General features: G+C 51.9%; 101 protein-coding genes and 2 riboswitches (2 of these 103 cut by a window edge). Of the genes, 79 read left to right on the forward strand and 22 right to left on the reverse strand.

The features are described from left to right. From T458_RS52740 to T458_RS52790, 11 genes are all read left to right on the forward strand, one after another. Positions 1–2790, forward strand: the 3' portion of a protein-coding gene (locus T458_RS52740) for a tubulin-like doman-containing protein (RefSeq protein WP_023559196.1). Its footprint begins 576 nt before the window's first position; the window shows 2790 of its 3366 coding nt (coding positions 577–3366); its start codon lies off the left edge, out of view; its stop codon occupies positions 2788–2790. Between the two features lie 39 nt (positions 2791–2829). After that, positions 2830–5184, forward strand: a complete 2355-nt coding sequence (locus tag T458_RS52745; protein ID WP_023559197.1) for a hypothetical protein — start codon at positions 2830–2832, stop codon at positions 5182–5184. After that, positions 5165–6451 carry a vWA domain-containing protein gene (locus tag T458_RS52750; RefSeq protein WP_023559198.1) on the forward strand — a complete coding sequence of 429 codons (1287 nt, stop codon included), beginning with the start codon at positions 5165–5167 and terminating at the stop codon, positions 6449–6451. Before T458_RS52745 ends, T458_RS52750 begins: the two co-directional genes overlap by 20 nt. A gap of 19 nt (positions 6452–6470) precedes the next feature. Then, positions 6471–7106: a hypothetical protein gene (locus T458_RS52755; RefSeq protein WP_023559199.1), complete on the forward strand. Its 636-nt coding sequence runs from the start codon at positions 6471–6473 to the stop codon at positions 7104–7106. 11 nt (positions 7107–7117) lie between these two features. After that, positions 7118–8383: a TRAFAC clade GTPase domain-containing protein gene (locus T458_RS52760; RefSeq protein ID WP_023559200.1), complete on the forward strand. Its 1266-nt coding sequence runs from the start codon at positions 7118–7120 to the stop codon at positions 8381–8383. Further along, positions 8383–10893, forward strand: a complete 2511-nt coding sequence (locus T458_RS52765; RefSeq protein WP_023559201.1) for a GAP1-N2 domain-containing protein — start codon at positions 8383–8385, stop codon at positions 10891–10893. The genes T458_RS52760 and T458_RS52765 overlap by 1 nt, the downstream gene beginning before the upstream one ends. A 181-nt stretch (positions 10894–11074) precedes the next feature. Beyond that, positions 11075–11821 (forward strand): DUF4097 family beta strand repeat-containing protein, encoded by a 747-nt coding sequence (locus T458_RS52770; RefSeq protein ID WP_031306239.1) that lies wholly within the window; start codon positions 11075–11077, stop codon positions 11819–11821. Positions 11822–12074: 253 nt separating this feature from the next. Beyond that, the gene (locus T458_RS52775) at positions 12075–13028 is read left to right on the forward strand and encodes an ABC transporter permease (protein ID WP_023559203.1); all 954 of its coding nucleotides are present in this window, start codon (positions 12075–12077) and stop codon (positions 13026–13028) included. A 5-nt stretch (positions 13029–13033) separates the two neighbouring features. Further along, positions 13034–13975 carry an iron chelate uptake ABC transporter family permease subunit gene (locus T458_RS52780; RefSeq protein ID WP_031306240.1) on the forward strand — a complete coding sequence of 314 codons (942 nt, stop codon included), beginning with the start codon at positions 13034–13036 and terminating at the stop codon, positions 13973–13975. Then, positions 13972–14730 (forward strand): iron ABC transporter ATP-binding protein, encoded by a 759-nt coding sequence (locus tag T458_RS52785; protein WP_023559205.1) that lies wholly within the window; start codon positions 13972–13974, stop codon positions 14728–14730. Before T458_RS52780 ends, T458_RS52785 begins: the two co-directional genes overlap by 4 nt. A gap of 96 nt (positions 14731–14826) precedes the next feature. After that, positions 14827–15807, forward strand: a complete 981-nt coding sequence (locus tag T458_RS52790; RefSeq protein WP_216087488.1) for a siderophore ABC transporter substrate-binding protein — start codon at positions 14827–14829, stop codon at positions 15805–15807. 61 nt (positions 15808–15868) lie between these two features. On the opposite strand, the gene T458_RS52795 is transcribed toward T458_RS52790, so the two are convergent. The 6 genes from T458_RS52795 to T458_RS52820 form a co-directional block, all read right to left on the reverse strand. Next, positions 15869–16447, reverse strand: coding sequence for a YdcF family protein (locus T458_RS52795; RefSeq protein WP_023559207.1), 579 nt, complete (start codon positions 16445–16447; stop codon positions 15869–15871). 116 nt (positions 16448–16563) lie between these two features. After that, positions 16564–16863, reverse strand: coding sequence for a YxcD family protein (locus T458_RS52800; RefSeq protein WP_023559208.1), 300 nt, complete (start codon positions 16861–16863; stop codon positions 16564–16566). Then, positions 16851–17306, reverse strand: coding sequence for a hypothetical protein (locus tag T458_RS52805; protein ID WP_023559209.1), 456 nt, complete (start codon positions 17304–17306; stop codon positions 16851–16853). Before T458_RS52805 ends, T458_RS52800 begins: the two co-directional genes overlap by 13 nt. A gap of 148 nt (positions 17307–17454) precedes the next feature. Beyond that, positions 17455–18117: a methionine ABC transporter permease gene (locus tag T458_RS52810; protein ID WP_023559210.1), complete on the reverse strand. Its 663-nt coding sequence runs from the start codon at positions 18115–18117 to the stop codon at positions 17455–17457. Continuing rightward, positions 18117–19154, reverse strand: a complete 1038-nt coding sequence (locus T458_RS52815) for a methionine ABC transporter ATP-binding protein (protein WP_023559211.1) — start codon at positions 19152–19154, stop codon at positions 18117–18119. Before T458_RS52815 ends, T458_RS52810 begins: the two co-directional genes overlap by 1 nt. Positions 19155–19187: 33 nt before the next feature. Beyond that, positions 19188–20012 carry a MetQ/NlpA family ABC transporter substrate-binding protein gene (locus T458_RS52820; RefSeq protein WP_023559212.1) on the reverse strand — a complete coding sequence of 275 codons (825 nt, stop codon included), beginning with the start codon at positions 20010–20012 and terminating at the stop codon, positions 19188–19190. 155 nt (positions 20013–20167) lie between these two features. Then, positions 20168–20270: riboswitch (SAM riboswitch) on the reverse strand. A gap of 12 nt (positions 20271–20282) precedes the next feature. Between T458_RS52820 and T458_RS57035 the strand changes: the two genes are divergently transcribed. The 11 genes from T458_RS57035 (at position 20283) to fumC (ending at position 31429) form a co-directional block, all read left to right on the forward strand. Continuing rightward, positions 20283–20471, forward strand: a complete 189-nt coding sequence (locus T458_RS57035; RefSeq protein WP_023559213.1) for a hypothetical protein — start codon at positions 20283–20285, stop codon at positions 20469–20471. 31 nt (positions 20472–20502) lie between these two features. Beyond that, on the forward strand, positions 20503–20868 hold the full coding sequence (locus T458_RS52830; RefSeq protein WP_023559214.1) for a hypothetical protein: 366 nt from the start codon (positions 20503–20505) through the stop codon (positions 20866–20868). Positions 20869–21032: 164 nt separating this feature from the next. Further along, on the forward strand, positions 21033–22109 hold the full coding sequence (locus T458_RS52835; protein WP_023559215.1) for an ABC transporter substrate-binding protein: 1077 nt from the start codon (positions 21033–21035) through the stop codon (positions 22107–22109). 75 nt (positions 22110–22184) lie between these two features. Next, complete coding sequence (locus T458_RS52840; protein ID WP_023559216.1) at positions 22185–23114, forward strand: nucleoside hydrolase; 930 nt, start codon at positions 22185–22187, stop codon at positions 23112–23114. A 26-nt stretch (positions 23115–23140) separates the two neighbouring features. Further along, positions 23141–23962 (forward strand): ABC transporter permease, encoded by an 822-nt coding sequence (locus T458_RS52845; protein ID WP_023559217.1) that lies wholly within the window; start codon positions 23141–23143, stop codon positions 23960–23962. Between the two features lie 6 nt (positions 23963–23968). Next, entirely contained in the window at positions 23969–24757 is a 789-nt protein-coding gene (locus T458_RS52850) for an ABC transporter permease (protein WP_023559218.1), read from the forward strand. Between the two features lie 15 nt (positions 24758–24772). Further along, positions 24773–25834, forward strand: coding sequence for an ABC transporter ATP-binding protein (locus T458_RS52855; RefSeq protein ID WP_023559219.1), 1062 nt, complete (start codon positions 24773–24775; stop codon positions 25832–25834). A gap of 18 nt (positions 25835–25852) precedes the next feature. Next, complete coding sequence (locus T458_RS52860; RefSeq protein WP_023559220.1) at positions 25853–27562, forward strand: adenine deaminase; 1710 nt, start codon at positions 25853–25855, stop codon at positions 27560–27562. Positions 27563–27709: 147 nt separating this feature from the next. Further along, the gene (locus T458_RS52865) at positions 27710–29068 is read left to right on the forward strand and encodes an MATE family efflux transporter (protein ID WP_023559221.1); all 1359 of its coding nucleotides are present in this window, start codon (positions 27710–27712) and stop codon (positions 29066–29068) included. 160 nt (positions 29069–29228) lie between these two features. Continuing rightward, entirely contained in the window at positions 29229–29912 is a 684-nt protein-coding gene (locus T458_RS52870; RefSeq protein ID WP_023559222.1) for an MgtC/SapB family protein, read from the forward strand. A 128-nt stretch (positions 29913–30040) separates the two neighbouring features. After that, a complete protein-coding gene (gene fumC / locus T458_RS52875; RefSeq protein ID WP_023559223.1) occupies positions 30041–31429 on the forward strand; it encodes a class II fumarate hydratase in 1389 nt (462 codons plus the stop codon). A 68-nt stretch (positions 31430–31497) separates the two neighbouring features. On the opposite strand, the gene T458_RS52880 is transcribed toward fumC, so the two are convergent. Continuing rightward, positions 31498–31803, reverse strand: a complete 306-nt coding sequence (locus T458_RS52880; RefSeq protein ID WP_023559224.1) for a putative quinol monooxygenase — start codon at positions 31801–31803, stop codon at positions 31498–31500. A gap of 175 nt (positions 31804–31978) precedes the next feature. Between T458_RS52880 and recQ the strand changes: the two genes are divergently transcribed. Next, positions 31979–33754 carry a DNA helicase RecQ gene (gene recQ / locus T458_RS52885; RefSeq protein ID WP_031306241.1) on the forward strand — a complete coding sequence of 592 codons (1776 nt, stop codon included), beginning with the start codon at positions 31979–31981 and terminating at the stop codon, positions 33752–33754. A 172-nt stretch (positions 33755–33926) separates the two neighbouring features. Here recQ and lplT read toward each other — a convergent pair whose 3' ends face one another. The 4 genes from lplT to T458_RS52905 form a co-directional block, all read right to left on the reverse strand. Then, entirely contained in the window at positions 33927–35147 is a 1221-nt protein-coding gene (gene lplT, locus T458_RS52890; RefSeq protein WP_023559226.1) for a lysophospholipid transporter LplT, read from the reverse strand. Continuing rightward, on the reverse strand, positions 35144–37258 hold the full coding sequence (locus tag T458_RS52895; protein WP_023559227.1) for an AMP-binding protein: 2115 nt from the start codon (positions 37256–37258) through the stop codon (positions 35144–35146). Before T458_RS52895 ends, lplT begins: the two co-directional genes overlap by 4 nt. A gap of 147 nt (positions 37259–37405) precedes the next feature. Continuing rightward, the gene (locus tag T458_RS52900; protein WP_023559228.1) at positions 37406–38044 is read right to left on the reverse strand and encodes a response regulator transcription factor; all 639 of its coding nucleotides are present in this window, start codon (positions 38042–38044) and stop codon (positions 37406–37408) included. A 37-nt stretch (positions 38045–38081) separates the two neighbouring features. Then, positions 38082–39452, reverse strand: a complete 1371-nt coding sequence (locus T458_RS52905; RefSeq protein ID WP_023559229.1) for a sensor histidine kinase — start codon at positions 39450–39452, stop codon at positions 38082–38084. Between the two features lie 229 nt (positions 39453–39681). On the opposite strand from T458_RS52905, the gene T458_RS52910 reads away from it, so the two are divergent. The 7 genes from T458_RS52910 (at position 39682) to T458_RS52940 (ending at position 46906) form a co-directional block, all read left to right on the forward strand. Beyond that, entirely contained in the window at positions 39682–42345 is a 2664-nt protein-coding gene (locus T458_RS52910) for a sigma-54-dependent transcriptional regulator (protein ID WP_023559230.1), read from the forward strand. A gap of 186 nt (positions 42346–42531) precedes the next feature. Further along, positions 42532–42834 carry a PTS sugar transporter subunit IIB gene (locus T458_RS52915; RefSeq protein ID WP_023559231.1) on the forward strand — a complete coding sequence of 101 codons (303 nt, stop codon included), beginning with the start codon at positions 42532–42534 and terminating at the stop codon, positions 42832–42834. A gap of 12 nt (positions 42835–42846) precedes the next feature. After that, complete coding sequence (gene celB / locus T458_RS52920; RefSeq protein WP_023559232.1) at positions 42847–44196, forward strand: PTS cellobiose transporter subunit IIC; 1350 nt, start codon at positions 42847–42849, stop codon at positions 44194–44196. Between the two features lie 23 nt (positions 44197–44219). Continuing rightward, positions 44220–44960 (forward strand): chitin disaccharide deacetylase, encoded by a 741-nt coding sequence (gene chbG / locus T458_RS52925; protein WP_023559233.1) that lies wholly within the window; start codon positions 44220–44222, stop codon positions 44958–44960. Positions 44961–44972: 12 nt separating this feature from the next. Next, entirely contained in the window at positions 44973–45299 is a 327-nt protein-coding gene (locus tag T458_RS52930) for a PTS sugar transporter subunit IIA (protein ID WP_023559234.1), read from the forward strand. After that, positions 45296–46618, forward strand: coding sequence for a 6-phospho-beta-glucosidase (locus T458_RS52935; protein WP_023559235.1), 1323 nt, complete (start codon positions 45296–45298; stop codon positions 46616–46618). The genes T458_RS52930 and T458_RS52935 overlap by 4 nt, the downstream gene beginning before the upstream one ends. Before the next feature lie 24 nt (positions 46619–46642). Beyond that, a complete protein-coding gene (locus tag T458_RS52940; protein ID WP_023559236.1) occupies positions 46643–46906 on the forward strand; it encodes an HPr family phosphocarrier protein in 264 nt (87 codons plus the stop codon). 50 nt (positions 46907–46956) lie between these two features. Here the strand turns inward: T458_RS52940 and T458_RS52945 are convergent, their stop codons facing one another. Together T458_RS52945 and T458_RS52950 are read right to left on the reverse strand one after the other, a co-directional pair. Continuing rightward, entirely contained in the window at positions 46957–49197 is a 2241-nt protein-coding gene (locus T458_RS52945; protein ID WP_023559237.1) for a sensor histidine kinase, read from the reverse strand. Beyond that, entirely contained in the window at positions 49175–49867 is a 693-nt protein-coding gene (locus T458_RS52950) for a response regulator transcription factor (RefSeq protein WP_023559238.1), read from the reverse strand. Before T458_RS52950 ends, T458_RS52945 begins: the two co-directional genes overlap by 23 nt. A gap of 188 nt (positions 49868–50055) precedes the next feature. Between T458_RS52950 and T458_RS52955 the strand changes: the two genes are divergently transcribed. Both T458_RS52955 and T458_RS52960 read left to right on the forward strand, forming a co-directional pair. Beyond that, entirely contained in the window at positions 50056–50676 is a 621-nt protein-coding gene (locus T458_RS52955) for a class I SAM-dependent methyltransferase (protein WP_023559239.1), read from the forward strand. Between the two features lie 115 nt (positions 50677–50791). Further along, the gene (locus tag T458_RS52960) at positions 50792–52018 is read left to right on the forward strand and encodes a DEAD/DEAH box helicase (RefSeq protein WP_252989875.1); all 1227 of its coding nucleotides are present in this window, start codon (positions 50792–50794) and stop codon (positions 52016–52018) included. A gap of 82 nt (positions 52019–52100) precedes the next feature. Here T458_RS52960 and T458_RS52965 read toward each other — a convergent pair whose 3' ends face one another. Further along, positions 52101–52442: a DUF779 domain-containing protein gene (locus T458_RS52965; protein ID WP_023559241.1), complete on the reverse strand. Its 342-nt coding sequence runs from the start codon at positions 52440–52442 to the stop codon at positions 52101–52103. A 3-nt stretch (positions 52443–52445) separates the two neighbouring features. Then, the gene (gene adh / locus T458_RS52970) at positions 52446–53966 is read right to left on the reverse strand and encodes an aldehyde dehydrogenase (RefSeq protein ID WP_023559242.1); all 1521 of its coding nucleotides are present in this window, start codon (positions 53964–53966) and stop codon (positions 52446–52448) included. A 217-nt stretch (positions 53967–54183) separates the two neighbouring features. Here adh and T458_RS52975 point away from each other — a divergent pair, with 217 nt between their 5' ends. The 21 genes from T458_RS52975 to T458_RS53065 all read left to right on the forward strand — a co-directional run bounded on the left by T458_RS52975 (position 54184) and on the right by T458_RS53065 (position 83172). Then, positions 54184–55914, forward strand: a complete 1731-nt coding sequence (locus T458_RS52975; protein WP_031306243.1) for a sigma-54-dependent Fis family transcriptional regulator — start codon at positions 54184–54186, stop codon at positions 55912–55914. After that, complete coding sequence (locus T458_RS0129475) at positions 55911–57785, forward strand: sigma-54 interaction domain-containing protein (protein WP_023559244.1); 1875 nt, start codon at positions 55911–55913, stop codon at positions 57783–57785. The genes T458_RS52975 and T458_RS0129475 overlap by 4 nt, the downstream gene beginning before the upstream one ends. A 192-nt stretch (positions 57786–57977) precedes the next feature. Beyond that, complete coding sequence (locus T458_RS52980) at positions 57978–59054, forward strand: tartrate dehydrogenase (RefSeq protein ID WP_023559245.1); 1077 nt, start codon at positions 57978–57980, stop codon at positions 59052–59054. 121 nt (positions 59055–59175) lie between these two features. Next, positions 59176–60471: an IS110 family RNA-guided transposase gene (locus T458_RS52985; protein ID WP_023555147.1), complete on the forward strand. Its 1296-nt coding sequence runs from the start codon at positions 59176–59178 to the stop codon at positions 60469–60471. Positions 60472–60880: 409 nt separating this feature from the next. After that, positions 60881–62305 carry an aldehyde dehydrogenase family protein gene (locus T458_RS52990; RefSeq protein ID WP_023559246.1) on the forward strand — a complete coding sequence of 475 codons (1425 nt, stop codon included), beginning with the start codon at positions 60881–60883 and terminating at the stop codon, positions 62303–62305. Then, entirely contained in the window at positions 62302–63072 is a 771-nt protein-coding gene (locus T458_RS52995; RefSeq protein WP_023559247.1) for an SDR family oxidoreductase, read from the forward strand. Before T458_RS52990 ends, T458_RS52995 begins: the two co-directional genes overlap by 4 nt. 60 nt (positions 63073–63132) lie before the next feature. Continuing rightward, on the forward strand, positions 63133–64197 hold the full coding sequence (locus T458_RS53000; RefSeq protein WP_023559248.1) for a TRAP transporter substrate-binding protein: 1065 nt from the start codon (positions 63133–63135) through the stop codon (positions 64195–64197). A gap of 61 nt (positions 64198–64258) precedes the next feature. After that, positions 64259–64726, forward strand: coding sequence for a TRAP transporter small permease (locus T458_RS53005; RefSeq protein WP_023559249.1), 468 nt, complete (start codon positions 64259–64261; stop codon positions 64724–64726). Positions 64727–64733: 7 nt separating this feature from the next. Next, positions 64734–66008 carry a TRAP transporter large permease gene (locus T458_RS53010; protein ID WP_023559250.1) on the forward strand — a complete coding sequence of 425 codons (1275 nt, stop codon included), beginning with the start codon at positions 64734–64736 and terminating at the stop codon, positions 66006–66008. Positions 66009–66026: 18 nt separating this feature from the next. Beyond that, complete coding sequence (locus tag T458_RS53015; protein ID WP_023559251.1) at positions 66027–67388, forward strand: FAD-binding oxidoreductase; 1362 nt, start codon at positions 66027–66029, stop codon at positions 67386–67388. Between the two features lie 137 nt (positions 67389–67525). Then, entirely contained in the window at positions 67526–69154 is a 1629-nt protein-coding gene (locus tag T458_RS53020) for a formate--tetrahydrofolate ligase (RefSeq protein WP_023559252.1), read from the forward strand. A gap of 183 nt (positions 69155–69337) precedes the next feature. After that, the gene (locus tag T458_RS53025) at positions 69338–70177 is read left to right on the forward strand and encodes a transporter substrate-binding domain-containing protein (protein ID WP_023559253.1); all 840 of its coding nucleotides are present in this window, start codon (positions 69338–69340) and stop codon (positions 70175–70177) included. Positions 70178–70863: 686 nt separating this feature from the next. Continuing rightward, the gene (gene ltrA / locus T458_RS53030) at positions 70864–72207 is read left to right on the forward strand and encodes a group II intron reverse transcriptase/maturase (RefSeq protein ID WP_023555181.1); all 1344 of its coding nucleotides are present in this window, start codon (positions 70864–70866) and stop codon (positions 72205–72207) included. Between the two features lie 450 nt (positions 72208–72657). After that, positions 72658–73896: an IS110 family RNA-guided transposase gene (locus tag T458_RS53035; RefSeq protein ID WP_031305278.1), complete on the forward strand. Its 1239-nt coding sequence runs from the start codon at positions 72658–72660 to the stop codon at positions 73894–73896. A 310-nt stretch (positions 73897–74206) separates the two neighbouring features. Next, positions 74207–75742, forward strand: a complete 1536-nt coding sequence (locus T458_RS53040; protein WP_023559255.1) for a degradosome RNA helicase CshA — start codon at positions 74207–74209, stop codon at positions 75740–75742. A gap of 193 nt (positions 75743–75935) precedes the next feature. Then, a complete protein-coding gene (locus T458_RS53045; RefSeq protein WP_023559256.1) occupies positions 75936–77357 on the forward strand; it encodes a PTS mannitol transporter subunit IIBC in 1422 nt (473 codons plus the stop codon). Positions 77358–77437: 80 nt separating this feature from the next. Beyond that, positions 77438–79549: a BglG family transcription antiterminator gene (locus tag T458_RS0129480; RefSeq protein ID WP_031306245.1), complete on the forward strand. Its 2112-nt coding sequence runs from the start codon at positions 77438–77440 to the stop codon at positions 79547–79549. A gap of 2 nt (positions 79550–79551) precedes the next feature. Then, on the forward strand, positions 79552–79986 hold the full coding sequence (locus tag T458_RS53050) for a PTS mannitol transporter subunit IIA (protein WP_023559257.1): 435 nt from the start codon (positions 79552–79554) through the stop codon (positions 79984–79986). Between the two features lie 6 nt (positions 79987–79992). Then, positions 79993–81132 (forward strand): mannitol-1-phosphate 5-dehydrogenase, encoded by a 1140-nt coding sequence (locus T458_RS53055; RefSeq protein ID WP_031306246.1) that lies wholly within the window; start codon positions 79993–79995, stop codon positions 81130–81132. Positions 81133–81174: 42 nt separating this feature from the next. Beyond that, positions 81175–82902 (forward strand): phosphoenolpyruvate--protein phosphotransferase, encoded by a 1728-nt coding sequence (gene ptsP / locus T458_RS53060; RefSeq protein ID WP_023559259.1) that lies wholly within the window; start codon positions 81175–81177, stop codon positions 82900–82902. A 12-nt stretch (positions 82903–82914) separates the two neighbouring features. After that, positions 82915–83172: an HPr family phosphocarrier protein gene (locus tag T458_RS53065; RefSeq protein WP_023559260.1), complete on the forward strand. Its 258-nt coding sequence runs from the start codon at positions 82915–82917 to the stop codon at positions 83170–83172. Between the two features lie 63 nt (positions 83173–83235). Here T458_RS53065 and T458_RS53070 read toward each other — a convergent pair whose 3' ends face one another. Further along, positions 83236–84279 carry a YeiH family protein gene (locus T458_RS53070; RefSeq protein ID WP_023559261.1) on the reverse strand — a complete coding sequence of 348 codons (1044 nt, stop codon included), beginning with the start codon at positions 84277–84279 and terminating at the stop codon, positions 83236–83238. A gap of 128 nt (positions 84280–84407) precedes the next feature. Between T458_RS53070 and T458_RS53075 the strand changes: the two genes are divergently transcribed. The 16 genes from T458_RS53075 to cls all read left to right on the forward strand — a co-directional run bounded on the left by T458_RS53075 (position 84408) and on the right by cls (position 99173). Further along, complete coding sequence (locus T458_RS53075) at positions 84408–85313, forward strand: LysR family transcriptional regulator (protein WP_023559262.1); 906 nt, start codon at positions 84408–84410, stop codon at positions 85311–85313. Positions 85314–85462: 149 nt separating this feature from the next. Further along, entirely contained in the window at positions 85463–86113 is a 651-nt protein-coding gene (gene eutL, locus T458_RS53080; protein WP_023559263.1) for an ethanolamine utilization microcompartment protein EutL, read from the forward strand. A 27-nt stretch (positions 86114–86140) separates the two neighbouring features. Continuing rightward, a complete protein-coding gene (locus T458_RS53085; protein ID WP_023559264.1) occupies positions 86141–86542 on the forward strand; it encodes a BMC domain-containing protein in 402 nt (133 codons plus the stop codon). Next, positions 86539–88041 (forward strand): acetaldehyde dehydrogenase (acetylating), encoded by a 1503-nt coding sequence (locus T458_RS53090; protein WP_023559265.1) that lies wholly within the window; start codon positions 86539–86541, stop codon positions 88039–88041. The genes T458_RS53085 and T458_RS53090 overlap by 4 nt, the downstream gene beginning before the upstream one ends. A 22-nt stretch (positions 88042–88063) precedes the next feature. After that, entirely contained in the window at positions 88064–88351 is a 288-nt protein-coding gene (locus T458_RS53095; RefSeq protein ID WP_023559266.1) for a BMC domain-containing protein, read from the forward strand. A 6-nt stretch (positions 88352–88357) separates the two neighbouring features. Continuing rightward, the gene (gene pduL, locus T458_RS53100; protein WP_023559267.1) at positions 88358–89140 is read left to right on the forward strand and encodes a phosphate propanoyltransferase; all 783 of its coding nucleotides are present in this window, start codon (positions 88358–88360) and stop codon (positions 89138–89140) included. Positions 89141–89151: 11 nt separating this feature from the next. After that, positions 89152–89970, forward strand: coding sequence for a hypothetical protein (locus tag T458_RS53105; RefSeq protein ID WP_031306248.1), 819 nt, complete (start codon positions 89152–89154; stop codon positions 89968–89970). 4 nt (positions 89971–89974) lie between these two features. Beyond that, a complete protein-coding gene (locus tag T458_RS53110; RefSeq protein ID WP_023559269.1) occupies positions 89975–90259 on the forward strand; it encodes a EutN/CcmL family microcompartment protein in 285 nt (94 codons plus the stop codon). A gap of 3 nt (positions 90260–90262) precedes the next feature. Further along, entirely contained in the window at positions 90263–90604 is a 342-nt protein-coding gene (gene eutS, locus T458_RS53115) for an ethanolamine utilization microcompartment protein EutS (RefSeq protein ID WP_023559270.1), read from the forward strand. Beyond that, on the forward strand, positions 90601–91044 hold the full coding sequence (locus tag T458_RS53120; RefSeq protein ID WP_023559271.1) for a EutP/PduV family microcompartment system protein: 444 nt from the start codon (positions 90601–90603) through the stop codon (positions 91042–91044). Before eutS ends, T458_RS53120 begins: the two co-directional genes overlap by 4 nt. 69 nt (positions 91045–91113) lie before the next feature. Next, positions 91114–92577, forward strand: a complete 1464-nt coding sequence (locus T458_RS53125) for a sensor histidine kinase (protein WP_023559272.1) — start codon at positions 91114–91116, stop codon at positions 92575–92577. Continuing rightward, on the forward strand, positions 92540–93136 hold the full coding sequence (locus tag T458_RS53130) for an ANTAR domain-containing response regulator (RefSeq protein WP_427331654.1): 597 nt from the start codon (positions 92540–92542) through the stop codon (positions 93134–93136). The genes T458_RS53125 and T458_RS53130 overlap by 38 nt, the downstream gene beginning before the upstream one ends. A gap of 147 nt (positions 93137–93283) precedes the next feature. Beyond that, positions 93284–94744 (forward strand): ethanolamine ammonia-lyase reactivating factor EutA, encoded by a 1461-nt coding sequence (locus T458_RS53135; protein ID WP_023559274.1) that lies wholly within the window; start codon positions 93284–93286, stop codon positions 94742–94744. An 18-nt stretch (positions 94745–94762) separates the two neighbouring features. Beyond that, complete coding sequence (locus T458_RS53140; RefSeq protein WP_023559275.1) at positions 94763–96124, forward strand: ethanolamine ammonia-lyase subunit EutB; 1362 nt, start codon at positions 94763–94765, stop codon at positions 96122–96124. Positions 96125–96142: 18 nt separating this feature from the next. Continuing rightward, positions 96143–97024: an ethanolamine ammonia-lyase subunit EutC gene (eutC, locus tag T458_RS53145; protein WP_023559276.1), complete on the forward strand. Its 882-nt coding sequence runs from the start codon at positions 96143–96145 to the stop codon at positions 97022–97024. 700 nt (positions 97025–97724) lie between these two features. Beyond that, positions 97725–99173 (forward strand): cardiolipin synthase, encoded by a 1449-nt coding sequence (gene cls / locus T458_RS53155; RefSeq protein WP_023559278.1) that lies wholly within the window; start codon positions 97725–97727, stop codon positions 99171–99173. Positions 99174–99197: 24 nt separating this feature from the next. On the opposite strand, the gene T458_RS53160 is transcribed toward cls, so the two are convergent. Together T458_RS53160 and T458_RS53165 are read right to left on the reverse strand one after the other, a co-directional pair. Beyond that, the gene (locus T458_RS53160) at positions 99198–100838 is read right to left on the reverse strand and encodes a M20/M25/M40 family metallo-hydrolase (protein ID WP_023559279.1); all 1641 of its coding nucleotides are present in this window, start codon (positions 100836–100838) and stop codon (positions 99198–99200) included. Between the two features lie 92 nt (positions 100839–100930). Next, on the reverse strand, positions 100931–101551 hold the full coding sequence (locus T458_RS53165; protein WP_023559280.1) for a DUF3298 and DUF4163 domain-containing protein: 621 nt from the start codon (positions 101549–101551) through the stop codon (positions 100931–100933). Between the two features lie 212 nt (positions 101552–101763). Between T458_RS53165 and T458_RS53170 the strand changes: the two genes are divergently transcribed. The 7 genes from T458_RS53170 (at position 101764) to T458_RS53205 (ending at position 109676) form a co-directional block, all read left to right on the forward strand. Beyond that, positions 101764–103248, forward strand: a complete 1485-nt coding sequence (locus tag T458_RS53170) for a methyl-accepting chemotaxis protein (protein WP_023559281.1) — start codon at positions 101764–101766, stop codon at positions 103246–103248. Between the two features lie 83 nt (positions 103249–103331). After that, positions 103332–103446: riboswitch (SAM riboswitch) on the forward strand. Positions 103447–103647: 201 nt separating this feature from the next. Further along, positions 103648–104691, forward strand: coding sequence for a BMP family lipoprotein (locus tag T458_RS53180; protein WP_023559283.1), 1044 nt, complete (start codon positions 103648–103650; stop codon positions 104689–104691). 92 nt (positions 104692–104783) lie between these two features. Continuing rightward, a complete protein-coding gene (locus tag T458_RS53185; protein ID WP_023559284.1) occupies positions 104784–106313 on the forward strand; it encodes an ABC transporter ATP-binding protein in 1530 nt (509 codons plus the stop codon). Beyond that, positions 106288–107358 (forward strand): ABC transporter permease, encoded by a 1071-nt coding sequence (locus T458_RS53190; RefSeq protein ID WP_023559285.1) that lies wholly within the window; start codon positions 106288–106290, stop codon positions 107356–107358. The genes T458_RS53185 and T458_RS53190 overlap by 26 nt, the downstream gene beginning before the upstream one ends. Next, on the forward strand, positions 107345–108247 hold the full coding sequence (locus tag T458_RS53195) for an ABC transporter permease (RefSeq protein ID WP_023559286.1): 903 nt from the start codon (positions 107345–107347) through the stop codon (positions 108245–108247). The genes T458_RS53190 and T458_RS53195 overlap by 14 nt, the downstream gene beginning before the upstream one ends. A gap of 39 nt (positions 108248–108286) precedes the next feature. Further along, positions 108287–108949: a sulfite oxidase-like oxidoreductase gene (locus T458_RS53200; protein ID WP_023559287.1), complete on the forward strand. Its 663-nt coding sequence runs from the start codon at positions 108287–108289 to the stop codon at positions 108947–108949. A gap of 1 nt (position 108950) precedes the next feature. Then, positions 108951–109676, forward strand: a complete 726-nt coding sequence (locus tag T458_RS53205) for a nucleoside phosphorylase (protein WP_031306249.1) — start codon at positions 108951–108953, stop codon at positions 109674–109676. Here the strand turns inward: T458_RS53205 and T458_RS53210 are convergent. From T458_RS53210 to T458_RS53225, 4 genes are all read right to left on the reverse strand, one after another. Beyond that, positions 109661–110212, reverse strand: coding sequence for a DinB family protein (locus tag T458_RS53210; RefSeq protein ID WP_023559289.1), 552 nt, complete (start codon positions 110210–110212; stop codon positions 109661–109663). The genes T458_RS53205 and T458_RS53210 overlap by 16 nt on opposite strands. Before the next feature lie 62 nt (positions 110213–110274). Continuing rightward, entirely contained in the window at positions 110275–111222 is a 948-nt protein-coding gene (locus tag T458_RS53215) for a helix-turn-helix transcriptional regulator (RefSeq protein ID WP_023559290.1), read from the reverse strand. Beyond that, complete coding sequence (bshB2, locus tag T458_RS53220) at positions 111215–111880, reverse strand: bacillithiol biosynthesis deacetylase BshB2 (protein ID WP_023559291.1); 666 nt, start codon at positions 111878–111880, stop codon at positions 111215–111217. The genes T458_RS53215 and bshB2 overlap by 8 nt, the downstream gene beginning before the upstream one ends. Further along, positions 111877–112248, reverse strand: coding sequence for a YojF family protein (locus tag T458_RS53225; protein ID WP_023559292.1), 372 nt, complete (start codon positions 112246–112248; stop codon positions 111877–111879). The genes bshB2 and T458_RS53225 overlap by 4 nt, the downstream gene beginning before the upstream one ends. A 389-nt stretch (positions 112249–112637) precedes the next feature. On the opposite strand from T458_RS53225, the gene T458_RS53230 reads away from it, so the two are divergent. The 3 genes in view from T458_RS53230 to T458_RS53240 are tightly spaced (at most 24 nt apart) and all read left to right on the forward strand, a layout consistent with a single transcriptional unit that may run on beyond the window. Beyond that, positions 112638–113702: an ABC transporter ATP-binding protein gene (locus T458_RS53230; RefSeq protein ID WP_023559293.1), complete on the forward strand. Its 1065-nt coding sequence runs from the start codon at positions 112638–112640 to the stop codon at positions 113700–113702. Next, the gene (locus T458_RS53235) at positions 113702–114643 is read left to right on the forward strand and encodes a carbohydrate ABC transporter permease (RefSeq protein WP_023559294.1); all 942 of its coding nucleotides are present in this window, start codon (positions 113702–113704) and stop codon (positions 114641–114643) included. The genes T458_RS53230 and T458_RS53235 overlap by 1 nt, the downstream gene beginning before the upstream one ends. A gap of 24 nt (positions 114644–114667) precedes the next feature. Continuing rightward, a protein-coding gene (locus T458_RS53240; protein WP_023559295.1) for a carbohydrate ABC transporter permease crosses the window boundary here: on the forward strand, positions 114668–115343 show its 5' portion. Its footprint extends 152 nt past the window's final position; only the first 676 of its 828 coding nucleotides appear in the window; it begins with the start codon at positions 114668–114670; its stop codon lies off the right edge, out of view.

Below are 115343 nucleotides of genomic sequence, written 5' to 3' on the forward strand. Positions count from 1 at the left end.
AGCGGCTGCTTCCTCGACATCTCGTACATCGTGCGCGGGATTCTGGAGCGCGACTTCGGCAGCGGCGGCGTAGACAAGGTAAACATGCTCGGCTATCTCTTCACGCCTGACGTCAATCTGTCCAACAAGAGCCTGAGCTCCCATACCCGCGACTACATCATGAAAAACGGCTATGCGGCGCTCAAAGAGCTGGACTACTGGATGAACGCAGACGAGCGCATGGAGCGCTTCAAGCAGCAGTACGGCAATGTGCTGAATGTGCAATCGCCCATGCCGCCATTCAACCTCTGCCACTTGATCTCCGCGACCAACCTGGAAGGCAAGGCGCTGGAGAATGCCTATGACTACTGCATGAACGTGACGGCAGAGAATATTACGAACTTCATGGCGAGCGAGGAAAAGCGCTCCGGCGAAGAGTTCGCGATTCACGACTACATCAGCAACATCCGCACCAACATCAACCAGATGCCAAAGGCGTATGCGGCGAACTATCAGTACAACGTGATCGGCGCTTCCTCCGCGGTCCTGCCGATCGAAGAGATGACCACCTATCTGGCGTACCGTCTCTTTAAAAAGATGGAGAAAATGTTCGCGGTTGCTCCTACTCAGGAGGACGCGGAGAAATTCGCCCGCAAGCTGGGAATCGACATCGACTCCATTGCCAAAAAATTCGAGTCGCGTGTGCCGGAACCACTGCCGGGCTATGAAAACAGCGAGCGGCTGAACTACAGCAATGTGATCAGCCAGCAGGTAGTTAGCATTGATCACGAGCTGGAGCAAGGCTATCTGGCAAAAGCCCGTGAGGAATACATCAAGTGCAAGAAGCAGACGCCGGGTGAGATGATGGAGACGTTCCGCGAGATGATTACGCGCGTCTTTCTGCACCCGCAGCAAGGACCTTTTTACGCATCTCGATTGATCCACTCGGACAAAGGCTTCTGTCTGATGAAAATGATCTTGTCCTATGTAGAAAGCCTGAAAGCCAATCTGGAGAGCTTCCCGCGCGAGATTGAGGGTGCGCGCGAGACCGCCACTGAAAAGCTGGGAGATGCCCGCAGCGCGTTTATCTCCAAAGAAAAAAAGAAAAACAGCTATATCGAAGCAAAGATCAATGAATACCAGCTTTTGGCTGACCAGGAGAAGCTGGAGCAGATGATTGAGTTCTACGAAGAACTGCATCGCCTGTTAAATGAAGAAAACAATCGCATCTACAGCGTTTTTACCGAGATTCTGAATGCCCTGAACCAGATCTTTGACAAAAACGGCGACATCCTGATCAACGCGGAAGAAGAGATGGATCGCACTGGAAACAAAACGTACTACTGGAACATCGTCAGCGTGCCGGATGTCTCCAAGGTGATCGGCAATATCCTGGAACAAAAAGACGCCGACGACCTGATCCGCGATTTTACCAGCGATCTGTTGAAGCATTCGGACCAATGGGTGAAGGAGCAGGAACTGGACATCGTCACTTCGATTTCCGATTTCCTCTCTGAGAAATTCGGCGAGCTGATCACCAAATCCATGGAAGAGTTCCTCGTCATCAAATACGGACAGGACGAAACGCTGGATCGCATCGTCGAGCGCAAGATTGCCAGCAAGCTGGACGAAGAAGCGATTCCGGTCTTCCACCTGAGCAACAATCTCGGCAATATGCACTTCCCGTCCTGGGGCTTCGTGTCGGTGCCGCTGAAAGCACCGTCGATTCTCAAGGGGATTCGCAACTACCAGGATACCGCCATCAGCGGCTCGCGCTTTACAGTAAAAGAGAGCGAGGTCAAAAACCGCATTTTCTGGCTGAATACGAAAAACGGGATTCCGCTCTTCGTCTATACGCCGCTCAAGGTCTACGAGGAAAGCTACGAGCGCACGATTCTGGATCGGGAAGGGATCGGCCGTCACCTCGTGCAGACGGAGAAGAACAACTGGGCCTACCTGCCTTCGCCGATACCGGAAAAATCCTGGGGCGATACGTACCAGAACGCTCGGATCAAGGAATACAATGCCAGCATTCGCCAGTTGTTCGACAAGGCCGTGCGCTTTGGCAGCATCCGCGAAAAGGGGCAGGACAGCCAAACGAGCAGCCGTTACGAATGCGTCGTGACCAAACCGTTCGAACTGCCGGCAGCGGACACCTCCAAAATGAGTCCCGGCGAGATCAAGCGCTTGTTGGCTGAGCTGAAGGGACATATGAAAGACGGCTTGCCGCAAGACTTCCAACGCGATATTTTCGGCAGCATCAACGAAGAGATGGCGAAGGAAAATCTGATTCGCTACCCAGAGCTGATCCGCCTCATGCAAAACGAGGTGCGCAAATACGAAGCAATCGAGAGCAAAATCCAGGAGCTGGAACAAATCGTCAACGCCATGCAGGGCGAAGAAGAGCTGCTCACGCGCTACATCGAAGCGCTCTATACGGGTACAATCAGCAAAAAAGGCGCGCTGTTCGTCTATGACCGTGATGAGGAAGAAGAGGCTTGGGATCCTTTGCTCAATCTGATGAAGGTGAACAAGCACGTCGAGTATGCCGTGTACCAGCAGTTCCGCAGCCTCGATCACAAAAAGATGGCGGCGCTGCAGCGCAAAGCAGCCAAGCGCAGCGACCAAATGACATCGGCTGAGGATACCACAGCGTTGATCCAGCGTCTGGACGAGATCGCAGCATCCTTCCAGGCTGTGAAGAGCGAGCTCGAGTACGACCGTGACGAATACGTAAACGGAGAAGAAATGTTCGAGTTCTATAAAAAGGTTTGGTCCAAAGTAAACGACATGCGCAAGACACTGCAGTAAGCAAAAACGCATTTTATCTACAGAATGGCGGGAGAAAGCATGAGGGAATGGCTGGAGCAATTCGCAACCGAATACGTGACCGACATGGAAAGACAAGCGGAGAGCGGCTTTGGTCAGCGGGGCATACAGAACCCCGTGCTTTTTCTCTTCCTGGGAGATAAAAGCCTGGAGTCTCTCCAGACTGTCTGCCGGATGAATGAACGAAAATGGCCAAACAGCGACGGTGTTCTCTACATCCATGCCTACGAAAAAGAGACCTGGGAGCATCCGCTGGTGGAGGGATTTCGCCTGCCCGAGTCAGATGGAAACAAGCGCATGCTGCGCCCATCGCTATACGAGCGCTTTGCACAGGATGAATCCATGCTGATGACGCTCAACAAGGTGATGAAACAGGCGAGCATGCGGGTGGCGGAAATGGGGAAACGCTTTGCCACGCTTCAGCAGGTAAACCTCGCTGTCGTGACACGCGCGGATGACCCCGCCAACGTCTTGTTGCCGGAGCTGACCCTGGTGTTGAAAAGTTATCTGGCGGAGCTGTTCAAGCATGTGTCCGTCGATTTGTACATTTTGCTGCAAGAGAAGCAGCCGGGGGAGGAATTTGGCTTTTCGGCTGCGCTGAGTGTCAGTTTTCTCGAGGAAGTGAATCGGTACCAGCGCCAAGACTTCAGCTATTGCGCGGATCTGCTGGTGACAGGGGATCTGGTCAAGCTGCCGGTCGAGCATGAGCATGCGCCGCTCTTTTCCATCGTCTATCTCTTGAGCGACAAAAACGAGCAAGGGATGTTTCTCGAGTCGGGCATGCAGGAGAATGACGAGCTGATCAGCCATCTCGTCCTGCTGCATAACAAAGGGGCGGAACCAAACAGCAGCGACAGCTTCAGCAAATTCCAGTTTATTCGCAACATCACAGGGAGTCGGGTGGAGGCGGCATTCGCTTCTGCCGGCTTGTCCAAGGTCAAGCGTCCGACCCATGCGATTGCGCTGACTGTGCTGGCTGCCGTCTTTGACCTCTATTGGGATCGACTAAAAAGAGGAGCGCTGCCCGACAAGGCGAGCGTGCGAGAGCGGCTTGGGCTGATGTCGCATGATTTGCAAAGACAGCTGCGGACGGTTTTTTCAGAGGAGAGCAAGCTTGATGAGATGGGCGGGCTTATGACCTCCGGCGTCAGCTTCAAGGAGCTCAGCCGGATGAATCTGCGGGAAGCGGAAAAAGCCTTGTTCGAGGGCAGCAGCCAAGCTTTTTTTGAGACGAATCTGGTCCGTCCTGTCTTCCATCGCCTGGAGGATTTGTTGCAGGAGGAGAGCCTGGCTTCGATCATTCAGCACGAGCTGATCGCCGATCCGCGGTACGGTCTGTACGCAGCCTATCAGATTACCTCGGAGCAAAGCAGTGTCGGACATCTGCTGAATGAAATACGGCTGGGCATCCGGGAAACGAGCAGGGAGCTGGAGCTGGCGCGAGCAGAGCTGGAAGAAATCTATCAGCAGCGGGTAGACCGTCTGGAGCTTCGCGTCGGGGGTCTTTTCACCCGGGACAAGGAGCGGGTGAGAGCACTGGTCCGCCACCTCCTCGACCTCGTGTATGGCAAAAAGCTCGAGATCCTTGAGGGAGAAACCATTCTGCGCATTCTGCAAGAAAGGGAGCGGCAGGTAGGGGAGATCCACCGTCAGCTCGGCAGGCAGTTCGAACAACTGGAGGAGCTGCAGCAGCAATTGCACGAACATGCACGGCGAAGCATCCGTGAGGCAGCCGACTACCTGGGCAAAAACATCGAGGACTATTACTCTTCCTTGGTTCGCGAGGCGATCCAGGCGATGGAGGCTCAGCGGGGTGCTGACTTTTATCTGGAATCCCGCTATATCGGGACTGACTCGCTGCAATTGTACAATGGCGTGGCTGGTTTGATTGAGCGGCTTTGCCGTTTTTGCCGTTCGGAGATTTTGCCTCGTCCAGCCTTTGCTCTTTCGTTCGACGCCGAGCTGTTGGCGAGGGCCAATGTAGCGGCAGCGTACGAGAATCGCACCGTGCTGACCCGTGACGATCTGTTCCGGGATCTTGCGTTTGCCTTGGAAGAACGAGCTTCGATCCATATTGAAATTTTCCATTTTCTTCAAAAACATCGCTACGAGGAAAAATACCTGTTTGCCGACACCAGCAATGACTTCGTACAGTTCGTACTGCGGCTGGACGAAGGGAATCGAACCTATAAGCAGGGATGCATCCACGAGGATAGAAAGAGCGGCATCGAGAAGCTCAACCTGATGGGGGGATTTGGCATCGAGGACCTGATGTACTATCGCAACAACAAGAAGTACCATACCTCCTACCTGGAAAACGGCTTTTCATTTGCCGCCGAGGAAAGGATGAATCGACATGAGACAAAGAAGGATTAATCTGCTCATGGTGTTATGCAGCCTGGTGGGTGGAGGCATTGGTTTTGCCGTAGGAGAAGTGCTGCTTGCGAGCTTTTCTGGGGAGTGGCCGACGTGGCTGCTTATGGGACTTTATTTTGGACAATACGCGCTTTTTGTAGGATTAATGTGCCTGGTGGCGGAGATGATTTCGCCCCGGCTCAACGGCTCAGGCTGGAAGCAGCGTTATGTCGGCGCTTCCTGGAAAATGCTCGTGCCCAGCACCTTTTTGCTGATCGGCGTCGTGGCCATGCTGCTGCAATTTGCCTACGGCTCCACCTTTCAGAGTGCGAGCAGCTCCAATAATATCGTCATGCTACTGGATACCTCCGGCAGCATGAATCGCTCTGATCCGGACAGCCGCCTTTTCCCGGCTGCTGCCGACATGGTGCAGAAAATGGAGGACGGGACGAATGTAGCGGTCATTTCCTTTAACGACAGCACAGAAGTGGTCCAGCCGCTGACCCAAATCAACGGGCAGGCCGTCAAGGATCAGGTTGTGCAGAAGTTGCGGGAGCAAACCGGCATGAACGGCGGCGGCACCGATATCGACAAAGCCTTGCAGACGGCACTGGATCATCTGCAAGCCTCGCAAAAGCTGGCGAACAGCACGGTGGTGTTGATGTCTGACGGCTACAGCCGCGTTGATCTGGACCGAGCGCTTGCCCCGTACAAGCAGGCGAATGTCGTTATCCATACAGTCGGGATGAGTGCGATTGATGCAGATGGGACTCAGCTTCTGCAGCAAATCTCCAGCGCTACAGGCGGCACGTATTTTGACGTGGCGCACGCCGATCAGATCACCGGCGCCTTCGGACAAATTATTGAGCTGACGCGGCATGAGCGCACATTGGTCTCCCCACGCAGCGATGCGACAGAGAGCAGCACCCTATACGCCATTCTGCGTGTCGTAAGCCTGATCGTCATCGGCACACTCCTGGGCTTGGCATTGGGACTGATTTTTGATAATCGCCATCTGGCGAAAAGCTTTACGATTGGCGGGGTTGTCTCCGGTCTGTTGGCGGGTCTCGTGCTGGAGGCAGGATTTATCGGGGGAGATTTGCCGGCGATGCTGCTGCATCTGTTGGCTGCGCTGCTGCTGGCTGTCGTGCTGACTCTCTTTACCCTCTTGATTCCGGTGACCATCGGTACAGAGCCATCGTCCTTCCAGAGACGCCTGTCGCGCAGCAAGGCTCTGCCGGTCCATACCGGGGACGGAAAAGCAAACAGCAAGCGGTTTGATCTGTAGAGTGGGAGCATGATGCGTCATGATCAATCATGAAACGACTTCGGATGTGCTCATCAAGGATGTCGTCTGCCATCGTCACGGAGAAGAGTACGTCATCAATTGGCATTGGGCTGACGAGGTGCCGTGCGTGTACGTGCACAAATCTCCGATGGATGCGCCATTTGCGATCGAGCAGATCAGTGAAAAACAATTGAAGCTGTATACGCGTGAGGAATACAAGGTGCACAAGGGACTGCGGGAGAAAAGCGAAGACATCGGCCAATACACGTACCGCATTTTCCCCTGTCGCCTGGAAAAGGGCAGGCCAATCTTGCTCGTTCCGGACTCGGATGCGCATATCATTCACATCAGCACCGGAAAAGCGAAGATCCGGTACTCGCTGATCCGCAAAAGAAAGTGGTTCGGTGCTTATGATACGTTGCAAATTCGCATTTTTACCGAGATTCCGCTCGCCAAGGACGTCCTCTGCTACGTGAAAAAAGAAGGTTCCCCTCCCATTCACAAGGATGACGGCACGCAATACGCTTTTATTCGCGATCTTGAAGCTGGCGTCAACCTTTTGCCGGAGATCGAGGTCCGCAAGAAGGATGTCATCCGCCTCTTTTTTACGGACGGCAAAAAATACGGGGAACGTTACGAACTGATTCCCGAATAGGAGGGGAGAGCATGTTTACCTTTTTGAAGAACATGTTTGAGAAGAAACAGCCAGTCAAGGAAAGACTTCCTTTTTATGATATCGTCTGTCCGTTTTGCTTTTCGAAATTCGGGCCGGAAGAAGTTGTCTTTCGGGCTGCCCATTACCGTTCCGACGACGAGGACTACGCCCTGCAGGAAGACCATCTGCTGAACGCCTACCGCGACAAGTTTGGGCTGGATGCCATCGAGGAGATCGAAGCGGTGATTGATCCCGAATCGATCCCGGAGGAAAATCACCTGTATGTGGATCAGGTGCTGATCGGCGTCACGGACCGGTACGGCGTCGTCTCCAAGCGCAGGCTCTGTCCAAAATGCCACAATGAGCTACCGATCACGGCAGGAAAGGCGCCGAGCAACATCATTTCGATCGTAGGGGCGTCGCAGGTCGGCAAGTCGGTCTATATGACTTCGTTGATCCACACCCTGCAGAATACGACAGCGAACCATTTCGATGCAGCCTGCATGCCGCTCAATGCCCAGATCAGCCGGAAATTCCGCGAGCAGTACGAAGCGCCGCTGTTTGAGCGCGGCCAGCTGCTGGATTCTACACAAAAAGAGAAGCGGCAGGAGCCTTTTATCTTCCAGTTCATCTTCAAGGACAGCGAGAAGGCGCCGTTGATTCTGGTGTTTTTCGATGTGGCCGGCGAGGGGATGGTCGACCGGGAATACCTGGAGCTGTATGCGGCACATGTGAAGAATTCGTCGGGGATTTTGTTCCTCGTCGATCCGTTGCAGATCAAGACGATTCGAGATCGTTTTCTGCTGCAGGCAGGTGACGAGCCGGGTGAATTTACGGCCCGTTACGATGAACCGCGTGAGGTCGTCATTACCTTGTTCGAGAACTTTATCGGCTATCAGGAGAGCAGCAAGACCCATATCCCGACAGCAGTCGTCCTCACGAAGAGCGACATGCTGCATGCGATCAAGGAAGAGGAAGGGACCTATATCAAGCCCAACAGCAATATCTTCCGCAACTTCGTGCATCAACAGTACCTGAACACGGCCGAATTTGAAAATATCAATGGCGAGGTCAGCCGTTTTATCGAAAAGGTGGACCGCCCGTTCAAGGATGCGCTGGAAGTTTACTTTACCAATGTGGCCTATTTTGCCGTGTCGGCACTAGGCAGCAATCCGGTCAACCAGAAGGTCAGCGGTGTCGTTACTCCGATGCGTGTAGACGAACCGTTCATCTGGCTCCTGCATCAGCTTGACTACATCGAGGGGAGGGAGCGTTAGTGAGTCGGCCGCTCATTTTGCAGCAGTATTACACCCGTGGGCGCCAAGGGATCTTTCGGGCCAATGAAGGCTATGATACCGTCGCCAAATCACCTGGGCTGGACAATCAATTCATCAAAAAGACGCTCCATCCGTTCTGTGTCTATCAGGCACCCCGACAATTGCAAGAGCGATCAGAAGCGGATGTATCCCGCTATCCCAAAGCACTTGTCTGTTTTCGCGCGGAGACGGGAGAGCTGGTGCTTGGACAAAGCGTGTTTGTCGGCGCCGATTTTACCGGGCAGCGCAATACGTTCTTCAGCCACAATTACGTAATTCCGGCAGAGCGAAGCGATGTGTTTATCCGGGAACCCGCGCGGATCTTTGGCGTCGAATCCTTTCAAAAGCAGCATGACGAAGCAAAAGGCAAGGAATTGCCAGGTCTGGACGAGCTTCCCTACAAGCAAGGAACGACAGGGCAGGACAGACGGCAGGTCCTGCAACGGCTGGGAATCGATCAAACGGTATTCAAGCAATTGCTGCATGCCATCATGCTCTCGCTTTCGGGGAAAAAGAAGGTTTTTATCAGTTTGCCGGGCGATATAGCCGAATCTACCGCGCAGGCCCATCAACTCTTGGAAATCCTCTATACTTGCCTGCCTTATGAGATGCGCAGGCATTTTGGGTTTCTTACATACAGCGATGAGCCGCAAAGCAAAAAGCACATCCATCTGATGTTCGTAGAAGCGGGCAGCATCCGGCCTGGAAACGGGCAAAACGACAAGGATTTTCTCTTTGACTTTGCCAGCCAGCGTTTGCTCAATACGGAGCTGACGGAAGGGAAGCATGAGTATCTCGATTTCGCCTGGGAGTTTTTGCAGGACTCTCGCATTCTCGCATCGTTTCATGAGTTTTGCGAGGAGGTGCTGCAGGGAGCGGACCGCCAGACCGGGTTAAGTCTCGTGACGTACTACCAATTATGCGCTCTCTATCAGATTGAAAAAGGGCGCATGTCGGTCTACGAGAACAATCGTCCGGCGATCTGGCAGGTGCTCAACCACTATCTGCGCCAAGCTCAACTCCTCAAGAAGGATCGTTTGCACGAACTCATGCGTGCCATCTATTTGTTGGAAACCCAAGCGCTTTCCCAGCAGCATTGGCCCGAGATCGAATTGGTCAAGCAGATCGCTGACTCCTACTCTGTCGCCCGCAACGAGGTGGAGAAAGCAGAGAAGGTCCAGTATGTGATCGATGTGCTGTCCAAGGGTAAGAACCTGCTTAAGACCAGCTACGTCGCAGAGGTATATCAGCATGTGAGCGGACACCGCGATCTGTTTCACGCATTGATGCGGCAGGTGCTGGGCTACAAAGTGCTGGTCAAGCCGTTGTTCGAGGAATATCTGGTAGAGCGGCTGAAGGCAGTCGCCACGATCACGCAGATGCTCAAGGAAATCGAATTTTGGGCAAAGAATGCCCCTCTGGCGATTCGGCATCCTTTCTTCGCCACGACTACCATACCGAAGCTGATCGGTCTGATGATCGAGGAACGGAAAAGACTCGACGCAGCGATGCAGATCCACCATTTCTTCGATTCGTTTGCCGGTTCCCCCAGCTACGCGGAGGAGCTTTTGGACGAGGTAGACAAGACGCTGTTGAAGAAAGTTGCTCTGGATACCTTGTCTCAAAAAGACTTCGATCAGATTTTGTCGTTGCTGGAAGACAAGCCGCAAACCTTTTTTGACGGCCTTGATCTGGAAGCGCGCAACAAGCTGGACATGATGATGAACGTGGCGTCGCTGGAAGAGCTTTCGGAGATCCCGGGACCAGAGGAGTTTTTCCGCAAATGGGATCGCAATGACATCGAGAGCCAGCAAAGGCTGCTTCAAAACATGCTGGTCATCCCGCTCCGGGAAGAGAGCTTCGCAAAGGTCGCGTTGATTTTCCATGTGGCAGATGAGAGTCAGCAGGCGGCTTTCCGCTATGCGGAGATGATTGCTTACGTCGGAAAAGGCGGGGGCGACGAAGCCGTACATGCTTTTCTGCAATGGGCGATGACACAACGGATGTTTTTCTCGGGAAAACTGCTGGAGCCAGCGTTCCGCCATGCACTCAAATCGTTTTTTGCCGAAGAGAGGGGGCAGCGGTTGCGTCAGAAAGAATGGCGCAAACGTTGGTATGCAATACGCAATGCCGACTTCCGAAAGCTGTTGGACGAAGTGCGAAACGAAACGACACATCCACTGGTCAAGTTTTTTCGTAAAAAAAGCACAGCCGTGACGGGATTGATCGTGCTTGTGGCGGCTGGTGCGGTAAGCGGCTATCTGTATTGGCAGCCTGGGACGCAGCCTGCTAACGGCGATGCCCATGAGGGGAATGAAGCCCCAGCACGAGTCAGGGTACCGCAGCAGGTGGAGTTTGTACCTGTGTACAAGCTGATGGTGGACCCGAAGATTGAACCAGTTTTGATGCAGCCAGCGCTGCCGGAGCAAGCCCCGGAATCGCCGACTGAACCGATCCCTCAAGACGGATAAGAATGAATGGAGAACGGCCACTGCCCAATGACGGCAGTGGCTGTTTTGATGATGGCCTGTTTTCTCCTGCTGAAGACGGACCAATAAACACCGCGAGCGACTGATTTCTCCTGCCGCAAGCTTTGCTACGATAGTGAAAGTGAATGATGATAATGAATATCCAGGGGGAACGAAAAAACAAATGAAAGCATTGGGATGGTTCAGCATGTTGATGGCAGGCGTCGTTCTGGCATCAGGGTGTCAATTGGATAAAGTGGAAGAGAGAAGAGAGTTGGAATTGCCCGTTTCTGGGATTGAACAGATGGAAGTGGAGTCTGGTTTCGGAGACTTGGAAATCGTAGGGGATAAAAATGCCAGCTCGATTATTGCGAAAGCTTCGATCAAACGAAGTGGAAATATGAGCGAGGAAGATATCATCTTTACGCTTCAACAAGAAGGGAACACAGCAAAGCTCATCTTGGACGAATCGAAAGGATTAGGTTATCGGGACCTCGATGTTGCTCTGACGGTTACGGTACCTGCGTCGCTAAGTCTTCTTGTCAATGATGGATCAGGCGATATTCAGATCAAGGACTTGGAAGGACCTCTGACTGTGCACGACGATTCTGGAGATATTGAGATTACGGATGTCGCTGGGGAACTGGAAGTATATGACCAGTCAGGAGACATGCGTGTGACCAATGCGAGTAACATCAAGCTGATCGAGGATGAGTCGGGTGATATTTGGCTGAAAAACACAGCTGGAAATATAGAGATACATGATCAATCAGGCAACCTCCAAATCCGCAATCATGCCGGTGACATCTCGATCTGGGATGAAAGCGGGGATCTCTCCATTGACGGAGTCGACGGGGATGTAACCATTGAAGAAAAGGGATCCGGAGATAAATCCGTAAAGAATATCAACGGATCATGGACCGAAAAGTAATGATTGCTGCCGTTGCCTTCATGAGGCAGCGGCTTTTGCTTTTTATCAGGAGACTGGATTGTATTTGGCGGGTTCAATGATTATTCACAAAGAAATTTACTGGAATATGAAAAAAGACTTTAACATCTTATTCGAAAGTGCTAATATAACAACTGTAAGACCTTAATTGAGAATGAATATCGATATTACTGATAATGAATCTCTTTATTAATGATGAGCATATCAAAATACCGTGGAATTTCGGGGAAGAACGATGAAGCTAAGATACCTGCTTGTAACGCTTATCCTATTATCCTTTGTCTCCCTGTTTATCGGGGTCAAGGACATATCGCCGCTGGATTTGTTTGACTTGACAGAAGAGTCCACGCAAATCTTGTGGATCAGCCGCATTCCGCGGTTAGTCAGCATTATCATTGCCGGCATCAGCATGAGTATTGCAGGTCTGATCATGCAGCAGCTTACGCGCAACAAGTTCGTCTCTCCGACGACTGCGGGGACAGAGGACTCGGCGCGTTTCGGGATTCTGGTCGCCATGATGCTGTTCACGGACGCTCCGCCGCTGCTTCGTTTGCTTGTCGCTTTCGTTTTTGCGCTGTTGGGAACGTATATCTTCATGAAGATCCTGGATCGCGTAAAGTTCAAGGACACCATTTTCATTCCCTTGGTTGGGTTGATGTTTGGAAATATCGTAGGTTCGATTACGACGTTTTTTGCCTACAAGTACGATCTGCTCCAGAATATCGGTTCCTGGCTGCACGGAGATTTCTCCTCGATCTTGAAAGGCAACTACGAAATCCTGTACATTAGCATCCCGCTCGTCATCATTGCCTATCTGTTTGCCAACAGGTTCACGATTGCCGGCATGGGTGAAGAGTTTTCCATCAATCTGGGGCTTAATTACAAGCAGGTTGTCAATATCGGATTGACGATTGTAGCAATGGTCACCTCTGTAGTGATTCTCACGGTAGGCACGATTCCGTTTCTCGGCTTGATCATCCCGAACATCGTCACACTCTACCTGGGAGACAACCTGAAAAAGAGCCTTGTGCATACCGCTTTGCTCGGAGCCGTCTTTGTCCTGTTTTGTGACATTTTGGGCCGCCTGATCATTTTTCCATACGAGATCTCGATTGGCTTGATGGTAGGCGTCATCGGCAGCGGAATTTTTATTTTCCTACTTATGAGAAGAAGGGCTTATGAACAATGAAAGCAATGAAAACGAAAATCGGAGTTCTCGCACTCGTTGCCATTGCCCTGATCGCCATCTTTATGCTGATCGATGCTGGCGGCAACTGGGATTATGTCCTGCCTAGACGATTTAAGAAGATCCTGGCGATCATTCTTACCGGAAGCGTCATCGCGATCTCTACCGTTATCTTTCAAACCATTACCAACAACCGAATTTTGACACCGAGCATTATTGGACTGGACTCGCTCTACATGTTTATCCAGACCTTCGTAATCTTTTTCCTGGGCTCGGCGAGCAAGACGGCGATGGATAAAAACCTCAACTTCGTTCTCTCGGTGGGGCTGATGATCCTCTTCGCAGCACTCCTCTACAAGGTGCTGTTCAAGCGAGAGGGAAGGAACATCTACTTCCTGCTATTGATCGGGCTCATCTTCGGCACGTTGTTCAACAGTCTCGCGTCATTCTTGCAGGTGCTGATCGATCCCAATGAATTTATGATCTTGCAGGACAGAATGTTTGCCAGCTTCAACAATGTGAACACCGATCTGCTGGTTATCAGTTGTGTGTTAGTCCTCGGAATTATCTTGTACCTCAGGCCATTCCTGAAGTATTTGGATGTATTGTCACTGGGGCGGGATGACGCGATCAACCTGGGAGTCGACTACGATTACGTTGTGAAGCGCCTCTTGATTGTCATCGCGATTCTCGTATCGATTGCCACTGCGCTGGTAGGGCCGATCACCTTCCTGGGTTTGCTCGTCGCCAACGTCGCCTACCAGTTCATGAAGACCTACAAGCATTCCTACTTGCTTTTCGGCGCTTCGTTGATCAGCATCATCGCATTGGTCGGCGGTCTCTTGATTGTCGAGAGAGTCTTTACGTTCTCGACAACCATCAGCGTCATTGTCAACTTCATCGGCGGGGTTTACTTCATTTATCTTCTGTTAAAGGAGAATAAGGCATGATAGAAGTAAGAAATGTCTCAAAACGCTACAGCAACAAATACGTCGTGGAAGATGTTTCCCTGAAGATTGCGAAGGGAAAAATCACGTCCTTCATCGGGCCGAATGGCGCGGGGAAAAGTACCCTGCTGTCCATGATCAGCCGACTGTTGACGAAGGATCAGGGTGAGATTTTGTTGGAGGGCCAGGAGATCAGCAAGACCAAGAGTCAGGAGCTGGCGAAAAAGATCTCCATTCTGAAACAATCGAATCACATTTCGATCCGTTTGACGATTCGGGAGCTGGTCAGCTTTGGGCGTTTCCCTTACTCGCAAGGAAACCTCACCAAAGAGGATTGGAAGCATGTCGATGAGGCCATTCGCTACATGGAACTGGAGGACATCCAGCACAAGTTCCTGGACCAATTGAGTGGCGGACAAAAACAACGTGCCTACATCGCGATGGTCATCGCTCAAAACACAGAGTACATACTCTTGGATGAGCCGTTGAACAACCTGGATATGAAACACTCGGTCCAGATCATGAAAGTGCTGCGCCGGCTGGTAGATGAGCTGGGCAAGACTGTCGTCATCGTCATCCATGATATCAACTTTGCTTCTTGCTACTCCGACTATATCGTCGCATTGAAAGACGGCAAGGTGATCGAGGAAGGTTCGACAGACAAGATTATCAACTCGCAGATTTTGAAGGATGTCTACGATATGGACATCCAGATTGAGGACATCGACGAGAACCGCATTTGCGTCTATTATGCTTAGTTAAAATTATTTTGTTGGCGTACAATTTTCGGCGTCAGCAATAATTTTAAATAAAAATTTCATAAATCCCTAGAGGTGATAGAAGTGAAGAAAAAAATGACCATGCTGTTGATGACGGGATTGCTGGCTGTGTTTGCAGCTGCATGCGGTTCCGCCAATACAGCGACAAATCCAGCGCCAGCAGCCAACGCCAACGCAGAAGCTCCGCAAACCAACGCAGCAGCTCCAGCAGCGGAGGAACTGACCATCAAGCATAAACTGGGTGAAGCGAAGATTAAGAAGAACCCGCAAAACATCGTGGTCTTTGACTTTGGGGTCTTGGATTCCCTCGACCGACTGGGTATTGAGGTAACAGGCGTACCGCAAGCCAATATTCCTCCGTATCTGAAAAAATACGAGGATGCCAAATACAAAAATGCAGGTGGCTTGAAAGAGCCTGATTTTGAAAAAATCAATGCCATGAAGCCAGATGTCATTCTGATCTCCGGAAGACAGCAAGAGGCTTACGAAGAACTGAACAAAATCGCCCCAACCATCTTCTTGGGTGTCGATACGACCAAATACATGGAATCCTTTACCGAAAACATGAAGACACTCGGAACCATCTTCGGCAAAGAAGCTGAAGTGGATGCCGAACTGGCGAAAATCGATGACAGCATCAAGCAGCTGAAAGAGAAAACAGCAGCAGCCCAAGATAAAAAAGCATTGATTATCCTGACGAACGAAGGCAAAATCAGCGCCTACGGCCCAAGCTCCCGCTTCGGCATTCTGCATGACGTGTTTGGCTTTGCCCCTGCTGATGACAAGATCGAAGTATCCACGCATGGACAAAGCGTATCCTATGAGTATGTAGCAGAGAAAAACCCTGACTATCTGTTTGTCATCGATCGCAGTGTTGTCAATGCTGCGGATACGACCGGCAAGCAACTGGTTGAAAACGAACTGGTAAAAGGCACGAAAGCGTTTAAAGACGGAAATGTGATCTATCTGGATCCAAACTACTGGTACCTGTCCGGCGGCGGTCTGGAATCCACCTCTCAAATGGCAGACGAAGTGCTGAAAAACGTAAAATGGTAGGCTGATGGAAGCCTTATGATTGGGATGTCCCCTCTCGTAGTGAAAACTGCGACAGGGGACATCATTGTTTTAGCAGGTATTGATAATAAGCAAAGAATTCTCTGAATAGCGAATAGAGATCCCGCCATTCCAAATACTCTGCATGCGCCGAATAGACAGGATCAAATCCAGCTTGGGCAAAGGCGAGTTTCGTTCTGCTGATATGATAAAACTGCGTAATCACCATGACCGACTCGAGCCCGCGATCGCCCAGGATTTTCCGGCTATTCAGCGCGGTCATTCTTGTGTTTACACCCCTATTGTCCGTGATGATCCTGTCGCTTGGTATGCCTTTGTGCACCAGGAATCCCTTCATCACCTCTGCTTCATCAAAGCCTTCCATACCGATTCCGCCACTGACCAGAATGTAGGGAAAATACCCTTCTTGATAAAGCTGTGCAGCCTTTTCCAAACGGTATCGCAATCTCTCCGACGGCGTCCCGTCCAACTCCACCTTATTGCCCAATACGACGCCTACATCGACCTTTTGGAGGTCATCTTGAAACCCGTCCAAGCTCACGAGCAGGACGTGAATGACAAACCAGGCAAGCAACAGGCAGAGGACTTGAACGGTTCTTTTTTGAAACAGGAATTTGAGCATGTTATACCCTTTTTACCCTTTTTACGTAATAGTTGGTATTTTCATTGTATCAAAAAAAGCTGTCCCCCGGCCATTTGCATGACCTGCTGGGACAGCTCCTAGGATGGAATCAATCGTTAGCTTCGATAAGTGACGTGCGCCATGATGCCCTCTTCTTCATCCAGAACCAGCTCGATGCCGGCCGTATAAGGGTTGAGCTGCATCTGAGTCTCCAGGTAGTAGCGAATCGCTTCAATCAGGTTGACCTCGATGAAAACCTGCTTTCTGCCCAAGGAGTACACCTCTGCGGAAAAGCCGTATTCCTCATCCCACATCAGCTCGACCTCGACGTCCTGAGGTTGAATCTGTTTTTTACTCGCCACATGAATGCAAATGGCGTTGATCAGATGTTCTTCAGCGAAGGTTATCTTTTCCATGTGTTTGGTTCCTGTTTCTGTGTGCGTTGTGTTTTGAAATATACAATGATTTTACGGATCAGCACGACGATCGCCACGACCGCCAGCAAGTTGATCATGAGGCCAAGGATTTCACCCAAAGCGCCCATGCTGCCGAACAAGCCGCCAAACAGCATGCCAGCCAAACCGCCCAGCATGAGACCTTTCATAAAGCCGCCGCCCATGAAACCGCCAGCCTTGTTTGTTGTCGCAGCTGCAGGAGCGTTGGATGGCGTAGATGTCTTATTGGTTGGAGAGTTCACACCGGAATTTGTCGTGCCAGGCGTTTGTGTATTCGTTGGTGTTGTATTCGAGAATGATTTTTTGCCCGACTTGTATCCTTTTGCATCGGCGTGATCGTATTGGAAGCCGGCGGGAGCAAGTACAAGCATAAACGCAACCAGTATCATGATGAGTTTTTTCATCTATCAGGTAGCCCCTCTCTGTATGTCTAGCTTACTTATAAGTCTACACGAATATGATAGGTGGTGACAATGAAACATTTCGTGAAAATTTTGCCGTAGCAAAAAACCTCCAACGCAAGGTTAGAGGTTTTCGCTTGGGATGAGGATACTAGGCATTTTTTTTCAATTTTTTCGCTGCCCAGTTGCCGAGAGATTGGATTGCTTGAACCAGCACGATTAGAATCACGACTGTAATCAGCATCACTTCAATATCCCATTGCTGGTAACCGTAACGCAATGCCAGGTCACCCAGACCCCCGGCACCGACAGCACCTGCCATCGCGGTAGCGCCGATCAGACCGATAGTGGCAATCGTCAAGCACAGGACGATTCCTGGTCTGGCTTCGCGCAGCATGATGCGGAAGATGATTTGCGTACGGGAAGCGCCCATCGCTTGGTACGCTTCGATCACTCCGCGGTCGACATCCAGCAGCGCTGTTTCCATCAGGCGCGCGATGTACGGCGCGGTGTATACGATCAATGGCACGATCGCCCCTTCAATCCCGATCGAGGTTCCGACGACCAATTCCGTAAAGGGAATGATCGCGACCATCAGGATGATGAACGGCAGCGAGCGTACGATGTTGATGAACACATTCAGGATGTGAAAGAGTGTCTTGTTCGGGAAAAGGTGATTGCCCTGTGTCACCACGAGCAAAATGCCCAAAGGAATTCCGATCACAGTAGCAATGAACAAGGAGACGCCCACCATGATGACGGTCTCTTCCAAGGATTTCGTAAATAAAGGGATCATCTCGACTAAACGGTCCATTATCTGGCTGCCTCCTCTCGTGTCACGATATCCACTTTGTATACGGATTGTCGCAAGAATTCAATGCCTTCCTGTACGGCCTTCTCTTCGCCGGAGATGTGCAAAAGCAGAATGCCCAGCGCAGTTCCCTTAATGGAAGTAATCGAACCGTACAGCAGATTGGTTGTCACTGGGAAACGCGCCGACAGATTGCCCAGGACAGGGTCCAGTGCGGCATCACCGCGAAAAGCGACGCGAAGGATTTTGGCAGCGGGACCGCTCGGCTTGATGTTGGACAAAATTTCTGCGGGAACTTCATCGTCGAAAATCGTCTTGATAAAGTTGCGCGTCGTCGGTTGTTGAGGATTGCTAAATACGTCCAGCACGGAGCCCTGTTCGATAACCTGTCCGTTCTCCATGATCGCGACACGGTCACAAATCTTTTTAATCACTTGCATCTCATGCGTGATCAGGACGATAGTCAGATTGAACTTGCGATTGATGTCCAGCAGCAGATCCAGGATCGATTCGGTGGTTTGCGGGTCGAGCGCAGAGGTCGCTTCGTCGCAAAGCAGAATTTCCGGGTCAGTAGCGAGCGCGCGGGCGATCCCGACGCGCTGCTTCTGACCCCCGGACAACTGGGAGGGATAAGAGTTCGCCTTATCTTCCAGGCCGACGAGTCGGAGCAAATCCTTCACTTTCTTCTCAATGACGTCCTTCGGCACTTTGTTCATGCGCAGAATCTCTGCTACGTTGTCATAAACATTATAGGAAGAAAGCAAGTTGAAGTGTTGAAAGATAATCCCGATCTTCTTGCGCGCCTGGCGAAGCTCGCTCTCCTTCAGCGACAGCATATCCTGACCATTGACGACTACTGAGCCGCTTGTTGGCTTTTCGAGCAGGTTGATCGTTCGCAGCAGGGTACTTTTCCCCGCTCCGCTGAAACCGATCACTCCGAAAATTTGACCTTTCTCTACGTTCAGTGATACGCCCTTCAAGGCTTCAACCTGTTTGTTTCCCACCTTGTACGTCTTGTGGATCTCTGTTAGCTGAATCATCTATCCAGTCTCCTTGCTGTACGAATTTCCTGTTTACCAGGACGGGAGGACAGCTCCATCGAAGTGTTCCTCAATAAACTTCTTCACTTCTTCAGAACGGTAAGCTTCTACCAGTTTGGCAATGGCAGGGTTGTCTTTATTGGTTTCATTCACGGCGATGACGTTCACATAGGGCGAGTCAGAAGTTTCTGCGAAGATGGCATCTTTTTTCGGAGAATAGCCGGCAGACATCGCGAAGTTCGTATTGATGCTCGCCAACTCTACATTTCCGAGGGAGCGTGCCAGGAAAGCAGCTTCCAGCTCTTTAAATTCCAATTTTTTCGGATTTTCAACGATATCCTGCGGAGTAGCATTATCGCCTACGCCTTCTTTTAGTTTAATCAATCCAGCAGCTTCGTATAGCATCAACGCACGAGCGCGGTTGGATGGGTCGTTCTGGATTCCGACGACTCCGCCTTCTGGAACATCGGCTACGTTTTTATGCTTGGTGGAGTAAAGTCCCATCGGAAAAGTAACCGAATTGCCCACTATGACGATTTTGGTCTTGTGGTCCGCGTTGAATTTATCGAGAAAAGGAATGGTTTGGAAGCTGTTGGCGTCCAGGGTTCCTTTATCCAGCGCTTGGTTTGGCTGTACATAGTCATTGAAAACCACAACTTCTACTTCCAGTCCCTTTGTTTGCGCTACTTCTTTTACCTTGTTCATGATTTCTTCGTGAGGTCCTGCGGTAACGCCTACCTTCACTTTTGTCTGTTCAGCGGCTGCTCCTGCCGGTGCAGCTTCTTCCTTTGCTCCGCAACCTGTCAGCAATGAGGCAGCGAGCAGAAATGATGTAAGCAAAAAACCTGTCTTTTTCAATGTAGTTCTCCCCTTTTTCTTTTTGTCTATATTATTTGAAACAGTGAAGCCACATAGATCAGAGGTTTTTTGCTTTGCACATCACATTGCACATCAAAAAACCTCTTCTTGAAAGAAGAGGTCACTAGACAACACGAAATAAGTCGCTGCTTCCTCTCTTATCTTCCGGAATGATTTCCGCTGGAATTGGCACCATATCCGCATGGATAGGTTGCCGAGGTTTCATTGGGCCAGTCCCTCTACCTCTCTCTATAAGAGATGTTTGGTGATATGAAATTAGTAAGAAGAAAAAACTTATATCCTTACTTGGTTAGTTGGATTATATATGGAGAATGTATATCTGTCAAACCCTTTCTTAAAAAGATGAATATTAATGGCCCTATAGTACAAGAAAAAGAAGCAAAATACGAATATTCTATTGAAAATGATGATTATCATATGTATAATGAGGGAGTGTAAAAGCCTGAAAAGTTATCTTGCAGGTGATGTCATGACTATACAGGACAATAGCGAAAGCAGAAAAAAGCTATCTCATCTCTATAACGAGATAGCCAAGGAGTTGTTCGGGTTTGGGACAACTCTCCTGAGAGTAACGATTGACGGCAACCTGATTACCTTCCAGGCCAAGCATCGGCGTTCACCCCGTTCTGCAGCATTGGAAGGAGAGGCGCCGGCGCTAAAGCTGGAAGTAGATTTCCGCATGTCCCTTCTTTATAAAAAGAGGTTGAGGGAACGTCTGGAAGAAGAGCTAGGCTTGCAGATGGAAGCTGTATTGCGCGATTACGATGCCGCGACTCAGTGGGCGATCACGAACATCATTTTGTCGGATGAAAATGAGAATAATTTGAATGGATGACTGGGATTTTTTCTTTTGATTCATCTTAAGGAAAGACCCGGTATTCGATCAAACAGATGTACTTCTCTTTGTTTACGAAGAAAAGTGCTCTTGTTTAGAAGGAATTTTTCTAACCAAGGGTACTTTTCTTTTCTTTATTTACCAAAAAATGGGGGTCATATCACATGAAAAAGCTTTTCACATCACTACTTTCCGTTTCCGCCCTTTCGCTGGCGCTGGCAGGCTGTGGCGGGGGAGAACAAGCCCAGCCAGCAGGGGAGAATGGCGAAGCACCAAAAGGAGCGCCAACCAAATTGGTCATCTCCACTTGGGGCTTTTCGGAGGATTTCTTCCGCAAAGAGATTTATGAGCCATTTGAAAAAGAGCATAACGTCGAAATCGTGTTGGAGATCGGAAACAACGCCGAGCGCCTGAATAAAATTCGTCAGGGCAGCTCTTCTGTAGACCTGGTTTACCTGTCCGACTACTATGCGCAACAAGGAATCGATGCTGGAGTGTTTGAGAAGATCGACCGCAGCCGCATTCCCAACCTGAATGAGATTTACGACATCGCCAAAGCGCCCCTCGGAGAGGATTACGGCCCTGCTTATACCATCGGACAATTCGGTATCGCCTATAATCCGAATCTGGTCAAAACCGAAATCAAATCCTGGGCAGATCTGTGGAATCCGGAGTTGACCGGGAAGCTGACTTTGCCTAACATCACTTCCACGACCGGACCGATGATCCTGGACGCTGCTTCGCTGGTAGCCGGGAACCAAAGCTTCAATGAGGATCAGGCTTTCGCCAAAATGAAAGAGATCAACAGCGGAGTTGTCAAATACTACGACAAAACCTCTGAGTATGTAAATATGTTCACCCAGGAAGAGATCGCAGTAGGTCCAATCATGGAAATGTACTTCAAAGACATCCAGGCTGCTGTGCCAGAGGCAAAATTCGTCTCTCCTGAAGAGGGCGGATACGCTGTCATGAATACCGTCAATATCGTGAAGGGCAGCAAAAACAAAGAGCTCGCAGAAGACTTTATCAACTACCAGTTGAGCAAGGAAGTTCAAGAGAAGGCGGCAAAAGCCAAAGTAGACTCTCCTGTAAACAAGACGCTTTCCCTGACTGACGAAGAAGCCAAGGGCATTACCTACGGCGAGGAAACGATTAGCAAATTGCGCATGCTAGACATGAAAGCAGTCAACGAGAAATCCAAAGCATGGATTGATCGTTGGAACCGTGAAATCGTGCAGTAAGCACGAGGAATCTAACAAGCAAGGGTATAGCGAAACCGTATATACCCTTGCTTTTTTTAAAAAGGAGGTTGGCGTATGAAAAAGATCGTCTTGGACGTGGATACGGGGGTAGACGATGCGCTGGGCATTATGCTGGCTGTCAAAAGCGGTCAATGTGATGTGCTGGGAATTACCACGGTAAACGGCAATGTCTCCTTGGACAAAGCGACGGAGAATACCTGCAAAATCCTGGACTTCCTGCAAGTTGGACAAGAGATTCCGGTGATACGCGGTGCATCCCGCCCACTACTGCGTCACGTCTATTTTGAACACCGGATACACGGGGAAGATGGTCTGGGGGGCGCGCTGCGCGATATGCAAGTCCTGACCAAGCCACAGGAAGGCTTTGCCCCAGATTTTATGATTGAACAAGTAAAAAAGCATCCCGGTGAAGTCACGTTGATCATGACTGGACCCCTGACTAACCTCGCTTTGGCTGTCAGCAAATACCCCGAGCTGGTCCACCAGGTCAAAGAAGTCATTTTCATGGGTGGAGTTGTGAAGGAACACGGCAATGTTACCCCGACAGCGGAGTACAACATGTATGTCGATCCTGAAGCCGCCAAGATCGTATTTCACGCCGGATTTTCTTCCCTTACGATGGTCGGTCTCGATGTGACGCGCAAGGTATTGCTGCATGAATCTCATATTCAAGACTTGGGAGACACTCCGATGGCAGCTTACGTCAAAAAGAGCACGTCGGAATACACGGAGCGGTATTTTGAGCGAAACGGTGTGCGTGCCTGCGCGCTGCATGATCCGCTGGCAGTTGCAGTGGCGATCTCCCCTGATCTGGTGACGACGCAGAAGCTGTACGTCGATGTGGAGACAAAAAGCGAGTTGTGCGATGGACAGACGGTCTGTGATTTTCAGAACAGGCTGATGAAAGAGCCGAACATGAACGTGTGTCTGGACGTGGATGCACAAGCCTTTTTTGATCAGTTTATCCGCGTGCTGAAAGCCTGACGATACCGCGAACAGGAGTTAAAGCGATGAAAAATAAGGGCATGTATCTGTTGTTGCTACCCGGCGTCCTGTTTTTGACGCTGTTTCTGGTCATCCCGATCGTGATGACCATTGCTTCGACCTTCTACCAGGAAGGCAGCTTTACTGTACAGGGCTATTTTACCTTCCTTACTGATCCGTACAATTTGAAAATCTTGTGGACGACACTGCGCGTCAGTCTCGTCACGACGATTGTTTGCATTCTGCTCGGTTTTCCCGCAGCTTATTACATTTCCAAGCTGGGAGCGCGTAAAAAAGGCATTCTGCTGGCTTTGGCGATCTTCCCCTTGCTGACAAGCTCCGTCGTCCGATCCTTTAGCTGGATGATCATCCTCGGGAAAAAAGGGCTGCTCAATAGCTCCCTCCTCTCGATCGGACTGATTGAAAAACCGCTGGAGATCTTGTATACCCCGACTGCGATGATGATCGGGTTGATCCACCTGTTTTTGCCGCTGATCATTATCACACTGGTAGGTGTCATGGAAAATATTGACCCCGATCTGCTGAAAGCGGCGGAAAGCCTTGGCGCTTCCCGGTTTACGGCGTTTCGCCAAGTGATATTGCCCTTGAGCATGCCGGGCCTGATTATCGGCAGCATTCTGGTCTTCGTCGGCAGTCTCACAGCCTATACGACACCTGCCTTGCTGGGCGGAAAACAAGGCGTCATATCGACGTTCCTGTACCAGAATGCGATTACCTTGAACGATTGGCACATGGCGTCGGTGATTGCGACGATCATGATCGTGATTACGTTTGTGGTGATTGGCCTGATGAATAAAATCGCGACGAAATTAAATCCGAAGGGGTAGAAGGGTATGCAGGAAAAAAATCGCGGGTTGGCCCTGTTTACACTTCTGGTATTCGTGTTCTTGCTCGGGCCGCTCGTCATCATTTCGTTTACGTCATTTGAACCTGGCACAGTCTTGAAGTTCCCGCCGGAGGGCTTCTCCTGGCGCTGGTATGAAAACATTTTTGAAGTGAAGATGTTCATGACAACCTTTGGCACGTCCATGTTCGTCTCGCTGGTCGGGAACCTGCTGGCCTTGCTGCTGGGTGTTCCGGCGGCATACGCGTTAAGCCGCTTTCAGTTCAAGGGAAAAGGGCTGCTGAATGCCGTCTTCATCTCTCCTGTCCTGATTCCCGGCATTGTCATGGGTTTTGCGATGCTAAAGTACGTGATCATTACCTACAATTTGCCGATCTATGCGGGGCTGTTGATCGGGCATACCGTGATCATGCTGCCGTTCATCATCCGGGTGGTGGCCTCGAGCTTGTCCAACTTCGACTTCGCGATCGAGGAAGCAGCGCTCAGTCTGGGAGCTGGAAAGGTCGAGACATTTTTCAAGGTCGTGCTGCCCAATATCCGTTCAGGCATCATAGCAGCGATTCTGATTGCCTTTCTGGAATCGTTCAACAACGTGGATATCTCGGTCTTTATGACGGGGCCTGGAGTTAGTACACTGCCGATCCAGATGCTCACTTACGTGGAAAACAACTTCGATCCGACAATTGCCGCTCTTTCGGTGCTGCTCATGATCATTACCGCGATCCTGATGTTCATCATTGAGCGTATGATGGGGCTTTCCTACTTTACAAAACGGTAACGGAGGCATGAAAACATGGCATTGCTCACGCTGGAAAACGTATCAGTTGCCTACGACAATCAGTACATTTTAAAAGACTTCAACCTGAATATTGAAAAAGGCCAGCTTATTTCCCTCCTGGGCCCGAGCGGCTGCGGCAAGACGACGACCTTGCGTCTCATCGCAGGGTTCCTGGAAGCGAAGGACGGCCGCTTCTTATTTGATGGAAAAGACTATACGCGTGTACCGGTCAACAAGCGCAATTTCGGCTTTGTATTTCAAAGCTACGCCTTGTTTCCGCACATGTCTGTGTTCGACAACGTCGCGTTCGGACTTCGTTTGCGCAAGGTCAGCGAGACAGAGGTAAAGCAGCGGGTCGAGCAGATCCTGGATGTCGTCAGTCTGGGAGGCTTTGAGAAACGCTTCCCCAAAGAGCTGTCCGGTGGGCAAAGACAGCGTGTAGCCATCGCCCGGGCGCTGGTCATTCAGCCTGACCTCTTGCTGTTTGACGAGCCCTTGAGCAACCTGGACGCCAATCTGCGGGTCAATATGCGCGTTGAGATTCGCCGCATCCAGCAAGAGCTGGGGATTACCACGGTCTACGTCTCCCATGACCAGGAGGAGTGCTTCTCCATCTCGGATCGCGTAGCCATTATGAATAAAGGCGTCATCGAGCAGCTGGATGATCCGGCGACGATTTTCAAATATCCCAAAACGGAATTTATCGCGCGCTTTATCGGCTTCAACAACTTCATTACATTCGGGGAGCGCACCGAACAGGATGGCGAGATCGAGCTTCGGGTGGGCGGTCATCGTTTCGCTGCTACCCACAACCCGGGTACAGCGAATGCCAATGCCAAAAAATGTGCAATGCGACCAGATGACCTGATTGTGACGACAGAGGCGCAAGCCGATCATGAGACAAATCGCTTGCCGGGAACCGTGAAGATCAGCACGTTTTTGGGCCGGAGCTATCAATATGTAGTCGAGACGGATCTCGGAGATTTCACAGTCAATCAGGAGATGGAGACCCCGTACAAAAGCGGGCAGACCGTTCACCTGCTTTTCCCGAAAGACAAAATGGTGCTGGTGGACTAACGACAGGAGTGGTTTTGCATGAAAGTAGATTTGCTGATTCAGGATGTGCGTGTCTTTAACAGCTATTTGAAAACATTCATTGCAGGCAACGTCGCGGTCCTGGACGGAAGATTTCTCTACATCGGGCAGCGCGGTACGGATACCTTTGAAGCGGCTTCTATTTTGGCTGGAGAAGGACGGTACTTGATCCCGGGCCTGGTAGACATCCATCTGCATATCGAAAGCACGATGGTCACTCCAGAGACCTTTTCATATGGACTCATCCAAAACGGCGTAACGACGATTGTGCCTGAGCCGCATGAGATGGCCAATGTATTCGGCATCGAGGGGATCAAGGAAATGATCCGCGCGAGCCGCGAATGCGTCGTCGATATGAAATACGCGATTCCCAGCTCGGTGCCAGCTACTTCGATGGAGACGACTGGAGGAGCCATCGAGATCGCGGACATCGAGGACCTGCTGCAAAACGAGTCAATGATTTGCATGGGCGAGATCATGAACTATGTGGATGTGATCACCGATCCCGACTGCAAGACCAACCAGATTTTGAACTACTTGCGTGAAAACTACCCGGATCTCGTCATCGAAGGCCATGTTCCCAAGCTGCTTGATCTGGACCTGCACAAAATGCTCTACGCTGGTGTGGATTCCGACCATACGCATCAGACTGTAGAGGGCATGGAAGCGAGAATCAGTGCCGGCATGTTCATCGAGGTGCAGGAAAAATCGATGACCCCGGAAGTCATTTCGTATTTGATCGAACATGATGTGGCAGAACATTTTTGCTTCGTGACCGATGATGTGATGACGGACTCGCTGTATGATCGGGGACATTTGAACCACCTCGTGAAAAAGGCGATCCAGATGGGCATGCCGCCGGAGCGGGCGATCTACGCCAGTACATTTACGCCTGCGCGTCGAATGAAAATGCATGACCGCGGCGCGATTGCGCCAGGCAAAATTGCCGATTTCCTGCTGGTCTCAGACCTGGAGCAGTTCACAATCGAACAGGTGTATAAAAACGGGAAAAAGGCGTATGATGCTCGCGAGGACTACGTGCAGTCGCCCCAGCCCAAGCAATTCCCGGAGCATTTTTACCGGAGCGTGCGCTTGGAGCCGCTGCGCGAGTCCGATTTTCTGGTGAAATGCGATGTGCCGGATAACCGTTACCCTTGTCGCGTGATGCTGGTGCAGGATGGCTCCACGTTTACCGAGGATCATCGCGGAATCGTGGAGGTGCGTGAAGGGGAATTGTGCTGGGAAGAGAGTCCGTACGCTCTGATCGCGGTATTCGAGCGCTATGGCAAGAACGGCAATCGCGGCTACGGCTTGATCAGCGGGGATACGATCAAGCGCGGGGCGGTCGCGACGACGTACTCGCATGACAACCACAATCTATTGGTCGTCGGCCACAATCCGCTCGATATGATGGTGGCAGCCAATGAAGTAATCAAAATGCAGGGGGGCTTCGTCGTCGTCGAGAACGGCCAGGTGAAGGCGAGTCTTCATTTGCCGGTAGGCGGCATTCTGACGGAAGAGCCGCTGGAGAAGACGGCGAAGGAAGTCGAGCAGCTGCGCCGGGCGATGGAGGAACTGGGTTATCAGCATTACAACCCGATCATGTCGATTTCGACGCACTCCTTGCCGGTCAGCCCTGCCTTGAAAATCACGGATCTGGGCTTGATCGACGTCAATGCCGGAAAAGTAGTTCCGCTTCTGCTGATGTAAATAGATCGCTTCATGAAGCCGTCAGGTGTGGCATCGCCTGGCGGTTTCTGCTGTCCAAATGTTCCCTATTGTATGGTTGCGTGCCTCCTGATATAATTTACCATTAAATATTTTCACGGGCTTGCCGTGGTGAGGAAGTATAAAGCCATGATTGAAACTTTTTCTTTGTCAGCGAAATGGCGGCAATTCTTTACTGTCTTGCTGCCTATTTTGGTCTCGCAATTAGCCCTGTTTTCGATGACATTCTTCGATACGATTATGTCAGGACATGCAAGTCCGGTTGATTTGGCGGGTGTAGCCATCGGTGCGAGCCTATGGGCGCCGGTTCAGGCGGGTTTGACGGGGATTTTGATGGCTGTGATGCCGATGGTTGCCCAGATGGTGGGGGCGGACAAGAAAAACGAGGTGCCGTTCACCGTCATGCAGGCCTTGTACGTGGCGATCATCATTTCGGCTGTTGTGATTGTGGTTGGGGCATTGACCCTCAATTCGCTTCTCGACATGATGCAGTTGGAGCCGCAAGTGCGACAGATCGCGTATGATTACCTTTTTGCGATTGCGATTGGCATCGTGCCGTTATTCTTGTATACGGTCGTTCGCTGTTTTATCGATGCCTTGGGAGAGACGCGAATTACGATGGTGATCACACTGATTTCCTTGCCGATCAATGTCGTGTTGAACTATGTCCTAATTTTTGGTAAATTCGGCTTTCCTCGCTTGGGCGGCGTCGGAGCGGGGTATGCTTCGGCGATCACGTTCTGGTGCATTTTTCTCATCAGCCTCTATGTTGTGAAGCGCGTTTCTCCTTTTGTGGAGTTCGGCTTGTTTACCAAGCTGTACCGCTTTTCCATGAATGCAGGGCGAGAATTGCTCAAGCTGGGCTTGCCAATCGGCTTTTCCATTTTCTTTGAAGTAAGCATTTTTGCCGCTGTTACCCTGCTGATGAGTGAATACAACACCGTCACGATTGCAGCGCATCAGGCGGCGATGAACTTTGCCTCCTTTATCTATATGGTGCCGATGAGCATCTCCATGTCGTTGACGATTCTGGTCGGCTTTGAGGTCGGAGCAAAGCGGTTCCGCGATGCCCGACAATACAGCTATTTGGGGATCGGCAGCGCTGTTGTCCTGGCCTTGTTGTTCGCGGTCATCCTGTACGTTTTCAATGAGCAGGTCGCAGGCTTTTATACGACGGATGCCCAAGTGCTTCATCTGACCCAGAGCTTCCTGATGTACTCCATCCTGTTCCTGATTTCGGATGCGGTAGCTGCGCCAATTCAGGGGGTGTTGCGGGGGTACAAGGATGTTACGGTTCCTTTTGTGGTGGCTCTGGTCTCGTACTGGGTCATCGGCTTGCCGCTTGGGTATGTACTGGCGCAGTACACCTCCTTTATGGCTTACGGGTACTGGATCGGGCTGATTTCAGGCTTGGCGGCCGGTGCGATCTTCCTCTTCGGACGTCAGCTGCGGCTGCAAAAGCGAATGATTCGCGAGACGGCCACATAAATATGAGAATGATAACTGATGGAAAATCTCAGTTCATGGGATTTTCCTTTTTTCGTATGAAGGGAATCAAGCATGTTTACAATATGCCTGAAATATACGTATACTTGTTATAGTAATGTAAGAAAAACTAACATGACGGTAGAGGAAGGAGAAGAAGCAGATGACGTTTGATCTTGATTTTTTATTGAAGCTGGGTGTCGCACTTTTTTTAGGATTATTAATTGGCGTAGACAGACAGCTCAAGCATAAGCCGCTTGGTGTCAAAACAAGCATGGTCATTTCTGTAGCCAGCTGTCTGATTACCATTGTCTCGATTCAATCCGTGCCACGCTTCTCCATGCCTTCCGGAACGAATATGGACGCGATGCGCCTCGCTGCCCAAATTGTCAGCGGCGTTGGTTTTCTTGGGGCTGGCGTGATTCTGCGCAGAAGCAATGACGTGATCTCCGGCTTGACCACCGCATCGATGGTCTGGGCTGCCTCTGGATTGGGAATTGCAGTAGGGGCAGGCTTTTATTTTGAAGCCGTCTCCGCGACCCTTCTCATTATCCTGGCGATCAACGTATTCCCGCTGATTCTCAGATGGTTGGGTCCCAGTTCGCTGCGGCAAAGAGACCTGTCACTTAAAATCGTAGTGCTGGAACACGGTGATTTGGATGTGGTATTCAAACAAATTAAACATCTGGACATGCAGGTGAAACGGGTAAAAGTAAAGGATGTCGAGAACGGACAGAAAAAGCTGGAGATGTTGATTACCGCACCTGAAGATACGTATACCACGGATATTTACAGCTCTCTCAAGCATGTAGACCACATCGCTTCTGTAGAAGTGGAGAGCAGATAACCGTAAGATGGACGAGGACCGATTGCAGCCCAGGTAAGGAGGATCGGTCTTTCTTGTATGGTTCGTGATTTTCGACAGGCAAAAGCTGGGCATGATAAAGCGGAGAATACAAAGGAGGGGGATATAACATGGACTACCGCATCGAGAAGGATACACTGGGTGAGATGAAGGTACCGGCAGACAAATTATGGGGCGCGCAAACCCAGCGCAGCTTGCAAAACTTCCGCATCGGCAGCGAGAGGATGCCATTGGAGGTCGTCCGTATGCTTGCTGTATTGAAAAAAAGCGCTGCGCTCGCCAACCAAAAGCTGGGCAAGCTGAACGAGGAGAAGGCGAAAGCAATCGTAACCGCTGCAGACGAAGTGATCGCCGGGAAGTGGGATGAGCATTTTCCACTTGTGGTCTGGCAGACGGGCAGCGGCACTCAATCCAACATGAATGTCAACGAGGTGATTGCGCACCGGGCCAACCAACTGCTGGAGCAAGCCGGAAGCTCGGCGCGGATTCATGCGAATGACGACGTAAACAAGTCGCAAAGCTCCAACGATACGTTTCCTACCGCGATGCACATGGCGGCATTGGTGGCAGTCGAGGACCAGGTCCTGCCCGCGTTGGCCAGACTGCAAGAGACCCTGCAAAAGAAGAGCTCCGCGTTCATGGATATTATCAAGATCGGCCGCACCCATCTGCAGGATGCCACTCCGCTGACATTGGGGCAGGAGATCAGCGGCTGGGTCCGCATGCTGGATAAATGCGGACAGATGATCCGGGAGAGTGCGCAATACCTGCGAGAGCTGGCCATAGGAGGGACCGCCGTTGGGACAGGAATCAACGCGCATCCTCGTTTTGGCGAGATGGTGGCGGAGGAGATCAGTCAGCAATTGGGCAAGACCTTCCAGACGGCAATCAATAAATTCCACGCTCTCACCAGCCACGACGAGCTGGTATATGTACACGGTGCCTTCAAGGCGCTGGCGGCTGACCTGATGAAGATCGCCAATGACGTAAGATGGCTGGCAAGCGGCCCGCGCACAGGCATCGGCGAGATCACGATTCCTGCCAATGAGCCGGGCAGCTCAATCATGCCAGGAAAGGTAAACCCGACTCAAAGCGAAGCCATGACGATGGTCGCCTGCCAGGTGATGGGCAACGATGCGGCGATTGGTTTTGCCGCCAGCCAAGGCAATTTTGAGCTGAATGTATTCAAGCCTGTCATCATAGACAATTTCCTGAAGTCTGCGCGACTGCTCACGGACGCGATGCATTCCTTTACCGAGAATTGCGCTGTGGGCATCGAGCCTAATCTGGCGGTTATCGAGCGCAATCTGAAGAACTCGCTCATGCTGGTGACGGCTTTGAACCCGCATATCGGCTACGAAAATGCCGCCTCCATCGCCAAGCTGGCCCACAAGGAAGGCTTGATGCTAAAAGAAGCGGCGATAAAAAGCAATCTGTTGACCGAAGAGCAGTTCGATCAAATCGTAAGACCCGAGCAGATGATCCACCCAAAGGAATGACTGGACACAAAAAACGCCTGGATTTTATGGAATCCAAGCGTTTTTTCGTTGCCAAAAGAAAGCTGCCTTTACAGCCCTTTTCCGCCTCTTGGCTGTAAAGTGCTGATTCTCTCGATCCCGGCAATGATTGGTTTTGCACGTTGTATTAAGATTTGGGTAGATTCTAGAGCCAAGGAAGCTTGATGGGCATCCGCATTTTTCCAGACTTCATAGACGTATACGGCATTGGGATCATCGTCAGAAACATGGACATGATAGTGTGTGCATTCCTCTACGTTCTTCATGGATTGTGTTGCCTCCAACAGAATTTCGACCAATGCATCCCGTTCGCCGTCTTTTACAGTAAACTTGCCAAACAGACTATATTCACCCATATTTACCCTCCTTTATGATCTTGTTCCTTCCCAACCTTACCTATTTCTCTTTGAAACTCCTACTTTCCTTTTCCAGCCAATTTGAGGCAGTAGCTCTTGAACCCTTGTTTTGTCTCAAACATGACGAGTACACTAGAAAGGTATAACGAAAAAAGGTAGAGAGAAGGTGATTCTCTTGTTACATAGAGCAGAAGAGGTTTTGCAGAAATATTTTGGCTATCCGACGTTTCGGGAAGGACAAAAGAAAATCATCACCAGCCTGCTGGAAGGTCACGACACGGTGGGCATCATGCCGACTGGCGGCGGGAAGTCTATCTGCTACCAGGTTCCGGCGATGCTCTTCGATGGAGTGACCATCGTCATCTCCCCGTTGATCTCTCTGATGAAGGATCAGGTGGACGTGCTGGTCAGCATGGGAATCCCCGCCACACAAATCAACAGCACCTTGAGCTACAGCGAGGTTCGGGATCGACTGAGACAAGCCGCCCGTGGCGAGTACAAACTGCTCTACATTGCGCCAGAGCGGCTTGAATCGGACTCTTTTCAGGCGTTGATCGAGGAGGTTCCCATCTCCTTTGTAGCTGTAGACGAGGCGCACTGCGTCTCCCAATGGGGGCATGATTTCCGACCGAGCTATCTGGAGATCGCCCGCTTTCTGGATTCGCTGCCGCAGCGTCCCGTCGTGGCTGCGTTGACCGCTACTGCGACACCCGAGGTGACAGCGGACATCAAACGCCAGTTGGCTTTGATGGACGAACGCCTTTTCATTACAGGCTTTGGCCGGGACAATCTGAATCTGTCCGTCCGTCGTGGAGAAAACCGCCGTGATTTCATCTACGAGTATCTGCGCGCCCATCGTCAGCAGGCGGGGATCATCTATGCCGCTACCAGGAAAGACGTCGATGCCTTGCATGCCGATTTGCACAAGCGCGGCTTTTCCGTCACCAAGTACCATGCGGGTCTTACCGAGGAAGAACGCGCGCAGAACCAGGAAGCCTTTCTCTTCGACGACGTGCGCACAATGATCGCCACCAATGCGTTTGGCATGGGCATCGACAAATCCAACGTCCGCTATGTGATCCACTACAACATGCCGAAAAATCTGGAGGCTTACTACCAAGAGGCGGGAAGGGCCGGTCGAGACGGAGAACCGAGCGATTGCGTGCTGTTGTTCCAGCCCCAGGACATCCAGACCCAAACGTTCTTCATCGAACAAAACGTCTTGTCCGACGAACGAAAAGAACATGAGTACAAAAAGCTGTATGCGATGATTGATTACTGCCGCACCCCGCGATGCTTGCAGCAGTACATCGTCCACTACTTCGGCGATACCGCTGCGGAAGAATGCGGACGCTGCGGCAATTGCACGGATGAGCGCGAGCTGGCAGACATCACCCTGGAGGCACAAAAAATCTTCTCCTGCGTAAAGCGGATGAGGGAGCGCTTCGGCGCCTCACTGGTGGCACAAGTGCTGAAAGGCTCCAAAAATAAAAAAGTGACGCAATTTTCCTTTGATCAACTGCCTACCTATGGCGTGATGAAGGAGTACAAGGAAAAAGAGATTGTCGATTTGATCCAGCTTCTGATCGCAGAAGGCTATCTGCAAGTGACAGAAAGCCAATACCCGATCCTCAAGCTCGGGGAGCGGGCATTGCCAGTCCTGCGCGGTGAAGAGCAGATTTGGCAGAAAATCGTCATTCGCCCCGTCCAGCAGACGGAAGACGACACCTTGTTCGAGCAGCTGCGCTCGTTGCGTAAAGAAATCTCGCAGCGCGAGGGTGTCCCTCCTTATGTCATCTTCCACGACAGCACCTTGCGGGAGATGAGCAGTCTTTGCCCGAACGACAAACAAGCCATGCTTCAGGTAAAAGGTGTCGGGGAAGCGAAGTACGAGAAGTACGGCGTACTCTTTTTGGAGTGCTTGCAAAATTACATGGCACAAAAGGTGTAAGGCAAAGGGACTGTTGGGCGTATATGCCACAACAGTCCCTTTTATCACATTCCAAGAGAAGCCCGCAATAGGTAGAAGGGGGATCTGGAGAAGCTGATCGAGGAAAAAGCGAAGATCCCAACCCGCCTGAAGCGTTTTTCCCTTTTCCTCCACTCCACTAAAGCCGGAGGACCTACGAAACACTCCTTGATTGCACGCCTGTTCTCCCGCGAATCTGTCTGCGCATCTTCGCCAGATAGAACAGAAAGAGCAGCAGGACCAGCCCTTGCAAGACGATGGCGCCGGAGATCGAATCACTCATGTACGTAAAGAGATAATAGATGCCGGAACCTGCAGCCATCAGAAAGTTCTCGATGAAGTTCTGAATCGCGATGGTTTTTCCCGAGCCCACCATCTTTTTCCCTTCCTCCTGCAAGATCGTATTCATCGGAATGATGAACACCCCGCCCATAAAACCGACCAGAAGCAAGAGACCGATGGCGATAAACGTGACGTGAATCCAGGGAAACAGCACGATCACGAGGAACATGCCAAAGCCGTAGAGCAAGGAACGAGTGAACTTCTGCAACGGAATCAATTTGGGAGCCAAAAACGCTCCTGCGATAATCCCGATAGATGTCGTTGCCAGAATCAGCGAAACGGAAAAGTGTTGCGGGTCGATGGCCAGCGCGGTTGGAATCCATGCCAGCACCGCGACGCGCAGAACAGCGGAACTCATCCAGAACGCTCCCGTACCGACGAGGGCGAAGTTGGTCTCCGGCCGTTTCATCAGCTTCCGGAAATCAAGGAAGAAGCGGCGCGCCTCGGCACCGTAACGAATCGTAGCATCTCCGTGCATGCGCGGGATAAAAAATGTCACCCCGAGGGACAGCAGATAGAGAGCGAGACAGATGCCGGAAGAAAGCAGCGGGTGCGTCATGGAAGCAATCGCACCGCCGCCGCCGATGCCTGTCAGAATCGCGATAATCGTATAGGCTTCGATGCGGGCATTGGCATGAAACAATTCCTCTTCGTTTTTCGTCAACTCCGGCAAGATTCCGTATTTGGCAGGAGAGTAGACGACCGCCCCGACGCCGACCGTAAAGTAGCAAAGCATCAGCAGCAGGATGCTGGATTGATCAATGAAAAACAAGAGCAGGACGCCGAGCGCCTTGATCAAATTGCCGATTACCAGCACGAGCGACTTGGGATGTTTGTCTGCGAACGGTCCCACGAGCGGTGCCAGAAAGAGATACGGCAGAAAAAAGGAGATGGAGACGAGCGCGAGCATGGCGGGAGAAAAACCGTTCTCCCGCAGCAGATTCGCGATCACAAACAGGATCATGTTGTCGGCGAAGGCAGATAGAAACTGGGTAAAATATAAGGCTTGCAAGGGTTGTAATCGCGTTTTCATGCTGTTTCTCCTCCACGCTCAGCCCATTGCTTCAAGCTGACGTAATCTGTTTTTCCGCTGCCGAGAAGCGGCAGTGTTTTGGTGTGGCGGATCGCACCCGGTACGAGCAGCGGTGAAAATTGGAGCTGCTGGATGTAGGCGCGCAGCGGGCCGAGTTCCACCGTCTCATCCGTCGTGTAGAGCAGTACGCGCTCGCCTTTTCGCTGATCATGCACAGTGATGGCGGCGAAGCCAGAGTGACCGAAGCATTGCATCGCCAGCTCCTCGATCAGGTTCAGGGAGACCATCTCTCCGCCGATCTTGGCAAATCGCTTCAAGCGGGACTTGATAGTCAGATAGCCATCTGAGTCTGCCTCGACCAAGTCACCAGTCTGGTACCAGTCTTCTGCTGGCAGGAAGCCTTTTCCGTGGATCAAGTAGCCCTTCATTACATTGGGTCCTTTCACCAGCAATTGGCCGCCGCCTTCGATCCCCTCGACGGCCTCCAGTCGATACGACATGCCCGGGAGCAGGCGTCCTACTGTTCCTTGCTTGTTAGCGAGCGGTGTGTTCAGCGACAGGATCGGGGCTGTTTCTGTAGCGCCGTAGCCTTCGAAGATTCGCACACCGAATTTCTCCATCCACATTTGGCGGACGTCGTCTTTCAGTTTCTCAGCTCCTGCGAACACATAACGGAGCGAGTAGAAATTGTACGGATGAGCCATGCGGCCGTATCCAGCCATGAAGGTGGAGGTTCCGAACAGGATCGTCGCGTTTTGATCGTAGACCAGCTCGGCGATCGCCTTGTAATGCAGTGGGCTGGGGTACAGGTAGACCGGCACTCCTTTGACGACGGGCAGCAAGGTGCCGGCTGTCAGACCGAAGCTGTGGAACATCGGCAAGGCGTTGAAAAACTTGTCGCGCGACGTGATGTCGATCACGCTGGTCACCTGCTGGATGTTGGCAAAAAGGTTGGTATGGGTCAGCACGACCCCTTTTGGCTTGCTTTCGCTGCCGGATGTAAACAGCACCAGCTCGTTGTTGGATTTTTGTGCAGGCTGTTTGGTCAGGTAACGGATGAGCGCTGCGATTTTGTCAAAAGTGGTGGCAGTCGCTTTCAAGTCCTCCAGATAGACAATTTTCATCTGGTCCTGCAAACCGTCGATGATCGGGTCCAGCTTCCCTTTTTCAATAAAGACGCGGGAGGTCAGGATCGTGTTGATCTCCGCTGTTTCGCAGCAGTCCAGCAAGGGGCGGATGCCCAGCGAAAAGTTCAGAATGGCTGGTGTTTTGCCGATGCGAAACAGGGACAGCAGCGTAATCAGGTGTCCGACCGAATTGGGCAGAAACAGGCCGACCGTGGATTGGCCCAAGAGCTGCGGACGAAGCTTGTTGCCGAGCAGGTAGCTGCCGACCAGCAAGGTCCGGTAATTGACAGCCGTAGTCAGGTCTTTGGCAATTTCCATCTTAGGGCCGTTGATTTTCGCTGCTTGCAAGACTTCGTCGAACAGGTTGACGTTTGTTTTCATCTGGCTTTGGAACAGCTCGTTCTGAAGTGTACGCAATACCAGGTCGCTGGCAGATGCTTTTTGTTCACGCATCGAGCGATTCTTGTCATGGGCGATGGTAAACGGATTTCCGATTGTAAACGTGACGTCAGGGAACCAGAGCAGACGCAATTTGCCTTGCAAGTAGGAAAATTTCGAACGCTGCAGGCCTTGGATGATCACGGGATAGACGGGGACGCCGGTACGCATGGCGAGATAGCCGACACCGCTGTAAATTTTCATCAGGCCGCCAGTGGTGGTGATGCGTCCTTCCGGGAAAATCACCAGGGTCTCACCCTTTTTCAGCACGCGCAGCATGTGGCGAATGGAGTAAGGGTTGAGTGGATCGACGGTGACATGCTTGCGGAAGCGCAGAAAGAAGGCGAACTTTTTGGCGATCTCCGTGTTGACCACGAAGGTGGCGTTTTTTGGCAAGGTAAAAGAGAGCAATACCGCATCCAAAAGAGATACGTGATTGGGCGTGATCAAGGATGGTTGGGAAAGATCGAGTTTTTCGAGACCTTTCATGCGTGGGCGGAACCACAGTGTCAGGATTGCTTTCAGCAGGGCGTGAACCAAAATCATGAATACCACACCTTTACAAGAATAATGATTGCTTAGCCTTAATTGTAAGGAGTGGGGAGATTTAAAAAAGTACCAACTTTGCTTGGTACCTGGTCATAAGTCTTGGTCAAAAGGAAAAGGGCAGCCCCCAAAAGCCCGCCATGCTCGCTAGAAAAGCTTGCGCTGGCTTGCTTTGGCGGCTGCCTCCTTGCTGGTTTTGACGCCCATTTTTTTGAGGATGCGGTTGATGTGGTTTTTGATCGTCCGTTTGGTGATGTGGAGCGATTGTTCGATTTGCGATTGGGTCTGACCCTGGTGGATGAGCTGCAGGATGTCTTTTTCCGCGGGGGAAAGCAGCTTCTGGTATTCTTCATTTTTCATCCGTAAAAATTCATTGCGCAAAGCGGCAGCTGCCGTGGCGTGAATCGCCGACTGCTGCGAGTGGGCAGCGCGGATGGCGTCGGGTATTTCCTTGAAGCTGGATTTGCTGATGTAGTTGACCGCACCGGCTGAGAAGGACTCGACGATCACTTGCTCATCGGTCAAGGAAGTGAGCATGATGATTTTGCATGCCGGATGCTGCTCGGTCAGGATGTAGACGGTTTCGATCCCGTCCAGGTTGTTTTCGGTCAGATTGATGTCCATGAGGATGACATCAGTGCATTCGGGCTGGAAGCGTTCCAATGCTTCTTCCTTGGTGCCTGCTTCCCCGGTGACCGTGATGTCGGGCTGGCTGTTCAGGTAATCGACGAGCCCTTTGCGCCATGCTGGATCGTCCTCTACGAGAAAAATCTTGATCTTCTCCATGGTGTGCTAGGCCTCCTTTCGGCTTTTGATGAATGGGTCAGTGATGGACGATGCGTTTTTTCGGGAACAACAGGAAAACGGTGGTGCCGTTGCCGGGCTCGCTGGTCAGCTCCAGCATTCCTTGATGCTTTTGCATGACATGGTAGCAGTAGGAGAGCCCCAGCCCGAAGTTGTGGCCCGTCTTTTTCGTGGAGAAAAAAGGGGCCAGGACATGCGGGAGGTTTTCCTTGCTGATGCCGGAGCCGGTATCGGCTACGGCGATGACCAGATGCTTTTTGGAGCGAAAGACCTGGAAGGTGAGTCGGCCGCCAGATCTCATGGCTTCGATCGCGTTCATGCCCAGATTGGTAAGGACTTCCCGAAGCTGTACGGGGTCGCAAATCAATTGCTCCGTATCCTCCAGCTCAAGCACGACCTCGATTTGGTATTTCTCTGTATAGGGTGCCAGCGTATTCGCAACCTGCGTGACGATCTGGCTCGGGGAGACGGTGTCTTCCTTAAGGATTACCTCGCGCAATTGATCCTGGATGCGCGCTACCATGCTCAGGATGTGCTCCGAGGATTGCTGCAGCACCGCTGCGTCCTCCTGCAACTGCGGCTGATCGGTCTTTTGGGCATAGGCTTGCATCCGCTCCGCGTAGAGAGAGATTTTGCCCACTTCATTTTTAATCGTATGGTTGACGATTTGTGCCCCAGAGGTGATGGCACGCAAGGTGCTGTCCAGCCGCCTCTTTTCCACGCGGAGCCGGACGCCGAGGAAGCCGTATTTCAGGCTGATCGCGACGATAAAAATAAACTGGATTCCGACGACGAGTGAATTGTAGCGCCAGGCGTCGTAGTCGTTTTGAATCCGCATGACATAAATAAAAGTAAAGACGAAGAAGAGCGGAACGATGATCAGAATATTGGTGAAGAAACGGTTTTTTTTGACCAACGGGTCTTTTTCCTGCCGATATAGAATGATCAGCAAGGCACAAGCCACCAAAAAGTACGGAATCACCCACGCTACCATGATCCAATAGTTGAAATCGAGAACGGGATAGAGCGGTGTGATCATCAGCATGAAGAGCGGCGGGATCAGCGCTGTGTATTGTATCACTCTTTTGACTTTTTTTGAGATAGTGTCGCTGGAATGGATAGCGAACATCAAAAAGGTATAGGGAAGCCCCACCTGACAGACAAAGGAAGCGCCTCTGCTCAAGATGGAGAATGCGTTGAGCCAGCCCGGATGTTGAGCAAGAATATCTGCGTAATGGACAAGGATGAATTCATCGATGACGCCGGCAAGGAATCCACCGCCACCGACAAACGCGGTCGCACTGCCCCAGCGGATCTCTGTGCGGCGGGGATCGGTAAACAAGACGAACAATCCCAATGCCCAGATGGTGAATAAAATGAAAACCAGCATGGCTGTCACAATCTCCTGTCTTATCAGTGCAAAACGTCTCCAGGGATGAGACACATGGTCATGAGTCAAGAGCGTTTTGTATACATTCATTATACCGTAGGAGTGTCCCCTGGTCAGAAATAAATCGATAAGAGCTGGAATAGGAAGGATTTTCCTATTTCGTATGGAAATGAAACCGAACTGCTTCTATGTGTATCGGCATTTTCCATTATAGATTGGCGGTGACGAAATGAAACGGGTCGATTTGATCTTTCAGAAGCTGGTGGAATTAGGTCCGCAAGTGCGGGTCAGCGCTAGCGATCTGGCAAATATGCTGGGACTCTCCAGGGCCAATGTAAGCAGCGATCTGAATCTGTTATGGAAAGAGCAGAAAATAGAGAAGGTAGCGGGACGGCCTACCATGTTTCATGCGAAGCCGACCGGGGATTCCCGATATCAGGTGGAGACGGCATTGGATCGCTTGGCGAAGACAAACAAGAGCTTGCAGACGCAGATCGAGCAGGCGAAGGCAGCTGTTCTCTATCCGCCGCGCGGGATGCACTGTCTGATCCTGGGTGAGACAGGCGTGGGCAAATCGGTGTTTGCAGGCTGGATTCACGAATTTGCGGTGGATATTGGGCGGATGAGTCCGGAAGCGCCGTTTGTCGTCTTTAATTGTGCAGACTATGCGAACAACCCGCAGCTGTTGATCAGCCAACTCTTCGGCGTGAAAAAGGGAGCGTATACGGGTGCGGAGCAGGACCGCCGGGGACTGGTCGAAAAAGCGGATGGCGGCATTCTCTTTCTGGACGAGGTGCATCGTCTGCCGGCTGAGGGGCAGGAAATCTTTTTTACTTTTATGGACAAGGGGACTTTTCGCCGCGTCGGGGAGACGGAAGTAGAGCGCTCTGCACAGGTGCAGATCATCTCGGCGACGACGGAGAATCCGGAATCGAGTCTGCTCAAGACCTTTATCCGGCGGATTCCGATGATTATCAAGCTTCCTTCGCTAGTCGAGCGGGGCATCGAGGAGCGGTACCATATTACGATGAGCTTTTTTCGTGAAGAAGCGTTTCGCCTCGGGAGGGAGATTGAGGTCTCAGCCAGTGCGATACACGCCTTTTTGTCCTATCACTGTCCCAACAACATTGGGCAGTTGCATACCGATATACAGCTGACCTGTGCAAGAGCGTATGCGGATTTTATTTCTGCGGGAAAAAAACAGCTGCGCGTCTCAGTCCAGGATTTGCCTCATCACGTCAAACAAGGACTGTTGTATGCCAAGGAAATGCGGCCTGCGCTGGAAGAATTGTTTGGCACGGATCACAAGAGCTTCGTCGTCCAGCCTCAGGCAGAGAGCATTCTGGTTGTACGGGAACGAGAAGATTCGGCGGACAGCGTCTACGAAAAGATCGAGCAGAAAATTGCGGAGCTGCGCGATCAAGGAGTTAGTGAGGAAGAGCTGGAATTTGACATCGAAAATTACTTCACGCCGTTTATCAAAGGTGTTCATCAGCGGATCAACAAGGAGGATATGCGGCGCATCATTGACCCGGTGATCATCCGGCTGGTAGAAGAAATCGTCCGATATGCGGAGTCCCGTTTGGGCAAGGTGCTGAGTCAAAAAGTGATTTTTGGATTGGCTCTGCATATCCAGACTTCACGGGAACGGCTGAGTCATGGAAAGCAGATCGTCCATCCGCACGTCAACAATGTGAGGATCAAGTACAAAAAAGAGTTCGCGGTCGCTTTGGAATGTGTGCGGATGATCGAGGAGGCGCTGTTGATGGACCTGCCCATCGGGGAAGCGGGATATCTGACGATGTTCTTCGTGCTGGATGATGAGGAGGTCGAGGAAAAGCGGGAGATGATCGGGATTCTGGTCATCACGCATGGCAGCGGTGGAGCGACGGCGATGGCAGATGTCACCAACCGGTTGCTGGTAACCCAATACGCCAAGGCCATCGATTTGCCCCTGGAAGTCGATTCATCCGTGATCTTGGAGCGGGCGATTGAGGTAGCCAAGGAAATTGGAGGCAGTGCCGGCCTGTTGCTGTTGGTAGACATGGGTTCGCTGCTGGGGTTTGGGGAAGTGATCGAGAGGGAGCTGGGCATTCCGGTCAGAGTGATCCCGATGGTCAGCACGCCGCACGTGATCGAGGCGACGAGGAAGGCGATGCTGGGGCATACCTTGGAGGATGTGTACCGGGATGTTTTCAGTATGGGGAATAGGATGATTGATTACCAGCAACGGGAGCAGCCTCAGCAAAACAAGCCTGCACTCGCCATCGTGGCAGCCTGCCTGTCCGGGGAGGGGAGCGCTCTGTTCCTGAAAAAGATGTTGGAGTCCAAACTGCGCTACGATGAGTCGTTGCTTGAGTTCGTGCCACTGCAGTTGATCGACAAGTCCGAGGCGCGCAAGCAATTGAAGGCGATCAAGGAAGAGCGAAAGGTACTGTGTGTCGTAAGCAATTACATGCTGGACAAAGACTTGCGCTGCTTCGGGATGGATGACGTGGTGACAGGAGAGGCTCTGCAGGATATCCAGCAGATGATCGACCAGGAGGAAGCGCTGTACAAAATGGAAGGGGAGCTTCGGGAACATTTGAAAATGGAGGCGGTGGAAGCCTTGCTGCGCGATGTGATGACTTGTGTGGCTCGAATCGAGGAGCGCCTGCACAGGACGTTGGATTTCGATACGCGCATCGGGGTATACCTGCATATCTGCTGTTTGGTCGATCGCTTGAAAACAGGGGCGCAAACCATTCTTTATGCCGACAAAGAACAGTATCTGACAGCCCATAAAAAGGAGTACAGCCTGGTGCGCCATGAGATTCAGCCGATTGTAGAGAAATACGAGGTTGCTGTTCGTGATGATGACCTCTGCTATATCATGAACTTTTTTGTTGCGTAGAAGATAAAACACTAGCCCGAATAGTGTTTTATTTTTTTCCAATTCAACCATAAGACAAAACAGTAAAGCGGTTTCCATAAAACACGAAGCAAAGCGAAAACCAACAGTTATGTAAGCGCATACATTTTGGTGTTTTGGCATGGCGCTTGCATTCTTTTCCAGAGTATACGAAAGGGAGGAGATGACGTGAACATTTTGCTTTGTTGTGCAGCTGGGATGTCGACAAGCCTGCTGGTCCAGCGGATGGAGCAGGCGGCGCAGGAAAAAGGAATTGCGGCAAAGATATGGGCAGTCTCTGCGGGCGAGGTCAAGCAGCATATTGGGCAGGCAGACGTACTCCTGCTCGGACCTCAAGTTCGCTACAAGCTGGCGGAGATGAAAAAGGAGGGGGACGCGAGGGGCATTCCTGTCGATGTGATTCAAGCGATGGATTACGGGACACTCAATGGAAAGAATGTACTGGAGTTTGCATTGGGTTTGAAAAAGTAGAGGAGGGTAAGTATGGGCGGATTTATTACGTTTTTGGAAAACCGCGTCATGCCTGTTGCGGGACGGATCGCTGAGCAAAAACACCTGCAAGCAATCCGCGACGGGATTATTTTAACCTTGCCGCTTTTGATCATTGGCTCCCTTTTCCTCATCATTGGTTTTCTTCCCATTCCAGGTTACAACGACTTTATGAGTTCGGCGTTCGGAGAAAATTGGCTGACCAAATTGCTGTACCCGGTAAACGCCACGTTTGACATTATGGCTCTTATCGTAAGTTTTGGGGTGGCGTACCGTTTGGCTGAAAAATATAAAGTGGACCCGTTGTCGGCAGGAGCGATATCGGTAGCTGCCTTCCTCTTGGCTACCCCCTACAAGACGATGTTCACGCCTGAAGGAGCTTCCGCGGCGGTAGAAGTAGGCGGGGTCATTCCCGTGGCATTGATGGGCAGCCAGGGGTTGTTCGTCGCGATGCTTCTGGCGATCATTTCGACGGAGATCTATCGCAAAATCATCCAAAAAAATATCGTGATTACGATGCCTGCTGGTGTCCCTCCGGCTGTATCGCGTTCTTTTGTCGCCTTGATCCCCGCTTTTGTCGTGCTGCTGGTGGTCTGGCTGCTGCGAATTCTGTTGGAGAATACCTCGTTTGAGAGCATCCACAACATCGTTTCCGATCTTCTCGCCGTTCCTCTGAACGCACTCGGCGGAAGCCTCATTGGAGCAATTATTGCAGTTCTCTTGGTCCACATGCTGTGGGCGGTAGGATTGCATGGGGCAGCGATCGTAGGCGGTGTTTTGGGACCGATCTGGCTTTCTTTGATGGATCAGAACAGGGCGGCGTTCCAGGCAGACCCGAACGGAGAATTGCCCAACGTCATTACGCAGCAGTTCTTTGATCTATGGATTTATGCCGGGGGATCAGGAGCCACGCTTGCCTTGGTCGTCCTCATGCTGATGAGGGCAAGGAGTCAACAGATGAAAAATATCGGCAGACTCTCCTTTGCCCCGGGGTTGTTCAACATTAATGAGCCTGTGACGTTTGGGATGCCGATCGTCATGAATCCCCTGCTGATCATTCCCTTTATCCTGGCGCCTGTCGTCCTCGTCATCATCAGCTATTTTGCGATGGCTACGGGATTGGTGGCGAAGCCGAGCGGTGTGGCGGTGCCGTGGACCACGCCATTGATCATCAGCGGATATCTGGCTACCGGAGGGAAAATCTCGGGGATGGTGCTGCAGGCTTTTAACTTCATCATCTCGCTCATCATCTACTATCCGTTCTTCCGCATGTGGGATAAGAAAAAGGTGGCGGAGGAACAGGGCACCGCTGCGAAAAATTCAGATCATACCCTCACCATGTAATCTGTAAGAAGAAAGGACTCGCGATGAAACTGATTGTGAATGCAGACGATTTTGGCTATTCCAAAGGTGTCAATTTGGGGATCGTGGAAGCGCACATCAACGGGGTGGTTTCCTCTGCAACAATGATGGTGAATATGCCCGGCTTTGAGCATGCAGTCCAACTCGCCAAGGAGAACCCCAGACTGGGGGTGGGGGTCCATCTCGTGTTGACATGCGGGAATGCTGTCCACCCCGAGGTGCCTTCCCTGACGGATCATACCGGAGCGTTCCTCCGCAAAAGCCAGCATCTGATGGACGCTTCGCCAGAGGATATAGAGCGGGAGTTTGTGGCCCAGATTGAGCGTTTCTTGCAGAGCGGGTTGCTGCTGTCCCATCTGGATAGCCACCACCACGTCCACGCGCATGAGGCTGTCTTGCCGATCGTCCTTCAATTGGCCGAACGCTATCAGGTTCCGATCCGCAATCCCTGGACGCTGGCCGGGGAAGGGCAGAAACAGGAGAGTATCACGACACAGGGTTTCTCGCACCGTTTCTATGGCGATCAACTTTCCGCTGATTTGTTCTGCGAGATTGTAGATGAATGGGGCGGATGCGCTACTGCGGAAATCATGACTCACCCTGCATATCTCGATGATGAGGTGTTGACGGGCAGCAGCTATCATCTGCCCCGTACGAAGGAACTGCAAATTTTAACTTCCAAACAGGTAAGCGAGTATCTGGAGAAAAAAGGCGTACAGCTCGTCACTTTTCATGACATTCGATAGGTGGAGATAGATATGGACCATACGGAAGCGATCTTTCAACTCATCCTGCACGGGGGCAATGCGCGAAGTCTGGCGATGGAAGCCATTGCTCTCGCCAAGAACAAAGACATGTCCGGTGCGCAGCAGGCACTTGACCGTGCGGCGGATGAACTGACAAAAGCCCATCACAACCAAACGGCATTGATTCAAAAAGAAGTTGCAGGCGACAAGCTGGAGTTGAGCATGCTGCTGATTCATGCCCAGGATCATCTGATGAACGCGATGACGATCAAGGATTTGGCAGCCGAATTCGTCGAGATGTACGGCCAAATTCATCAAAGCAAGGGGGCGGGCGTATGAGTGGAATCAAAATTGTGACGATAGGAGGAGGCTCCAGCTATACTCCGGAGCTGGTGGAAGGCTTCATCAAGCGTTATGATGAGCTGCCTGTTCGCGAGCTATGGCTGGTCGATGTCCCGGCAGGAGAAAAAAAGCTTCAGACGGTAGGCGCGCTGGCGAAGCGCATGGTGGAAAAGGCCGGGGTTCCCATCGATATTCGCCTGACGCTGGATCGGCGCGAGGCCTTGAAGGCTGCTGATTTTGTCACGACGCAAATCCGTGTCGGACAGTTGGATGCACGTATTTTGGATGAGAAAATTCCGCTCAAGTACGGAGTGATCGGGCAGGAAACCAATGGACCCGGCGGCTTGTTTAAAGGCTTGCGGACGATACCTGTCATCCTGGAGATCTGCCGTGATATGGAGGAGCTTTGTCCGGATGCATGGCTGATCAACTTCACCAATCCGGCCGGAATGGTGACGGAAGCGGTCTTGCGTTATACCAATCGCAGGAAGGTCATCGGCTTTTGCAACGTACCGATCGGCATGAAGATGGGCGTAGCCTCCATCCTCGGGGTAGATCAAGCTCGCGTGCATATTACATTTGCTGGCTTGAATCACATGGTATACGGCACAGATGTCTATGTGGACGGAGAAAATGTGACGGACCAGGTGATCGAAAAGCTGTGCAGCGAACAATCGGGAATAACGATGCAAAACATCCTCGATCTGGGCTGGGAGAAGGATTTTATCAAGGCCTTGGGAATCCTGCCTTGCCCGTATCACCGTTACTACTACCAGACAAAAACAATGCTGGAGCATGAATTGGAGGCGGCGGAAAAAGACGGGACCCGGGCAGAGGTGGTCAAAAAAGTAGAAGCGGAACTGTTCAAGCTCTACGAAGATCCTGAATTGGCGATCAAACCGCCGCAATTGGAAAAACGCGGCGGAGCCTATTACAGTGAAGCAGCATGCAATCTGATCCATTCCATCTACAACGACAGAAGGGACATCCAGCCGGTCAACGTGCGCAACAACGGGGCTATTGCGAGCATTCCCGACGACTCGGCAGTGGAGGTAAACTGCGTGATCACCAAAGAAGGGCCGATCCCCTTGGCGGTAGGTGATCTGCCTGTGGCGGTTCGCGGACTGGTGCAGCAGATCAAGTCATTCGAACGGGTGGCAGCAGAAGCTGCTGTGAAAGGGGACTATCATCTCGCTCTGCTCGCCATGACGATCAATCCGCTCGTCCCGTCCGACGGAGTAGCCAAACAGATATTGGATGAGATGCTGGAAGCGCACAAGGACTATTTGCCCCAGTTTGCCAAGGTAACGACCTGATAACGGAAGGGGTGGAGAGATGGAATGATCCGATTTTCAGAAAAAGTAACCGTCAGCGGTGGACTGCACGCACGGCCTGCATCGGTGCTCGTCCATCAGTTGAACCAATTCAGCTCGGCAGTCAAAATCATTTGCGGACCAAAGCAGGCAAATGGAAAAAGCATCCTTAGCGTGATGGCTTTGGGCGTAAAAACAGGAGACGAAGTCATCTTCGAGATTGACGGCATTGATGAAGAAGCTGCTGCTGAGGAGGTCCAAAAGCTGTTTCAGCGTGAATTTGCGATGTAGCAGAAAAGCCAATCATCGGGAAGAGAGTTTCCCGGATGATTGGCTTTTTCTTATCGGTAACGAGTAAACTCGACAATCACTTTGAAGTAGTCTCCGTCAATTTCGATAAACAGCTTGCCGCCTTGCAGCTCGACGATGCTCTTGGCAATCGCGAGGCCAAGACCAGAACCCTCGGTATTGCGTGATTCGTCAGCTCGTTTGAAGCGTTCGAACAGCTCCTCGGCGTCAAAGTTGATCTCGTAGGCGGACACATTTTTGATCGTAAACCTTACTTTATCCGCAGATTCGGTCAAATCGACGTAAACGCGAGTATTGGGAAGCGAGTACTTCAATGCATTGCTGATCAGATTTTCAAAGACGCGCCAGGTTTTTTTGCCGTCCAGCGGAGCGTAAATCTTGCCATCTTCAATATTGGTTCGGAAGGTAAGCGAAGATTGCTCGATTTTATCACTGAACTCGGCCAGGGCCTGATTCACCAGTGCCGCTACATTTACTTGCTCGATATTTAATTCGACGGAACCGCTCGACATCTTCGCCGCCTCGAACAGGTCATCGATCAGCGCTTTCAGCCGATCAGTCTTCCGTTCGAGAATTTGTACATACTCCTTGCGCGTTTCTGGGGACAGATCCTCCCGTTTCAGCAAGTCGACATAATTGACGATGGAAGTTAGCGGTGTTTTCAAATCATGGGACACATTGGTGATCAGCTCCGACTTGAGCCGTTCGCTTTTCATCTGGTTGTCGAGAGAGCGTTTGACCCCTTGCTGGAGATTGTTCAGGGAATGAGCAGTGCTGGCCAGCTTGCCTTTGGTCTTTCCAGCATCAATCACGACATCGAAATTCCCGGCAGACATCTGTTCGACCCCGCGCGTGATCCGATTCAACAATGCGATGCGGCGCAGGATATAGGGCAGTACGAACAAGACGTAGAACACGCAATAAAAAAACGCGAGGAGAAAAGGCTCCAGATCCCTTTTTACGAAGTAGATCAAACCAGTGCCCGCAGCAACACAAAATCCAATCGTAAGGATAAAGATCGTCGCGAGCTTGAAAAACATTCCTTTGTCGGCAAAACTGTCTCGAAGGACCGCAAGGATTTTCAGGCTAATGCTGTTGTGCCATTGTTGGGTAAAGGCCTCTGGTTGCTTGAACATGATCCATGCTTCTAATACAAACAAGAGAAAATAGGCAGTGAACGGCGCCATCACGACAAGCGTAAAAACTTGACCCAATCCGATGGGGAGCGAGAAAAAGTTGGCCTCCAAGGAGTAGATCAGATAAAACAATCCTGCTGGCAGGAGCGAAACAAGCCGGATGTCCATTGGGATGCTGCGAAAGATGGACTGACTTTTCGTGATCATGGAATGTTCCAGTGCCTGGTTCTTTTTCAAATACCAGAAGAGTCCAGCTGCAAGGAAGAGAAACAATATCAATAAGACAATCTCTTTCAACAATCGATCGTGAATGGACTGATAATAATTGACGTCATCTATGATCTGATTGTAATAGCCTCCGTAATCGAATTCGCCAGATTCAAACTGGTTGGGGAGAACAGGTTCATAAGGATCTGCTTCCCGGGGGATATAGATAAGTCCTTCCCATTGGTTTTGCTGAAAAAAACGGTTCAGTCCCCAGTTTCGCTCCCCTTTTGGCTGGGGAATTTTGACGGAGATCAGTGCGCTTTGTCTGAGCTCAGTATCAGTAGGCTCGTGGTCCAAATTGGTATAGACTTTATTGTTTTTCTTGTCCTGAATGGCGTATTTAAATGTGCCATCTCGCAGAAGCAAATTGAATTTGACTGCCTCGTACTCTTTATCACGAGCAGCGATGCTCTCCTTCATCTTTGCATCGTAATCGGCCTCAATCTGTCTTTCCCTGCTGAGACGTTTGTTTTCTTTTTCCGCTTGAAGCAAGGAAACCTGGCTATCATTGCCTGCTGCGCGTGCTTCCTCTATTCGTTCGTTGTATTCTGCGTCTATTTCAGCTTTCAGCTGCTCGAGCTGATGTTCGCGCTCTTGATTAAGTTCAGACAGCCAATCACTATCGAGCTTTTGCTGCGCGGATTTGGTAGAGTAGTCGGCATAGTCTACATGGACCTGTTTGATTAACCGAGCGACAGTCGCCAATTCCTCAGAGATTAGATTACTGTTCCTGCTGATGAAATAGTCCTTGTCCAGAAAGCGACGGTTATCGTAGAGATTGGCCACGGTTAGCGCAAGGAGGGTCGTCACAAAGACAAAGCCAATCAGGGCAAGCGCCACGTAGCGTTTATTTTTCAATTTTGTATCCAATTCCCCACACCACTTTCAAGTATTTTGGTTCTCTCGGGTTGATCTCGATTTTCTCGCGGATGCGACGGACGTGGACGGCTACTGTATTTTCGGCGTTTAGATAGGGTTCCTTCCAGACGCGTTCGTAGATTTCCTCAATGGAGAACACCCGGCCAGTATGACTCATCAGCAATTCCAGAATCTTATACTCCGTGGCAGTCAGGCGTACTTCATTGTCGTCTACGGTGACGGATTTGGTCAGTTTGTTCAAGGTCAATCCACGAACACTGATTTCATCCTGGCTTTCCTTGTAGTGGCCCAGATTGGTGTAGCGCCGCAGCTGCGACTTGGCTCTGGCTACCAGCTCCAAAGGTTGAAAAGGCTTCGTAACGTAATCATCTGCACCGATGTTTAGTCCAAGGATCTTGTCGGTATCCTCCGATTTGGCAGAAAGCATGATAATCGGGATGTTTTTCTCCTGCCTGATCTTGAATGTTGCGGTAATCCCATCCATTTTGGGCATCATGATGTCGAGGATGATCAGATGAATGTCCTCTTCCTCCAAAATGGAAAGAGCTTCCAAACCATTTCCTGCTTTGAAGACGGTCATGCCTTCGTTTTTCAAGTAAATCTCAATTGCATCGCGGATTTCTGCTTCGTCATCGACGACGAGCACGTGATAGCTTTTCATACAACCTCCCACCTGTCTATACTCATGGTTTTTATCTTAGCGATCAGCATTAACAAAATAGTGGAGAAAACTCTTACAAATTTCTTACGAATCACGTTGGTAGAATCACGGCAGCCCGTTTTCTTTCCATGCGTGAACCGAATAAGGTAAGATGGGTGAAGAAAATCGAAGAAACGTGGTGATCATGATTGCTCGAATGGACGGGGGAACGAATCATTCCCAAGTTGCTGAAACCGACGAACGGCATGTTGCTGGAGCACATCGCCCGCTATTATTTTGCCACTCCGTACATCCATGGCAGGGTGCTGGACATCGCGTGCGGCACAGGCTACGGCAGTCATATGGTCGCCAAGGACCGCAAGCGCGAACTGATCCAGCTCGTCGCTGTAGATAACGATGAAGATACCATTGAATATGCCAATCGGGAGTATCACCATCAAAAGATCATCTATCAGCAGGCTGATGCGCTCGACCCGGATTTGCCCGGGAAGCTGGGAATGTTTGATACGATCCTGAGCTTTGAGACAATTGAGCATGTAGCCGATGATCGCCTTTTTATGGACAATCTCTATCAGATGCTGAAGCCTGGCGGAAAGCTGATCTTGTCCAGTCCATTTGGGCGGGGACGCGGGATGCCGACAAGCGAGCCTTTTCACGTCCATCAATTGACGCCTGCTGAATTCGAAGAGCTGTTCGACCGTTTTTCTGAAAAGGAGATTTACTACCAGCGCGGCGTGACGTTTGAGAAGCCGCGGGATGGTGTGCGCTATTTTATCGGCATCGCGGTGTGCACCAAAGCTGACCACTAAAGGAGGAGACGTTCTGGCTACATTTTTGTCACTGGGAATCGGTTTACCCTTACATGATACATTAAAAGCAAATGGAATCACGGAATCAACGCCTGTCCAGGAAAAGGCAATTCCTTTGCTGCTGGCGGGAAAAGATGTGATCGCGCAGGCACAGACGGGTACAGGCAAGACACTCGCTTTTCTTTTGCCGATTCTGGAAAAAGCTGACCCGCATGTCGAGCATGTGCAAGCCTTGATTTTGACGCCGACTCGGGAGCTGGCCTTGCAAATTACCACAGAAGCCAAAAAGCTGTTGGCTCAACTCGACGATATCCATGTGCTGGCGGTATACGGAGGGCAGGATGTCGAGCGGCAAATGAAAAAGCTGCGAGGCAAGAAGCAAATCGTGATCGCGACGCCGGGGCGCTTGCTGGACCATCTGCGGCGGGGAACGATCGAACTGTCGACGGTGTCGATGCTGGTGCTGGATGAAGCGGACCAGATGCTGCACATGGGATTTTTACCTGAGGTGGAGGAAATTATCGGCTGTACTTCAGGGGATCGGCAAACGATGCTTTTCTCTGCAACAATGCCGGCACAGGTGCGTTCACTGGCGAAGCGGTACATGCGCAATCCGGAAGATGTCCGCGTACAGGGGAAGCAGATTACGCTCAAGGATATTCGCCAAATCGCAGTGGAGACGACAGACAGGGCCAAGCAGTCTGCTCTCCGGGAGCTGATCGAACAGCAGCGTCCATTCATGGCAGTTATCTTTTGCCGAACCAAGCGCCGGGCCAGTGCCTTGAATGCTGCTTTGCAGGGGTATGGGTATCTGTCGGACGAGCTTCACGGAGATTTGTCCCAAGCCAAGCGCGAAGACGTGATGAAGCGGTTTCGCGAGGCCAGACTCCAATTGCTGGTAGCGACAGATGTAGCTGCAAGGGGTCTCGATGTGGAGGGTGTCACACACGTATTCAATTACGACATTCCGCACGATGTGGAGAGCTATATTCATCGAATCGGCCGAACAGGCAGAGCGGGGGAGCAGGGGGTCGCGATCACCCTGGTTGCGCCCAAAGACCGCATGCATCTGGAAATGATCGAGTCAGGAATTCGCATGCCCCTCGAAAAAAGGCGAATGGAGACAGCTCAGCCCAAGAAGGAGCAGACGAGTCAGGAATCACGCGGACAAAGAGGAGCAAAAGCGGAGCAGAGAAAAGAGAAGGGGCGTCCTCCGGTTCGGGGTCAAGGCGGCGGTCCGAGGAGTAACTCGGACAGCAGGCGCCAGGGCCAGAAAAAAAGGAGCCAGGCCGCAAGATCGGAACGACCGGCAAAGAGAAATGCCCGAACGCGATCACGCTAACAAATTTACAATAAATGGAAAAGACCGTCCGTGACCCGTATATGCAGGTCACGGACGGTCTTTTTTTCTTGTCTTTTGCTGCTCAAGAATCAGGAAACAGGCGTGAACGGGTAAGAAAACGCACTCCCTCTGGCCCTTCTAGCGAGAACATGCCGCCCCGCCCCTCCACCACGTCGATAATCAACTGGGTGTGCTTCCAGTACTCGTATTGGGCCTTGCCCATGTAAAACGGGCATTCGCCGATCTCGCCCAAGAGCACATCCTGATCCCCGATGAGAAACTCGCCCTGCGGATAACACATGGGAGAACTACCGTCGCAGCAGCCGCCAGACTGATGAAACATCAGCTTGCCGTATTTCGCCTGAAGCCGCTCGATCAGCTTGAGGGCAGCATCCGTTGCGAGCACTTTTTCTGCTGCGTTCATGGCTTAGAAGAATCCCAATGCTTGGTCGCTGTAGCTGACCAAGAGGTTTTTGGTCTGCTGGTAATGGGAGAGCATCATTTTATGGTTCTCGCGGCCGATTCCGGAGCTCTTGTATCCGCCGAACGCAGCGTGTGCAGGATAGGCATGGTAGCAGTTGGTCCAGACGCGTCCCGCCTGGATTTCCCGTCCCATCCGGTACGCGGTATTCATATCCCTTGTCCAAACCCCGGACCCGAGGCCGTACAGGGTGTCGTTGGCGATAGAGAGAGCTTCCTCGGTGTCCTTGAAGGTGGTTACGGATACGACGGGTCCGAAGATCTCTTCCTGGAAGATGCGCATTTTATTGTGTCCTTTAAAGACGGTCGGCTGAATATAATAGCCTCCGCTAAGGTCTCCCTCCAACTTGGCTGCCCCTCCGCCAATCAAGCAATCAGCTCCTTCCTGCTTGCCGATGTCGAGGTACGAGAGGATTTTTTCCACCTGCTCCAAGGAAGCCTGGGCCCCGATCATGGTTTCTGTATCCAGAGGATTGCCTTGCTTGATGCTGGCCACTCGCTTCAGAGCACGCTCCATGAATGGCTCGTAGATGCTCTCGTGAATCAGTGCGCGAGATGGGCATGTACACACCTCGCCTTGGTTGAGTGCAAACAGGACAAAGCCTTCGATTGCCTTGTTGAAGAAAGCGTCGTCCTGGGCGCAGACATCGGGGAAGAAGATGTTGGGAGACTTGCCGCCCAGTTCCAGCGTGACCGGAATAATGTTTTGTGAGGCGTATTGCATGATCAAGCGTCCGGTTGTGGTCTCACCCGTAAAGGCAATCTTGGCAATTCGGTTGCTGGATGCGAGAGGCTTTCCCGCTTCGAGACCGAAGCCGTTGACGACGTTGACAACTCCGGCCGGTAGCAGGTCGCCGATCAATTCCATCAGCACCAGGATGGAGGCAGGAGTTTGTTCTGCTGGCTTCAGGACGACGCAGTTGCCTGCTGCCAAAGCCGGAGCCAGCTTCCAAGTAGCCATCAAGAGCGGGAAATTCCAAGGAATAATCTGTCCAACTACGCCAAGCGGTTCATGGAAATGGTACGCGACTGTACCGTTGTCAATTTCACTGATGGTTCCTTCCTGTGCGCGAATGCTGCCTGCAAAATAGCGGAAATGATCGATCGCAAGCGGCAGGTCCGCTGCCAAAGTCTCCCGCACGGGTTTTCCGTTGTCCCAAGTCTCGGCTACGGCCAAAAGCTCCAGATTGGCTTCCATCCGGTCTGCAATTTTCAGCAAAATGTTGGATCTCTCCGCTACCGAAGTTTGTCCCCACGCAGCCTTTGCTTCATGAGCGGCGTCCAGGGCCAGTTCAATATCTTCGGCAGTAGAGCGAGCCACCTCGCAAAACGCCTTGCCAGTCACAGGGGTAACATTTTCAAAGTACTCTCCTTTGACTGGCGGAACCCATTTTCCTCCGATGTAGTTGTCGTAGCGATTTTTGAATGTCACCTTTGATCCGGCTTGGCCGGGCTGTGCATAGATCATGCGAACGCCTCCTCACATTTCTCTTGTGCCTTTCATCCCGTTATTCAGCAAATCCTATGCCATCAGCGGCAAGCACCGAGATTATCAAGGTTTCCAAGACATACAGCAGGATACATTGTTCCGAAGCGGAGCAGTAACCGTTCCATATTGGAACAATGTGCAGAGAATGAATCGTGTTATACTGAAGGAGAATGATTTTTTGTGGGAGGGAAGGGAAGTGTCGACGATTGTTCAGCAATCATGGAAACGCTGCCAAGCATCGAACCTCAAAGCCACGGAGAACGCATACGATCAGATCATATCCATGAGTCGAATCAAAGAAATCATTCGAGACAACCATCTCCTGATTCGCACGAGTCTTCCCCTGTTTGAAAGGCTGGAGCCCTTCTTGGCAAATACGGAACACATCGCCCTGCTTGCTGACAGTGACGGCAACATCATACATACGGTAGGAGATCCGACGTTTGCCGACCACGCGCAAAAAGTACAACTGCAAATCGGCGCGAACTGGAACGAGGGCTTCAAGGGAACCAATGCCATCGGCACGGCCTTGATTGAACGGGTGCCTGTCCATGTGCAAGGGGAGCAGCATTACTTTCTGGAAAATCAATTTCTGACGTGTTCAGCTTCGCCCGTTTTTTCCGCTGCTGGCGAGCTGTTGGGCGTCGTGAATATCAGCACGAGAAAAGAATACAACCATCCGCTGGCCATGACCCTGGTCTGCATGGTGGCCGAATCGCTGCAAAATCGTTTTCTGTATGCCGAAGCCGATCGGGTTGTGGCCTTGCCCCATGCTGATGCCCGTACTTCGTCGCGTTCTTTGCCGTTGATCGGATTGGATCGGGATGATCGCATCGTGGGGATCAACGAGTCCGCGAAGAAGCGTTTGGGTGCGGCTGTGCTCGGCAGCGAGATGCCGCAATTGGACAAAGGAATGGACCGTACCATGAAAGACAATCGCAGAAGGATTTGGCCATCCGCCAAAACGGCGGGGGTGAAGCCATTTCCTCGCTTGGCCGGGAGCTGTCCGCATTTTCTGCAAGCCAAACTGATGGGGCAAAAAGCAGCCCTTGTAGATTTCCCTGTGTTAATTCTGGGGGAGAGTGGGACGGGCAAAGAGTTGTTTGCCCAGATGATCCATGAAATGGGGTCGCGGTCCAATGCTCCGTTTATCGCCGTAAATTGCAGCGCAATTCCGGAAAATCTGATCGAAAGCGAATTGTTCGGCTACGAAGGCGGCTCATTTACCGGAGCACAGCGCGAGGGGAAGATCGGGAAATTTGAGGCGGCGAAGAAAGGAACCATTTTTCTTGATGAAATTGGGGACATGTCACTGAGATCGCAAGCAGCTCTATTGCGTGTCCTCCAGGAAAAGGTGGTGACCCCCGTCGGCAGCAATCAGCCGCGTCCGATTCATGCAAGGGTGATTGCGGCTACCCATCGGCATTTGCCCGATGAAATCAAGGCTGGCCGTTTTCGCGCTGACCTGTACTATCGGCTCAAGGGAGTCATGATTCAGCTGCCGCCGCTTCGCCAGCGCACAGATATTCTTCCGCTGGCAGAGCACCTGCTGCGACAGCTCACACCCGGTAGTTCTGCGAGCATTTCCAGGGAAGCCCAAGAGCTGCTTGCTGCCTACGCCTGGCCCGGCAATATCCGCGAACTCCAGAGTGTACTGATTCAGGCTGCTTTTCTGGCGGACGGGGGAGACATTGAAGCCGTCCATATCCAATTGGAGGGGCCGGACGAAGCAGGTGATTTCTCTGTTCGAAAGCAAGAGCTGCCTTCCTTGAAGGAATCGGAAATGGAGGCCATCAAACGCGCGATACGGACGACGGGAGGAAATGTCAGTCAGGCAGCCAAGCTGCTGCAGATCGGCCGCAATACTCTTTACCGAAAATTGGCGGAGTACCGCATTTCTTTGCCTGCTACCTGGGAGGATGTATGATTGCTTTTTATAAAGTAGACAAATCCGCAGAGACGAAGTTTGCATCTTTGCTGGATACAGATGATTATCATTTCGAGTTTTTTTCTTCCATTCAGTCTATCACGGATCATCGCATGACCCCTTCTGTTGTGATTGCCCCTGAACCTTTTGTGCATGAGTTCGCTCCCTACGCAATACCTGTCGTCACGTTGTCGATTGATATCAGAGATATTCGAGACAAGGTTGCCAGACTGCGGAACAAGGGAAAGCATTTTTCACGTGTCGTCTTGTGCGCGTCTGCCAAAGAAAGAGATTGGCTGCAGAAGGAGCACGAGTTGGAGCCTGGTGGAATCGATTGCCCTTGCCAGTTTGTAACCAACGAGTTCCTTAGCCTGCAAGCCTCCGAGGAGCCGGCTATCTATCTGACACCGGTATGGGATGCTCAGAGCCTCCGGGTCAGGCCGCCGTCAGGAGAATGGCAGGTGGTGGAGCCGTCTTTGGCTACCTTGACTCGGGCTTTGCAGCAAGCTCTATCACTGGAGGCGTATCAACGGGAGCGGCGGCGGGAGAAGCTGCTTCTGGAGGCTGTCGTCGATTCCCTGCATGATGCGGTGATCGCGGTAGATCGTCAGAGCCGGATTATTTTGGTCAATGAGCAAGCGAAGATGCTGCTCGGTCTGTCAGGGGATGTTCTGGGCAGACCAATTACCGATTACATCCCGCATTCCGACATGCTGCGTGTACTGAAAACCGGGCGGCAGGAGTTAGGGGACGTAGCGACCGTCATGGATCGTTCCATCGTCATCAATCGCATTCCCGTCATTGTGAAGGACCAGGTGGTGGGTGCGGTCTCCAACTTCAAAGAGATCACCGATATTCAGAAAATGGAGATGTCTGTCCGCAAAAAGCTGCATGACAGCGGTTTGGAGGCCCGGTACCGACTGGAAAACATTATTGGCATCTCGGAGACGATACGAGAGACCAAGCAGCAGGCAGCCCTCTTTGCCAAAAGCAATGCAACGGTTTTGATCACGGGAGAATCAGGTACGGGCAAGGAGTTGTTTGCGCAGGGGATTCACCTGGAAAGCGGGCGAGCGTTGGGACCGTTTCTCGCGGTCAACTGCGCGGCATTGCCGGAAAGCCTTTTGGAGAGCGAACTGTTTGGCTATGAAGAAGGCGCTTTTACCGGAGCGAAAAAGGGAGGGAAGCCGGGTCTGTTTGAATTGGCCCATGGCGGGACTCTTTTTCTGGATGAAATCGGGGAAATGCCGTTGCGGATTCAGGTGCATCTGCTCAGGGTGCTGCAGGAACGCCGCGTCAGACGTGTCGGCGGCGAGCGGATCATCCCCATCGATGTCCGCATCATCGTAGCTACCAATCGGGATCTGGAGAGGGAAATCGCGAAGGGGCATTTCCGCTCCGATCTTTATTACCGCATCAACATGCTGAACCTGGAGGTGCCGGCTCTGCGGGAACGCCTGGACGATATTCCGGCGTTGCTGGAGAGCATGATACAGGAAATGAACGAGCAGCATGAGCAGAAAATAGTAACGCTGGAATCCGCTATTTACCCGTTGCTGCAAGAGCATCACTGGCCCGGAAATGTGCGCGAGCTGCGCAACGTGGTCGAACGAATGGTGCTGCTCTCGCGTGATGGAAAGATACATGCCAAAGATGTGGCGCTTTTATTTCAAGGAAAGAAGAAAAGCTGGAAGGCCGAGTATGAAAATGGTGAAGCGGGGATGACAAACACCGATGACGAGAGCCCGGAGGCTGCGAGAATCAGGAGGGCTTTGGAGAAAGCCAAGCACAACCGGACTTTGGCAGCCAAAACGTTGGGGATGGACCGCACCACCCTATGGAGAAAGATGAAGCAGTACAGAATCGAGTGAAAGTGTTGCAACAAATCGTTGCAACACTTTGTTTTATTTTGCATTCCTGTTTTACTAATAACTTCATTGATTTAACTGAATTGAAAGCGTTATCGGGTTTCGACACGATTCTAGGTAAATTGGCATGATTTCTGCAAGTTATAATAGCGTTGAATTGTCTAAATATTTTGGTGATTATGAGGAGGGAGTCGATTGCAACATTATTCGATCGCAGTGATACCAGGAGACGGAATCGGTCCCGAGGTTATGGATGAAGGCTTGAAAGTCCTGAAAGCGATAGAAGAAAGCCACGGGGGAGTCAGGTTTGCCTGTGATGAAAAGCCATGGAACTGCGACTACTACTTGAAAAATGGCAGAATGATGCCGGAGAATGGTTTGGATGTGCTGAAAAATTATGACTTGATCTTGCTGGGCGCGATCGGAGCTCCGGGAGTGCCAGATCATATATCTGTCTGGGAATTGATTCTTCCCATCCGCAGAGCCTTCCAACAGTATGTCAACCTAAGACCAGTCAAACTGCTGCGTGGATTGGAAAGCCCGCTTCGCTACAAAAATCACGACGATCTCGATTTCGTGGTCGTACGGGAAAATACAGAGGGCGAGTATTCCAACATGGGCGGCCGGATGCATCAAGGCACCCCTTATGAAATGGCTGTGCAAAACAACGTATTTACTCGCTATGGCACCGAGCGAATTATCAAATACGCGTATGATCTCGCTGAAAAAAGACCGAAAAAGCGGCTGACTGCAGCGACCAAATCAAATGGAATCAACCACTCCATGCCGTTCTGGGATGAGATCGTCAAGGAAGTCGGAAAAGATCATCCAGGGATCCAGACAAATCTCTATCATATCGATGCGTTGGCAGCATATTTTATTACCCGTCCGGAAGAATTCGACGTCGTGGTCGCGAGCAATCTGTTCGGCGATATTTTGACCGATCTGGGTGCTGCTGTCGTCGGTGGTTTGGGGCTTGCTCCTTCAGCCAACATCAACCCGGAGCGCAACTTCCCGTCCATGTTTGAGCCGATCCACGGATCTGCACCGGACATCGCAGGCAAGGGAATCGCCAATCCAATCGCGCAGATCTGGAGTCTGAGCATGATGATGGATCATCTGGGCCATTATGAAATCGGGAAAGTGATTCTGGACGCGATCGAACAAGTGCTGATCGACGGAAAGGTACAGACACCTGACCTGGGAGGCCGTGCAACGACGAAAGAATTGGGCGACGAGATCGTTCGTCAAATCCACCTAGCTACTCGCTAGTATAAAAAAAGGAGCCATTCCTGTAATGAATGAATTTGGGGTTTGAATAAAAAAAGCACCTTCTGTAAACTGGGAAACGTTCCGTCCAAAGAACAATTACCCGTACAGGAGGTACTCCACAATGAAGTATAAGCAATCGAAAAAGCAGAATCAACGTATTCAACAAATTACCGAATTAACCCTTGTTGTCGGTGCAGATATTGCCAAGAAAACGCATGTTGCCAGAGCTGTCGATTTCCGCGGAATCGAGATTGGTAAGGACTGTGTGTTCGGCAATGACCATTCTGGCCTGACGAAACTCGTTTCGTGGATGAAGGAGCTTCAGCGGCAATACGCCAAGACGGATATCATCTTGGGCATTGAGCCAACCGGACACTACTGGTTTCCACTGGCCGAATTTCTGCATCGAGAAAACATCAAAGTCGTTATCGTGAATCCTCATCACGTCAATAAAAGCAAAGAACTTGAAGACAATTCACCGACGAAGAATGATTACAAGGATGCTAGGTTAATCGCTGATTTAGTTCGCAATGGCAAGTACAGCGAGCCCAAATTGCCTACGAGCGTTTATGCCGATCTTCGTATTCTCATGAACCTTCGAGAGAAGGTGATGGTGAACTTCGGTCAAGTCCAACGGCGTATCCAGAACTGGCTTGATCGCTTCTTTCCGGAGTACAGCCTTGTGTTTAAAGATTGGGAAGGAAAGGCCTCGCTCATCACGCTTCGTGAATTTCCGACGCCACAGGAGATTGTATCGCTTGGCGCGAGTACAATCGTGAACCGATGGAAGGAAGACGTGAAGCGAGCGGTTGGCTCCAAACGTGCAGCGCAACTCCTACAAGCTGCCACAAACTCAATTGGACTTACCGAAGGGCTGACGGCGGCGAAAATCGAGCTCAAGGCCTTACTGGAACAATATGAACTATTCTCAAGGCAACTTGAAGAAATCATGGCGCAAGTGGAAGCATTGCTTGCACAAATTCCAGGTACAAATGAAATGCTGACAGTACCAGGAATCGGCGTTGTTACGCTGGCGGGCTTCTTGGCTGAAGTTGGTGATCTTAGCGGTTATGACCATGGGCAGCAGATCATCCGTCTTGCTGGATTTAACCTCAAAGAGAACAGTTCCGGCAAGAAGAAGGGCAAGTCCACGATTACCAAGCGTGGACGATCCCGACTAAGAGCCTTGCTATTTCGGGCGATGATGCCGATGGTCGCCAAAAACGCCGAATTCAAGGCGTTGCACCATTACTTTACGAAGCGAAGTCATAATCCGCTCAAGAAGAAGCAGTCTATAGTGGCACTCTGCGGGAAGCTCATTCGCGTACTGTACACACTAGGCACGAAGTGCATTCCGTACAATGCGTCCGACGTATTAGGACCTGTACGCCAGTCCCAAATACAGATGGTAGCTTAAATTCAAACGATATTCTCGTTTCTCACAAGAGCTTGGAAGTAAACCAATGACAACAGAAGCACGGAGCAGCCGCAGGATCTATTCCGTAAGGGCAACGACCCAGTAAAGGAGCAAGAAGCGGCGTCCACACCTTGAGAGGCAGAACGAAGGAATGTAAGGGCGAAGACCCAGCGTGACATGGGAGGGTAAGCCGTCAGGGGAATGGAGTGGATATCCAAATGTGCGGTCATACGATTTACCAATAGATTGGAAAAAAGATTCGAATCTTTATTCCCGCCACCGGCTCATCCAGAAAAATATTCCATAATTACATGCTTCGCCCACTTCTCTGGAATGTTGATGGTTGAAAATCTAAGAATGAGTGAGCAAACGCGAGAAAACATTAATTTATAGTGGGAGGAGAAGGAGAATGTCTACACAAACCTATGATCTGTATATCGATGGTGAATGGGTAAAAACAGAGAACTATATCCCGGTGTACCATAAATTCACCGGTGCCACCATCGCGCAAATCGCAAAAGCGGAACAGCATCATGTCAACGCAGCGGTAGAGGCAGCACACAAAAAGTTTAAACGAGACTCGCTTACTCCGTTTCAACGGTATAAAATCTTGTTAAAAGCATCTGAACTGATGGAAGAGCGTCGCGATGAGATGGAACTGTCCCTGATTCGGGAAGTCGGGAAGACTCGTAAAGACGCGATGAATGAGCTGGACCGCACGATCAACACCCTGCGCCTGTCAGCCGAAGAAGCGAAGCGCATCCATGGGGAAATGGTACCGCTCCAGTCTACAGAAGGTTCGGAAAACAGACTGGGCTTTACCATCCGCGTGCCCAAGGGGGTCATTGGGGCCATCACGCCATTTAATTATCCGCTGCTGCTCAGCACGCACAAGATCGCCCCTGCTATTGCGGCAGGAAATACGATCGTCGTGAAGCCAGCGACTGTAACTCCGATCGCTACCTTTTTGCTGGTAGCTGTGCTGGAAGAAGCCGGTCTGCCAAAAGGGCATATCAACATCGTGACCGGAGCGGGAAGCCAGGTAGGCGAATGGCTGCTGGATGAGCCGAAAATTGCCATGTACACCTTTACCGGATCGGGTGAAGTGGGTCGCCACATCAAAGAACGCAGCGGCATGCGTCCGGTAGCGTTGGAGCTGGGCAACAACTCCCCGAACATCGTTCACCTGGATGCCGATCTTGAACTGGCAGCCCGTCAGACAGCAGCCCGCAGCTTCCACAACGCCGGTCAGGCTTGCATCGCGGTCCAACGTATCTACGTACACGAATCGGTCTTGCAAGAGTTCACGGATCTGTACGTCTCCGAAGTTCAGAAATTGAAGGTCGGCAATCCTGAAGATCCGGACACTGATGTAGGTCCAATGATCAGCGAAAAGGAAGCAGCACGTACCGAAGAATGGGTGCTGGAGGCGATCAGCCAGGGTGCCAAGTCTTTGATGCCTGTAAAACGGGAAGGCGCTTTGTTCTATCCAGCTGTCATGGTCGATACCAAGCCAGAAATGAAAGTCGTCTGCCGGGAAGTGTTCGCTCCGGTTGTGACAATTATTCCATACAGCGATCTGGACGAAGCGTTCGCGGAAGCCAATAATTCCGAATACGGTTTGCAAGCAGGCATCTTCACTCGCGATTTACATATTGCGATGAAGGCCGCGCGCGTGTTAGAGTACGGTGGCGTAGTCATTAACGATGTATCCACCTACCGCAATGATGTCATGCCTTACGGCGGTATCAAAAACAGTGGTCTGGGCAAGGAAGGGCCGCGTTATGCAGTCGAAGAGATGACAGATGAACGTATGGTGGTGATCAATCTATGAATAGAGAGCTTTTGCACGGAAAAACAGCGATTGTAACCGGAGCTGCTTCTGGCATGGGGAAGGCAATTGCCAAACTATTTGCACAAGAAGGCGCCAATGTGGTTCTCGCCGATCTGAACAAGGACGCGGCAGCCAGTGTGGCGCAAGAGCTTCCGGAAGGCAAAGGACACGCGGTGCAAACCGACGTAGCCAATGATGAAAGCGTAGCCGCGATGGTGGCTGAAACGGTGAAAGTATACGGTTCGGTCGACGTACTGGTCAACTGTGCCGGGGTACCGCAGGCATTCACCCCGATCGAAGAGTTGACGCTCGAAATGTGGGATAAAATCATGTCCGTGAACACGAAGTCGATTTTCCTGACTACACGGCATGCTGTACCGCATATGAAGGCTGCCAAAAAAGGAAGCATCATCAATATCGCATCGATTGCTTCCATCCGGGCTCGTCCGGGTCTCAATGCGTACTGCGCTTCCAAAGGAGCTGCAGTGATGCTGAGCAAAGCCTTGGCATTGGAATTGGCTCCTGACCAAATCCGTGTCAATGTAATCAACCCTGGTCCAGCAGAGACCCCCATGCTTGGGAAGTTCATCAACGGAGATGCCGAGACAGTGGAGGCAGGGAAAAAGGAAATTTTCATCGACAGCGTTCCGCTTGGCAAGCTGATCCAGCCGGAAGATATCGCGCAAGCAGCGCTCTATCTGGCTTCCGATCTCTCGAAAATCGTGACGGGAGAGGTCATGAATGTAGACGGAGGCAGAGGCATTTAACTTTGGTATTACAGCAATACACATATATAAAAACAAGAAATGCAAGGGGGATGTAAGACGATGATGAAAAAGAAGTGGGGGCTCGTACTGTCGAGCCTGATGTCTGTATCGCTGTTGTTGACGGCGTGCGGAGGTGGCGGCGGCCAGCAGGCGGCTCAGCCATCCGGACAAGCCCCGGCAGCACAGACAGAAGCGCCGAGTGCTGATGATGGAAAAAGCTATGTGTTTAAAGCAGGCCACTCCCTGACGGAGGACCATCCTTACCACGTAGCAATGAAAGATATGGCAAAGAGAGTAGAAGAAAAATCGCAAGGCAAAGTCAAAATCGAAGTGTACCCACTCAGCCAATTGGGTGCAGAGCGTGAACTGACAGAGGGACTGACACTAGGTACTGTGGATATGGTGATTACTTCCACCGCACCTGTGACCAACTTCTATCCAAAGCTGGGCGTGCTTGACCTGCCATTCCTGTTTGAAAGCCGCGAACATGCATATAAAGTGTTGGACGGCAAAGTAGGACAGGATATCCTGAAAGACATCGAAAGCGCAAATATCGTTGGTCTTGCCTGGGCCGAAAACGGCTTCCGCCACGTAACCAATGGCTCCAAAGTGGTGAAGACACCAGCGGACCTGCAAGGAATGAAGCTGCGTACGCAAGAGAACCAAATCCACTTGGCTGCATTCGAAGCCATGGGCGCGAAGCCAACTCCAATGGCTTGGACAGAAGCGTTGACAGCTCTTCAATCAGGTGTAGTAGACGGTCAGGAAAACCCTGCAATCGTTGCAAATACTTACAAGCTGTTTGATTCCAAGCAAACGCACATGTCTTTGACCGGCCATGTGTACTCTGCTGCTATGATCCTGTTCAGTAAACCAGTTTGGGACAAGCTCCCTGCTGATGTGCAGACTCTGATCGCAGAAGAGGCGAAGGTAGCAGGCCAGCAAGAACGTGAACTGATGATCAAAATGGAAGAAGAATCTCTGAAAGCTCTGAAGGATCAAGGAATGGAAATTACGGAAGATGTAGACAAGCAAGCGTTCCGTGATGCGATGAAACCGGTATATGAGAAGTTTGCCGGACAAATCGACCAAGACTTGCTGAATGAAATCCTGAATACAAAATAATAGCGGAGGGGAGGAAGCGGTCTGCTTTACTCCCCCCTTTCCCTGAGAAAGGAGAAAACGGATGGGCAAAATCATTTCCTTCTTTAATAACATTACTCGATACCTGGTGGTAGCCATCATGAGTATGATGATTGTCGCCGTCTTCTTGCAGGTATTGTTCCGGTTTTTCCTGGATCAGCCCCTTGCATGGACGGAGGAGTTAGCCCGTTATCTGCTGGTTTGGCTGACGTTTCTCGGCTCCGCCTATGCGATGTCTATCAAAGCGCATATTGGTACGGAATATATTCAGAAATTTTTGTCACCACTTTGGAACAAAATTGTTTTGACTGTGGCAGCTCTTCTTACCATCTCGTTTTTTGTCGTTATGATTCAACAGGGCTATCTGTTATCGGTGAGAAGCATGACCCAGACATCTCCAAGCTTGCTCATTCCCATGGGCTATATCTACATGGTGATCCCGATCAGCGGTGTATTGCTCATACTGAATGTCCTCCATGTGACATGGAAAGACATAACCGGGAAGGAGTGAAAAGATAATGGGTACGATGTTATTTTTAATATTGCTGTTTCTCCTAATTATTAATGTCCCAATTGCAGTTGCGCTTGGCTTGTCCGTAGTGGCAGTCTTTATGATTGAAGGGAATATTCCTCTTCTTGTAGTGATTCAAAAAATGTTTAATGGGACAGACTCCTTCCCGTTGATGGCCATCCCATTTTTCCTATTAGCAGGTAAGTTAATGGAGACAGGCGGGATCTCTGCCAGATTGATCAACTTTGCCAATACGATCGTAGGGAATTTGCCGGGTGGACTGGCTATTGTGGCCGTCATTGGTTGTACGTTTTTTGCAGCAATCTCCGGCTCGTCGGCAGCGACAACAGCAGCAGTCGGCGGGATTTTGATTCCGCACATGGTCAAAAAAGGTTATGATATCCGATTTTCTTCGGCTCTGCATGCTGCGGGTGGAACCATTGGCGTCATGATTCCGCCAAGCGTACCGATGGTTCTGTATGGAGTAGCGGCAAGCACATCCATTAATGATTTGTTTATCGCCGGGATTGGGCCGGGGATTCTCGTCGCTATTTCGCTGATTGTTTATTCGATTTGGGTTAGCAAGAAACATGGTTGGGGTGGTGGAAGGAAGTATTCCGCCGGTGAAATATGGAAGTCATTCAAAGATGCCATTCTCGCAATCATGATGCCAGTTATTATCTTAGGCGGCATTTACGGAGGAATCTTTACATCGACAGAAGCGGCTGTTGTGGCTGTAGTCTACGGCTTGGTAGTCGGATTGTTTATCTACAAGGAGATCAAATGGAAGGATCTGGGTGGAATTTTCACCAGCTCTGCCAGCTTGACCGCAGCGATTATGCTGATTATTGCCACAGCCAACTCGTTTGGATTCCTATTGACACGAGAAAATATTCCTCAGGAAATTGCTCAATTTATGCTGGGGATTACTGATAGTCTTTTCATCACTCTCTTGATCATTAACGTCTTCCTTTTGATTATGGGAACGTTCATGGAAACGTCGGTTATCATCATTTTGTTGACTCCTATTCTGTTGCCTATTATTTTAGCGCTGGGTGTCGATCCAGTTCTGTTTGGTGTTATCATTGTAGTGAACTCTGCTATCGGAATGCTGACACCGCCGGTGGGGATCAATCTTCTGGTCGCCGGCAAGATTTCGGGGTTGCCGAATACAGCTATTGAACGTGCTGTCATTCCGTTCCTGATCATCATGATCGTCGATTTGATGCTGATCACCTATGTGCCAGAGATCAGCATGTTCCTGGTCAATCTGAGTAAGTAACGAAGGGGAGAAAGCTACGTGAGTTATATCGAAGAATTGGTAGGTTTGCTGGGAAGCGAACGCGTCACAACCAATCCAACCGTTCTGGAACACCATAGCCATGACGAATCCTACCATACGCCTCATTTGCCTGAAGTTGTCGTATTTCCGCAAACAGCGGAAGAAGTCAGCAAAATCATGAAGTTCGCAAATGAGAAGCGAATTGCCGTAACGCCGTTTGGAATGGGCAGCAGTCTGGAGGGACACGTCATTCCCTACAAAGGCGGAATCAGCATGGACTTCTCGCTGATGAACCAGGTGCTGGAAGTGCGCCCGCAAGACTTCCTGGTACGTGTGCAGCCAGGTGTAACACGTATGCAACTGAACAAAGAGTTGAAAAAGCACGGATTGTTTTTCTCTGTGGACCCAGGGGCTGATGCGACAGTGGGCGGAATGGCAGCAACCAACGCGAGCGGAACCACTTCCGTACGCTACGGCGTGATGCGCGATAACGTTCGCGACCTAGAGGTAGTACTGGCAGATGGACGCATCATCCGTACGGGCAGCATGACAGCGAAATCCTCTTCCGGCTATCATCTGACTGGTCTGTTTGTCGGTTCAGAAGGAACGCTGGGAGCTTTTACGGAGCTGACGCTGCGCGTATACGGCATTCCCGAAGCCACGATGGCAGCTCGCGCCAGCTTCCCGACCGTTCAGGATGCTGTCAACACCGTCGTCGATATCCTCTCCGCTGGAATTCCGGTAGCGCGGATTGAATTAGTAGACGAGCGCTCGATCCGCCAGGTGAATTTGTTCAAGGAAACAGATTACCCGGAAAGCCCGACACTCTTCATCGAGTTCCACGGCAGCGAGCAAAGCTTGCAGCATGATATCGAATTTGCGCAAGGCATCGCGGGCGAGCATGGCTGCACCCAGTTTTTGTTCGAGACCGATTCCAAGGCTCGGGCGCAGCTCTGGGATGCGCGTCACAACATGGCCTATGCATTTGTGCATAAATCGCCAGGCAAAAAAATGATGGTCACAGACGTATGTGTGCCTTTCTCCGAATTGGCAGACGCGATTGTGAATGCTCGTGAAGCCATTGATCGCTCGGGGCTGGACGGCGCGATCCTGGGTCACGTCGGGGACGGCAACTATCACGTCATCCTGATGATCGATCTGAACGACAAAGACGAGGTGGCGCGTGCGGACAAACTGAATGCGCATCTGGTCGAATATGCATTGCAGCGAGGCGGTACGTGCACCGGCGAGCACGGTGTCGGAATCGGGAAAATGAAATATCAACGCAAGGAGCACGGGGCGGCTCTCGACGTGATGCAGTCGTTCAAACAGGTGCTGGACCCGAATGGAATCTTGAATCCGGGTAAAATTTTTGGGTAAGACCACCTTACAAAACAACCTTCTTTTGGCATATCATCTGCTTGAGGGAGGTTGTTTTTCTTATTGTCAAAGGAGTTCAGGATTTGCTTGTGGAATGTAGGTTTGTACGCCATAACATGAAATGCAGGGGGATTCGGATGAAACCGATTGTCGAGATAGCCAGGCAGATAGGGATTTCAGAAGAAAATCTGGAGCAATATGGGAAGTTCAAGGCGAAGCTGGCGGATGAATTGTGGGATGAGTTGAAGGAGCGCCCCGACGGGAAGTTGATTCTGGTCACGGCGATGAATCCCAACCCGGCAGGGGCCGGTAAGACGTTGACCACGATTGGATTGTCTCAGGCTCTTAATCTGATCGGGAAAAAGACAGTGGCTGCGCTGCGAGAACCATCCTTAGGTCCATGCATGGGAATCAAAGGCGGGGCGACAGGCAGCGGAAAGGCACAGATACTGCCGGCAGACGAGATCAACCTGCATTTTACGGGAGATCTGCATGCGATCACTTCTGCGCATAACCTGTTGGCTGCGATGATAGACAACCACATTCATCACGGCAATACGCTGCGCATCAATCCGAAGAAAATTGTCTGGAAACGGGCGATGGATATGAATGACCGTGCGCTCCGTCAAATCGTAGTCGGTTTGGGAGACGGCAACGGCATTACTCGCGAAGATGGCTTTATGATTACCACCGCATCGGAAATCATGGCCATTCTATGCTTGAGTGAAAATCGGGAAGATCTGCGGGAGCGGCTAAACCAGATCATTATCGGCTATGACACGGACGATCAGCCGGTGCGCGCCCAGGATATTCAGGCGGTCGATGCGATGTGCGTGATGCTCAAGGACGCCATCAAGCCAAACCTGGTGCAGACCATCGAAGGTACCCCGGTTCTGATTCACGGAGGGCCTTTTGCCAATATTGCCCACGGATGCAGCAGTGTCGTCGCCACGAAAACGGCATTGAAGCTGGCGGATTACGTGGTGACGGAGGCTGGTTTCGGTGCCGATCTGGGTGCCGAGAAGTTCTTCGATATCAAATGCCGTCAAGCAGGTCTGACGCCTTCTGCCGCCGTAGTCGTGATTTCGGTTCGCGCCTTGAAGTTTAACGGCGGGGTCAAGGTCGCCGATCTGGAGACAGAGAATTTGCCTGCCGTGAGACGCGGTTTTGAGAATCTCAAACGACATATCGAAAATATACGTAAATTCGGTGTCCCGGCGGTTGTAGCGGTAAATCATTTCATTACCGACACCCAGGCTGAGGTGGAAACAGTATTTGAGCTTTGCCAGGAGCTGGGTGTAGAAGCGGCTCTCTCCCGTGTCTGGGAAAAAGGCGGCGAGGGCGGTGTAGATCTTGCTGAAAAAGTAGCCCGTGCTGCCGAGCAACCGTCACAATTCCGTTTTCTGTATGATGAGCAGCAATCCGCTAAAGAGAAGGTGGAGACGATTGTCCGGGAATTATACCGGGGGTCGGGAGTCACTTTTTCGCCAGCAGCGTTGAAAACCTTGCAAAAAGTGGAGGCTATGGGGCTGTCCCATCTGCCAGTGTGCATGGCGAAAACGCCGTATTCCTTTACGGATCGCCCGGAGATTTTGGGAGCGCCGACCGATTTTACGATCTCGGTCAGCGAGATCCGTCTTTCAGCGGGAGCAGGGTTTCTCGTCGTTCTGACAGGTAGTCTGATGACGATGCCGGGGCTGCCGAAGAAACCGGCAGCGGAAGCGCTGCGAGTAGAACAGGACGGAAGGATCACAGGGCTTTCTTAGATTTTGACAGCAAAAAAACAGAAGGGTTGGTACGAGGGTGTGCCGACCCTTTTCGTTCATTCAGAGGACGATCTCGATTCATAAAAAAGACTTTTATCGATAAAATAGACTGAATATTTCGTTAATTAATGATATACTGGATAAGTTATGACACTACATATTTTAATCTGGAGGCAAAGAACGATGAAAAAATGGACAAAATCTGTGATGACTAGCCTGTTTGCTGCTGCTCTTCTGGTATGTGCAACTGGCGCCGGAGCAGTTGGGACAGCTGCGTCACAACCCTCGACAGCTACAGTAAAACAAGCCAATCATGAATCCCGCCTCGATGCGATCATCGAGAGAGGGTATATCCTTATAGGCACGACTGGCGACTACAAACCGTTTACCTATTTGAATCCGGAAACAAAAGAATTTGAAGGATATGACATCGAAGCGATGAAACAATTTGCCCAGAGTCTGGGTGTGGAAGCGCGTTTTGTGCAAACGACATGGCCCACTCTGATGTCTGATCTGCTCGCTGATAAATTCGATATTGCCGCAGGGGGCATCACCCGTAATACGACTCGTGCCAAGACAGCGTCCCTGAGCGATCCCTACCTCTACTTCGGCAAGTCTCCGTTGATCCGCGCGACGGACAAGGAGAAGTACAAGAGTATCGCTGATATCAACAAGCCGTCGGTCCGTATCGGTGTTAATCCGGGAGGCACCAACCAGGCTTTTGTCAATGAGTATCTGCCCAACGCAACCGTCACAGTCGTCGAAAACAATCTCGACATCCCGGGACTGATTGCCAATGGAACATACGATGTCATGATCACCGACAACATCGAAGCGATCGTCTATTCCAAGGCTGATCCGCGTCTATATGCGGCATTGGCTGACGATACGTTCACCAAAAATGCGACGTCCTACATGACCCATCGCGGCGATTACATTTTTACCAGTTATTTAAATCTGTGGATCGATGAGATGAAGCTGCAGGGAAAATTTGATGAGCTGTATCAAAAATGGGTGAAATAATTTAGCAATGAAGACCACTCTGGATTTCGGGGTGGTCTTCCCCTTCCTGAAAAACGAGAAAAAACGTCGGTCGAATAGGTAAGCTGGCCGAGGAAAAAGGTGAAATAAGCGAAGGCATTTGGGATCTTAACCAAGCCGGAACGGAAAAGGCGGAACACGCATTTAGCGGCCAGCGCGCCCAGCAAGCCGTTAATTGCTAGTTGGTGAAAGTCCAACCGAGGTAAGAGCCAAGTCGCCTCGTAGCTGACAGGCAACTGGTGGAGAGATCCTAAGGTTGAAGCCCTGTGACAAAGTATCCCGTAAGGGAGCGAGCAAATCAGCGGACCGTAACATAAAGTGAATCCTGCCGCTTCGTTAAAGGGACCATCAGTGGATGGACAAGGAGGAGACGAGCCCGGTGGCCGCAGGCGAAGTCCATGGACGATGTGTAGAACTTGGAGACAGCATCAAGGAACCTCCCGGAGTATGGGGAGCGGTACGCTGAGAAAGTAGTTAACGGAACTGGGGAGACCCTACTCTGCACACCCCGTTGGGGTGTAAAGCGAAAGCCTATAAGCACATGCGAAAGGGTGGACGGCAGAGAGGGAGTCGGAGGGGTTTATAGTACCGTTGAACATAAGGACAACACAACCTTGTGGAGGGAAGGAACCCTGCTTTGTTCTTGGGTTGAAAGGAGGTAAGAGTGAGTGAATGCAAGTAAACTTGCTAACTACACCAATGTAAAAGCTCGACAACTTTGGACAACCCTATATCTTTGTGCCAAGGAAAATCCAAAACGGCGATTTCATGCTCTGTATGACAAAGTGTACCGGCCAGATATTCTTGCGGAAGCGTGGCGTAGAGTTCGAGCCAATAAAGGTAGCGGCGGGATAGATGGACAGACAATTGAAAGAATCGTTCAGGAGTATGGGGAAAGTAAATTTCTCAACGAAATTTATCTCGACCTGAAGGGTAAGCAATATCATCCATCTCCTGTGCGGCGCACGTACATCCCGAAAGCGGATGGGAAACAAAGACCGCTTGGTATCCCGACCATCCGAGATCGTGTTGTTCAGATGGCAACCAAGATGGTTATTGAGCCTATCTTTGAAGCCGATTTCAAAGATTGCTCATACGGATTCCGTCCCAAACGAAATGCCCACCAGGCGATTACACAAATCAAGAAAACCAGCAGGACGGCCTCCTGGGTAGTCGATGTAGACATCAAAGGATACTTTGACAACATTAATCAGGAAAAGCTCATGAAGCTAGTAGAGAAAAGGATTTCTGATCGCAGGATACTAAAGCTGATTCGGAACTGGCTCCGTGCGGGCGTCATGGAAGATGTACAGTTTCATGAAACCGAATGGGGCACTCCGCAAGGAGGGGTAATCTCTCCACTGTTGGCAAATATTTATTTGGACTACATGGACACGATTTGGGAGAAGCAATTCACTCATCTTGGGAAGCTGATCCGATATGCGGATGATTTTGTAATCATGTGTAGATCGAAACAAGACGCTTTGGAAAGTATACAAGTCATAAAAGCGGTACTAAACAAACTGGACCTTACACTTAGTAAAGAAAAGTCTCGACTGGTTAATATCTGGGACAATACGACGGGCTTTGACTTCCTTGGTTTACACCATCGAAAATTTCCCATTCTTCTCAAGGGTGGAAAGAAAATGTACGTCATGTCACACATTCCGAGCAAGAAGGCTATGAAGGAAATGAGAAGGAAAATCAAAGAGTATACCAAACCGCGCAACAAGTTGTACTGGTCACTAGACGAGCTGATACAAGGGCTGAATCGAAAACTTCAAGGTTTCAAGAATTATTATTCACTTTCACCCATAGGAGCTAAGTGGTTATGTCGCATCGACTGGTATGTTCTGACAAGACTTGTGCTCTTTAACAACAAGAAAAGGAATAAACAAGCGAGACATGCGCGGATGAGAGAGATAGCAAAAGCTACAAGAGGAATTCTTGTGAAGCTTGCCGTACGCGATAACCGAATGCCAAGGAAAGAAGAACATCGGAAAGCCGTATGAGGGAGAACCTCACGTACGGTTTGATGAGGGGGAACTGAAAGGAGTAAGGCGACCAAACGGTCGCCAGAAAACGTCAGTTCTCTACTCTACACCCTGAACAACTTCTTCGAAGTCTGCTGCTTTTGGCCGCGGTTCTGCCTTTGGAGTGGGAGGCGGCCAGGGATGACCCCCAGCAAAGATCCCAACCCGCCTGAGCGTTTTCACCTTTTTCGTATTATGAGGTCAGCCAGAAAAAACTGGCTGGCCATTTTTCATGGAAATGGCTTTACTCTATTGGTAGCCGGGTAGAACGATCCCCTTTTTGGGAAAAACCCGTGGAGGAAACTGTTCACCCCCTACTTGTACAACTATGTTTGGGCTGGTTGGGACAAGATCCCGTATCACATGCGAAGCTATGGCATACAAGTGCTAAAGGGGCTGCCGGTAAAAGAAGTGAGGGGAAGGAAGAACGTGAATCCAGTTGTAGGAATCGATGTGGCAAAAGGAGAAAGCCAAGCACAGATCTTTCTGGATCGGAACAAATTATACGGAAAAGGATTTCGTTTTTCGCATACCATAACAGATTTGGAATGGCTTCATGGAAGGCTAAAGGAAGTAGAAAAGGACAGCGGTTGTCGTCCAGCAATTATTCTTGAGGCTACAGGTCACTACCACCTTCCCATTGTAGAGTGGGCAGAGGAGAAAAATTATGACCTGTATATCCTTAATCCCTTATTAGCCCAGCGGGCTAAGAAAACGCACCTAAGAAAAGTGAAGACCGATAAATTGGACGCGGTTCATTTAGGAGAACTTTATTACAAAGAGGAGTTTGAACCGTACCAAAAGCAGGAAACGCACTGGCTTCATTTACGTCATCTCACGAGACAACATGAGGCAATGACGGATATGTATGTTCAGACAAAATTGCAATTTCGGGCTGTCCTAGACCAGGTCTTTCCCACGTATGAAGGTGTGTTTGGGGATTTGTATTCAACGGTATCATTGGGAGTGTTGGAAATGTATTCAACACCAGGGGCGGTAAAAACGGCAGGAGTGGACAAGCTAGCGGAGTGTATGAACACAAAGCTTGTTCGTGGACGGTCACCGAAGTGGGCAAAGGAAAAGGCAATAGATATGATGGCAGCGGCAGAAAAAAGCCCCTTTCAAGAAGGGGTCCATGAGAGTTATGTGCTTAGTTTACGTATGTTCATCACGTTGCTACTTCAATACCAGGAGCATCTATCCAAGCTTGAAAAACAAATAGATGCCCTGGCTGAAGAAAAAAAAGAATATGATCTACTCCGTTCGATTCCCGGCGTGGGAAACAAGATTGCTGCCACAATCCTGGCCGAAATTGGGGAAATCGAACGGTTTGACCACGCAAAGAAATTGGTCGCATTCGCTGGGGTTGACCCAAGTGTCACATCCTCCGGAAAGTTCACAGCAAGCACAAACCGAATTACCAAACGGGGTTCCAAACGCTTGCGAAGAGCGCTGTACCAAGCTGTACAATGCGGAGTAAGAAGACGAAAGGGGTGTCTCTTACAAAGCTCAGTAAATCAGCGATTACGTGAGTATTATGACGTGAAAAAGGGGGAAGGAAAGCCCCACAAACAGGTTGTGATTGCTTGTGTGAATAAGCTAATCCGCTGGATATACTGCATTTTAACGAGAAGCGAACCTTATAAGGCTGACTTTCAGTCAGCGTAATGGAATGAATTTCCATAACCTCTCCCTTTAGAGAGGTTATTTTGCATGCTTTTCAACAATATAGCACAACTTCAAAGAAAATAATAAGGATACTCTTGACAAAATATTAGCTGGTTTCCTCCCTTCCACTACAGTTCCGAACAATCATTTGCTTTTTACCAAAATGCATGATACGATTACGGTTGTGTTCTTTCTAGGGTGCTATTATAGAATCAGGGATAAAGGGCATGTTCCGGATCGAAAGGAATAGTGCCCTTTTTTAGTGAGAATTTTATAGAAGAGGTTTTAAAAAAAAGGAGACTGAAAAGCATTGACTACTTTTTATGACTTTGGATTACAACATTCCGTCGTTCGTGCGCTTGGCAACATGGGATTTGAAGAAGCGACGGCGATTCAGGTGCAAACCATTCCAACAGCGTTGGAAGGCAAAGACCTGATCGGGCAGGCGCAGACAGGTACAGGAAAGACGGCTGCCTTCGGGATTCCGTTGGTAGAGCGTTTGGATGAACAGAGCGGCAACGTTCAGGGGATTGTATTGACGCCGACACGGGAATTGGCTGTACAGGTGGCAGAGGAGATCAACAAAATCGCCCAGTTTAAAAATATCTCCGCGCTGCCGATCTACGGCGGACAAGATATTACCCGTCAAATCAAGGCGTTGAAAAAGCGCCCGCAAATTATCGTGGCGACACCGGGACGTTTTATGGACCACATGCGTAGAAGAACCATTCGCCTGGATGCGATTGAGATCGTCGTCCTGGATGAGGCTGACGAAATGCTGAACATGGGCTTCATCGACGATATTAAAGAAATTCTCCAGGAAGTGCCGGATCAACGCCAAACACTGCTGTTCTCGGCAACGATGCCGCGTGCGATCCAAGAAATCGCGCAACAGTTCATGAACGAACCAACCATGATTTCTGTCAAAGCGAAAGAAGTTACGGTACCGAATATCGAGCAGCAGTACATGGAAGTGGCAGAGAAGCAAAAATTCGACGTCCTGTGCCGTTTGTTGGATATTCACTCGCCAGAGCTCGCCATCATCTTTGGAAGAACCAAGCGCAGAGTAGATGAACTGTCCGAAGCGTTGACCAAGCGCGGTTATGGCGCAGAAGGAATTCATGGCGATTTGAATCAAGCGAAGCGCGACAGCGTGCTGCGCAAGTTCAAAGAAGGGACCATTGAAGTGCTGGTAGCGACAGACGTGGCTGCCCGCGGTCTGGACATCAGCGGCGTCACACATGTATTCAACTTCGACATCCCGCAGGATTCGGAAAGCTACGTTCACCGGATCGGGCGAACAGGCCGCGCCGGGAAGACAGGTTTGGCTATCACCTTCGTGACTCCTCGCGAAATCGACCACCTTCGCTTGATCGAGCGTGCCACCAACCGTCGCATGGAACGCCGTTCGGTGCCGTCGATGTCTGAGGCGCTGGAAGGGCAGCAACGCATGGCATTGGAAAAACTGCTGGAGGCTAGCGGCAGAGACAATCTGACTGCCTATAAGACCCTTGCAGAGCAATTGCTGGAGGATGTGGATTCCGTCACGCTGGTATCCGCAGCGCTCAAATTGCTGACCAAAGAACCGGATACGACACCTATCCATCTGACCGAAGAAGCGCCAATCCGCGTCGGTCGCAAGAAAGCGCCGTACAAAGGAAAAGGCGGTCAAGGCGGCGGGTATGGCGGTGGTGGAAAACGTCCTTTCCGTCCACGCAGCGGCAGCGGTGAAAATCGCGGCGGCGGCGAATATCGTCCCCGCAGTGGCGAATTCCGTCCACGCAGCGGTGAATCCCGCCCGCGTTCTGGAGAAGGCAGCGGCAGGTCGTATAACAAGCAACGATAAAAGATCGGTGTCATTATAGGGGGCTGACCCTCAGGCAGAAGAAGAATCTGCTTGAGGGTCAGCCCTTTTTCAACTATTCAATTTTGGCAACAACGATAGCGACAAACTCGCATTTTGAATGAGTTGAGAGGCTTATGTAAACGCTTTATATTTGAGGAAGAAATACAAGTAAAAAGGAAAAGGGGGGTTCAGGATGGAAATGGTCAATAATCAAGCATCTTCTGGCGGTACACGAGTACGGGTGCAAAAGTTTGGACGTTTTCTCAGTGCGATGGTGATGCCCAACATCGGGGCGTTCATCGCTTGGGGACTTATTACTGCCATATTTATTCCTACCGGTTGGAAGCCGAACGAAGACCTGGCAAAACTCGTAAGCCCGATGATCACCTATCTGTTGCCGCTTTTGATCGGGTATACAGGCGGTAAATTAGTGCATGACGTCCGAGGTGGTGTGGTAGGAGCGATTGCCACGATGGGGGTTATCGTCGGTGCGGACATCCCGATGTTCATGGGTGCGATGATCATGGGCCCACTCGGGGGCTGGGTTATCAAACAAGTCGACCGACTCTTTGAAGGCAAGATCCGCGCGGGCTTTGAAATGCTCGTGAACAACTTTTCGGCAGGAATCATCGGCGGTTTGCTGACCTTGCTTGCCTTTACGGCGATCGGTCCGGTGGTAGAAGCACTGAACCACACATTGGCGGCGGGCGTGCAAGGAATTGTAAATGCCGGATTGCTGCCATTGGCGAATATCATCATCGAGCCTGCAAAAATCCTGTTTCTAAATAACGCGATCAACCATGGAATTCTGAGCCCAATCGGTCTGGATGAAGCATCCAAGGTGGGACAATCGATTTTTTTCCTGCTAGAGACCAACCCGGGACCAGGGCTGGGAATCTTGCTGGCATACTGGCTGGTCGGTCGAGGCAATGCGAAGCAATCGGCTCCGGGAGCTGTGATCATTCACTTCCTTGGCGGTATCCACGAAATTTACTTCCCGTATATTTTGATGAATCCGCGTTTGATCCTGGCCGTGATCGGCGGCGGGATGACAGGAGTGTTCCTGTTCACACTGCTAGGCGCAGGATTGGTTGCTCCCCCGTCGCCGGGAAGCATTTTTGCTCTGAGTGCCATGGCGCCTAAAGGCGGTTTGCTCCCGGTATTGGCAGGGGTGGCAGGTGCGACTATTGTGTCCTTCCTGATTGCGGCTGCTTTGCTGAAAATGAGCGGGAAAGAGAATGAAGACGAATTGGAGCAAGCGACAGAAAAAATGAAGGAATTAAAAGGAAATCAGCAAGCGGCTGCGAAAGGGGAAGAGAAGGTCGCCACTCCGGCAGCCGAAGTGAAAAAGGTAGTCTTTTCCTGCGATGCAGGGATGGGCTCGAGCGCGATGGGGGCTGCGACGCTGCGTAAAAAATTCAAAGAAGCGGGACTGGATGAGATTACGGTCATCAACACTGCGATCAATGATCTACCGCAAGATGCTGACATCGTCATTACCCACAAGTCTTTGACCAGCCGGGCGCAAGCAAAGCTGCCTGAGGCGGAGCATATCTCCATCGATAATTTCTTGAATAGTCCAGAGTACGACAAGTTGGTTACTCGTCTCAAGTAAAGGCAATAACGCTAGTGAAGAGCTAGCGTTATCCTTCTTTTCTTTAACTTGGGCCAGAATGGTAAGCAGGGGATGGAAAAGTGGGCGTATCCGCACGACAAAGGGAGATAATCGAGCTGTTGCTGCAACAGAATAAAAGCTGGACGGTCGCCGGGATAGCGGCGCAGGTCAAGGTCAGCACGCGAACGATTCACCGTGAACTGGACAGTCTGGAGCGCTTGTTTCGCCAATACCATCTGGAATTGGTAAGAAAAGCAGGCTCGGGCGTAGAACTGCGGGGGCATGATGAGCAGAAGCAGGAGCTTCGTCTGGCGGTTCTCCCGCAAGCCATGACGGGGTTCACGGTCGAGCAGCGTCAGATGATCATTCTCTGTGCCTTGCTGGAGGCTACAGAGCCCGTCAAGCTGATCTCCCTTGCCATCGATCTGAAAGTGACGAAGGCGACGATTAGCCACGACCTGGATGAGCTGGAAGGCAAGCTCGCCCCGCTTGAGCTCACATTATTACGAAAAAGGGGCTACGGGGTAGAGTTGCTGGGGTCGGAATCTGCCAAGAGAAGGATGATTGGCCGCTTGATCGCAGATCATCTGGATGACCACGAGCTGATTAGCCTGATCCGGGATAACATCCAGCATAAAACGCTGCATGCGGCCAACTCCTTGACCGAGCGTCTGCTGGAGCTGATCAACAAGGAAAAGCTGATCAAGGTCGAACAGGCGCTGGCACAGTTGGAGCATGATCTGCCGTATCCTTTGGCCGACAGTGCCTATATCGGTCTCGTCACGCATCTGGCGCTGACCGTCGAGCGAGTGCAAAAAGGAGAGAACATCTCATTTGACGATAAGACGCTGACGGAATTGTCCCAGACCCCGGAGTACCCGATCGCCCAAAAGATTATCAACCGAGTCGAGGAGTTGTTTCAGCTCCAGATGCCGTCTGCGGAGATTGGCTATATCACCATGCATTTACGAGGAGCCAAGCTCCGCCACTCTCAAGAAGACTGGTTTGGTACGGCCAATGCGGAACTGATGGACGCCACGCAAAGGCTGATTCAGGCTTGTGAGGACCGTCTGGGCATTCCACTGGCGAGAGACCGTTCCCTCTATCACGGTCTGCTTATGCATCTGGAACCCGCGCTGTATCGGCTCCAGGCCAAACTGGAGATCCGCAATCCGCTGGTAGTACAGATTCAAAGCCAATACCCGGAACTGTTCGAGGTGGTCAGGGAAGCTGTAGCGGCCTTATTCCCCGACCTGGAGGTGCCGGATGAGGAGATCGGCTATCTGGTGATGCATATTGGTGCCGCAGCGGAACGCATGAAACAGGAATGGCAGCGATACCGGGCATTGGTTGTCTGCTCCAGCGGCATTGGCTCCTCCCAGATCCTGGCGATGCGAATCAAAAAGGAGATCCCGGAGATCGTCAGCCTGCAAAATCTCTCTGCCTTTGATGTAGAGCGTGTCCCCAGGGCAGATTACGACGTGATTATTTCGACGATCCCTCTGCCGCTGCCAGGGCAGGATTACGTCATCGTCAGCCCTTTGCTGACACCAGAGGAACGGGAGAAGATCAAGGCTCATCTGCATCAGCGAAGTACCGGAATAGAGGATATCGCCCCACATGCGCCGATCGTTTCGAATGAAAGCAAAAACCCGCTGCTGCAATTGCGCGACATCCATCTGTACACGGGCTATGCGTCGCAAGTGGCAGCAGGAATTCGGGTATATCAGTGGGACAATGTGGGGGAGCTGGAATCCGTCCCTAATCTTCTGCGTCAGATTTGTAAGGAATTGAAACGACGTGGGACGATACAAGATGAAGAGGCTGTCGCAAGGAAGCTGCTGCAGCGGGAAAGGCTGGGCGGGTTGGGCATTCCCGGGACCTTTTTTGCCTTGTTTCACGGGAAGTATGCGGAAGTGGCACAGCATTCTTTTACGATCCATCAGCTGCGCCATCCCGTTTATCTGAGATCCATGGACGAACAGGAGATGCCTGTTCGGATGCTTCTTCTGCTCCTGGGTCCCCATGACATGCAAAAGGAAGGCTTGGAGATCTTAAGTGAAATCAGCTCGATGCTGATCGAGGATGAAGTGCAAGCTGTACTGGCAAAAGGCGAGGAAAAACCGATTGCCGACGAGATCGCCGGGCGGTTGCTCGTCTTTTGCCTAAATAAGACTGGATTGGAGAGATAGAGATGACAACGATACTGACAAAAGAAAAAATCATGCTGCAAGCAAAACCGAGTGACAAGTGGGAAGCGATTCGCCTCGCAGGAGAATTGCTGGTAAAAGCCGGTCATGTTACGCAGGAGTATGTGGATAAAATGAAAGAGCGCGAGGAATTGGCTACTACCTACATCGGCAGCGGTGTCGCCATCCCGCACGGCACCAACGAATCGAAGGAACAGATCAAGTCGACAGGCATCTCTGTTGTGCAAGTACCGGATGGTGTCGACTTCGGTGAAGGAAATACCGCATATCTGTTGTTCGGGATTGCCGGTGCCGGCGATGATCATCTGGAGGTCCTCTCGCAGATCGCCGTCATTTGCTCGGAGGAAGAAAATGTAAAAAAGGCGGCGCAGGCAACAACCGCTGATGAGATTTTGGCTCTGTTTGCAAAGGAGTTGTAGGCTATGTTGCAGGCAGTACATTTTGGCGCGGGAAATATCGGACGCGGGTTTATCGGGCAGCTTTTGCATCAGGCTGGCTACGAGGTCTTGTTCGTGGATGTGAATCAAGAGTTGGTAGACGAGTTGAATCGCCGGCGGTCCTATGAAGTGGAGCTGGCAACAGAAGGTGCGTCGTCCTCTGTGGTAGACGGGGTGCGGGCCATTAGCGGGCGGGATGTGCAGGTTGTGGCACAAGCGATTGCCCAAGCTGATCTGGTCACGACTGCCGTAGGGCCGCATGTCCTGCCGCATATTGCAGAGGCAATCGCATCCGGTATTTCTTTGCGAACAAAAGCTAGTGCCGAGCCGCTAAACATCATTGCCTGCGAAAATATGATCGGCGGGAGTGAGCATTTGAAGGAGCATGTCTATGATTTCCTCGGGGAGGCTGACCGGAAGCTGGCAGACAAGCAGATTGGTTTTCCCAATGCGGCAGTAGATCGGATCGTTCCTATCCAGCAACATGACGACAAGCTTCGGGTAACTGTCGAGCCTTTCTACGAATGGGTGGTGGATCGATCACAAGTGGTCGGGGAAGCACCAGCCATCAACGGCATCACGTATGTAGCGGGAATCTGGCCCTACATCGAGCGCAAGCTGTTTACCGTCAATACCGGGCATGCCGTGCTGGCTTATCTGGGCTACCTGCGCGGCAAATCGACAATTGATGAGGCGATGAGGGACGAGAGTATTTTGGCGGCAACTCGTGGCGCACTGAGCGAGACTGGAGCATTGCTGGTGCAAAAGCACGGCTTCGACGCGCAGACGATGGCCAAGTACAGGGAGAAAATTCTGGAGCGCTTTTCCAATCCGTTGTTGTCTGACCAGGTGACGCGAGTGGCGCGCAACCCGATCCGCAAGCTCTCGCCTGATGATCGCCTAGTAGGACCTGCGATGCAATGCGCGGAGAAGGGGATCGTCCCGGAAAATCTGGCACTGGCGATAGCGGCAGCCTTACGCTTCGATGATCCGGCAGATTCGGAAGCCCAACGCATCCAGGCCGATGCAGAGCAAGCAGGATGGGAGCAGATTTTGCCTAAATATACAGGGATACCGCTTACGCACCCGCTTGCGGCGATGATTCTCGGACATTTGGAATCACGGTAGCGTAAAGGGGTGCAAAGATAGATCAGGAAAGGTGGGAGTCAGATGTCTCGTGAGATCCCAGGAGTAAAAGCATCGGCTGGAATTGTCATTGGAGCGGCACTATTGCTTCATAATTCCGAGCTTGAGGTGAAGACCGTCAGCGTGGAGGATGCCGACGCGGAAATCAGACGTTTTCAGGAGGCTTTGGAAAAGGCAAAAGCTGACTTGCATGAGATCAGTGAGCGGGTGGAACGGGAGATGGGGGCGGAGCACGCGGATATTTTCCGGGCACATCTGATGGTTTTGGAAGACCCTGAGTTGGTAGATACCGTGACAGCAACGATTCAGCAGCAACGGGTAAACGCCGAGTCCGCCTTGAATGATGCCGCACAGGGCTTTATCAGCATTTTTGAGCAAATGGACAACGAATACATGAGAGAGCGGGCCGCGGACATCCGCGATGTCACCAGGAGGGTTCTCTCCTACCTGCTTGGAGTGGAGCTTGACATGCCCGGTCAAGCGAAGGAAGAAGTGATCGTAGTAGCCAAGGATTTGACCCCTTCGGATACCGCACAGCTGGATCGGCGCTATGTCAAAGGTTTCGTCACAGATATCGGGGGCAGAACCTCGCATTCCGCAATCATGGCGAGATCGATGGGAATTCCGGCTGTTGTGGGTACGCGGGAAATCACCACATCAGTCCAGCCGGGAAGCAAATTGATCGTAGATGGACACGCGGGTATCGTCATAGTCGATCCAAGCGAAGAGGAGATCGCTGCGTACCAAGCCAAGCAGGCGGAGTACGACCGCCAAAAAGCAGAGTGGGCACAGCTCGTCGACCGGAAGACTGTGAGTCAGGACGGCCATCATGTGGAGCTGGCAGCCAATATCGGCAGTCCGCAGGATCTGGCAGAGGTCATCGCTCATGGAGGGGAAGGCGTGGGACTTTTTCGCACGGAATTCCTTTACATGGGGCGCGAGGATTTTCCGACAGAAGAGGAGCAATTCCAGGCGTATAAGCAAGTGCTGGAGAAAATGGAAGGAAAACCGGTCGTTATCCGCACTTTGGACATCGGCGGGGACAAACATCTTCCTTATCTGAATCTGCCAGAAGAGATGAATCCGTTTTTAGGGTTTCGGGCGATTCGTCTCTGTCTGGACCAGCAAGAGCTGTTTCGGACACAATTGCGGGCTTTGCTCCGTGCCAGTGTCTATGGCAATCTGAAAATCATGTTCCCGATGATCGCGACGCTGGAGGAATTCCGTCAGGCCAAGGCCTTGCTGGAAGAGGAGAAGGAAGCCTTGCAAAGGAGCGGTGTCGATCTCTCGAAACCATTTGAAGTGGGAATCATGATCGAGATCCCGGCCGCCGCGATGATGGCAGATGTCTTTGCTGATGAAGTGGACTTTTTCAGCATCGGCACCAATGATCTGATCCAGTACACATTGGCGGCGGATCGCATGAATGAGCGGGTCTCCTATCTCTATCAGCCGTATCACCCGGCTGTCCTGCGCTTGATTCGTCAGGTGATCGAGGCCGGGCATGCGAAAGGGAAATGGGTCGGGATGTGCGGGGAAATGGCTGGCGATCCAATCGCCATACCAATTCTTCTGGGCATGGGGTTGGATGAGTTCAGCATGAGTGCCAGCAGCATTTTGCCCGCTCGCCAGCAGATCGGCGGAATCAGCCGGGAAATGGCCGCAAAGGAGATCCCGCAGATTCTTGGGATGAGCACGTCGCAGCAAGTAGAGGATTTTGTTACGAACAGATTTGCCCACATGAACAGCTAGGAGGCAGAGCAGATGATTGAGAAAAAAGTAGTTGTGGGACTCCCGCATGGTTTGCATGCCAGACCTGCTGCCAACTTCGTAAAACTGGCAACCACTTTTAAAAGCGAGATCAAGCTGGTGAAGAACGAGAAGGAAGCCAACGGAAAAAGCATCATGGGCGTCATGGCTTCGGCAATCGCCAAAGGTGACGAAATCTCGTTGGTCGCAAACGGTGTAGATGAAGCCGAGGCTATTGCAGCATTGGAGAAGGTGCTGCTGGAAGAGGAATAAAAGAATGGTTTTCAAGCAAAAACAGCCCTCTTTTTGAAAGAAGGCTGTTTTTTTTTGCGAAGTTTAAATCAAGAGCAGCGAAACGAAGGAAAGCAACACCGAAGTAATCGACATGGCAATCAGTGGACGGGATGCTTTGCGCAGGTCGCGCAGGTTGATGTTCAACCCCAGTCCGACCATGGCCATTGCCAGGATGAAGGTCGTTGCCGTTGCAGTCGATGTCAGGAAGGATTCACTGACCGGGATATACGTACCCAGCACGTAGCTTCCGAACAAGCTCATGCCGAGGAAGCCAAGCAGAAAATAGGGAAAACTAATTTTGGCATCCCCGTCTGCGCTCCCTTTTCGCTTCATCAAGTAGACCAGAACGAGGCAGAGCGGGACAAGCAGCAGGACGCGCCCCAGCTTGGCGAGCAAAGCCATCGCCAAAGCATCTTCCCCGGCGGGAGCGGCAGCCAATGCCACATGTGCCAGCTCGTGCAAGGTCATCCCGGACCAGATTCCGTAATCAACCGGGGATACAGGCAAAAATGGCATCAGAATCGTGTACATCACGGCGAAGATCGTTCCGACGAGGGCGATGATGCCCACGCTGATCGCTGTCTCGTCGTCTTTTGCTCTGACGATCGGGGAAACAGCGGCAATGGCTGCAGCTCCACATACTCCAGTACCAATCCCGAGCAGCAGGGAAAGCTTGAAGTCCGCCTTCAGCGCTTTTGCGATCAAGAGCGTGGCCAAGATCGAAAAAAGGATGACGCCGACATCGTACAGCAGAAGACCAAGGCCCTGGGCGAAGATCACGTCTACATTCAATTTTAATCCGTATAAAATGATGGCGAGACGAAGCAATTGTTTGGCTGAAAATTGAATCCCTGGCCGGAGCGCTTCCGGGTAACCGAATATTTGCCGATAGGCGACAGCGATGAAAATGGCACAAGCCAACGGGCCAACGCGGTCAAAGACAGGGACAAGGGATAAACCATAGCCGAGCAGGGCAATCAAAAACGTAAACGCAATGCCGCCGAGCCACAAAGGCAGGGGAGATGGTACCGTTGCCGCTGCCTGTTTTTGTGCAACGTCCACTTCTGGATTCGATTGAGTGCCCATACCTACCATTCCTCCTCCGTTACTACCTTTATCTTAAAGGATGATCATGCATAAGAAAAATAAATCATCACTATAATGACGATAAGTAAATTGTTATAATTCGGGGAAGGAGCTAGGAGGGATTGGTCATGGAGCAACTCTTGCGCGTGCTGATCGCGGTAGCAGAACGGCAGAATTTTTCTCGGGCCGCCGAAGACCTGCATATGACTCAGCCCGCTGTGAGCCAGTATATCAAATCATTGGAGCAGGCACTCGGCTGCAAGCTGTTGGAGCGCAATAACAAATACGTTCGGCTGAACAAGGCTGGCGAGATTGTCTACTACCATGCCAAAGAGATCTTGGGCATGTACGAGCGCATGCAAAACCTGGTGCACGACCTGATGTATACGCCGAGCGGTCATTTGACGATTGGAGCAAGCTACACCTACGGGGAATACGTGCTGCCGCATGTCATTGCCCGCCTGCGCGAGCTGTACCCACGCATTACGCCGTCCATTACGATCCATAATTCCCGAGTCATCTCGGCGCAGGTAGCCAATCGGCAGTTGGATGTAGGGATCGTCGAGAGTGAGCATGTGGGAGAAAAAATGAACGTCGAGCCTTTTGCCGACGATCAGATGTACGTAATTGTCTCGAGCGATCATCGACTGGCCCGGCAATCCGAGGTAAGGGTTGAGCAGCTTGCGGATGAGACCTGGATCGTACGCGAGGAAGGCTCCGGGACACGGGAGGCAGCGGAAAAATTGTTTCTTTCTTTGCAAATCGAACCGTCGAAGCGAATGGAATTCGGGAGCACACAGGTGATCAAGGAATCCGTGGAGGCGGGTCTGGGAATTAGTCTCCTGTCCGATTGGGCGATTCGTAAAGAGCAGAAGCTCAAGACACTGCACATCTTGCCCGTAGCGGGAACGCCGTTGACCAGGAAATTTTCGATCGTTACCCAGTCAGACTCATTTCGAACCAAGGCTTTGGAGCTTTTTCTGGAGCTGCTTCGGGAAAACGCTTGCAATTCTTCCGGCCTTGTCATAAAGTAAAGAGACAGATAAAGTGTCAGAATACTCTCGCTTTATCAGACAAGTGAACAGTCAAAAGGCAAAGGCGCCAAGAGCAATAGGGTCGTTCCCTGTTGTTGCGGCGCCTTTTTTGCGTTTTGGAAACGAGGTTTGGAGGGAGCGTGACAGGCATGGAAAAACCGATTCGCGCAACACCGCTTGCTGTGCGTCTGATTCCAAATGTAGATGCGCAGTTTGCAGAAAAACTGAATCTGGCACCGAATATCCGCAGCTTGGGTCTCTTCACTTCGACGATTGACGATGTGGGGTATACCGCCATCGATGAAGCGACGAAGAAAGCGGCAGTCGAAGTTGTCTATGCCAAATCGTTTTACGCCGGATCCGGCCATGCCTCTGGTCCGCTTTCCGGAGAATTCATCGGCATCATCGGAGGGGCGACGCCGTCGGAGGTGCAAAGCGGGCTGGATGCGGCGGTATCATTTTTGGAGAACGGCTCGTGTTTTTATGCCCTGAATGATGAGGGGACACATGCCTATTATGCCCACGTCGTCTCAAGAACCGGGAGTTACTTGTCCAGTCAAGCGTCCATTCCCCTAGGTGAGCCCCTCGCATACCTGATCGCGCCCCCGCTGGAAGCGATGGTCGGAATCGATGCTGCCTTAAAAGCGGCGGATGTACAGATGGTGCAGTTTTTCGGGCCGCCCACAGAGACCAATTTCGGCGGTGCACTCTTGACCGGAAGCCAGTCGGCATGCACCGCGGCGGCAGAAGCTTTTGCCGAATCAGTGAGAAGTGTGGCCCGGCAGCCCGTAAAGCGATAGAGGAGAGAGTAGCAGGAGGAAAACGACATGAGCGTTCAAGCATACGCACTTGGAATGATCGAAACACTGGGTCTGCCCGCTCTGGTCGCTGCCGCAGATGCCGCCGCGAAAGCAGCGGACGTCCGGGTCGTGACGTATGAGGGGGTTGATGCGGGAATCGTGACCGTGTACGTGATCGGAGATGTCTCATCCGTCCAGGCAGCCGTAGACGCGGGTGCAGATGCGGCAAGACGGGTAGGCAGGCTGCTTCACTCGCATGTCATTCCGCGCCCGGATGAACATGTGCCGAAGATGATCAAGCAGTTGGCAGCCCTGTCGATCAAGGCGGAGGATGCATCTGTGAAAACCAAGGCGGCAGCGAAGAAGGGCGAGCGGGAGCGTCCTGCACAAGCCCAGCAGAAGGAGACAGGGGGTGATCAGGCGCCATGATCTTGGATGCTGATCTCGTCTCTATTCAGGAAGTGCGCACCGCGCTTTCCCAAGCACAGGAAGCGCAAAAGAAACTTGCCGCCTACAGCCAGGAGCAAATCGATGCGATTGTGGCATCGATGTCCCGTGCAGGGATCGAGGCGGCAGAACGGCTTGCCGCCATGGCGGTCGAAGAAACGGGCTTTGGCAATGTGGCAGACAAAAAGGTAAAGAACCTTTTTGCGGCAAGAGATGTATACAACGCCATCCGCGAACAAAAAACAGTTGGAATTATCGGTAAGGACGAGGCAAACCAGGTATGGGAGGTCGCACACCCAGTCGGAATCATTGCGGGAATCGTCCCGTCTACCAACCCGACCTCGACAGCGATGTTCAAGGCGATGATCGCCGTAAAGGCGGGAAATGCCATCGTCATTAGCCCGCATCCCTCGGCAGCCCGCTGTACGCTGGAAGCGACCAGGGTGATGGCGAAGGCAGCCGAACAGGCGGGAGCGCCGCCGGGATTGATCCATTGCATCAGCACTCCAACCTTGCAAGCAACTCAGGAGCTGATGAAGCACAAGCTGACCGATCTGATTCTTGCTACAGGGGGAACGCAGATGGTCAAGGCGGCGTATAGCTCCGGCAAGCCGGCGTACGGTGTCGGACCGGGCAATGTCCCGGTATTGATCCATCAGAGCGCCGATTTGAACGCGGCTGCAAGACGGATCGTGCAGAGCAAGACCTTTGACTATGGCACGATTTGCGCCTCGGAACAGGCTCTGGTCGTCGAGGAGAGCGTCAAGCGGGAGTGGGTAGATGCACTCAAGCGGGAAGGAGCCTACTTCCTGGATGAGCGGGAAAAAGAAAAGGTGGCTGCTGTCATAGCGGTAAACGGTTCGCTGAACGCCAAGATGGTGGGTCGTTCCGCTCCGTCCATCGCGCATATGGCGGGCATTGCCGTACCGCCTGAGACGCTTGTACTGATCGGCGAGGAAACAAGCGTAGGAAAGGCCTATCCTTTTTCCATCGAAAAGCTGGCTCCTGTCCTCGCGATGTACACCGTACCGGATACGCAATCAGGTTTTGCGCGCTGCCGGCAACTGCTGGAGCTGGGTGGACTGGGCCACACTGCAGGCATTCATGCTGCGGACCAGCAGGTTATTGAGGCGTACGGCAAAGAGATGCCTGCATCGCGGATTGCCGTCAATACCGGAACTACCTTTGGCGGCATTGGTGCTACGACAGCGATTTTGCCGTCCCTGACCTTGGGCTGCGGAGCGCTCGGCAACAATATTACGTCCGACAACATTGGTCCCGAGCATCTTTTCAACATCAAGCGAGTGGCTTTTGGCGTCAGGGAAATGCCGCAGACGCCGCAAGAGGAAGGCAGCGTCTCGGCGGGCCAAGAACAGGTGCAGGAAGCTGTCTTGCAGGCTTTGTCCGGGATGAACATCACGATCAACCGGGAAGAAATCAAAAACATCATCCAATCCGTATTGGCGGAGATGAGAGGATAGCAAATCAAAGGAGGAAACGAAAATGGCAGGAGAAATGTCCGCACTGGGAATGGTGGAAACAAAAGGGCTGGTAGGAGCGGTCGAAGCGGCAGACGCCATGGTGAAGGCTGCCAACGTCAAGCTGATCGGCAAGGTGCATGTCGGCGGGGGGCTGGTGACCGTCATGGGTCGCGGTGATGTCGGAGCAGTGAAGGCGTCCACTGACGCAGGGGCAGCGGCAGCGGAAAAGGTAGGGGAGCTGGTATCCGTACATGTGATTCCGCGTCCGCACAGCGATATCGAGCTGATTCTGCCCAAACTGGAAGGGTAATACCCGATGTCATTGATCACGGAGTCCGCTTTGCGAGCCATGCAGAAAACAGGCATCCCGACCCCGTTTTTTCTGGGTAAAGGGGACATCTTGACACCGGCAGCGGCAGACTTTTTACGGGGGAGGGGGATTCAGGTGAAGGCTTTCGAGGAACAGCCGGATGAGGAGCTTGCTGCCCAGACGCCCAGGGAAATTCCTCTCGGGGTATCCAATCGGCATGTTCATTTGTCGCTCGAGCATGTGGAGAGGCTGTTTGGCAAGGGACACTCGCTGACTCCCATGCGCGAGCTCTCCCAACCCGGACAGTTTGCTTGCGAGGAGACCGTCACGCTCGTCGGGCCCAAAGGCAGTATCCACGGCGTCCGGATTCTCGGTCCTGCACGTACACAGACGCAGGTGGAAATATCCCGAACCGACGGGTACGTGCTCGGGGTAGCGGCCCCGCTGCGCATGTCGGGCGACATCGAAGGAACGCCGGGTCTGGTCCTGGTGACAGGCAGAGGCACGGTCGTACTGGAAAAAGGCGTCATCGTAGCCAAGCGGCATGTGCACATGTCTGTACAGGAGGCCCAGCAGTTCCAGGTGCAGGATGGCGACTCGCTAATTTTGGAGACACAAACAGACCGTCCGATCGTGTACCCGGATGTCATCGTCCGCGTCGATCCGCGCTTTGCCCTCGACTTTCACGTCGATCTGGATGAAGGCAATGCCGCCAATGTCAAGACAGGCGACCGGGTGAAGGTGATCGGGAAAAACGGCCGGTTTTACTCCGACTATCGGAGGGGATAGACGAGATGACGATCAACATCCGGGAAATGGTCGCGGCCATCACGAAGGAAATCCTGCAAGCGCAGTACCGAGAAGAGCAGGAGAAGGCACCGCGCGTCCTGTATGTGTTTTGCGACAGCCAGGCGCACGAAGCATATGGAGATCATTTTATTCAATTGAAAAAATACGGAATCTGCCATGACATTCTCTTTTTGGACGGAGAAACTTCCTCCTGGCTGGGTATGCATCAGATCGAGTGCGGAGGGGCGGGGAAAATCCTCGCCGCAGACGAATACGCTCCTGCTCCCCTGGAGGTCCCGGCGCAATACGAAGGCATTGTCATTCCAGAAATCGATCTGGACAATGCGGCGCGGATCGCCACGGGGTTAAAGGGGACGATCAAGGCAGAAATCGTCTTTTCGGCGCTGGTGACAGGCAAATTTGTCGTAGTCGGTGCAGACTCGCCGGGCTTGAAACGCGCGGATCGCCGCACGCTGCAGACCTTGGCATTGCCACCCGCCTATGAGCAATTGTTCCGTCAACATGTCGAGCAGTTGAAGGTGCTCGGGGTAGAGTTTGCGGAGCAGAAGCGTTTGGCGGAGCGTGTAATCGCCAGGTTGAAAGGCAAGCGGCAAGGCCAGGAGAGATCACACCATGCTACGGCAAGCGAACGTGTGGACGAGGAAGAGGCGGTATTTACCGGGAGGCTGTTAACAGCTGATTGGGTATACTCCCAACCTCAGCTTCGCGAGACAGTATTGCAGGTAAAAAAAGGTACGATCATTTCGCCTTTGGCCTATGATGCCATGCGCGAACGAAGCATTACGATCCGCATGCTGGGAAAAGGGTGATCCGATGTTTTTGGGAAAAGTAATTGGCAGTGTCTGGGCCACGCAAAAGGAAACAGGCATGGAAAACCTCAAGCTGATGGTGGTGCAGCCCATCGACTGGCGCGGACGTGACGGAGGGCAGACCGTCATCGCCGCAGACCGAATCGGCGCCGGGATCGGAGAGCAGGTCATCGTTTCCCGCGGTACGCCAGCCCGGATTCTTTTTGCCAACAACCATGTGCCGATTGATGCGGTAATCGTCGGAATCGTCGACTCGTTCGAGGTTCCGGGAGCAGCGGAGGAGGAATAGCGGATGGAACAGGAACGTTCGCGGGTGATTCAGGAATTCGTACCGGGCAAACAGGTGACGCTCGCGCACGTCATCGCCAATCCCGATGCGATGCTCTATACCAAGCTGGGGATCAATGAGGCGGGAGCGATCGGAATCCTCACCCTGACGCCGACCGAGACAGCGATCATTGCGGCTGATATCGCCACAAAGGCTGCGGATGTGGAGCTGGGCTTCCTCGATCGCTTTACAGGCTCGCTGATCGTCGTGGGGGATGTAGCGGCGGTAGAGATGGCGGTGGAGGCTGTCAACCGCGTATTAAACGAAAAGCTGCGCTTCACTCCGGCGCTGGTCACGAAATCATGAGCAAGCGCGTGATGGTAATTGGCGCGATCGAAGCGGGCAAATCCTCGCTGATCAAGGCTCTGCTGCAAAAGGAACAGCCCGCGCGGAAAACGCAGGCCCTGGAATACGCGGATTGGGTGATCGACACGCCTGGCGAGTATAGTGAGAATCCAATGTTTTACCGCACGCTGATGGCAACTGCGCTCGAAGCGGGAATGATTGTCATGGTGCAGGACGCGACTCGCGACCGCAACTACTTCCCGCCTGGTTTTTCCCAAGGCTTTCCCCATGCGTGCATCGGGGTCATTACCAAAGCCGATCATCCAGCAGCAGATGTGAAGCGGGCGGAAGCATTTTTGCGCCAGTCCATTGGCGGGGCGAGGATCTTTTGCACGTCGGCTCACACGCTGGAGGGAGTAGAGGAGCTGCGCAGCTTTTTGCAGGCCCATTGCAAACCGTAAACCTCTTTTCGTCAGGGAGTATTTGTGGGAAAATTATGACAATATACCCCTTCGAAAAGAGAGGAGCCTATGCAGTCATTACGAGAACTCTGTCTATCCGCTACCACCCTGCGCGAGGAAGATATCCGCATCCTGGAGGATTTGGCGTCCAAACTGCAGATTTTCGCCGATCTGTCGCAGGCTGACATGTTTATCGATTGCCCCACAGCGGACCACAGCTCTGCATTGGTCGTGGCTCAGGCTTCGCCTTCGACGGCGCGCTCACTGTACAGCGGTTCCGTCGTGGGTCAGTTGGCTACAGCGGGCAACGAGCCCGCAGTCATGTATTGCCTGTCGACGGGAAAAGCGGTCATCGGTTCGCGTGGCGTCTCCCAAGAGCAGGTCGTCATGCGGCAGAACGTGGTGCCGATCCAGAATGGCAGCGGCGAGACCATCGGCACTTTGATCACCGAACAAGACATTTCCAAGCAGGTCGAGCAGGAAAAAAACGTGGAAATGCTCAAGGAAACCACGGAGCATCTGAGTGAAACCCTGATTCAGTTTGCTGTTCCCGACATGCCCATTACCTCTCTCATGCACGAGGGGATGATCCTGTTCGATCAGACGGGGAGGATCACCTACGCCAACGAACGAGCGCACGAATTATTGCAGCAGATCGGGTTTGAATCCCCCCATAAAGGAGTGGGGATCGAGGAAATCTTCGCCTGGCGCGTCTCTCCGGAGTATTTCGTCCGACACGGCGGCTACGTCCAGGAAGAGCTGGCGCGCGGGAGAAATTTCATCATGATGAAGGCAGTTTCGGCAGCACGCAAGCCGGACATCATCGGCGGCATTATTTTGCTGCGGGACATCTCGGACATTCGGGAAAAAGAGAAGCAACTGATGATCAAGTCAGCCGTCATCAAGGAGATTCATCACAGAGTCAAAAACAATTTGCAGACGATCTCCAGTCTTTTGCGTCTGCAGATGAGGCGTTCCTCATCGCCCGAATTGGAGAAGGTGTACCGCGAGAGCATCAATCGCATCAACAGCATCGCAATCATCCATGAATATCTCGCTCATGATGGGCTGGACAAAATCGACTTTAAAGAGATTTTAACAAAAATATCCAAAATTATCGTCTCTTCCATGAGGCGCTCCGAACAGTCGATACAGGTGCTCATCACGGGCGAATCATTTTATCTGCCTTCAAACAAAGCGACCTCCTTCGCCCTAATCGTGACGGAGCTGGTGCAGAACTGCATGATCCACGCGTTCACGGAGCGTCAGGAGGGCGTCATCGCCATCGAGCTTGTTCCCAAAGAGAATTTTGTCAGTCTCTCTGTCACAGATGACGGGATCGGGATGGCGGATACGCAGCATATTTGGGAAAAGGGGCATTTGGGGTTGAAGATAGTGGAAACCCTCGTGCAAGAGGACCTCGAGGGCACGATCCACTTTCGCAATACAGGCAACGGTACGGAGGTTACCATTCTCTATCCGATACATAAGGAGGATGCAGATGACACAGCCGAGGATTATGGTCGTGGATGATGAGCCGGTCATTCGTATGGATTTGCGGGAGATGCTGGAAAACGAAGGCTATCTGGTCGTGGCGGAGGCCAAGAACGGAGAAGAGGCGGTGTCGCTCGCACATCGCCACAAGCCAGATCTGATCATCATGGATGTCAAAATGCCTGTGTTAAACGGCGTCAAGGCGAGTCAGATTATCCGTTCCTTTTCGGACAGCTCGATTCTGTTATTGACCGCATACAGCCAAAGAGAGTTGATCCAGGATGCGCGCAAAGCAGGGGTGACAGCCTATCTGGTCAAGCCGATCTCGGAGGAGGATCTGTTTCCCGCAGTCGAAATTGCCTTGAGCCAGAAGGAGAAGGAAGCGTCACTCAAACGGGATATCGTGGAATTGAAGCAAAAAATCGAGGACCGCAAAGCAGTCGAGAAGGCAAAGGGGAAGCTCATGGGACAGTTGTCGCTGGAGGAAGGAGCCGCCTACAGATGGATGCAGCAGGTGAGCATGCAAAGGCGCGTGCCGCTGGCAAAGCTCGCCCAGGAAATTCTGGCGGATAAGCATCCAATTGAGCCTCTTGCTTGATGCAAAGGCGCAGATTTATGGGTGTGAAGGAAAAGTGAAGAAACTGCCGGGCAAGGATGCTTGAGTTGATCCGAATGCAGATGCATGCGGATGTTCGAGCATCCTTGTATTTCGGGAAGGAGTCTGAACGGCGGAGAGGAGGCGTGTATGGAGGAGCAGTGGATCAAAAGCGTCGGTATCGACGTGGGAACCAGCACCACCAAAATGATCGTGAGCAGGCTGCGGCTGGGGCGGATGTCCAGCACGTTTTCACTGCCGCGGTTTCAGATCGTGGAAAGACAACTGCTCTATGCCAGTCCGGTCTATACGACCCCGCTGATCGGTTTCGATGAGATCGATGCAGAGAGGATCGGAGCCATCCTGAAGGACGAGTACCAAAAGGCTGGGATCAGCCTGTCCGAGATCAAATCAGGTGCTGTGATCATCACGGGCGAGACGGCGAGCAAAAAGAATGCCCAGCATATCGTCCATCTTTTGGCGGAGCGGTCAGGCGATTTCGTCGTGGCGACCGCGGGAGCCGACCTGGAAGGGGTTCTTGCGGGAAAAGGGGCCGGCGCCCAAAAACGCTCTCAAGCTATAGCAGGAAACGTCGTCAACGTGGATATCGGCGGAGGAACGGCAAACGCAGTTTTCTTTTATCGGGGAAAGGCGATTGCTACTGTCACCTTTCATGTAGGCGGGCGTCTGATTCGCCTCGATGAAAGGGGGGCAGTCTCGTATGTTTCTCCGAACATCACCTCGTGGCTGACAGCAAAGGGACTGTCGGTTCGGGCAGGAGAGACGGCAACATACGCCCAGCTCCAGGAAATCGCTTTACAGATGAGCCGAAGCATGCTGGATTACCTCTCGGGGAGGGAACGGCAAATATCCGGTCTGCTTGTATCCGGGCAGCAGATGCAGGAAGTCATCCCGGTAGAAGAGTTCTCCATATCTGGCGGAGTCGGAGCGTTGATGCATGCTGACCCGGTACGAGATCTGACGGAAGTAAGCCGCTATGGCGATTTTGGACCGATGCTGGGTCAGATGCTGCAGCAGGTGAGGGAGCGTGAGACGTATCCGTTTCGCTGGATTGAGCCGGAACAGACGGTTCGCGCCACAGTGATTGGCGCAGGCATGCAAAGCACAGAGATTAGCGGCTCCACTGTCCACATCAAGCCGGAGCTGCTGCCGATCAAAAACCTGCCGATCCTGAAGCTGGAGCTTGCCCGCGAGGAGTGGGAAAATCCGGTCAGACTGCACCAGGAGGCAACCAGTGTGTACGAACTTGGTTTGCGTCTGTTCGGTTCCTCCACAGCTATTCCATTTGCCCTCGCACTGTCGGGGATCGGCTACTGCTCGTATGCGCTGCTGCAGCGGATCGCCCAGGAACTGGCAGATGCATACAAGCGATATTTTTCCGAAAGCAAAACGATGGTGGTTATCTGTGAGACGGATATGGCGAAAGCGCTGGGACAGGCGCTTTTCCTGCGCTGCAAAGGGGCGCCTGAAATCATCTGCATCGACCAGGTGCGGGTGGAGTACGGCGATTACATCGACCTGGGGGAGCCGATATCGGGAACGATTATTCCCGTTGTAGTCAAGACACTCGCTTTTGACGAACGGGCGTAAGAAAGAGGGGTGGATGTGATGAATTTAAAGACGAGGGTACTGGGAGAAACCTATCAGTTCCGCGATCTGAAGGAAGTTTTTGCAAAGGCAAATGAGGAGAAGTCAGGCGATCAGTTGGCGGGGATTGCTGCAGGCGATTCCCGCGAGCGGGTGGCCGCAAAACAGGTGCTGTCCGACCTCACACTGTCCGACATACGCAACCATCCGCTGCTGCCGGCAGAAAATGACGAGGTTTCGCGTGTGATCGAAGAGGGAATCAACGAAAAAATCTTCCGGGAAATTCAAAATTGGAGTGTCGCCGAGCTGCGCGAATATATTTTGAGTCATGAAGCGACAGACAGTGAGTTGAAACGCATCAGCCGAGGATTGAGCAGCGAGATGATCGCCGCCAGCGCCAAGCTGATGAGCAACCTCGACCTGATTACAGCCGCCGCCAAAATTCGCAATATCACCCACTGCAACATCGCGATTGGTCAGCCTGGTGTCCTGGCTGCCAGAGTGCAGCCCAATCATCCCGCGGATCATGTGCAGGGGATCAAGGCGGCGATCTACGAGGGATTGAGCTACGGGAGCGGAGACGCGGTGATCGGCATTAATCCGGTCATCGATACGGCAGACAGTGTGAAGGACATTTTGTTGATGACCAAAGAAGTCATGAACAAATGGGATATTCCGACTCAGAACTGTGTGCTGGCCCATGTCACCACGCAGATGCGGGCGATTCGGCAGGGGGCGCCTGCAGACATGATTTTTCAGAGTCTGGCGGGGAGCGAGGATGGAAACCGGGCATTCGGGATTGATGTCGCCTTGCTGGACGAGGCGGATGAACTGATCCGAAAGGAAGGGACGTCTACCGGGCCGAACTACTGGTATTTCGAGACCGGGCAAGGCTCCGAGCTTTCTGCGGAGGCTCATCACGGCATCGATCAATTGACGATGGAGTCGCGCTGCTACGGACTGGCCAGAAAATATAATCCGTTTATCGTCAATACGGTCGTGGGCTTTATCGGACCCGAGTATTTATACGACAGCAGGCAAGTCATTCGCGCAGGTCTGGAGGATCACTACATGGGCAAAATGCATGGATTGCCGATGGGCTGCGACGTCTGCTACACCAATCACATGAAGGTCGATCAGAACGACATGGACAATCTGGGAATTCTGCTTTCTGCTGCCGGGGTGAATTTCGTCATCGGCGTCGCGATGGCGGACGATGTAATGCTGAATTATCAGTCGACGAGCTTTCATGATATCGCCGCGTTCCGGGAGGTCATGGGCTTGCGTCCGGCTCCCGCTTTTGAGAAGTGGCTGGAGAAGATGGGCATCATGGAGAATGGCAAGCTGACTGCCATAGCCGGCGATCCGACGATCTTCATGTAAAAGGAGGTGGTGGCGCGAATGGAACAGCAACTGGATGTCCTGGTAGACAGGGTCGTAGCGGAGCTGCAGAAAAAGCTGGCGGAAATGGGCAAGCAGACGCCTGTACAAGCAGAGCCGGCGTTGGTGATGCAGGAATCAGAGGATTTAATCGATACTGCTGAAGCAGAACCGGAGAGAACAGCACATGTCCCCCATCCCAAGTGGGAGGCAGGATTGCAGGAGCTTCTGGAGAGCACGCCTGCACGTATCGGGGTCTGGCGAACAGGGGTGAGGCCCTTGACCCGCACGATGCTGCAGCTGCGGCGCGACCATGCGGCTGCTGTAGACGCCGTGTACGGCGAGGTGGATCAGGCGCTGCTGGACGAATTTTCTCTGTTTACGGTGGAGACGCAGTACGACAATACGGAGAACTATTTGAAGCGTCCGGACATGGGGAGAATTTTGAACGAGGAAGGAGTTCGTCTGCTGCAGGAACGCTGCCAGATGAGGCCGCAGGTGCAGATCGTCGTCTCGGATGGCTTGAGCGCGAGTGCGATCGACGCGAATCTGCGCGATGTGCTGCCTTCCCTCCTCGATTCTTTGCAAAGCTACGGACTAAGCTGTGGAACGCCGTTCTTTGTCAAAGGAGGCCGGGTAGCCAGCATGGATCACATCGGAGAACTGCTTGAGCCCGAGGTGCTGGTGCTGCTGATCGGGGAAAGACCCGGCCTGGTCACCGCCCACTCGATGAGCGCTTATATGTGCTACCGTCCACGCAAGGGAATCGTGGAGTCAGAGCGCACAGTCATCTCCAATATTCACGCAAAGGGAACATCCCCGATCGAGGCTGGAGCCCACATCGGCACGATATTGAGCAAAATGCTGGAACAAAAGGCAAGCGGCGTAAAACTGGTCTTGTGAACCTCCGTCTCGAGGGAGCACTGCGAAAGTCCACCAAACATCATGTAAACCGAAACCCCAGTGCCTTTAGGTACTGGGGTTTCAAATGTTTCGAGAATGTCACTGTAGTGGGGAGAAGCATGTTTCCGATCTGCGCTCCGGTCTGCGTCCGACAAGGGAGTGAAACTGTCCGCTCCACAGCGATCCCGGGGGAAGCGCAAAACGGCGCGCAGCTCAGAAGTTTACTCATAGGTTGCGCTTCTGTCTCCCCGGGATTCGCTGTTCCGCTAGGCTGGACTCCGCTAGTCGCTCCGCCTGGAAACATGCTTCTCCTCCGGAACAGCAGATTTTCAACAGGCTAAAACAATAGACGGTTTTTTTGCTTGGGGAGCAGAGTAAGCTGGCCGAGGAAAAAGGGAAATAAGCGGGAGGCATTTGGGATCTTGACCAAGCCGGAGCGGGAGGCGGAACCGGGTTTAGCGTCCAACCTTGCTGTACTTCTTCGAGACGGCTGCTTTTGGACGCGGTTCGGCCTTTGGAGCGGGAGGCGGCCAGGGATGACCCCCAGCAAAGATCCCAACCCGCCTTCGGCGTTTTCCCTTTTTCCTCACCTCCACTACAGTCTGAAGACCACAAACTAAAATGGCCGCAGCATGGAAAGGTGAATCCGCTCAAGGGATAGTGTAAAATAATAGAATCTCAAAGACGCGGATGTGGTTGGATGCTATTATTGGAGCAAATTTTTGCCCTCATCTCGATAATCAACCTGATTTTGGCCTCAGTGTTGATCTTTATGGAGCGTCGGAATATCGCCGCTACCTGGGCTTGGCTGATTGTTCTGCTGTTTTTGCCAGGCATCGGCTTCATTTTTTATCTGATCCTTGGCCAAAGGCTGAGCAAGAAGAAATTGTACCGGCTTCGAGAAGGGGAGTTTTCCCATTTTCGCGCAGCGATCGATAAACAAAAGCTGCTTCTGGAAAGAGGAGAGCTGGACACGAATGACCCGGCCATGGCGCGGCATCGGGACATGATCTACATGAATATCGTCAGTGACGGCGCTTATTACACGCAAGACAATGACGTCGAGATATTTCCGGAAGGACAGCCGCTTTTTGATGCGATGCTGGAGCAGATCGAGCAGGCAAAAGAGCATGTCCATCTGCTTTATTACATTTTCCGCAACGACGAGCTGGGCAGTCGTCTGGTCCAGCTGCTGGCTTCCAAGGCAAGGCAGGGTGTGGAAGTAAGAGTTTTGTACGATGCGGTGGGTTCAGCCAGTTTACCCCGGAGATTTTTTCGCCCGCTCGTGGCGGCTGGGGGGGAAGTCATTTCCTTTTTCCCGGGCCGCATCCCGTTTTTGAATCTGCGGGTCAACTTCCGCAACCATCGAAAGCTGGTGATTATCGACGGGAAGATCGGGTATATTGGTGGTTTCAACGTCGGCGACGAATACCTGGGAAAAAGCAAGAAACTGGGCTACTGGCGGGATACACATCTGCAGATTCGGGGGAAAGCAGTCTACTTGCTGCAGGCGCGCTTTTTTCTGGACTGGAATTTATCTGCCCGCAAGCGGATGGAAGAATCGCATAAGTACTTTCCAGAGATGAAGGAGAGTGCAGACGGTGTGGGGATCCAGATCGTGTCAAGCGGTCCCAATTCAGAGAAACAGCAGATCAAGCATGCCTACCTGAAAATGATCTACAAGGCGCGCAAAAGGATCTACCTGCAGACTCCTTACTTCATTCCTGACGACAGTATCCTGACCGCCTTGAAAATGGCTGCGATGTCAGGTGTTGACGTGCGAGTGATGGTTCCCGGCCGTCCCGACTCAAAGATGGTCTACTGGGCGACTCATTCCTATCTGGGGGAGTTGCTGAAGAGCGGTATTCGCTGCTACCAGTATGAGAAGGGCTTCATGCATGCCAAGACACTTGTGGTCGACACTCAACTGGCCTCGGTCGGTTCCGCCAATGTAGACATCCGCAGCTTTAAGCTCAACTTTGAAACCAACGCCTTCCTCTACGATTCAAAGGTCGCGGTTCAACTCGAGGAGCTCTTCCTGCAAGATCTCGACGAATGCCAGGAGCTGACGATGGCAGCTTATCTGAACAGACCGATTCACATGCGGATCAAGGAGTCTTTGACCCGTCTGCTGTCCCCGATCTTATAGCCGTATGACAGGAAAACCCAGCGGTCAGGAATGCCCGCTGGGCTTTTCATTGTGGAAAAGCGTATGGATGCAGTGCGTCAGCATCGCCTTTAGGGTATCGAAGGCGTAGTCCACATCGAGCCTCTCGCTCCATTGGTGGGCGTCCCGTCCGATCGGGCCGAGGTTCAATACGGGTACCTTCAAGTCCTCCATTTCCTGTAGGGGGATGGAGTAGCCTTGATTCCACAACGGCATATTGCGAATGAGCGGCTGCATCGAACTTGCCGGGTATTGCAATCCGGCATAGCTCAGATCAGAAATGCCGCCGAAGTAGTTCTGCTTAACCAACTTCACCTTGTGCTTGGCCAGCGCGTAGGCTTCCAATTCGGATACAGTTCGCTGGATCAGCGGATCAAGGCGCGAAGAGATAGCCGGGTAAAAAGGCGGGGCAAAAAAGAGAATGATCATCGGCGCAAGCTCTTTGCAAAGGATTGCCAGCTGATCAACCAGCTCAATCGTCAGATCACGGTCATCCTTGTCATTCCGATTCGCCAGGACAGAAGCGTGCAAGGCTTGCAGCTTCTCTTCTCCGTATGTGCGAAGGGCGTAGTCATGCAAGGTTTCGTAGGACATGACCTGAATGGAGAAGGGCTTGGGCTGAAAAGGGCTGAGGCCAGCAAACTTCTCTGCCTGATGCGTCCATGTCTGCACCATCCGTTCGGCTGCGTTTTGGGCGGCATCCAGCAGGGGCTGTACGACATCTTCCATCTTCTTTTCCAGCAGGAAGAGATTGAAAAGGGTAACAGCGCGATGCGGGATCTGTACAGAATACTCTTTTTTCAAGTCCTTTTGCATCAGGTTGGTTGGCGGAGGAGTCGACTCGCCCTCCACGATTTCGCAAAAGGACGTGTTCAGCTCCAACTCGCAGGTAAGCTGGGAAGCCATGTAGTTGCCGTTCAGTCCCGCAAAGGGCTCGCCTACATGGGTTTCCTTGCCGTAGCAAAGGAAGCCCGGCAACACTTTCCCGATGGAACCCGTATACAAGTAGTTGCTGGGGTCGCCGGGAAAGCGCGGGAAGACGGGTTCTGAGTTCAAAAATGTCCTGTATTCCAGGCCGAATTCCCGGCTGAGCTCCAGCAGGGCGGGAACGGCTGCGCGCATCCCTACCGAGTTCACCTCTTCGTCAGGTACGGTCACCAACAGGAGATTGCCGTCGAACTCCCCGTTACACGCCTGTTCGATCAAAGACAGATGAAGGGCCAGCCCGCATTTCATATCCATCGTTCCCCGTCCAAACAGCCAATTCCCGTCGCGCAGATCGCGTTGAACATCAGCGGGAAGCTCATGCTGATGGGCGTGAAAGTACGAAGTCAACTCTACGGGGTCAAAGGCATGCGTTTCCCAGGCGCCGTAGTCTTCCACCCCGACGACATCAAAATGGCTGACCAGAATGACCGTATCTCGTTTCCCTGCCTTTTTGACCAAGGCGGTGACGAGGTGGCGTCTGTCATCTGTGGGAGACGTGCGGAGATGTTCGGGATGCTCCTGAAAATAGGGAAGAGTCTGCAATTGCCGAGTCAGATAGTCGGGCAGCTGTTTTTCTGCCAGAGAACCAGTTATGCTTGGGATTTTGACCAGCTCGCATAAAAGCTGGGTCAACTGCTCTTTGGTTTGCCATTTTGCCATAGGGAAACCTCATTTGCCGTGGAATGGGTAACAAGCTATCTCCCCGATTATTCCTTCCTCATCGCCATTTTCCTGCCTCTGAATTAATTCCTCTACACGTCGATGGACAGAATGCCGAGCGGTCCTTCTTCATTGATAATCGGCTCCAGATCGTATACGGAGATCGGGAACATGGGAAACCCGACATAGTAGGGGGAGAGCTCGTAAAGCTGATAGTAGATGACCAATGATTTGTCAGCGAGATAGAAGTCCTGTTCCGGAGAAATGGCAGTAAATGGGCTCAAGGTAGGCAAATTCCTTTGTGCGATCTGTTTTTTAATGTTGTCGGATAAAACTCGTACGTAATCACTGCCTGGCTTGAACAATTCGCGCAGGGTATAGATTTTGCCCGTCTGTATATCGGCCGACAAGGAACCGAGAAAAGTCATCGGGTGAGCCATCCGGGGGGTGTAGGCGAAATTGCTCAGGGTGACGCTGAAAATGCCGCGCTCATTGGTTTTGACTTCATAGCTTCCCTGCATTTGCGTGTTTCCTTGAACCTGTACGCGCTCCTGTTCGCGGATTAAGCCCTGGACAGTATGGACAATCGACTGGTTGATCTGATGTTCAGCCTGTTGGTTGGCAAGACCGGTCAGCTGCGGGTAGTAGATCGTCGTATTGGGACGTGTCAGCGTTCTCGCAATGACGCTTGCGGGCAGTTGGTTTCGTTCCATCTTTAATGGGTGCCTCCCTTTTCTCCAAATCATGTTCTTCCTATCAGCCTATTCGGATCGGGAAAAAGTGGTCAGTCTAACCAGTGCATGAGGGAACAAAAATTTCCCAATTCTTTATCATTTTCTTCACATATTGACAATCAATAGGCGTTTGAACCGTCTTATAATGGGGAAGAACACCAAAAGTAGCAGAAAAAAAGGGGGGGATAATCTTGATTCAGTTGGTTCGAAACACCCTGACGAACAAAGAAGGATTCATGATTTTTGTGCTATGGAATCATCTTTGGGTGGCAGGATTGATCGCATACCAAATGGACCTCAACTTTTGGATGGTCACATCATTGGGACTGCTGGTCACGCTGATTGTATCGCCGTATTATTTCATTCGTAAGGACAGCCGGATTATACGCTACCTGGTAGCCATCGGACTTATGTTTTATGCCATTTCTTTCGATCACTTTACCCCTTATGAAGAAGTCTCTTTTCTGGCCTTTATCGTGATGGGATTTTTGGCTGCATATCTGGATTGGAAGCTAGTGGTTTTTGCCGGAATTGCGCAGTCCGCCGCTACTGTCGTCAGTTTTTATACCCAACAGTACGATTTGTTCAGCGGAGACTTCTCGGAAATCAATCTGATCGTGCGCCTGGTGACCATCGTATTAATGATGGTGTCGGTGACGTACCTGTGTCTTGCGGGGCAGACCTCGCTTAATCGGGCTAACGCTGCGAGACAGGAAGCTGAGGAAAAAGAACAGCGGCTGGGCGAGATGCTGGAGCAAATTCAGTTGATGACCGAGCAGTTGGACCGCACCTCGCAGTACGTGCATGGACACGCGGAGGGAACCCGACAAAATACGGATGAGATGATGATTGCCTTCAAGGAAGTCGCGACAGGAATGGAGGCACAGGCTAACTCCACTGTGAAGATCGAGGAGGAAGTCCAGCAGATCGACCATGAAATTGTCTCGGTTACCGAAAAGGCAAACATGATGAAGGAAGAGGCCGTTCAAAACAACAAGCGTCTGGTAGACAGTGTACATATGATGAACGAGTTGTCGGCGCAGATGGAGCAGATCGTACAAGCTGTCTACGTCGCCTCATCGACCATCAACCAGTTGAACAGCCAAGCCAATCGGGTGGAGGAAATCGTCGGAGCCATCAATCAGATCGCTACGCAAACCAATTTGCTCGCTCTCAATGCCGCGATCGAGTCTGCTCGTGCAGGCGAGCACGGACGTGGTTTTGCCGTCGTTGCTGATGAGGTTCGAAAGCTGGCAGAGGAGAGTGCGACCGCAACCCAGGAGATCACCCAAATCCTGCACTCGCTGCATCAGGAGAGCAAGAATGCCGTCCACCATATGAGCAACGGGGAAACGTCTGTTGCGAAAGGCAAAGAATTGGCGGAACAAACTGTCGAGGCGATCGAAATTGTTCGGGCGGGGATGGAAAACCTTCTTACAGCCACAGAGCAGGTTCGTGAAAGCATGGACATGGTCAAAAGACGCTCCGGGGAAGTGGCGGCAGAGATGTCCACCATTACTGCGGTGACTGAAGAGTCGGTGGCAAATCTGGAAGAACTGTTTGCCAACGCAGAGAATCAGCAGTACAAGGTGCGGGAGATCACAGAAGAGCTGGGTGAGCTGAATACGCTGTCGCACCGTTTGCAGCAGTCATTCCAAAAAAAGGATCAGGCGTAAACTGCATCTTTTGTCGAAAATAATTTGCGTTTTACAAAGAGTCTGTTAAACTAAATAATCATAAAAACTGAACAGATTCACCTACCTTATCAAGAGCGGCGGAGGGACTGGCCCGATGAAGCCCGGCAACCACTGTACCATGTACAGCAAGGTGCCAATTCCTACAAAATCCATGCAAAGGATTTTGGAAGATGAGGAAGAGGATAGCCGCAGACGCAAAACTCTTCCGATAAGGAAGAGTTTTTTTATGCATAAAAGAGAAAGGGGAAAATACACGAACATTATAAAATATTTGTAACAAAATGTACGTATATATAGTTGTATTTTTGCCTGAAAACACGTACATTAACTACTAGAGATCAAAAAAGCGAAAGAATTTATGTAGGAGAGGGAGACATCATGAAAAAGTTATGGTTGGCTTTAACCACATTCGCTGTTTTGGCGACAGGCTGCGGCAGCGCTGGAACTGCTCCGGCAGACAATGGTCAAGCGGCTGGACAAGCTCCGGCAGAACAAAAAGAAGAGACAGGGGCGAAAAAGCGCATCGCCTTGGTGCTGCCTGAGAAAATCGGGGTCAACCCGTTCTTCCAGCAAATGGATGAAGGCGCGAAAAAAGCGGCTGAAGAATTTGGTGTTGATTTGAAAACGATTGAATCGACTGACTACGGCGCTATCGAAGAAAATTTGCGTGTCGCGGTAGCGGAACAATATGATCTGATCATTACTTCGTCTTTTGAATCCGAGGATGCTTTGAAAAAGGTAGCCGGCGAAAATCCGGATCGCCAATTTGCCATTATCGATACGGTAATTGACCTCCCGAACGTGCGCAGCGTTACCTTCCGTGAACAGGAAGCGGCTTACCTGATGGGTGCCGCGGCTGGTCTGGCGACGAAAACAAACAAGGTCGGAATGGTCGTAGCGATGGACATTCCGCTGTTGAAAAAATGGACAGGCGGATTTTCGGAAGGGCTGAAAGCGACCAATCCGAACGCGGAGTTCCTCGTCAATTATGTAGGCAGCTTCAACGACCCGGCAAAAGCGAAGGAAATGGCATTGCTGCAGGCTTCCCAAGGAGCTGACTTCATCAATGGCGCTGCTGCTGTCGGGGATCTGGGTGTTTTTGAAGCAGCCAAGGAAAAGGGCTTCTATACAGCAGGACAAGACGTGGACCGTACGGTGATCGATCCTGAGCATATCGTACTCTCCCAGTTGAAAGGGACAGATGCGGCTGCCTATGAAACGGTAAAAGCATTCGTAGAAGGAACCTTCCAACCAGGCGTCATCACATACGGATTGAAGGAAAAAGGCGTTGGCGTAACCTATGTCACCCATGAGAGCGCGACACCGCTCAACGCGTTTATCGGACAAGAAGTGATCGACAAGGTAAAGGCAATCAGCGAAGAAATCGTGGCAGGTACGCGCAAAGTGCCTGAATCGTTCTAAACGAACAGTTGGGAATAGACGTGACCGGCTACGATGGTAGTCGGTCCGCTGTTTGTCTGGGGAGAGGAAACGGAAAAAAGGAGGGGATCGCGATGGTACACCGATTAGAAATGAGGGAAATGACCAAGAAGTACGGCGACTTTACCGCGAACGACAAGGTATCCATCACCCTGGGTGAAGGGGAAGTGCATGCCATCGTCGGGGAAAACGGAGCGGGAAAAACGACGCTGATGCGGATGCTGTACGGCATGGAGCAGCCGACGTCCGGGGAAATGGTGCTGCATGGAAAACCGGTTGTCTTTCGTGGTCCCGATGATGCGATCCGACACGGGATCGGGATGGTTCACCAGCACTTCATGCTGTTTGGAGAGTTTAGTGTTGCTGAAAATATTGTCATTGGCTACGAGCCCAGCAAGAGCGGCTTTTTCCAGCGAAAAGAGGCCGTAGCGAAGGTCAGGGAATTGAGCGAGCAGTACCGCATCCCCGTTGATCCGCTGGCACGAGTCGCCAGTTGCTCGATCGGAGAGCAGCAACGGGTGGAAATCCTCAAGGTTTTGTACCAGGGGGCAGACATTATCGTGCTGGATGAACCGACGGCTGTCTTGACGCCGCTTGAGGTAAAGGATTTGCTCAAAACGATCCGTCATCTGGCAGACAGTGGAAAGAGCGTCATCCTGATCACGCACAAGCTGCAGGAAGTGATGGAGGTAGCGGACCGGATCACGGTATTGCGCGGCGGAAAAGTCACCGGGAGTGTAGCGAAAGAGGAGACGGACGTCGACGATCTGGCCCGGCTGATGGTAGGCAGGGAGCTGCAGCAGCTAAGCGAAAGGCTTCCTTTGGACGGCAAACCTCTCTTGCAAGTCGAAAACCTGACAATCCGCGACAAACAATTGTTGCTCGATCGAGTCAGCTTTGCTGTCCATCACGGGGAGATCGTCGGAATCGCTGGCGTCTCGGGCAATGGTCAGTCGGAGCTGCTGCAAGCCATAAGCGGGCTACGGACGGTACAGGAAGGAACCGTTCGACTGGGCGGTGTCGATGTCACGAACCAGTCAGTCGCCAAGATCCGTGAGACGGGGCTTTCCCACATACCGGAGGATCGTTACCTGTGGGGAGCTGCGAAGACGGAGAGCGTGGAAGAAAATGCGCTCATGGGGTATCAGCGAAAAGCTGCCTACAATCGGCGCGGAGTGATTGCCCGGGATGCCTTCCGCCGTGTCGTGCAGGAGTGGGTCAAGCGTTTTGCGATCAAGACGGGTTCCCGGCAGCTCCAAGAGCAGGCAGGCAATCTGTCAGGCGGAAATTTGCAGAAGCTGATCGTTGCGCGTGAGCTGGGCCACCAAACGGCGTTTCTAATGGCGGCTGAACCGACGCGTGGCGTAGACATCGGTGCGATGGAATACATCCACCAGGCTTTGATCGAAAAGCGCAACAGCGGAGACGGCATTTTGCTCGTCTCCTCAGAGTTATCCGAAATCTTGGCATTATCGGACAGAATCCTGGTTATGTACAAGGGGAAAATCGCAGGGGAATTATCCCGTGCGGAGGCTTCGGAAGAAAAAATCAGCGTGCTGATGGCAGGAGGAAGCATTCATGGTAGCAGTCAAAGAGCTATGTAAGTCACTGGTTCAGCCGCTGTTGGCTGTCTTCATCGGCTTGTTGACTGGTGCGGTGGTGATCGCTGCCGTCGGAGAGTCGATTATCGGCACGTATCAAGAGTTGTGGAAGGGAGCATTCGGCAGCTTTTATTTTTTCTCTTCTACCCTGGCGCGCGCCACGCCGATCATGCTGATTGCCCTGGGGCTCGCATTGGCCTTTCGCGCAGGCGTCTTTAACCTGGGGGCAGAAGGACAAATGGTGCTCGGGGCGATCAGCGCGACGCTGGTAGCCATCTATCTGCCGGCACCGGGAATCGTGAAAATGCTCGCTGCTCTCGTGACGGGAATTGCCATGGGTGGTCTGTGGTCCTTGATGGCCGGGTATATGGAGGCGAAATTCCGCATCCCTCTATTGATCTCCACGCTGCTGCTCAACTATATCGCGGTGCTGTTCGCCAGCTATCTGGTAACGGAACCCTTCCAGGACAAAGGCGGTTCAGCCGCGTTGGCGCAGACGGTCATGCTGGATAAAAGCATATGGCTTCCGAAGCTGTTCGCGGGAATGAGCGTGCATGCCGGCTTTCTCATCGCCTTGGCAGCGGCTCTCCTGCTGTTCTGGGTGCTGCGCTTCACGCCGTTTGGCTATGAAGTAAAGATGCTGGGGCAAAATCCGTTTTTTGCGCAGTACGGGGGGATACAGCGGATTAAAGTGATGCTGACAGGGATGTTCGCCAGCGGCGCTTTTGCCGGGTTGGCCGGGACAGTAGAGGTGCTGGGTTCCCATTACCGTTTTGTCGACGGCGCCCTGACCGTTCCCAATTTCGCCTGGACAGGCCTGATGGCAACTCTCTTGGCCAACTCCAACCCGATTGGGGTCATCTTCACTTCCATTCTGCTGGCAGCTTTTCAGACCGGAGCCATGGGCGTGGAACGGAATACCGAAGTCCCTCTGGAACTGGCAAGCGTGATTCAGGCAGTACTCATCCTGTTTATCTCCGCCAAATTCAGTTACACCTGGTGGAAACAGCGGAAGAAGAAAGGGGGAAATACGCATGGAGTGGCTTGATTGGTCTCTCATCAGCTCGACGATTCGCATGGTAACCCCGATTCTTTTGGCTGCATTGGGTGGAGCGCTTTGTTCGCGCGTTGGCATTTTTAATGTAGGGCTTGAAGGGCTGATTCTGGTCGGCGCCTTTTCTGCAATCGTCGGGAACCATTTTACCGGCAGCCTGATCCTCGCCGTATTGATTGCTGCGGCAGCCAGTGTGTTGTTCTCCTTGCTGTTTTCTTACATGACGATCGGATTGAAGGCCAATGAAATTGTCGTCGGGGTGGCGATCAACTTTTTGGCCTTGGGGATTACGACGTTTGCTTTGCGCGCTATCTTTGATGTGAAGGGCGCCTTTTACGACAAAGACATGGCGGGCTTGCCCCGTCTGGAGATTCCACTCATCCACGATATTCCTGTGGTATGCGAGATCATCTCCGGCCATTCTCCGTTGGTCTATCTGGCATTTCTGGCCGCTATTTTGCTCTACATTTTCCTGTATCGGACCGTGACGGGCTTTCGTGTCCTGGCAGTGGGGATGAATCCGGTAGCGGCACGCAGTCTGGGGCTGAAGGCGACGCGCCTGCAGGTCATGGCGATTCTTTTGTGTGGTGTGCTGTGCGGTGTGGCGGGAGCTCAGCTTTCCCTGGGGCAGGTCACTATGTTTACTGAAGGCATGACGGCTGGACGCGGCTTTATCGCGCTCGTGGCAATGATGATGGGGCAGTCCCATCCGCTCGGCATTTTGGCGTCGAGCCTGCTGTTCGGCTTTATGGATGCGCTGAGCATTCGGCTGCAGGGCTTTTCCATTCCTACGCAGTTTACATCCATGCTGCCGTACGTGCTGACGATCGCCGCGATGTTTTTCCTGAAGGAGAAGAACAGGGGAGTTGGCAGCAATCAATAGAAGTCGTCTGTAGGTGAGGGAAAAAGGAGGAAGAACAGCATGAACAAGGCTGATCGCATCAAACAAATGAAGGTGCCGGCGGTCGATCCAGCGTTGGCAAAACGGCTTCCGCCCGGACAGGTGCTGACGGAGCGCTTTCCGATCCTGCATGAAGGGGAAGTGCCGGAATACGACATGAAGACTTGGACGCTGCGGGTGTTCGGAGAGGTGGACCGGGAAGTAACTCTCAGCTACGAGGACATCCTGGCGATGCCGCAAAAGACCGTGACTCGGGACATTCATTGCGTGACACGCTGGTCGCGCTTCGACAACGCCTTTACCGGGGTGGGCTTTCGCGACTTCATGCAGGCCATCGGAGTGGAGCCGCGCGGTTCTTATGTGATGCTGCATGGCGATCATGATTATACGGCCAATCTGGCTCTGAGCGATCTGGACCGCGACGATGTGCTGCTCGCCCACTCCTTCGAGGGGGAGAGACTGACGAGCAAGCATGGCTGGCCATTGCGCATGGTCGTGCCGCATCTCTACTTTTGGAAAAGCGTGAAGTGGCTGCGCGGAATTGAATTCATCACGGAAAACAAACCGGGCTTTTGGGAGCAGAACGGATTTCATATCAATGGCGATCCCTTCCTGGAGGAGCGTTTCTCCGGGGAAGCCCTGCCGATCCCAGAAGACGAGTGGGAGAGAAAGGAGTTTGATTAAATTGTTGACCAATCTGAAAGTAGATCCAGCTCAACTGCCCAAGCGAATCATCGTGTGCGGCGATCCCAAGCGAGCAGCTTTGATCGCTTCCAAGCTGACCGATCATCGCAGCATCGGGGAAAACCGGGAATATCACAGCTACGCCGGAACCTGGAAGGGAGTCGAAGTCGCCGTCGTCAGCCATGGCGTCGGTTCGCCGGGAGCGGCTGTGTGCTTCGAGGAGTTGGCAAAAGGCGGCGCGCAAGTGATCATTCGCGTCGGGACTGCGGGCTCGTACCAGCAGCACATTACCCCGGGAAGTCTCGTGATCAGCTCATCCGTCGCGCGCCAGGACGGATTGACGAGCCAATTGGTTCCCGCTGGATTCCCGGCTGTCGCCGACCGCCACGTAGTAGATGCATTGGTGCAGGCGGCCAAAAACCATGACGCAGACCTGAACGTAGCGGAAGGCATCACGCTGACACTGGACGTCTTTTACAACGGCGTGTTGGAGTTCCCGCACAAGCTGTATCAAAAGGCGGGGGTACTCGCCGTAGAGATGGAAAATTCAGCTCTGTTCGTCATTGCAGCACTCAGAGGGGTAAAAGCAGGCTCCATATTGGCGATAGACGGCTATGCCGACGCCGATCTTCTAGAAAGCTACAATCCGCATACAGACGTGATGGCAAAGGCGATTGAGGCGGAAGCGCTGATTGCGCTCGATGCGGTGATTCAGGTAGTAGTGTAAAGGTCTGCTAACGCTTTTTTCAAGCGATCCTGCTGCTGGAAATGATGGCGATAGTGCATCTCGACCAGCGCAAACCACTCCCTGGCATTCAATGCGCCGAAACCGGGATGCTGCACGTGATGGCGGGACGTGCTGGCTTCCAGTCGCGGTGCCGTCTCCTTCAAGCGCTGCAGCACCGCTTGGAAGCCGCCGATGATTTGTTCCCTGCTCTCGGGCTGCGGGGGCGTATACTGCGGCGATGCAGGAACATGGATGCGAATCGGGGGAATCGAGCCTTGGGTGAAGACCTTTTCGCCCACCTCTGTTTTGCCATTTTGGACGGAAGCCGTCTCCTCGCTTGCCGTTAAGCATGCCTCTACATTGGCCAATTGCATGTAAAGCGCAGCATGGATCAGATGCAGGTACATTTGTCCAAGGGACCAGTCATCAATGCTTGCCTTCCACGTCAATTGGCGCATGTCCAGGGTGTCAAGTTCTGCAAGATAACGGTCCGTATGCTCCGTCACTTGCTTGATCATATCGTTTGGGTTCATCATCACTACCAGCTCCTTTTGTATGGTTAGCCCAAGTATAAAAAAACGCTACTGACACCTGTATGTCAGTAGCGTTTTCGCATTTTATGAATTTCCTCGCGTACGCGGATGCGCAAGGAGTCAGGCTCCAGGACGGTGACATCTGCGCCCCATCCCAACACCCATCGCAGCAATTCATCAGGGTGATTGACACGAAAGCGGAGGAGCAAACCTTCTGGATGCTCCTCGATTGCCTCCATGAAAAAGTTATTCGATTCCTCGATCTTGTCGCGAATGCTGGCATCAGCAAGAATTCGTACGACTGTATTTCGGTTGTCTGGCGGTCTGTAGCGTTGCAGCTGGAAATTGTCTGGGAGGGTATAGCTCTCCTCCAGCAGGGTGAGTCCCTTCATGCGCGACAAACGGAAATGGCGAATGTCATGTCGCAGATCACAGTATGCGACCAGTGCCCACGAACCGTGGACCAGAACCAGGCCATAAGGGGCCACCACACGAGTGCTCCTCCTGTTTCCATCTGCTTCCTGCATCTTTTTCTGATAGTGAAAACGAACCTTTTTTCTTTCCAGCAAAGCGCGACGCAAAGTTTCCAAAAAGGTGGCCTCTTCATTCGCCGTATCCCACCCGTTGGCCGCGATCAGTTTCATCGTGGAGCGGATGCGTGCCACATCTGCCCGGACATGCTGGGGCAGGATCGCTTCAATCTTTTTTTGCGCTGATTGTGCTTTGGCTCCATAGGCGGCATCGAATTTTTGCTCGATGAAATCCGCACCAATCAGCATCGCGACCGCTTCCTCTTCCGTGAAGTTGACGGGTGGCAAGAAATAACCGTCTACGAGCGAATAGCCGACACCAGGCGCTCCAATCACCGGCACGCCAGATTCGCTTAATGCCTGGATATCCCGGTAGATGGTGCGCACGCTCGTTTCGTAGATGGCCGCCAGATCCTCGGCGCGCATGAGCCCCTTGCGCTGCAATTCAAGGACGATCGCCAGCATCCGATCGGTTTTATTCATGCGTTGACCAATGATACGTGTAATACCGCTCTGCCTCCAAAAAGTGGCGCAGTTCCGCATGCTGCTGATCGTCCTCGTATCTCTCCAGCATTTTGGCTGATTGCGTGTAGTGGGCCTTGATCGCATTCATTTTCTTGTCTGCGACGCTGCTGATATCGACCACGACATCGGGCTGGCCCAGCACCTCCAGATGATTGCTGGAAAAGGCCACACAGTACAGCTCAGGACGTTGTTGGAGCGGGATGCGTTCGAGCGCTTCGATGGTCGCCTCCGCCATCGCTTCATGATCGGGGTGAACCGAGTGGCCCGGGTAATAGGTGTAGACGATGGTCGGCTGAATTTCCTGGACCACTTGATAGATCCGATCTACCATCGCTTGCCTGTCTTCAAATTCGACGGTTTTGTCATGATAGCCCATCAAGCGCAGGTCGCTGATGCCCAAATGCTTGCACGCCTCCTGCAGCTCCCGTTTGCGAATATGCGGCAGCGTTTCCCGGTTGGCCGTAATCGGGCTGCCCATCTGTCGTCCCATCTCTCCGAGAGTGCCGCACAGATACGTGATCGGTGTGCCGGCCTGGGCATGCAAAATGATGCTCCCGCCCAATCCAAAGGTCTCATCATCAGGGTGAGGGAATACTAATAAAACATGCGGTTTCATTCTTTTTCCCCGCTTTCTGTCCCGAATGGGGTGACACTTAGTTGAAAGGCAATCATCAGACGGCCTTCCTCGTCGTGGCCTGCCATGAGCAGAACGTTTTCCGTGCTGGCAGGATCCCAATCCGTCAAGCCCTCCGCATAGATCCAGCCATGCTCCATTTTCAGACCGACACGATAAGGCCCGTTGCCGGTAATCATTCCTCGCTCGAAGCGGACCACCACGTTGCGCACGAATGAACCGACCGAGATGGTTTTTTCTCCCCGCAGGACGGCGTAGGAGCCATTGGTTGTCTCCAGATGGAGATAGACGTCACGGTTGCAAAAATGCTCAAGCAGCGGTTGTATCTTTTCTGGTGAAATCGGCTGCATGGTTTTTCCTCCTCAGATGGATGGCTTCACTATCTTATTGTATCTTTTCACTCCGTAAAAAGAAGATGCTATCGCACTTTACAAAACCTACGAGATTTGTTAACAACGCCTTCACGTCCCCTTAACGTCAGCAAGCTACCATGGGAAATAACAAGTGAATGGTTCTAAAAGGGTAGAGACATGGAGAAACCCCTGACATCTTTTCCAAGCACTTCCTCCGGGAGGTTCTTTGGCAACGTCATGTCATGGGTTTTTGTGTTGCCGGCCAGTTCTGATGAGATCATGCTTGACCAATTGTCTGAATATAGTGGAGTAGACGAAAGCACGCTAGCGGCCTTGCTCGGTTTGACATTCTACTGGCTCGAGATACAAAAGGAGGGATTCATGAGATGGCGAGAGTGGTACTTCAACATATTACCAAAACATTCCAAAGTCAAACGGTGGTAAAAGGCATCGATCTGATCGTCCCCGACGGCTCCTTTACCGTCCTGGTAGGGCCGTCGGGTTGCGGGAAATCCACAACCTTGCGCATGATCGCGGGACTGGAAAGCGTGACCGACGGCCAAATCCAGATCGGCGACCAGATCGTCAACGATGTCCCGCCCGGAAAACGGGATGTGGCGATGGTGTTTCAAAACTATGCCCTCTACCCCACGATGAATGTCTATGACAATATCGCCTACGGATTGCGAAATAGAGGGGTATCCAAAAAAGAATGCAAAGTGCTGGTAGACGAGATTGCGGAAATCGTCGGTTTGACTCCGTACCTGACACGCAAGCCTGCACAGCTCTCCGGAGGCCAACGACAGCGGGTAGCATTGGCGCGGGCGATGGTCAAAAAGCCAAAAGTTTTTTTAATGGACGAACCTCTCTCCAATCTGGACGCGAAGCTGCGCAATCAGATGCGTGTGGAGCTGACCAGCCTGCATAAGCAGCTGGGGAGTACGTTTATCTACGTCACCCATGACCAGGTGGAAGCGATGACGATGGGCGATCAGATCGTCGTGATGAGCGAAGGGAACATCATGCAGGTCGCAGCGCCGATGGATTTGTACCAGGAGCCGGAAAATCTTTTCGTAGCTCAATTTATCGGCTCACCTGCCATGAATATCATCCCGGCGGAAAAAGATGTCCAGACCTTGTGGGGCTTCCGTCCGGAAAAAGCGTTTTTCCTGCCGGATTCAGGCTCAGACGCCTCATCAGAAAACAGGATTACCTTGCGTGGCAAGATCATCTCCCGGGAAATCCTCGGGGCGGACTCGCTTTTCTACGTAGATACCGAGAAAGGGCGGGTTGTGGTGAAGGTCGATACCGATCAAGCCGTCGACATTCCAACCGATTTGCGGGTCGGGGTACCGTTGGCACATCTTTATGCGTTTGACCGTGATACAGGGAAGCGTCTGCCGCGCAAGGAAGGACATGTTCTTTCATCCCCTGCGGGAGGGGTGGTTTGATGCGCAAAGCTGTGACTGCAGCGGACGGGACGGTGGTGCGGAAGCAAGCAGGACGCAGCCATCTCCAGGTTTGGCTCGAACGCATGCGACCCTATCTGTATATTGCGCCTGCCCTGACGTTTTTCTTTCTGTTTTTTCTCTTTCCGATCGGCTATGTCATCTATCTTTCCTTCTTTGATTGGAGCTTGTTGAACCTCGAGGAGATGGATTGGGTCGGGATCGAAAATTTTACAGAGTTGTTGGCGGAAGCTGATTTTCATCAGGTTTTGGGAAACTCCCTTCTCTATACAGTCTCTACTGTGTTCCTGGGCATTCTTCTCTCCTTTTTTCTGGCGCTTTGGCTCAATCGAAGCGCGAGGGTGTACGGCATCATCCAGGCGGCAGTCTTCAGCCCCCATATTATCTCCCTGGTGTCTATCGCGATGCTGTGGATGTGGCTGATGGACCCCCAGTACGGGCTGCTGAACGCTTTGCTGGAAATGGTAGGACTGCCGGGCTATACCTGGCTGGCCGACCCCAAAAGCTCCCTGATGTCTCTGGTTCTGGTCAGCATCTGGAAAAGCGTGGGCTACAACACCATCGTATTTATCGCCGGCTTGCAGAGCATTCCGCGAGACATCTACGAGGCGGCAGAGCTGGATCACTCTCCCTGGTGGCGGACCTTGACGAGACTGACGATCCCGATGCTTTCCCCGACGCTGTTTTTCCTGCTGGTGATCAACACGGTCTCTTCCTTCCAGGTTTTTGACACGATTTACGTAATGACGCAGGGGGGGCCGGTCAACAGTACCAATATGCTGGTCTTTTACATCTACGAGCAAGGAATGGATTTCTACAATGGCGGTGCGGCTTCCGCAGCTTCTGTCATCCTGCTGGTGCTGGTCGGAATCCTGACGCTTCTGCATTTCCGGGTCATGGGGAAGCGGGTTCACTATCAATAAAGGAAGGAAAGGAGAGAGAACTGGATGGGAAAAGTCGGAAAGCAGGCATGGAAAACAATCGAATGGCTCCTGTTGATTGGCGTAGGTCTGGTATTTGTCTTTCCATTCTTGTGGATGTTCATCACCGCATTTAAAACGATGCCGGAAGTCTATCAGTTTCCCCCAAGCTGGTGGCCGAACAGCTGGCAGTTTGAAAATTTCCGGATTGCCTGGAGCTCGGGTCCATTCCTTACTTATGTCTGGAACAGCCTGATCGTGGCCCTGGGCACACTCGTCCTGCAGTTTCTGATCGGTGTGCCGGCAGCCTACTCCTTTGCCCGCTATCGGTTTAAAGGAAGAAACATGCTGTTTGGCCTTAGTCTGATCGCCCTGATGATTCCCTCGCAAGTCATCTTTTTGCCAGTCTATGTGCAGATGAGTCACTGGGGTCTCGTCGATACGCTTTGGGCGCTGATACTTCCCTTTGGCGCCAGCGCGTTCGGAATCTTTTTGCTGCGGCAGGCGTTTATGCAGGTACCCGATGAGGTGATCGAAGCAGCTAGACTGGACAATGCCTCCGAGTGGAAGATCATGTGGACGATCATGGTGCCGCTTGCCAAGCCTGTGCTGGTCACGTTCGGCCTGTTCAGCTTCATCTATCACTGGAATGATTACTTCTGGCCCTTGATCATGACCAACAGCGACACTGTCCGTACACTCC

Origin of the sequence: Brevibacillus panacihumi W25, assembly GCF_000503775.1 — a bacterium.
In the GTDB taxonomy this organism is placed as follows: Bacteria; Bacillota; Bacilli; order Brevibacillales; family Brevibacillaceae; genus Brevibacillus; species Brevibacillus panacihumi_A.

What these genes read in the sequence shown, in the direction of transcription:
- T458_RS52745 (WP_023559197.1), top strand. Translation starts at nt 2,830, where the DNA reads ATGAGGGAATGGCTGGAGCAATTCGCAACCGAATACGTGACCGACATG.
- T458_RS52750 (WP_023559198.1), top strand. Translation starts at nt 5,165, where the DNA reads ATGAGACAAAGAAGGATTAATCTGCTCATGGTGTTATGCAGCCTGGTG.
- T458_RS52755 (WP_023559199.1), top strand. Translation starts at nt 6,471, where the DNA reads ATGATCAATCATGAAACGACTTCGGATGTGCTCATCAAGGATGTCGTC.
- T458_RS52760 (WP_023559200.1), top strand. Translation starts at nt 7,118, where the DNA reads ATGTTTACCTTTTTGAAGAACATGTTTGAGAAGAAACAGCCAGTCAAG.
- T458_RS52770 (WP_031306239.1), top strand. Translation starts at nt 11,075, where the DNA reads ATGAAAGCATTGGGATGGTTCAGCATGTTGATGGCAGGCGTCGTTCTG.
- T458_RS52775 (WP_023559203.1), top strand. Translation starts at nt 12,075, where the DNA reads ATGAAGCTAAGATACCTGCTTGTAACGCTTATCCTATTATCCTTTGTC.
- T458_RS52780 (WP_031306240.1), top strand. Translation starts at nt 13,034, where the DNA reads ATGAAAACGAAAATCGGAGTTCTCGCACTCGTTGCCATTGCCCTGATC.
- T458_RS52785 (WP_023559205.1), top strand. Translation starts at nt 13,972, where the DNA reads ATGATAGAAGTAAGAAATGTCTCAAAACGCTACAGCAACAAATACGTC.
- T458_RS52790 (WP_216087488.1), top strand. Translation starts at nt 14,827, where the DNA reads ATGACCATGCTGTTGATGACGGGATTGCTGGCTGTGTTTGCAGCTGCA.
- T458_RS52795 (WP_023559207.1), bottom strand. Translation starts at nt 16,447, where the DNA reads ATGCTCAAATTCCTGTTTCAAAAAAGAACCGTTCAAGTCCTCTGCCTG.
- T458_RS52800 (WP_023559208.1), bottom strand. Translation starts at nt 16,863, where the DNA reads ATGGAAAAGATAACCTTCGCTGAAGAACATCTGATCAACGCCATTTGC.
- T458_RS52805 (WP_023559209.1), bottom strand. Translation starts at nt 17,306, where the DNA reads ATGAAAAAACTCATCATGATACTGGTTGCGTTTATGCTTGTACTTGCT.
- T458_RS52810 (WP_023559210.1), bottom strand. Translation starts at nt 18,117, where the DNA reads ATGGACCGTTTAGTCGAGATGATCCCTTTATTTACGAAATCCTTGGAA.
- T458_RS52815 (WP_023559211.1), bottom strand. Translation starts at nt 19,154, where the DNA reads ATGATTCAGCTAACAGAGATCCACAAGACGTACAAGGTGGGAAACAAA.
- T458_RS57035 (WP_023559213.1), top strand. Translation starts at nt 20,283, where the DNA reads ATGAAATTAGTAAGAAGAAAAAACTTATATCCTTACTTGGTTAGTTGG.
- T458_RS52830 (WP_023559214.1), top strand. Translation starts at nt 20,503, where the DNA reads ATGACTATACAGGACAATAGCGAAAGCAGAAAAAAGCTATCTCATCTC.
- T458_RS52835 (WP_023559215.1), top strand. Translation starts at nt 21,033, where the DNA reads ATGAAAAAGCTTTTCACATCACTACTTTCCGTTTCCGCCCTTTCGCTG.
- T458_RS52840 (WP_023559216.1), top strand. Translation starts at nt 22,185, where the DNA reads ATGAAAAAGATCGTCTTGGACGTGGATACGGGGGTAGACGATGCGCTG.
- T458_RS52845 (WP_023559217.1), top strand. Translation starts at nt 23,141, where the DNA reads ATGAAAAATAAGGGCATGTATCTGTTGTTGCTACCCGGCGTCCTGTTT.
- T458_RS52850 (WP_023559218.1), top strand. Translation starts at nt 23,969, where the DNA reads ATGCAGGAAAAAAATCGCGGGTTGGCCCTGTTTACACTTCTGGTATTC.
- T458_RS52855 (WP_023559219.1), top strand. Translation starts at nt 24,773, where the DNA reads ATGGCATTGCTCACGCTGGAAAACGTATCAGTTGCCTACGACAATCAG.
- T458_RS52860 (WP_023559220.1), top strand. Translation starts at nt 25,853, where the DNA reads ATGAAAGTAGATTTGCTGATTCAGGATGTGCGTGTCTTTAACAGCTAT.
- T458_RS52865 (WP_023559221.1), top strand. Translation starts at nt 27,710, where the DNA reads ATGATTGAAACTTTTTCTTTGTCAGCGAAATGGCGGCAATTCTTTACT.
- T458_RS52870 (WP_023559222.1), top strand. Translation starts at nt 29,229, where the DNA reads ATGACGTTTGATCTTGATTTTTTATTGAAGCTGGGTGTCGCACTTTTT.
- fumC (WP_023559223.1), top strand. Translation starts at nt 30,041, where the DNA reads ATGGACTACCGCATCGAGAAGGATACACTGGGTGAGATGAAGGTACCG.
- T458_RS52880 (WP_023559224.1), bottom strand. Translation starts at nt 31,803, where the DNA reads ATGGGTGAATATAGTCTGTTTGGCAAGTTTACTGTAAAAGACGGCGAA.
- lplT (WP_023559226.1), bottom strand. Translation starts at nt 35,147, where the DNA reads ATGAAAACGCGATTACAACCCTTGCAAGCCTTATATTTTACCCAGTTT.
- T458_RS52895 (WP_023559227.1), bottom strand. Translation starts at nt 37,258, where the DNA reads ATGATTTTGGTTCACGCCCTGCTGAAAGCAATCCTGACACTGTGGTTC.
- T458_RS52900 (WP_023559228.1), bottom strand. Translation starts at nt 38,044, where the DNA reads ATGGAGAAGATCAAGATTTTTCTCGTAGAGGACGATCCAGCATGGCGC.
- T458_RS52905 (WP_023559229.1), bottom strand. Translation starts at nt 39,452, where the DNA reads ATGCTGGTTTTCATTTTATTCACCATCTGGGCATTGGGATTGTTCGTC.
- T458_RS52910 (WP_023559230.1), top strand. Translation starts at nt 39,682, where the DNA reads ATGAAACGGGTCGATTTGATCTTTCAGAAGCTGGTGGAATTAGGTCCG.
- celB (WP_023559232.1), top strand. Translation starts at nt 42,847, where the DNA reads ATGGGCGGATTTATTACGTTTTTGGAAAACCGCGTCATGCCTGTTGCG.
- chbG (WP_023559233.1), top strand. Translation starts at nt 44,220, where the DNA reads ATGAAACTGATTGTGAATGCAGACGATTTTGGCTATTCCAAAGGTGTC.
- T458_RS52930 (WP_023559234.1), top strand. Translation starts at nt 44,973, where the DNA reads ATGGACCATACGGAAGCGATCTTTCAACTCATCCTGCACGGGGGCAAT.
- T458_RS52935 (WP_023559235.1), top strand. Translation starts at nt 45,296, where the DNA reads ATGAGTGGAATCAAAATTGTGACGATAGGAGGAGGCTCCAGCTATACT.
- T458_RS52940 (WP_023559236.1), top strand. Translation starts at nt 46,643, where the DNA reads ATGATCCGATTTTCAGAAAAAGTAACCGTCAGCGGTGGACTGCACGCA.
- T458_RS52950 (WP_023559238.1), bottom strand. Translation starts at nt 49,867, where the DNA reads ATGAAAAGCTATCACGTGCTCGTCGTCGATGACGAAGCAGAAATCCGC.
- T458_RS52965 (WP_023559241.1), bottom strand. Translation starts at nt 52,442, where the DNA reads ATGAACGCAGCAGAAAAAGTGCTCGCAACGGATGCTGCCCTCAAGCTG.
- adh (WP_023559242.1), bottom strand. Translation starts at nt 53,966, where the DNA reads ATGATCTATGCACAGCCCGGCCAAGCCGGATCAAAGGTGACATTCAAA.
- T458_RS0129475 (WP_023559244.1), top strand. Translation starts at nt 55,911, where the DNA reads ATGATTGCTTTTTATAAAGTAGACAAATCCGCAGAGACGAAGTTTGCA.
- T458_RS52985 (WP_023555147.1), top strand. Translation starts at nt 59,176, where the DNA reads ATGAAGTATAAGCAATCGAAAAAGCAGAATCAACGTATTCAACAAATT.
- T458_RS52990 (WP_023559246.1), top strand. Translation starts at nt 60,881, where the DNA reads ATGTCTACACAAACCTATGATCTGTATATCGATGGTGAATGGGTAAAA.
- T458_RS52995 (WP_023559247.1), top strand. Translation starts at nt 62,302, where the DNA reads ATGAATAGAGAGCTTTTGCACGGAAAAACAGCGATTGTAACCGGAGCT.
- T458_RS53000 (WP_023559248.1), top strand. Translation starts at nt 63,133, where the DNA reads ATGATGAAAAAGAAGTGGGGGCTCGTACTGTCGAGCCTGATGTCTGTA.
- T458_RS53005 (WP_023559249.1), top strand. Translation starts at nt 64,259, where the DNA reads ATGGGCAAAATCATTTCCTTCTTTAATAACATTACTCGATACCTGGTG.
- T458_RS53010 (WP_023559250.1), top strand. Translation starts at nt 64,734, where the DNA reads ATGGGTACGATGTTATTTTTAATATTGCTGTTTCTCCTAATTATTAAT.
- T458_RS53020 (WP_023559252.1), top strand. Translation starts at nt 67,526, where the DNA reads ATGAAACCGATTGTCGAGATAGCCAGGCAGATAGGGATTTCAGAAGAA.
- T458_RS53025 (WP_023559253.1), top strand. Translation starts at nt 69,338, where the DNA reads ATGAAAAAATGGACAAAATCTGTGATGACTAGCCTGTTTGCTGCTGCT.
- T458_RS53045 (WP_023559256.1), top strand. Translation starts at nt 75,936, where the DNA reads ATGGAAATGGTCAATAATCAAGCATCTTCTGGCGGTACACGAGTACGG.
- T458_RS53050 (WP_023559257.1), top strand. Translation starts at nt 79,552, where the DNA reads ATGACAACGATACTGACAAAAGAAAAAATCATGCTGCAAGCAAAACCG.
- ptsP (WP_023559259.1), top strand. Translation starts at nt 81,175, where the DNA reads ATGTCTCGTGAGATCCCAGGAGTAAAAGCATCGGCTGGAATTGTCATT.
- T458_RS53065 (WP_023559260.1), top strand. Translation starts at nt 82,915, where the DNA reads ATGATTGAGAAAAAAGTAGTTGTGGGACTCCCGCATGGTTTGCATGCC.
- T458_RS53070 (WP_023559261.1), bottom strand. Translation starts at nt 84,279, where the DNA reads ATGGGCACTCAATCGAATCCAGAAGTGGACGTTGCACAAAAACAGGCA.
- T458_RS53075 (WP_023559262.1), top strand. Translation starts at nt 84,408, where the DNA reads ATGGAGCAACTCTTGCGCGTGCTGATCGCGGTAGCAGAACGGCAGAAT.
- eutL (WP_023559263.1), top strand. Translation starts at nt 85,463, where the DNA reads ATGGAAAAACCGATTCGCGCAACACCGCTTGCTGTGCGTCTGATTCCA.
- T458_RS53085 (WP_023559264.1), top strand. Translation starts at nt 86,141, where the DNA reads ATGAGCGTTCAAGCATACGCACTTGGAATGATCGAAACACTGGGTCTG.
- T458_RS53090 (WP_023559265.1), top strand. Translation starts at nt 86,539, where the DNA reads ATGATCTTGGATGCTGATCTCGTCTCTATTCAGGAAGTGCGCACCGCG.
- T458_RS53095 (WP_023559266.1), top strand. Translation starts at nt 88,064, where the DNA reads ATGGCAGGAGAAATGTCCGCACTGGGAATGGTGGAAACAAAAGGGCTG.
- pduL (WP_023559267.1), top strand. Translation starts at nt 88,358, where the DNA reads ATGTCATTGATCACGGAGTCCGCTTTGCGAGCCATGCAGAAAACAGGC.
- T458_RS53110 (WP_023559269.1), top strand. Translation starts at nt 89,975, where the DNA reads ATGTTTTTGGGAAAAGTAATTGGCAGTGTCTGGGCCACGCAAAAGGAA.
- eutS (WP_023559270.1), top strand. Translation starts at nt 90,263, where the DNA reads ATGGAACAGGAACGTTCGCGGGTGATTCAGGAATTCGTACCGGGCAAA.
- T458_RS53120 (WP_023559271.1), top strand. Translation starts at nt 90,601, where the DNA reads ATGAGCAAGCGCGTGATGGTAATTGGCGCGATCGAAGCGGGCAAATCC.
- T458_RS53125 (WP_023559272.1), top strand. Translation starts at nt 91,114, where the DNA reads ATGCAGTCATTACGAGAACTCTGTCTATCCGCTACCACCCTGCGCGAG.
- T458_RS53130 (WP_427331654.1), top strand. Translation starts at nt 92,540, where the DNA reads ATGCAGATGACACAGCCGAGGATTATGGTCGTGGATGATGAGCCGGTC.
- T458_RS53135 (WP_023559274.1), top strand. Translation starts at nt 93,284, where the DNA reads ATGGAGGAGCAGTGGATCAAAAGCGTCGGTATCGACGTGGGAACCAGC.
- T458_RS53140 (WP_023559275.1), top strand. Translation starts at nt 94,763, where the DNA reads ATGAATTTAAAGACGAGGGTACTGGGAGAAACCTATCAGTTCCGCGAT.
- eutC (WP_023559276.1), top strand. Translation starts at nt 96,143, where the DNA reads ATGGAACAGCAACTGGATGTCCTGGTAGACAGGGTCGTAGCGGAGCTG.
- cls (WP_023559278.1), top strand. Translation starts at nt 97,725, where the DNA reads ATGCTATTATTGGAGCAAATTTTTGCCCTCATCTCGATAATCAACCTG.
- T458_RS53160 (WP_023559279.1), bottom strand. Translation starts at nt 100,838, where the DNA reads ATGGCAAAATGGCAAACCAAAGAGCAGTTGACCCAGCTTTTATGCGAG.
- T458_RS53165 (WP_023559280.1), bottom strand. Translation starts at nt 101,551, where the DNA reads ATGGAACGAAACCAACTGCCCGCAAGCGTCATTGCGAGAACGCTGACA.
- T458_RS53180 (WP_023559283.1), top strand. Translation starts at nt 103,648, where the DNA reads ATGAAAAAGTTATGGTTGGCTTTAACCACATTCGCTGTTTTGGCGACA.
- T458_RS53185 (WP_023559284.1), top strand. Translation starts at nt 104,784, where the DNA reads ATGGTACACCGATTAGAAATGAGGGAAATGACCAAGAAGTACGGCGAC.
- T458_RS53190 (WP_023559285.1), top strand. Translation starts at nt 106,288, where the DNA reads ATGGTAGCAGTCAAAGAGCTATGTAAGTCACTGGTTCAGCCGCTGTTG.
- T458_RS53195 (WP_023559286.1), top strand. Translation starts at nt 107,345, where the DNA reads ATGGAGTGGCTTGATTGGTCTCTCATCAGCTCGACGATTCGCATGGTA.
- T458_RS53200 (WP_023559287.1), top strand. Translation starts at nt 108,287, where the DNA reads ATGAACAAGGCTGATCGCATCAAACAAATGAAGGTGCCGGCGGTCGAT.
- T458_RS53210 (WP_023559289.1), bottom strand. Translation starts at nt 110,212, where the DNA reads ATGATGAACCCAAACGATATGATCAAGCAAGTGACGGAGCATACGGAC.
- T458_RS53215 (WP_023559290.1), bottom strand. Translation starts at nt 111,222, where the DNA reads ATGAATAAAACCGATCGGATGCTGGCGATCGTCCTTGAATTGCAGCGC.
- bshB2 (WP_023559291.1), bottom strand. Translation starts at nt 111,880, where the DNA reads ATGAAACCGCATGTTTTATTAGTATTCCCTCACCCTGATGATGAGACC.
- T458_RS53225 (WP_023559292.1), bottom strand. Translation starts at nt 112,248, where the DNA reads ATGCAGCCGATTTCACCAGAAAAGATACAACCGCTGCTTGAGCATTTT.
- T458_RS53230 (WP_023559293.1), top strand. Translation starts at nt 112,638, where the DNA reads ATGGCGAGAGTGGTACTTCAACATATTACCAAAACATTCCAAAGTCAA.
- T458_RS53235 (WP_023559294.1), top strand. Translation starts at nt 113,702, where the DNA reads ATGCGCAAAGCTGTGACTGCAGCGGACGGGACGGTGGTGCGGAAGCAA.